This is a genomic window from Paenibacillus oleatilyticus (assembly GCF_018998565.1).
Classification (GTDB): domain Bacteria; phylum Bacillota; class Bacilli; order Paenibacillales; family NBRC-103111; genus Paenibacillus_G; species Paenibacillus_G oleatilyticus.
Genome location: NZ_JAHNZO010000003.1, coordinates 230,685 through 346,027, shown reverse-complemented (window position 1 = coordinate 346,027; position 115,343 = coordinate 230,685). Strand labels below are relative to the sequence as shown.

Sequence of the window (115,343 nt, the reverse complement as noted above, 5' to 3'; positions counted from 1 at the left end):
TTTCCTTTTATATGGTTGCTCCCTTATATATCGGATTCTCTAACAAAATTTTGAAGGGAATTTCCGAAGGAACTGATCTTTTGGACCAATCAAGGAATAAAAACAAAACCCCTTCAGCCTAAATGAAGGGGTTAGATACTGACGTTACACCTGTGTTCTCTTCTAAATTAAGCCATCCAAGCAACGTACCAACCACGGGTTGAAAGAAGAAAAACAACCCTTCGGTTAAACCCGTCTTTTCACCCAAATGTTGAAAACCATGCACACTAGCGTCAATGCAATAAAAAGAATTCCGCCCTTTAAGCTCCCCTCTATACCTGCCGCAGCAATAAATCTCCAGCCAACCGCCGAACCGATGGACACGCCGAGATTGATGAAAGAGATGTACAAGGCATTCACAAATTCAGGAGCTTCCGAAGCTTCCGACGTAAGCAGCGTCTGGGTTACGATGAGTCCGCTCGTATGGGCGGCACCCCACAGAAGCATGACGGCAGTTACGGGAACGAGGGAGGTTACCCCCGAATCCAGCAGGAAATAAGCGATCGCAAGCACGAACGGCTGGACGAGCGTCGTTCGCAGCCTGTTCATTCCCAGCAGCTTCCCCGCGAGCAGATTGCCGGCTACGCCACCGACTCCAAAAACGACAAGCATGATACTGAGGATGCGTTCCTGCAGCCCCATTACTTGTCCCAGGAATTCCGCAGAATAGCTGTAGACGGCAAACATCGCGGCAAAAAGAAAAGTCGCGGCGCCAATACTTAACCATAATGGAATCTTGCGCAAAATGCTGAGCTGCTCCCTGTACTTAACTCTAGGCGCTGCGGATGTTTTGGGAAGGATGACCGCGATCCCGGCGGCAGCAATGCCATTAACAATGGCGCAAAAAAGAAAAGACGCCTCATATGAAAATTGATCCGCTATATACGTTGTTAAAGGAACTCCCAGCACCATTCCCATGCTGGTGCCGATAAAAGCTTTTGCGGAAGCGTTAGCTCTTTGTTCCTCCGGATACAGGGAAGCGACTGCGACAAAGGCAAAGGAAAAAAACACGGGATGAAACAATGCCGGAATCACGCGCAGCGCCAGCAAAACGTAGAAATGATCGGTGAATGCCGACAATGTGCTGCACCCTGCGAAAATAAGCAAGCACAGGACCAGAACCTGTTTGCGATTACGGTTGGAAAGAATCAGGACCATGAAAGGGCCGAACAGCGCAATGACAAAGGCGAAGGCGCCAACGAGCATGCCGGCCTGGGCCGTGCCCACGTGGAATCGTTCCATGATGGCGGGCAAAATGCCGACAACGCCGAACTCGATGGTATACAAGCCGAATAACCCGAGTGCGATAAACCATATCGGCGTTGCCCGGACTGTGTTCATTTCCGGACCCCGGCATAGACGGCTTCGCAGAGCTCTTCGGTAAATAGGCCGGACATGCCTTCCAACGCCGTATTGGTAAACGCCGCAACGCTGAGTCCGAGCGCCGGGTCGACAAACCACGAATGCCCGTACGTGCCGCCCATACGCCACGTTCCCGGTGATTCCGGCGTGCCTGCAGCAGCGGGGTCCTTTAGCAGCGTAAAGCCCAGGCCGAAGCCTCGTCCAGGCCAATAAGCCATCGGCAGCTCACCGATCTGATTGGTGGTCATCTCGCGGACTAGACGCTCCGGCAGCAGCGGGGCTCCGCCCTTCCGCAAGGCTTCCAACAGCAGCATAAAATCGCCGGCACTGCCGACCATGCCAGCTCCGCCGGAAGGATAGGCCGTATTGTCAAGCGCCCGTCCGGGAGACAGCCGGAAACCGGCCGTTCCTTCCAAGAACGCGACGCGTTCAGGGTCTTGCATGCGCCGCGGCTCCGGCCTATCATTCGCATAGGCCGCCGTCAAGCGCTCGGGATCGATCGCCGTAAATCCCGTGTCGTTCATGGCCAGCGGCTTGGTCACCAAGGAACGCACGGCCTCTCCAAGCGGTGCTTCTGCAGCCTTCTCGATCACGGCCCCCAGCACATCTGTCGCAATCGAATATTTCCACTCGGTACCCGGCGTATAAAGGAGCGGAGCAGTTGCAAGGCGGCGCATATTTTCTTCCAGGGTAATGCCTGCTTGATCCATGCCATCCGATACGCCGGCTTGTTCGTAGGTACCATTTTCCTCCTGAAAAAAGCGGTAAGTCAATCCCGCCGTATGCGTCAACAGCTGCCGAATCGTAATCTCCGCACAATCGCCATTGTTCAGACGCGGCCGAAACGTCGGCAGCCAGCGGTGGACAGAATCCTCCAGCTGAAGGCGGCCTTGCGCTACAAGTACAAGGGCGGCCGTCGACACGATAGGCTTGGATACCGACGCGAGCCGGAACAACGCATCTTCCTGCATGGGCCGGTTCCGCTCACGATCGGCCAAACCGGCAGCGCGGCTGTAGACGGGCTCTCCGTCCAACGCCACTTTCACAACAGCACCGACCAGCCTTTTTTCGGCTATGGTCCGGTCAACGACTTCATCAATTCGTTCCTTCAATGTAGGCAATGCTACTCATCCTCTCGTGTGTTGATTACTTTACTATCGTTAGTTTATTATATAAATACAGTGACTTAATTTACATAAGGCAATCATGTTATTTCATGCCTTGGACGAAGGAAATCATGGGAATTTGAAGGAAAATCCTTAAATTTAAAAGGTGGGAAACACGATGGAGCACGTAGATAAGCAAATTCTTTTCCATCTTCAAGGTCAGGCGAGAATTTCGATGACGGAGCTAGGCAAGCAAGTAGGCTTGTCGCAGCCTGCGGTAACGGAGAGAGTAAAGCGTATGGAGGAAAAAGGGATTATCGAGGAATATCGGACGATGGTGTCACCGGAAAAAATCGGGAAGCACGCTGCCGCGTACATTCTGTTCCGTACGAGGGACTGTCATGCTTTTCTCGACTTTTGCCGCTCCTCGCCCGAAGTCGTCGAATGCCACCGCACAAGCGGAGAACATAACTACTTATTGAAAGTGATGGCCGATTCCACGCGCGCGCTTGAGGAGTTTGGAAACAAGTGCGATAAATACGGGACGTATACGATCCTCATCGTGATGTCATCGCCTATCGGTCCCAGACATCTTATTCCTTCGCTTGAGTGAAATGTAAAAAGGAACCCGATTTCAGATCGGATTCCCATGTGTAAAAAGACCAAGCAGGGCGTCATACGGATCGCCTTCCATTCCCGGAACCTTGGCGAAGGCAGGCTCCGTTTTGATGCCTTGCTCTTTCAGTGTGCGGACTGATCTCCTAGCCACTACTGCAAATATGCCGAGTTAATATAGAAGAACTCAAACTTGCTGTCGCTGAAATTGGCGAACGAAGCCTTCAATTTGTCGTTCGTATGGGCGCTGTATTGCATCGTTACGGTATCGTTAGCTACGACAAACATTACATGCGAGTAATCCAAAGCGCTGATAAATCCGCCGGCCGGCGTGGTAGCTTTCGTCGTTTTGTAGAAATATTTCTTGGTGCGCACCATGTAATCTTCCAAGCCGTTGCTAATGTTGCGGCCCGTGTTCACCCAGGCAATCGACTCGGGCTTCCATGTGCTGTCCGTCGGAATTCCGCCGGCATACATCGCTTGGGAAACATAGTTCGCGCAATCTACCCCGCCGCTCTCCGTATGAAACTTGTAGTTTTTATTCCACTTGCTTGTATCGTAGTAAGGCGAGCTAGTCACCGTAGACGTGTACCTATTCGCATAATCTCTTGCCGCAATCCGGTTGTACGTAAAAGCGGCCTGAGGCTGGACTGCGCTTCGCACCGTGTAAGCCCGATTGGTCGTAACCGCTTCCATCAAATCCTTCTGCCCATGCTTCATCATCGTTTCCTCGGTTTCAGGAATGAAATGGGTCGCCGGAATCCAATCCATATAATTCAAAAATTCAAGCTTCGCGCTTTGGTTATCGATGACGCCGTTGACGACTTTGGCTGTGAGCCGGAACGAGTCGTTCTGCTCCGTTGCCGTGCCGATATATTCGCTGAGGTCTTTGACCCGGTCGCTGATGACCTGTTCGGTTTCCATCGCGCTGATCGCGTTGGTTTGCTTTAAGGCGGCGGATTGACCTTTCATTCCTTTGACGTAAGGAATTTCATCGACCGACCTGGCTTTTAACGTTTTGCTTAAAGAAATATTGACTCTTGCCGTCAGCACATTGTCCTTCACCGAGTACTCGGAGATGTCGCTGTCGATGGTATTCAGCGTGTAGTAAGGCTTGTACGCTTGTCCGACAAAATCGACAACGAATTTTTGGGCCTCTTCCCGGACTTTCGCATCGCCCGCCTTCAGGGTCGTGTCGTCGGCGAAAGCGACGGCCGAAGTTAAAGCAAATAACATGATTGCGCTTGCAGCTATTTTTTTACCGAACATCATTCATTCCTCCTCAGTTTGGATTGGCATCGGTGGCGATCTGATTTCGCGCACAATGCAACTATATAGCAAATGGCCGGCCCACAGAGAATTATGAATGATCCTGCAAAAAAACGGCGTTATGACGCACGGAAGATGTCGAAAATTCACCGGATTAAGAAATATTTAGAAATAAAAGGAGGATTTTTGCAGTTTTCTACCTAAATATTAGAGTGGATTTCATTCCATTTTTTAGGAGGATTCTCGAATGAAGGCTCGTCATGTACTAGGCATTTTATCTTTGGCGGCACTGTTCGCGGTCAGCGTGCCGTGGGCAAGCTATGCGGAGGAAGCGGCAAAGAACGGCGGCAGCCCAATAAACATGGAGCTCCAGCAATTGGACGCGGAAGCCAAGCTGACAAACGAACAGGCTTACGTCGTGCCCGACACCTTATTGGCAGCATTCGAAGAAGCATCGAAGCAGTATAAGGTCCCCCGCGATTTGCTCATAGCCATCGGCTGGAACGAATCGCGGCTAAGCAACCATGAAGGCCTACCCAGTTTTGAAAACGGTTACGGAATGATGAACCTCGTTTCCAATCCGGTCAAGCAAACGCTGGAGAAAGCTTCACAGCTTTCCGGACTCGACGTCAATTTGCTGAAATCCGACGATAAGTCGAACATTATGGGAGCGGCCGCGCTTCTTGCCGATTTTCAAAAGACGGCCAACCCCGAATTCCGGGAATCGCCTAATCTGCCGGACTGGTCCAATGCCGTCAAAATGTATCTGGGCTCGGAAAATGACGAGCTGAACGTCTCTTATCTTCAGCAAGTGCTGGGCACTTCCAAGCTGTTTACTCCCTCGGGGAATAAGGTAACGATTAAAAACGAAATCGTTATTTCCGCTCTTGTCGGAAAGCCGGTGGTAAAGCCGATTTGGAAAGCGGCGCATCCCACCAATTATGCAACCGGAAACCGCGGCCGCGGAACCATTACGCATCTGGCGATCCACGTCATGCAGGGCACTTATGCCGGCTCCATCAGTTGGGCGCAGCAAAAGCATGACGGGCCTTCGGCCGCGCACTATTACGTAAGAAGCTCGGACGGAGAAATTACCCAGATGGTCAAAGATAAAGATATTGCTTATCACGCCCGCAGCGCGAATTCTTACACCATCGGGATCGAGCACGAAGGCTACGTTAGCGATCCGAAAAAATGGTTTACCTCGACCATGTACAACCAATCGGCCAAGCTGGCGGCTCTCATGTGCTACACCTATGGAATTCCGGTCGATCGGAGTCACATCAAAGGGCATAGCGAGTACCCGAATCAGACCCACACCGACCCGGGGTCCGGTTGGGATTGGACCACGTACATGCGTTACGTGAAAGCCTGGTACGCCGAATACCAAAAATGAAACTAACATAGCACGATGGCTTCAGAGGAATAAAAGGCCGCCAAGCGCAATGCGCCGGCGGCCTTGTTTGCATCCTATATTACAGCTTGTTGAACGTGTCGGTGAGCACCGGTACGATCTGCGATTTGCGGGAGACAACGCCTTTAAGCACGGCTTTGTTGTCATCCAGCTTCACGTTGTACGCTTGCTCCACAGCATGCGCGGCGCGGCCAAGGGCCAGACCGATCGAATCGTTGTTCAGGATGTCCGTCACGACGAAGAGGAACAGGTCCAGGTTTTTCTCCGCGATGATACCGGAGAGAGCCGCTTCCAGCTCCGCTTGGCGGGACAGCACGTCGTTCGTGTCGACGGCGTTCACTTGGGCGATTTCCACTTTGTAGCTGCCCATTTGGAACTCTTTGGCGTCGAGCGTGATCAGTTGGGCGATCGTTTTGTCGCTCAGATCGGCGCCGGCTTTGAGCATCTCCAGACCGTAAACTTCGGCGTTTACGCCGGCGATTTCAGCCAGCTCGCGGGCAGCGGCTACGTCTTCATCCGTGCAGGTAGGCGACTTGAACAGGAGCGAGTCGGAAATGATCGCGGACAGCATGAGACCGGCGATTTCTTTCGGAATGGCGACCCCGTTTTCTTTGTACAGCTTTTTCAGAATCGTCGCCGTGCAGCCGACCGGCTCGGCACGGTAGTAGAGCGGGCCGCTTGTCTCGAAGTTGGCGATGCGGTGGTGGTCGATGACCTCCAGCACGCGAACCTGATCGATGTCGGACGCGCTTTGCTGGCGCTCGTTATGGTCGACCAGAATGACGTTTTTCGCTTCATTCGCTACCGTCTCGACGAAGCGCGGCGCTTCCGCTTTGAAGTAGTCGAGCGCGTATTGGGTTTCCCCGTTCACGCTGCCCAAGCGGACAGGCTCGACATTTTGGCCTAGCTGAGTTTTCAAATGCGCGTATGCAAGGGCAGAGCAGATCGAATCGGTGTCTGGGTTCTTATGTCCGAAAATAAGTACTTTATCCATCCTTATTCTCCTTACTTGTTTTGTTTTGGCGAGAAAAGTATACCGTACATCCACATTCACAATCAAGATTTCCCACACAGATTATATCGCAAAACTAGCATTATTCCTATCCCTTTAATAGAATTTTTCTAAGGAGCTGCCTGCCGCAGCGCCGTCAGCCGCCCGGCTACGGCGTCCAGCCGGTCCTTGATTAAGATGGCGTCCGCATACGCGACAGGGATGCCGGCGAAGCCGTAATACACGCCCGCCAGCCCGCCGGCGATGGCGCCGATCGTGTCGCTGTCGCCGCCGAGATTGGCGGCCCGCTGCACGACGTCGGCGAAGCCGTCGCCCTGCTGCAAGCAGTGAAGCGCCCAGCGCAGCGTATCGACGACGAAGCCGGTCGGCTCGCAGTCCGGCGCTTCGACCAGCGCGGAAGCGTACGGCGTGCCCTGCGTTTCCGCCGCCATCGCCGGGCGCGGCTCTTCGCCGTTCAGCAGCCGCAGCGCGATGCGGTTGTATAAGCCGCACGCTTCGTTGCACAGCTCGTCATAATGCGTCATCTTCGACTGCATCCGCGACATGCGGTCTACCCGGTCCGGGTCGGCATAGGCGAGCGCCACCGGAAGGCAGCGCATCAGCGAGCCGTTGCCCCCGCTGCGGCCCAGGTCCTGATCGGCCAGGAAGGCCGCCTCGAACCAATGGCCGTCATACCGAGCGAACGCCCGGCGGATAATATTGCCGATATCCTTCGGATCAGAACGGTACCACGCCAGAAAGTGCTCTCCGATGCTCGCCATCGGGTCATCCGGGCGGTCGAGAATGCCCTCCGCCACGCAAAGCGTCATCATTGTGTCGTCCGTCACTTCCCCCGGTTCGAGGTCCCATACGCCGCCGCCGATAATGCCGGTCAAATAGCCGTACTTGCGGCGAATTTCCCCGGCGCTCATGAATTCGGTCGTCCCGCCGAGCGCATCGCCGACGGCAACGCCGTACAGTCCGCCCTTGATGCGGTCCGCCAAGCTTTTTCCTCTATCGCTCATCCCGATTTCCCCCTCCTATAGTTCCGCCCACGGTGCGCCGACGCTCGCATACTTGCGGTAGCGGCCAAGCACCCGCTTCACCAGCGCAATCCGTTCCTCCAGGCTGCCGTGCAGCGGGATGTAAGGTACGCGCCGCGCTGCCAGATCGGCGGCAATCTGCTTCTGGAACACGCGGCGCTGTACGTCGCCCGAGCGGTCCCACGTGTCGTCGTACGGAATGTCGTCGCCGCACATAAAGACGAGATCGTAACGCGAAGCCGCCTGCGCCGCCAAGTCCATAAGCCGCGGCAGCGCCATCCCGTGGTAATAGTGCGCGAACATGAACGTCGTAATCGCATTCGTATCGACGAACAGATACCCGTTCGCCTCCGACAGCAGCTTTTCCTCCCTGGCCAGATGCCCCTCGGCTATCTCTACCAGTTGGTCCGGCGTCAGCCGGCGGTCGGTCTGATGCTGATCCCAATACTCGCGTCCGTACTCCGGCATCCAGACCGTTCCGAACTCGCGGGCCAGCGCTTCGCACACGGTCGTTTTGCCGGTCGAGGGCGCGCCGAGGAAGACGACGGTCGTCACCAGATCCCGGTACACCAAAGGATGGACAAACGCGCGGTTCGCGGGCGGGTCGTGCCGCACCGCCGTTCCCGATACCGGAAACGCCTCCCGCTTCGGGTCGACCTGTCGGTTCACGGCGTTCAGCGCTTCGCTCATATGCTCGCCGTACGGCTCGCTGGAATAAAAGTGCGTCACTCTCCGCTCGCCAAGCAGGCCGAGAATGTAATCCTCCTGCGCCTTCTTGATCTCCGGCGTATAGCCCGTTTCCGTCGGCCCGTCCCAAGCCTCGATCACTTCGACCTCGGGATACAGGGCGCGAATCCAGTCCGCCCGCACCGTCAGCGGAATGTCCGTCGTTTCAGGACAATCGTAGATGACGGCAATCACGTGATCCGTCTCCGCGAGCGCCGTTTCGATCATATATTGGTGCCCGCGGTGCAAGGGCGCGAATTTGCCGAGCGTCAGCCCGACCGTTAATCGGTTGCCGCTCATAAGCCCACCCCCATGCGTCCGTTCCGCTTCGCGGCCCGGTATTCGCTGCGCCACTGGATCAGCCCGCTTGTCGCGATGCCGAGGAAAATAACGTACAGCGCGGCTAAAACATACAACTCTTTATATGCATACATCCCGATCGACAGCACGTCGACCGCAATCCAGAAATGCCAGTTTTCCAGCACCTTGTTCGACAGCAGCAGCTGCGCGAGAATGCTCAGCGTCGCAATGAACGCGTCCACATAAGGGATCGACGCGTCCGTGAAACGGGTGAGCACATATCCCCAGCCTGCCGTCACGACGACGAGCAGCAGCGCCAGCCCCAAGCCGAGCTGCGGCGTCATCCGCCGCGTCGGCCGCACCTTCGCCTGACCGCGCTTGGTCAGCCAGACGATCCAGCCTTGAATGCTCAAGACGAAAAATACGACCTGCAGCGTCATATCCGCATACAGCTTTGCATCGTAGAACATAACGAAAAAGCACACTACGTTCACCAGCCCGACGGGAAAGCACCAAATATTTTGCCGCGCCGTCAGCCATACGCTGAGCAGTCCACTCGTGGTCGCCGCGATCTCCAGCGGCGTCGACGACGTGAAATAAGCGACCAGCAGCATGCAGGCGAGCAGCCCAACCATCGTATACCATCTGTCCATGAATCTCATCCTCCCGATGTAGTTCTACGTTGACAATCCAATTTCAATACTTTCAAAACGACTATATTGAAGCCTAAAAAAATTAGCTGTACAACGACAGCTTCGGCAGATTGCCGGTAAAACGGTACAACTGTGCGGCGCGCTGCGAGTAGCGGTTCGATTTCTTCGGCTCCCCGTTCGCGTCGCGAATCTCCTCCAATACTCCGCTGCGGCTCTGGGTCGCTTTCATTTTGCGGATGAAATTCGCTTCCTCGAAATCCGGCACCACCGTCCGGATGACCTGATACAGCTCGCCGAGCGTGAACTCGTCCGGCAGAAACTCTCCGGCAATCGGGGTGACCAGCATGCTCTGTCTAACCCGCTCCAGCGCATCCGAAAGAATCCGCCTGTGGTCGAAGGCCAGCTCCAGCCGGGTCAGCGCCTCGGACACCGGGAACAGCGCCACCTCCGCCGCATCGTCGGCAGCGGCCCGCGCGGCCAAATATTTCTCATGCACCAGCGCGAAGAAAGCATGGGAGATAATCCATCCCCGCGGGTCCCGGTCCGGGTCGCTGTAGACGTTGAAATATTCCATGTGAACGCCGTCCACGCCGGTCTCCTCCTGCAGCTCGCGCCTCGCCGTCTCGTACATCGACTCCGTCTCCCGGGAGAAGCCTCCGGGCAGCGCCCACATGCCCTCGAACGGCCATACCTTCCGCTTGATGAGCAGCACCTCCAGCTCCCGCTTCGGCAGCGACTTCGTCGCCGTCGGCTGCGGCTCGGACGTAATGGTGAAGATCACGATATCCGCCGGCGCCCCGTCCGGCGTCCGGTATTTACTTGCCGTGTAGTTCGAACCGTTTTCCATAGTCATGCCGCGGCTCCTCCTTTTAATTTCCGTTTCAATAATATCATTATGACATTTTTGATTCATTTGTCAAGACCGAACAAAAAAACTGCCGCTCGCAAAGGAACGGCAGCAACCAAATTCGGAAATCCGCTTATTCGATTTAACACGATCCGTCAGGTCAAATCCATCGTCGGCAGCTCGCTCAAAGCCGTCTTCGTCATGTCTTGAACGTGCTGGCCGTTGGCGCGAACCAAGGTGTAATATTCGTAGTTTCTGATCACCGTGAAGTCATCTTCCATCACGCCGGGATAGGCGCGGTTCACCGAGTAAATCTGGCTCCGGTAAGCCTGCAAAGCCCGCCCCTTATGCTGACGGTAGTCGCTGATATCGACCCGCGCCGTAATCGGGCACGTATCCTTCGGTCCCGAATCCTGGCAGTGGTCATAATAATGGGGGATCGAGGTGTAATAAAAAGATGGACGCCGCCCCTCCGGGTACTCCGCTTCCGCCAGCACGACCGCCTTCTCCGTCGCTTGGGAAATCGCGATATGGTCGGGATGCCCCGTTACCCCGTCCGGCGGGAACGTAAGAACTGCATCTGGCTTCAGCTCCGCAATGGTCGAGCGAATCCGCTCCGCCAGCGCTTCCGGATCGATCGACTTTAACTCGCCGTCCCGGTAACGGTACAGAATCAGCTCGGCAACGCCGAGCACGGAGCACGCGCTGCGCAGCTCCTCTTCCCGGTGCCGGGCCAGCTCTTCGCGGGTGGCGAATTGAAACTCGCCCGACTTCCCCTTGCATCCCGATGTAGCGCACGCCAGAACGACCTCATGGCCGGTGCTGCTAAGCTTGGCGATCGTCCCTCCGGCTGCAAAGGATTCGTCGTCGGGATGGGCGAAAACGAATAACCATCTTTTCTTCATTCCCCTTCAGCCCCCTGTTGTTCATATCGTAGTGAGCTTGTTGAAAAAGTGGTCAAAGCCCACTTTCTCAACACTCTGACGCCTCTGTAGACGTCTTCGTTTGCAAATAGGACAGCCCCATGGCCGTTACGCCGTAAATCGGCTCCTTCCGGGCCTCGTCCAGTTGAACCTGCGGAGCGTACGCTTTGATCTTGTTCATCAGCAGCTCCCGGACGTGCCCTTCGTTCTGCAGCACGCCGCCCTGCAGTATCATTGTAAACGGTTTGTCTAGGAACGACAAGTGTCGTACCACCGCAGCGACGCCGATGAACAGCTCGTGGGCGGCCGCCTCAAGAATCCGCTGCGCTTCCCGGTCCCCGGCCGAAGCCGCCTGGCCGACCACACGGGACAGCTCGCTCAATTTCTCGACGGAGTAGTCCGGACCGTACATCCAGTTGAACAAGTCCTCTTCCTGGTCCATGCCCAAATGCGGCAGCACCCATTCCCCCAGCCGGGTGCCCGCCTCCCTGCCGTCATAGGCCTTGAGAATTGCCATGACCGCCTGCTTGCCGATCCAGTAGCCGCTGCCTTCGTCTCCGACGCGGTGGCCCCAGCCTCCCGCTCTGGCCGTCTGTCCCTCCTCGTTGATCCCGAAGACGATGGAGCCCGTGCCGGCTATGGCCAGAATCCCCGGCTGGCCGCCTGTGGCGCCGAGCAAGGCAGCGTAGCCGTCGTTTTCTACGATCAGATGTTGGACTCGAATCGGCAGCCGCTCCAGTACCTCCTGCACCAGTCCGGTTATCACGCGCCGGTCGTATTCCGTATCCAGCCCTGCCAGGGCGAACACGGCGCACTCCACTTCGATTTCCGCCTGCGGCAGGCCGCTATCGTCCTTTTGTCGCAAGTCCGCAATCGCTGCTTCAATACCGAACACCAGTTCTTGGATCACACCATCTTTCCCGATGCCCTGGTAATTGGACGAACCTCCCTTTCCTTGCCCGAGTACGTTGCCCTGCCGGTCCATGAAGACGACATGGCATTTCGTCCCTCCGCCGTCAATCGCCAGCAGAGGGATGCTGCGTTTTGCCATCAGGAACCACTCCACTCCGTCATGACTTGGTCCAGATGCTCCATCGCCCGCTGAATTTTGCCCTGCGCTTGCCCCAGCCAATTCAGATGGGCTTGATGCTGATACATTCGGAGGTCGACCATGCGATTGATTTCCTTCGGACTCGGTCCTCCCGGAAGCGAGCGGATTTCCACAAAATGCACGGGATCGAGCGCCTGACGCAGCGTTTCTTCCGTAAGCGACGTATCCCGCCCGATGTGGCGACGTGCGCTTTCGTTGACGATGGATAGCGTAATTTCGTTGGCCGCCAGACCCTGCGCCAGGGACAGCTTAACGACGTCGCTGACGATATGATGGGCTTTTCTGAACGACAAGCCGTCCGTCCGCACCAGCGTGTCCGCCAGCTCGGTCACCGTGGCGAAGCTTCCCTTCGTCCGTTCGCGCAGCACCTCTTTGTTCACTTCCATCGTACCGACGACGGCGGCGAACAACCGGTACATTTTGTCCATAATATCTAGGCTTCTCCAGGCATAAGGCTGCATATCGTCCTCGGTGTCCACAATGTCGCCGAACGGCGTATTGTGAATCATCGACAGCACCGTGTTCGTATTGCCTACGCAGCTCGACAGCAACGCGCGCATGTGCTCGAACGAGACGGGATTGCGCTTCTGCGGCATGATCGAGCTGATCTGCACGTATGGAGCCGCCACCTTCAGCGCGCCGAACTCCTGCGTGCACCACAGCAGCATGTCTTGCACGACCCGGCCCAGGTTGATCGCCGCCAATTGCACGGCCGTCGCCACTTCGCCCAAGTAATCGGCCCCGCCGATCGCGTCGTACGAATTGTCGATCAGCTCGTCGAAGGCAAGCAGTTCCATCATATGCTCCCGGCTGATCGCAAAGCCCGACGTCGTCAGCGCCGCCGCTCCCATGCTGCTCCGGTTGCAGTTTGCGTACGCCGCCATAATCCGGCGGATATCCCGGTTCAGCGAATCGACGACCGCCATAAAATAATGCGCAAGCGTCGTCGGCTGAGCCTGCTGCGTATGCGTGTAGCCGATCATCAGCGTATCAGCGTGGTCTCTGGCGAACAACAGCAGCTGTTCATTGAGCTTCAGCGCGGAGGTCAGCGTCACGATCAGCTTCTCCCGCAGCACCATCCGGTAGATGGAAATCCCCATGTCGTTGCGGCTCCGCGCCAGATGCAAATTGCCGGCGATATCACCCGCATGCTCCAGCATTTGATGCTCGACCTGAAAAAACAAATCCTCGAACTGCCCTGTGTAGCTCGCTTGGCGGAGCTCCTCCGGGTCGATCGACCGGATCGCTTTGGCGATCTGCTTCGCTTCATCCGTGGTCACCAGCTTTTGCTTCTCCAACATGATCAGATGAGCCTTGTTGATGGCCATCATCGGGCCCAGCAAATGAGTCTTGGCTTCGTTAAAAGCCGGCTCCAGCACAACCTCCGTATACGTTTTTCCGGGAAACGTCGTCCCTTCCGTCTCCATCCATTGTTCGCGATATCCCATAGCGTTACTTGGCCTCCCCATTGTTTCCTGTTCTCATATCCAGCCATTCTTTAATGAGCAAGTTCATATTGCGGCTTGCTTCTTCTACGATACTCTGTCCCGCCTCCAAGGAGCACTGCCGGATCCGGCCCGTATAGCCGTCCCAGCCTTGGGGGGTTCCTTCCACCAAGACGTAAGGCAAAGGAGATAAAGGAGGACATGAATCTAATTCCAAGTCCGATTCCTGTACGATCACCATTTCCGGGCGAAACGCCTTCACGGCCGACATCTCGTACGGACCGCCGTGCCCTCTTCCCGCCATCCCTTGGAACAGCCCCAACCGCTGCGTAAAATCGACGGTCGCCATCTGCCACCAGTTGATCAGCAGAAAGCTGGCGTCGGGGTAGCTGCCGGTCACCGCCTCGGCGACGGTCCGGGAAGGGCCCATATTGGCGTCGTGGGCGTTCAGCAGCACGATATTGCGGATGCCGAACCGGCAGATCCCTTCGACCACATCGGTGAGATAGTCGATAAAAATCGAGGGCCGGACCGATATCGTTCCGGGGTAATGCTGCGTTTTGCCCGGGCAGGCCGAATACGGTACCGTCGGATAGATCAAAGGATGCAGCGAGGCATCGATCCGTTCGGCGAAGCCGTCCGCCAAGATCGTATCGGTCCCGAGTGGGGAATGCGGACCGTGGTATTCCACCGAACCCAGAGGGACGACGGCGAATTGCGCCCGCTCCGTTACTTGACCGATCTCCCGCCCGTGAACTCCGATTACATTCATATGCTCCTTAAACCTCCGCTTCTTCATCGTATGGGGGAGGACCCCGAAGGGTCCCCGCCCACTGCTGTAATGTTTGCTTTCGCGACGCAATTACTGCTTTTGACTAATCATATTCACAAACATACGGATCGAGCCCGGAACCAGAGCCGGAATCTCGCGGTACCACACTAACGAACTGTAAGTATATACCCCTTTGCCGTAATGCGCCGTGAGGAATGTGCCGGTAAACTCCTTCTCGCCCGGGTCCCCGTTCGAGATGAGCGCCGTATACTCCTTGCCCCATTCCGACGGATTGTAGGCGGAGCGGTCTTGAATCCAGTTACTCCAATCCTGGTCCGTAATCTTGTTCGGCGAATTGAACATCGGATGATCCGGAGCCAGCATCGTGACTTTGGAATTCTCGTCCGTTACGCGCCACTGGATGAGCGGAGCGCCGATTTTGATCGGGTACGGAGCAAGCTCCGGCGACCATTTGTCTTCCGGCTTATGATATTGGACGACGAGATTGCCGCCATTCTGAACGTAGCTCAGCAAGCGCTGGTTGCTCGGAATCAATTCCGGACGGAACGCGTAAGCGCGAATGCCCAGCACGATCGTGTCATATTGGGACAGATCCCCGTATTGGATATCCTTCGCTTCCAGCTTCACGACATCGACGCCCACTTGACGCAAGTATTGATCGATGTTGTCGAAGCCGCTGGAGACGTAGCCTACCTTCAATTTGTCCGGCACCTTCAGGTCGAAGGCCTGGATTTTGAGCTCGGCCGGCTGCACCATGTACGTCTTGCCGATATGCGGATACTCGATGACCTGCGCGCCCTGCGTGCTCTGCACATCGCCGTTCTTCGCGACAGCCGTCACGGTGAATTTACCCGGGACGACGTTTGAAGCGGCCTTGACTGTGAACGCGACGGACTTCGTTTCGCCTTTCGTCGCAAAGCTCAGCTCTTCAGCTGCCGGCTCCGCCGTCCAGCCTTCCGGCACGTTCAGCGACACCGTCGCTTTGGAAGCGCCCGGCGTATAGTTGCGCACGGTGACCTTCACCGGAACCGGTTCTTGCGATTTGAGCGTATTCAAAATTGTTGCGCTCGGGCTAAGCGACATCGAATACGGAGGCAGCACGGCTACGGCGTTCTGCGGCGTGACCTTCAGCGTCGTTGCCGTATCGTACGCCTGGTATTCGACCTTCGCGTTGAACACCGAAGGATCGTAAGGCTTGAACAGCGGTGCGTCCGCCGGAATCGTTACCTCGAAGGTCGCCGATGCCGTCTCGTTGTAGCCTAATTGATCGAAGCTCGTCGCTCCGGCCGGCTTCGCCGTCCAGCCATTGGGCACGTTCAGGCTCAAGTTGATTTTGTTCAATTTCACGGAACCGCCGTTGAAGGCCGACACGGTGACCTTCGTCGTCTGACCGGCAACCAGCTCGTTTGTAGCCGGCTTGACCTTCGCTACGACGGACGCCGATTCCATGCTCGCTTTATTCAACTGCTCTTCTTTGACATGAAGACGGTGGAGCAGATCCTCCTTGGTTGCCGCCTCCAAATCGGATGCTTTGACGTCAGCCAGCGCCGTCTGGACGTCCGCTTTCATTTCATGGACTTCCTTCAGCACCTTGGCAAAGCTCGGGTAAGCGGCAACGACTTCATCCGCATCCTTTTGCAGATCGCGCAGATGCTTGACGATCTTGTTGTCTTTGCCCTTCGCGTCGATTTCTTTGGCCAAATCCTCGAAGGTGAAGGCGATGCCGTCGAAGAAGTCTTTTTCTTTGTCCGCCGATTTCACCGTGCTCAGATCCAGCTTGTAGTAATTGCTGAACAAATCGCCTTGGACGGGACCTTCGTCATATACTTTCCCCATGCCCTGGCTCTTGTGCATGAAGCGGGATTCTTCCCCGAGCTGGAGATAAGACGCCCCATAGATTTCGTTGTAATCCCCGATCGGCGCATTCACGGTGTAATCCTTGGAATTGGCAGGCAGATACAGCTTCTTGATCTGCCAAGGCTGAAGCCCTTGTTTCAGATGTTCAGGGAAAATCTCCGGATTCGCCGCATCTTTGAACGCCCGAACGGTAAGGACGTTAATCGTTCTGTGATGCCCGTGCGTGGAGGCTTCATTCAAAAACGAAGGAATGATCACATCCGGACGCAGCTCGCGAATTTTGCGGATCAATCGTTCGTAAGCGACCGAGTCGCCCCATTTCTCCAGCGTTTCCTCTACGCTCTTGGAAAAGCCGAAATCGTAGATCGGATCGTCCAACTGCTCGCCCAGCATGCCCAACGTTACATTGGTGATTTTGGACGCTTCCTGCAGCTCCCGAGTCCGAATGATGCCGAGGGCTTGCCCCAGCTCGCTCCCGATTTCGTTCTGTCCCCCTTCTCCCCGGACAGCGATCACGCTGGAGGTGTTAACCCCTCTCCCCAAGGAAAGATACGCCAAGGTCGCGCTGTGTTCATCGTCCGGGTGAGCCCCTGTGTTCATCGCGCTGGCAATCGTGGTCAGCGGTTTAATCGACTTCCACAAGTCGACGACGCCCCGGTCCGCATATGCGTGCTGAGCTTGAGCAGGCAGCAGCATGCCGCCCGCCAGTACGGCACTCATGACAATGGAACAAAACTTTGAGGTCGACTTACCCTTGATCATCTAACTCCTCCTCTGATGGTGGAATGTTCCTCAGCCGGAAATGGCCATTTTCCCGCTGTATATCATAACGTGGATGATGAACTTTGAAGTCCGATGAATCATAGACGCTGCGTGAGCGGATCATTCTTCCGATCGCTCTTGTCCCCGGATTCTTTGATTGTTTAACCCCTTTAGTGGTTAGTATCCGGGGACAAAGGCAACCGCTTGCGCTTCTCCAGAACGATTCCGCTCCCTCCGCTCCTTATTCACCGGACTTTCAAGTGTCCCCACGAGATGACCGTCATTTACACGGCCGTGCTGTCGCCCGTCATTTTGCGCGAAACGAACAGCACGATGATGATCAACGTAATTTGCAGCACACCGTATGCGCACGCCGTACCGAATTCAAACGAGTACATCCGCTGGAAAATCTCCACGGAAAGCGGCGTGCTTTTCGCGGTGAAGAGCAGAATGGAGGAAACGAATTCCCCGATGCCCTGCACGAACGCGAGCAGCGTGCCCGCCAGTATCCCGCTCAGCGCCATCGGAAAGACGACCCTCCGGAAGCTGTACCACCAAGTGGCGCCAAGGTTGCGCGCCGCCTCCTCGACCGAGGCGTCCATCTGGACCAGCGTCGCCGACGTGGAGCGGAACACAAGCGGCAAATGGCGGACGAAATACGCCAAAGGCAAGATCCAGAAGCTGCCGATCAGCACCTGATTGAAGCTGAATACGGTCGGCTCGCTGAAGGCAGCGATCAGGTTGACCGCGACGACCGTTCCCGGCAGCGCCCACGGCAGCATGATCAGCACGTCCAGCAGCGTTTTGCCTTTGAATTTCAAGCGGACCATCGCATAGGCGGCCGCCACGCCGAATATAATGTTGCCGATCGTCGCCACGAAGCTCATCTGGAAGCTGTTCGCAATCGGCCGCCACGTTTTGCTGTCCGTAAACAGCTTCACATAGTGCTTCGCCGTATATTCCGGAGGAAGAATCTGCGTCGTCCACGTGCCGTCCGTCGAGAACGAGATCAAGACCAGCACGAGAATCGGCAGCAGCAGGATGATGACGCCGATAATCGACAGAATCATCGCGATATATTTGCCTACGGCGCTCTTCACTTCCGTACGGTGCACGCTGACGCCTTTGCTCATGTTCTGGTAATTACGCAGCCCTTGGTACCAGCGCATCACGAGCAGGAACAGAATGGACACGACGGACAGGATCGTGGACTGCGCCGCAGCCATATCCAGATTGCCGTTCGTCCGCGACAAATAAATCTGCATCGTCATCGTCCGCTCGATCCCGAAGATCAGCGGGGCCGTATAGGACGCCATCGCGATCATGAAGACGAGCAGCGAAGAGGCGACCAGCGCCGGCGTCAGCATCGGCAGAATGACGCGCCGCCATATATAGAGCCGTCCTGCGCCAAGACTCGCCGCCGCCTCTTCCAGCGAAGGATCGAGACCGCGGATCGCCGAGGAGGCCGTCATGTAAAAGTAGGTGTACATCGTGAACGTATGCACCACGAGCACGCCCCAGATGCCCTTCAAGGAAAACGGCACCTGATCGAGATGAAGCAGCGCTTTGAGCGCCCTTGGGATAATGCCGCTTTCACCGTACAGGAACGTAAACGACAGCACGCCGACAAGAGGCGGCAAAGCCATCGGCACGAGCACGAGGACGGCCAAAATTTTCCGGCCGGGGAACTCGTAGCGCTCCAGCAGGAACGCCATGGCGACGCCGACGATCGCGCAGGTGATGACGCTTAAGACGGAAATATAAATGCTGGTCCAGAGCGCCTCCAGGTTGGACGTATGCTCCAGACTGAAAAACTTGGCGTAGTTTTTCAGCGACATCTGATCCTCTACCTGGATACTTTGCACGAACGTCTGGAACAACGGGTACACGACATAAGCCAGGAGCACCAAAAACAATGGCGCTACCAAGACGTAGACGAAATAAGGCGAGTGCGTGAAGGAGCCCAGCTTGGATGAACTTGTTCCCGGTTTAGATCTCATAGATTCATCCCCTCGCTATCCCAAGAAATAGATGCTTTCTTTTGGAATGACCAGGGAAATCTCTTCCCCGCGTCCGCGCACCCGGTGCCCTTGATTGACGAACATCGCTTTCAATTGCTGGCCCGCCACTTGCGATACGTAGTTCACGCTGACTCCCGTAAATTCGGAAATGACTACGTTTCCTTTGACCACATTTTCCTGCTGCTCGCCTTGCAGCGCTTCACGGACCGCTTCCGGACGGATGGACATCGTCACGCTCTTGCCCGCTTCCAGCTTGCAGTCCGGCGCAGCGTTGGCGGTCAAACCTCGCAGGCTGAGGCCCGGAGCGAAACGTACGACTGCTTCGCCGCCCTCGACCCGTTCCACGGTTCCTTCCCACAGATTGGACTCTCCAATAAAGGAAGCGACAAACCGGTTGACCGGACGGTTATATATTTCTTCTGGACTTCCGATCTGCTGGACAACCCCGCCCTGCATGACCATAATCCGGTCGGACATCGCCATCGCCTCGGCTTGATCGTGCGTGACGTAGATCGTCGTAATTCCCAGCTCCAGCTGAAGTCTCTTGATTTCGATTCTCGTTTCTTCTCTGAGCTTCGCATCAAGGTTCGATAACGGCTCATCCAAGAGCAAAATTTGCGGCTCGATGACCAGCGCGCGAGCCAAGGCAACCCGCTGCTGCTGGCCGCCGGACAATTGATCGATACGGCGGTTGCCGTAGCCTTCCAAGTGAACCTGCTTCTGTGCGCGTTCGACGCGCTGAACGATTTCGGATTTCGGAACCTTTCTTACTTGCAGACCGAATGCGATATTCTCAAACACCGTCATGTGCGGAAACAAAGCATAGTTTTGGAACACCATTCCCGTGTTTCTTTTGTTTGGGGGAAGGTTCGTGACATCTTGATCGCCGAATACGATGCGGCCCTCGCTCGGATAATAAAACCCAGCGATCATCCGCAGCGTCGTTGTTTTGCCGCAGCCGCTCGGCCCGAGAAAGGTGAAGAACTCCCCCGGTTGAATCCGAATATTGACATCTGTAACTCCCTTGACGTTTCCGAATTGTTTGCTTACGTGATCCAGTATGACCTCTATCAAGCAGGTTTCCTCCTTTGGTAAAATGATCAGGCGGAGGAGCTCCTCCGCCCGAATGCATTATTTGGAACCTTTTCCTTTGATGTTCTCATCCCAATGCTGCATCCATTCTTTCTCTTTTTGCGCCATGACGGCCCAATCGATATTCAGCGGTTTCAGCTCCAGCCCTTTTAACCATGCCGGAAGCGTATCTTTGTTGATGTCCGTACGGGTCGGAATTTGATACAGCTTCTCCGCAAGCTCGACGCGCAGCTTCGAATCAAAGAGGAACTCGTAAAATTTCTTTGCCGATTCCATGTTTTTCGCACCTTTGACCACCCCGACACCGTCAACCAGAATCGGCGCCCCGCTCGCAGGGTAAATGAAGTCGAACGGCTGCTTTTGCAGCTCTTTCTGGATCATGATATCCTGCAGGTTCCACAGCGACAGCGTGCCTTCCTCGCGCGCCAGCTTCAGGTACAGGTTGGTCGGATCTTGGGCGTATTCCTTCGTGTTGGCGTCAAGCTTTTTCAGCCAGTCGTATCCTTTTTTCGGATCGTTCGCGTCTTGACGGTAAATCAGGGAAGAATAAATCGTTCTCATCGTTCCGGAAGCGAGCACGCCGCGAATGATGATTTTGCCCTTATACTTGGCATCGAGCAGGTCGTCCCAATCTTTGGGAGCGTCTTCTTTTTTCAGCGCTTTGGAGTTGTACATGATGACTTCCGGCAGCAGCATTTCGCCGTACCAGCGGTCTTGACTGTCTTTGTACATCGCCGGGATTTTGTCGGCGAAGCTCGGCTTGACGCTTTCGAGCAGCCCTTCGTTCGCCGCCGTCATCAGCGCCGATTGCGTGCCGCCCCACCAGAAATCCGCTTGCGGGTTCGCCTTCTCCCCGCGCACGCGCTCCAGCACCTGCTGCGCTCCCATGGTAAGAACCTCGACGTCCATCCCCGGGTTTTGCTCTTTGAATTTCGGGATAATTTCTTCGACGACGTTTTTGTCCCTGGCCGTATAAATGACCAGCTTCTGCTTCTCGCCAGGCTTCGAGGCGTCGGATGACTTGTCTCCCGGCTTCTGAGCACCGTCGGAAGCGCTTCCTCCGCAGGCCGTCACCGTCAGCATCGCCATGCTCAGCACGGCCCCCGTTAACCAAGTCGTTGCTTTTTTCTTTGTCATGTTTTGACCTCCTGTACTTTATGCGAAATTGTAAGCGTCTTCACTTGAGCCAAACGGCATCGGAAGCGACAAAGCCGTTTACCGCTGCTGCTTGGAAGTGGACGGAAAAGCCTCCAGCGCGCAATGAATCGCCCCGATAAGTCCCGCCTGATCGCCGAGCGAAGCCATCTCGATTCGGGGAACGGAAGGAACCCAGTCGGTTAACCATTGTTGTATTTTATGAACCCCTTCGTCCCCGATATGCAGCATTTCTCCGCTGAGGATCAGAAGCGCCGGGTCCATCACGCTTGTTAAATTGGCGATGCCGTAGGTCCAGTGCCGGCAGATGTCGTCGAGAAGCGTCTGCGCCGCTTCGCCCCCGCTTTTCGCTTGATCGACGATTTGCTTGACGATGCTCGATTCCTCGTCCATCGAAGGGAGGACGGCTTTGGCTTTCTCGCGAATGGCCCGTACGGAATAGTTGCGCTCGAATACGCCGTATTCTCCCTTGGTCTGGTTTCCGACCGGACCGATCACCATGTAACCGATCTCCCCGCTCGCCTCTTTGGCTCCGCGGTATAATTGCCCGTCGATCATAATGCCGGCGCCGATCCCTGTTCCCGCATACATATACACCAGATTGGAATGCCCGACGCCGATGCCCTTGTGGAATTCGCCGAGCGTCATCAAATTAACGTCGTTCTCGATGACCACAGGCAGCCCCAAGGCCGCTTCAATCTCCTTCCGCACGGGCAGCCCCATCCATCCCGTACTGGGGGCGTAGCTAACCGTACCTTCGCTTCGCTGGGTAATCCCCGGCAAGCCGAGCCCCATGCCAAGCAGTCTTGCTTTATCGAATCCGCTTTCATTCAGCAGCGCCGCAAGCCCTTGCTCAATGCTCTGAATGGCCGTCTCTCCGTTCATCGGATGCGGCAGGCACGTCGTGCGCTGAATCAGCAGCTCCCCCTTCAGGTTGGCGATGGCCAACTGCAGGGTACTGCCTTCGAAAACCGCGCCGATGACGCCGTAAGCTTGAAAGTTATATTCCAGAAGGATGGGCTTCCTGCCGCCCTTCGATTCTCCGAACCCGACTTCGCTGATCAAGCCTTCCACGATCATCTCGTCCACCAAGGCCGATACGCACGGACGGCTGAGCTCTGTTAATTTCGCCAAATCGGCTCTCGATACCCGGGGGTTTTCTTTCAATTGATGAAGAATGCCTTCGCGGTTAATGTGCTTCACCAGCTTGGCGTTTCCCGTTTGGCCTCTGCCAATCAATATGCTGTCCCCCCTTTCCGATTAAGTTAGTTAAGATGACTAACAAAGTTTTCTTGTCATCATTTTATTGTATTCGCTTACAAATTGTCAACTACAAATTTCTACATCTTTCTACATCTTTTTGTTGTCAGGAACGCCGGCCCGGAAGCCGATTTTTATCGCTCTTCGGGTTATCCTCCGGATTTTCGAAAGGTCGGCTTGGCATACCGGGCCCCTCTCCCCCGCCCTCGGTATCACCAACCGGCTTATAGGAACGTTTTGGGGGAAAGTTTTTAAAAAAATTGGAATTCGGTGTAAAACGCCACAGAAATCCTGAGCATTATGCGTTATATTAGATATCGGTAAGCGATGATCTCGAATCTGTATCTGGGCACTTGGATTCGACGGAGCTAGTAGTGCAACCGGACCACCTTTCAGTTGGAAGGTGTTTTTTGCCGTTCCAACAGAAACTGATGGAGGTGGTAAAGAGGTAATGGCAAAGAAAAAGATCAGTACGCTGCTCGTTGCTCTATTGATCATGATGCAGTGGCTGTATGCATTCGGCTTAACGCCGCAAGTCAACGCAGCCCCGATTTCCAGCAACATTATCGATAGCGTAACGATGGCGGTGTACGACAAGTCCGGGAACGTGGTAACGGATGACGTTTACGAGCCGGGCTCGAAGGTGAAATTGGACTACACCTGGTCCCTGCCTAACGGCCACGGATACAAGAACGGAGATACCTACACGTTCAAGCTTCCGGAGCAATTCAAGCTTTACAACGATATCCCTGACCAGCCGCTTATTTCAGGCGGCGAAGCGATTGGGAAATTCAAGGTCTACAAGGACAGCCACGAGGTTGTCATGACCTTGGAGGCGATCGAAAACCTGGCGGATGTCAAAGGGACTTTGACTTTCCAGACGGCGTTCGATATGCAGGTGATTAACGGCAGCACGACGCAGATTATTAAAATTCCGGTGAAAGGCGGCGAGCAGGTCTTTACGCTGCACTTTAAGCCGAATGTAACTTCGACCATCGGGAAAAGCGGCGTGCCGAAAGGCTACAATGCGAAAAGCATCGACTGGACGGTCGATGTGAACAAAGAGCTGGCCGCTGTGCAAAACGCGGTCGTAACCGATCCGATTCCAGCCGGGCTGGGTGTTCCGGTCACCGTCGCCGTATACGAGCTAAGCGTAAGCTTGGACGGCAAGGTCGTTCAGGGTGCGCCGGTGGACGGCAGCAAATACAGCATGAGCACGGACGGCAATGTATTGAAGCTCAGCTTTAATGAAAGTCCGATTCGGACGGCATACCGTATTCAGTACACGACGCCGGTTACCAGCGAGGACCAGACTTCCTTCGTGAACAAGGCGACATTTGAAGGAAGCAACAAGCAGCCGGCCAGCGCTACGGCTACCGTTACGGTACAGCGCGGCACGGCTCTGGACAAAACGTCGACGAAATACGATCCCAATACGCAAACGATCGATTGGGAAATCAAGTACAATTACAACGAGAAGACGATCAGTCAGGCCAACGCTTTCTTGACGGATTTGTTCAACGATACGCAGGATTTGGTAGCGGGCTCCCTCCATGTCTATCAAGTGACGATCGACTCGAAGGGAAGCGAGATCCTCGGAGCTGAGCTGCCTGCAGCAAGCTACAAGGTAACTCCGGAGACTGCGACCAAAAGCAACGGCTTTAAACTGCAGTTCCTGCAGGACATCTCGTCCGCTTACAAAATCAAATATCAAACCAAAGCCAATCATCGCGTATTCGACGGCACGAAGATCACGAACAAGGTAACTTCCGGCAGCGGAGACAGCGATACGGCTACGCGCGACATCAATCAGGTGATTATTACCAAGGGCGTCAAGGCCGTAGACTACAATGCCAAAACGGCAGCCTGGAGCATTACGCTAAACAAGGACAACGAGCCGATGACCAACGTGGTCGTGACGGAAAGCTTCCCTAACAAGGGTATGCGTCTCATCCCGGGATCGCTGACTGTTAATGAAGGAAACAAGCCGATGGACGCGGCGGATTACACCGTGGACGCTTCCGTACCGGCCGAGCAAGGCTTTAAAATTACGTTTAACCGGGCGTTGTACGGACAGGTGACAATTACTTACAGCACCGAGTTCAACATGGATTGGCTCGGCAACAACGCGACGAATTTCCTGAACAAAGCTTCGGTCGTATGGGTCGACGGCAATTCCAAAGAACAGACAAAGACGGTTTCCGCCACGTTCGATCCAAGGAACGAAGTGAAAAACAACGGGTTTAAGAACGGCGTCTATGACGCTTCGCTGAAGCAGATTACATGGACGGTCGGCGTGAACTATAACGGCAAGACGCTTGCCGGGGCAGTCGTTCAAGATACGCTGGAGTCCGGGCAGAAGCTGCTCGACAACTCGCTTGCCGTCTACACCATGAATATTGCGGCCAACGGCAATCCGTCGCAGGGAACCGTTGTCGACAGCACGTATTACAACTATACGGTCGACAAAGACAACAAGCTGACCGTGACTTTCCTGAAGCCTATTTCGGCTCCGTATTACATTGTCTTTAAGACCAGCCTTGAAGGAAAGCTGATTGACACTAAAGTAAACAACACGGCAACCGTCTTCGATGGAAAAACGCCGGTATCGAAAAATTTGACGGCTTCCGTCAACATTCCGCACGGCGGCGAATACTTGAACAAGAGCGGCACTCAAAACGGCGATAAAATCAATTGGACGATTCTCATCAACCGCGGACAATCCACGGTAACCAATGCCAAAATTGTCGATACGCCATCCGAGAACCAGCTTCTGCTGCCGGGTACGTTCAAATTGTTTACAACCAAAGTAGACGCTGGCGGTACGGTTTCCAAGGGAACCGAACTGGTTAAAGACGTAGATTATTCGCTGGAAATCAAGACGGACGACGACGGGAAGCAGAGCTTTGAATTAAGCTTCCTGAAAAAACTGTCTACCGCAGCGATTCTGGAATATCAATCTTTAATCGTTGCGAAAGATCAGGATAAGGTCTCCAACAAAATCGCATTTACGGGCAATAACGAAACTACGGTAACCAAGGATACATCCACCAGCATCGTCGTTGGAGTCAGCAGCGGCTCCGGTACGATCGGCGGGGTCAGAGGATCGCTTACCGTCGTGAAAGTGGACGCAGCGGATAATAAGACCCGTCTTGGCGGGGCAACCTTTGAGCTTTACCGGAAATCCGGCTCGGATAAGGTACTTGTCGGCACGCTGACAACCGATGCGAGCGGGACTGCATTATTCAAGAAATTGCTCGCCGGGGAATATTTCGTGAAGGAAACGGCGGCGCCGGACGGCTATGTGCTCGATTCCAAAGAATATCCGGTCTCGATCAATAGCGCAGACGGCTTTCAATTAACCGTCGCCAACGCCAAGCCTGCCACACCGAAGCCTCCGGTCATCAAAGGCTCGTTGACGGTGAAAAAGGTAGATTCGGCGAAGACCGATCTGCTGCTCAACGGCGCAACCTTCGAGCTGTATGAGAAGAAAGGCGCAAGCTTGACGCTGATCGGCACGAAAACGACGGATGCGAGCGGAACGGTTTCTTTCGATAAGCTGCCCGTAGGAGACTACGCGGTGAAGGAAACATCGGCTCCGGACGGCTATGTGCTTGATTCGAAAGAGCGTCCGGTCTCGATCCAAAACACTGACAATGTGAAGCTGACCGTCACAAACGATAAGGTCACGCCTAAGCCGCCAATTCCGCCGGTCATTCAAGGCTCGCTGACGGTGAAAAAGGTAGATTCGGCACAAAACGAGATGCTGCTCAGCGGCGCGACCTTCGAGCTGTACGAGAAAAAAGGCGCAAGCTTGACGCTCGTCAGCACGAAAACGACGGATGCGAGCGGAACAGTCGTATTCGATAAACTGCCCGCAGGAGATTACGTCGTGAAGGAAACGGCGGCTCCGACAGGCTATGTGCTCGATTCCAAAGAGCATCCGGTCTCGATTCAAACGACTGACAACGTGACGCTTACGATCACCAACAATAAGGTTACCACGACTAATCCGCCGACAACGCCGACAGTTCAAGGCTCGTTGACGGTGAAAAAGGTAGACTCGGCGCAAAACGAGCTGCTGCTCAGCGGCGCGACCTTCGAGCTCTATGAGAAGAAAGGCGACAGCTTGACGCTCATCGGCACGAAAACGACGGATGCGAGCGGAACAGTCGTGTTCGATAAGCTGTCTACAGGCGATTACGTCGTGAAGGAAACGGCGGCTCCGACAGGCTATGTGCTCGATTCCAAGGAGCATCCGATTTCGATTCAAACCGCGGACGGGCATACGTTAACGATAACTAACGCGAAATCGTCGTCTTCGTCCGATTCGTCAGGTTCGTCGGGTTCTACATCACCGACAACACCAACAACGCCGACGACAAATACATCGACAACGACGCCGAATAATCCGGCACCTGGAGGAGTTCAACCGGACGGCAATAAACCGAACGGCCAGGAAACAATCGATAGCAATACTCAGGTGCCGTTAGGCCCGCCGACGGTTGACCGTCCGCAGAATGGGGATAAAACACCCCCGCCGGATCAGCCGAAAATCCCGGAAAAACCGGACGGTAACGAAACGATCGACCTCGTGAACCGGGAAGTGCCGCTTGGTAACCCGCCGAGCGACAAAACCAAAAAAGAAACACTGCCGAAAACGGGAGAATCCAGCCCTGTTTACATCCAACTGGCTGGTGCTGCTTTGATCGTTCTTGGATTTATGCTGCGTCGTAAATTTATGAAGAATACCTAAAAAACTCATCCTAACGCGCGCCTCTTCCGGTGCGCGTTAGGCCGCTTGATAGGACGAAGGAGGGAGCTTGGATGATCAAAAGAACGCTGCCGATCTTGTGTATTTTTCTGGGAATCGCGATTTTTCTGTACCCTACGATCATGGATCGCTATGAGATCTACCGGCAGCAGCAAATGATGGACCAGTGGACGGAAACCTTGAAGCGTATCGATCAAGCGACCGAAACCGCAGTTCCAAAGCAGAATACGCTGAATCCCGTTCCGGTATCGGCAGTCGTTCCTCCCGATCCCGCTCCTGCATTCGAAACGCCTGCGGACAGTCAGCCGCAGCCTTCGAATGCTGACCCGGACCCTTTGCAAGGAAAGCCCATCGAGGGAATTTTAATCATCGACAAGATTAAACTGAAGCTGCCGATTATAACGGACGCAACCGTAAACAATCTGAAGCTTTCCGTCGCAAGCATCGCAGGTACCGGAAAGGCCGGCGCCGTAGGGAATTATGCCATTGCCGGACATCGCAACTTCACGTACGGCAAAAATTTCAACCGGCTGGATGAGGTCGACAAAGGAGATATCGTCGAAGTCGATACAGGAAAACAGCAGTACCGGTATGAGGTCCAAGAGAAACAATACGTTCTTCCCGAGGACGTCTGGGTGTTGAAAGGCAACGGCAAAGACAAGGAAATTACGTTAATCACCTGTCATCCTATGGAAAACCCGACACACCGTCTCATTGTGAAAGGGAAATTGATAGAAAAACAATAATATGGTATGCTAGAAGCATAAAAAAATATTTTCGGTGCTTTCAACCGATAAAGGCAAACCTAACGAAAGTTGGGGACGCAAAGCTACAGGGCCTTCCTTAGTGCAACTAAGATGGCAGCCAGTTACCGAAAGGAGAGCTTTTTTATGTTCAAAAAGCTTTTGGCGATGACATTCATCACAACTTTGCTGCTGGCAGCACCAAAAGGAACATATGCCGCAACCGAAAACTACCAAATCGACCGAACCGCTCTGGATAAAGGTCTCATCGCGGTGAATTACACGCAAAATACCGATACCAAGACGATTGTTCGCATATCGAAGGGCAATGATAACTACGACTATACCCTGACGAACGGGGCGCACTATCCATTGCAGCGAGGCAATGGCACATATAGCGTCCTGATCGCGCAGTTAATGAGCGATAATAAATATAAAGTCGTTTCGAAAGAAAGCATCGAGCTGAAATTGGATAACGAAAATGCGGTTTTCGTCCAATCGATTCCGCTTATTAACTGGAACAGCAATACGAAAGCCGTTGTCCAGATGAACAAGCTGACGAATGCCGCCATGACGGATATGGAAAAAACGGCGGCAATTTATGCTTACATCACGCAAAACATCCAGTACGATTACGAGAAGGCTCAGTCGGTCAAACCCGGTTATGTTCCTGACCTGGATGCCGTTTACGACTCGGCGAAAGGAATTTGCTACGATTACGCGGCATTGTTCGCGGCGATGGCCAGAAGTCAAAATATCCCGACCCGCCTGATGATGGGATATGAAGCCTCGGCTCCGACGACATACCATGCGTGGAATCAAGTTTTCTTAAATGGGCAATGGGTCACGATCGATACGACGTACGACGCCGCCCGCGTGCAAAACGGCGAAAACACCCCGATGATCAAAAATGCGGCCGATTACACGATTACTCAGGTCTATTAGTTCGTTATTAAGAACAAAATTAAACGCTATTACGAACACTAACCGTATTCGCTGGAATACGGTTTTTCTTTGTTCATTTTTGTAAACCGATATTGACAGCAATAACCCGAGGAGGTATGATCCAAATACAAGTTTTTCTATTGGAATTAACAACATAGAGGAGGCTTTCGCCATGCATCGTTCCGTTAACAAAAAGAAAACGTTATTCCCGCTCGCAGCCATCAGCTTATCGGCGGCTCTGCTCTACTCCGGACTGTACGGCGGTACCGCGGTTCGTGCGGAAGCGGTCACCACTCCCGCGGCAGTATCGTCTCCCTCTGCTGCGGCTTATAAAGCCTTTTTGCAGAACCAGTACAAGATCGAGCTGCCGGCTGCGCCTACGAAGGGCGAATTTATTCAGGACGTGGCGAAGGCGTTGAAGCTCGGCAACTCCTCTGCCGGGGAGAACCGGTTTAACGATCTGAAGCCCGAGGACCCTGCGTATGCGGCTGCTCAGGCTTTGGCCGAGAAGGGCGTTTTGTCGGGCGGAACGCTGCAGGCGGTAGCTCCTCTCACGGAAGATGCAGCGGTCTATATTGCGCTGAAAGCCGCTGATTTGAAGGAGCTCGCCTATACATACCCCGAAGCGAAAATCCAGTCGGCGCTGCGCAAGCTCGGCATCGACTATCCAGGCAATCCGAAATTGTCACTGCAAGCGGCGCAGGAGCTGGCGGCGGCCGTGGACACGGGCCTGCTCCCTGCCGCATGGCACAGCTCGTTCGGACTCGGCGACGCGGCATCCGGCGATTTTGCCGCCGATCTGCTCGGCAGCGTCCTGTCGTTCAAAGGCGCTTACAAGCACACGATCGGCTCCGTGGCCGACGCAGATATTTTCGCCAAGCTGTACCAAGCGTATCAAACGCAGGATCTGATTCAGGTGAAAGAGCTGCAAGCCATCGTCGACGAAGCGCTGAAGCTGAACCTGATCACCGGCTACAATCTGAAGGATTCCCGCTACAGCGCGAACTTCGATCCGAAGCTGTCGCTTACCTACGGGCACGACGATATTACGCACGCCGTGCAATTGATCGGACTGCTGCGCAGCGAGGGCTTGAACGCCAAAGTGCAGCTGGAGCCGAAAACGTCGGCCTTCGTCTACCTGAAGGAGTGGGGCGAGCCGAAGCAAACGGACAGCTACAAGGTCGTGCAGATCGAGAACGGCAACTACATCGCCTATGCGAAGGAATATGACATTGCCTTCGAATTCGATACGGCAGAGCAAAAAGCGAAGTTTCAGGACGTGATTTTCCAATACGCCAAAAAGAACAGCGAAGACGCCAAAGGCCTGATCGCCAGCTCTTGGTGGCAGCCGCTCTACTATTCGTTCACCCCGATCGACGCGTACAAGGAAATCTCGAACAATAAGCTGACCGAAGGCCACTATTATGCGCAGACATTCTCCTTGTCGGATAAAACCGGGGAGATCGCATCCGGCCTGCAAAAGATCCATCCGGACGCCAAAGTGGAGTCCTACCGCTTTTGGGTCGATGAGCCGTTCTACAACTATTTGCTCGGCGGTTATAAATAAATCAATGTTAATCGCGCCTTAGAGAAAGGGACATGGAGGGCTTCGCAGCCCCGCCATGCCCCTTCCCTGTTTTATACGCTTTACTTGTTCCCGGCCGTCTGCGGCTTCGCGCCTTCTTCGTGCGGCAATCCCTCTTCCCGCCAGCGGATATACCCGCCGCTCAAGTTAATCACCTCTTTGATCCCGCCGGCCTGCAGCACGCTTGCGGCGATGGCCGAACGCGCGCCCGAACGGCACTGTAGCAAGACCGGCTTATCCCGTGGAATTTCGCTCAAACGGCCGGGCAAGGTGCCCAGCATGAGATGCCGCGCCCCGGGAATACGTCCTTCCAGCCATTCGCTCCAGCTCCGTACGTCCACCAGATGCACGTCCCCCGCTTCCACCTTCCCGGCCATCTCGGACGGGGTCGCTTCAGCATACGACTCTAGGCGCGAGGAAGCGTCTGTGCTAAGCTTGCCCGCATCCATATAGCCCGCCACGTTGTCGATGCCGATGGATCGGAGCGCGGTCAAGATGTCCGGCCATTGGTCCGGCTTCGCCAATACCGCCAGCGGACGCTCGTAATCGACCAGCCAGCCGGCCCAGTTCGGGAACGATTTGTTATACGGAATATTGATCGTCCCTTGCAAATGTCCTTTGGCGAACTCCTGGGCAGGGCGGGTATCGATCACCGCAGCACCCGCCTCACACAAGGCGGTTAACGCTTCCAGCGATCCCAATTCCGCCACCGCCGCAAGGCGGCTCAGCAGCTCCGGTCCCTTCCGGTTCACCTGCTTCATCACGGCAAAATAACGCGGTGGCTCGGGCTGACCGTCAAGCAGCACCTGAACGAATGCCTCTTCATCCGTATAAGACAGCGCCGGGTTGAACCGCTTCTCGTAGCCGACGGTGGAGGACGGCACCGCGCCGAGCGACTTGCCGCATGCGCTGCCTGCCCCGTGCGCCGGCCACACCTGCAGGTAATCCGGCAGCCCCTTGAATTGCTGGAGAGAACGGAACATCGCCCGGGCTCCGGCCTCGGACGTGCCGCGAAGGCCGGCCGCTTTTTCCAGCAGGTCCGGCCTGCCGACATCGCCCACAAAGACGAAGTCCCCCGTGAAAATGCCCATCGGTTCGTCGGCGCCCCCGCCGAGATCGGTCAGCAGCAGCGAAATGCTTTCCGGCGTATGGCCCGGCGTATGCAGAACCTCAAACGACAGGTTGCCGACCGCAAACCGGTCCCCGTGCTTGACGAGCCGGCACTCCGCCTCTTCCGCGTACCGGTACCGCCAATCGTCGCCACCCTCGTCCGACAGATACAGCTTTGCGCCATGCGCGACGCCAAGCTCGCGGGCCCCCGAGACGAAGTCGGCATGAATATGGGTTTCCGTAGCGGCAACAATGCGCAGCCCTTCCGCTTCGGCGGTCCGCAAGTAAGGCGCTGGGTGGCGGCCGGGGTCGATCACGATCGCTTCGCCCGTCCTTTGGCAGCCGACCAGATAAGAAGCGTGAGCCAGTTTGTCGTCGTAAAAATACCGCAGCAGCATAGTTCTTCCCCCTTTAAAAAAATTTGCTTATTGGGATTTGCCTCGCTACATCCGTCCTTTTAGCATGCCGTTCCAGTACATGACGGGCAGCAGATTTTTCTTCAGCAAGTACATGCTGAGCCGCTCCTTCGATTGGTCGAACGGGAACGTTTCCTGCGGCGTCAGGTTATAATCGAACTCGGCCAGCACCAGCCGATTGTACCCGGTAACCAGCGGGCAGGACGTATAACCGTCGTAGCTTGCGGCCAGCGGCGCGCCTTGGAGGAACGCCAGCACGTTCCGTTCGACGACCGGAGCCTGCTTGCGGATGGCGGCGCCGGTTTTGGACGTCGGCAAATTTGAGCAATCCCCCAGGCCGAACACATTCGGGTACGCCTTATGCTGCAAGGTGGAAGGATCGACGTCGACCCAGCCTCCCTTGTCGGCGAGCGGACTTTCGCGGATAAACGCCGGCGCTTGCATCGGCGGCGTAACGTGAATCATGTCGTAGGAGAGGACTTCCTGTTCCTTCGTGCCCAGATGCTCGAACACCGCTTGCTTGGCCCCCGGACGCAGCTCGATCAGATGGGTCCGGTACTTCGTCTCGATCTTTTTCCGCCGGATGACTTGCTCCAGCGTGCGCGCATATTTGGGAACGTCGAAGATGACGTCCTTGGCCGAGGCGAATATAACGTTCGACCGGTCGCGCACCCCCGATTTTCGGAAATAGTCGTCCGCCAAATACATGATTTTTTGCGGCGCGCCGCCGCATTTGACCGGCGTATTCGGATGCGTGAAGATCGCGGTCCCGCCTTGAAAATTCCGGATCGCGTCCCACGTGCTGCCTACCGTCTCGTACGAATAATTGCTGCATACGCCGTCAAGGCCCTTGGCTTCCTTCAAGCCTTTGATCCGTCCCCAGTCGATTTCCAGCCCTGCCGCCACTACGAGGCAATCGTAGCTGACGGTCCTTCCCGGCTGCGTCAGGAGCCGGTTGTCCTCCGGGGCAAACGACACGACTGCCTCTTGAATCCAGTCGACGCCGTCCGGAATGAGCGAGGCCATGTCCCGCTCCGTCTCCTCCTTCTTCGCCGCACCTGCGCCGACCAGGGTCCACAGAGGCTGGTAATAATGCTTCGCCGCCGGATCGACCAGCGCGATTCGTCCCCGGAGCGCCCGGGAAGCCCGGGCTAAGCGCGCCGCCACGGAAATCCCGGCAGTTCCGGCCCCTACGATCACAACGGAATAATGCTCTGGAGCTGTCATAATCATCCTCCCGCTTACGTGTTAGGGTTGCCCCTCGAATGCCTGCTGCTGTTCTTGCGGTGCGATTTCCATCAACGCCAGTGTACTGCCGGGCCGCTCCTTGCGCCATAGGGGAACTCCCCTACGGACGCCGTTCAAAGCGCCAGCTCCAGATAGTTGTTTTTGATCGCATATTGGATTAATTCGTGCTTCGTATCCAGCTCCAGCTTTTGCATAATGTTCGTTTTATGGTTTTCCACCGTTTTGACGCTGATGGACAATTGCTCGGCGATTTCTTTGTTGGCGTAGCCCAGCACGGTCAGGCGGACGATCTGCTTCTGTCGAGTCGTGAGAGGAGACGGCTGCCGCTCCTCATCGGCATGCATCCACCGCCTGACGGTATCGTCTGAAACAGAGGTTTTATAAAAGCGCTTGCCCTGAACGACTTCGACAATCGCCTGGTGCAGCAGTTCGCCGTGACTGTTCTTCAGAATGTACCCGTCGGCCTCCACCTGAACGGACTGCCGGACGAAAATCTCTTCGTCGTGCATGGTCAAAATGACCGTCTTGACGGAAGGATGCCGCCTGCGGATTTCCCGGCAAGCGGCGAAGCCGTCCAGCCCGCTGGGCATCGACAAGTCCATCACGACGACATCCGGCTTCAGCCGACCCGTCATGTCGACGGCTTCATACCCGTCTTGGCTTTCGCCGACGATTTCAAGCTCGGGGTAGCCTTCCAGCAGCATGCGAAGTCCCTTGCGGACCATCGTGTGGTCGTCAACCAACAGTACGCGTATCATGCTCTTCCGCCTCCTTGTACGGTACTCTGACTTGGATGGCGGTCCCTTCTCCGGGAAGAGACCGGATGTGCAGCCGCCCTTCCATTTGGTCGGCCCGCTCTTCCATGTGCTTGAGTCCGAGTCCTTCCTCCACCCGGTCGCGGATAAATCCGATACCGTTATCCTGTACCGTTAACACGAGCTCGGCTCCTTCGCGGTACAAAATCACTTCCATGAGTGTGGCTTGCGAATACTTCAAAGCATTGTGCAGCGCCTCTTGAATGATCCGGTACAGATGGATTTCCAGAGTCGGCTTCAGCCGGTGGCCGACTTGGCTGTGGCTGAACGTCAGCTGCCGATCGGGATGCGCTTTGTTCAAGGTGGAGACGAGATGGCTCACCGTCGGAATGAGACCGAGCCGGTCCAGACTGTGGGGGCGAAGCTGAAGCGAATAGAGCTTGACATCGCGGATGACCTTTTCCAGTTCGTCTACGATCTCCTGCATATAGCTCCCCCATGCCTCCTCCTGATGCTTCGTCCGGGAGCGGATCGCCTGAAGGCCCACCGACACGGAATATAACGACTGCCCGACACCGTCGTGCAGCTCCTGAGCGAGCCGTTTGCGCTCGTTTTCCTGGGCTTCCAGCGTCTTTTGCAGCACCATTTTGGAAATTCTCGCTTCTTCCTCCTTCCGCTTGGCGGTCAAATCCTTCAGAACCAGCAGTACTTCCTGCCGCTTCTGCGCCGCATTCTCGTAAATGACGGCCGTGCTCATTTCCATTTCCACCAGACCGCCTTCATAGGTCGGCATCGAGGACAGAAAGTACGGGACCTCCCGTTTAGCCAGCAGATAGCAGCGCTCTTCCCCCGGCTCCAGCGCTCTGGTTTGACAGTAGGAGCAGTACGGCACATGTCCGCCTTCGCTCCAGCCGGTAATTCGTTCGGCCGACGGATTCATCATCACAATCCTGCGCTCTTGATCCATCACAATGATCCCGTCCTGCAGGTGCGTGTAAATTTGCTTTAAATAATCGTTTTGATCCATAAGAGCAACCTCGCAAAATATGGAAATAATATTATTTATTTTCCTTTTTTATGTGTGATGCGTCAAATTGGCGGCAAAAAAAAGCAGCAAGCCTTTCCCAGAACGTTCTCTTGAGAAAGGCTTGCTGCATAAGTTAAGCGATAAATTTTAAGGTCAGGTCATTCCGGCAAAGCGAGCTTGCCCATGACGGTCGGACGTGAAGCGCCGGTCGCAGACGGCAGTTGGTTCGGAATGCCGTGCAGGAAATTGTTCGCGAACAAGGCGAACGCGATCGCTTCCTTGGCATCGCCGGAGATGCCGAACGCATCCGACGTGAGCACCCGCTGCTCCGGCAGCAGCCCGGCAAGCATGCGCAGCAGTGTCCGGTTGTGCGCCCCGCCGCCGGACACGATCACTTCGTCCGCCCGGCAGGCGGGGAAGACGAAGTCGCGGTAGCCCGCGGCAATGGAGCGCGCGGTGAAGGCCGTGAACGTGGCGACGATGTCCGCGTCCGCGAGCCCCAGCCGCCGCGCTTCGCCGATCCACTCTGCGGCGTACGGCTTGCCGAACATTTCGCGGCCCGTCGTCTTCACGGGCTTCAGCGCGAAGTACGGATGGCTCAGCATCCGGTCTACGAGCGAGTCATCTGCCCGCCCTTGCGCCGCCCAAGCGCCTCCGTCGTCATAGCTCTTCGCCCCGCCGGACAGCTGATAGACGGCTTCGTCGATCAGCATGTTGCCCGGCCCTGTATCGAAGGCGATGACGTCCTCCGGCAGAGCGCCGGCCGGGATGGCGGTGCAGTTGCCGATGCCGCCGATATTTTGCGCGATGCGGCCCTTGTCCGCGTCCCGGAACAGGATGAAATCGGCGTACGGCACGAGCGGCGCACCTTGCCCGCCGACCGCCATATCGGCGGTCCGATAGTCGCCGACGACCGGTTTGCCCGTCAGCTTGGCGATCACCGACAAATCGCCGATTTGCAGCGTCGAGCGGATCTGGTGCCATTCGCTCGGGTCGGCCTCGGGAATATGCCACACCGTCTGGCCGTGCGAGCTGACGAGGTCGATCTCGTCCATCGGCAGCCGCGCTTCCGCAGCGGCCAGCCGCACCGCTTCCGCGAAGATGCGGCCGAGATAAAAGTTCATGCCGCATACCATCGCCACATTCGAGCGGTCGAGGCTGCACAGCTCCTTCAGCTTCTCGCGGAGTGTATCGTCGTAAGGCACCGCGGTGTAATGAACGAGCTCGACCTTCGTATCGAGGCCCTGGCCCGCGATGCGGACGATCGCGGCATCGACGCCGTCGAGCGACGTGCCGGACATCAGCCCGACGACCAGCCGCTGCGGCTTGCGGAAGTAGGACGCTAGCATGGCCCGTCCGCCCCCCATCCCGCCGGATAGGCTTCGCTGATCGTGACCGGCAGCCTGCCCCACATCGGGATCGCGCCTGTCAGCCCCTTGGCCGCACTATCCAGCGCAAGCGGCCTCGATTCGTACACGGCCGCATAGGTCGACACGTCCGGGAATTCGCGCAAATCGTACGGATTGCGCAGCGCGACCACAACCGGGCGCTTGCCCAGCGATCGCAGCGCTTCGATCAACCGGACCTGCCCGGGGAAGAAGGACGCGTTGTATGTGCCCACGACGACCTGCCCGAACGGCTTGACTTGCATCAACAACGCTTGCAGCGCCTCGCCGTCCGGAGATACGGGAATGATCCGTTCGATAACGTCCAGCCCTTGCGCGGCCAGCGCTTTTCCGAGCGTATGCGGAATTTCGACGGCTTCGTCGGCAATCGAGGTCGCGACCGCCGACGTATGAATGACCAGCGTCGGAATGCGCCGCAGCGGCAGCAGCCGCTCCTCGTCTTTAACCAGCGTCACGCTGGCCTCGCCGATCCGCCGGGCCGTCTGCCGGTGCGCCTCGCAGCCGACGAGGCGGAGCGCCGCTTCATGCGACTCCGTCCCGGCGGCCAGCCGCTTCCGCTTCAGCGCAAGCAGCCTGCGGACCGACGCGTCGATCCGCTCCTCGCTGATCCGCCCGGAGCGGACCGCCTCCAGCAGCGCGTCGAGGGCGCCTTCCTGCTGCTCGCGGCTGTGGCTGATCAAGACGATGTCGGCGCCCGCCTCCACGGCCATAACCGCCGCCTGCACCGTGCCGTAATGAGCGGCAATCGCCTGCATCTCCATGCAATCCGTCACGATGACGCCGTCGAAGCCGAGCTCCTCCCGCAGCAGTCCCGTCAGCACGCGGCGGGATAAGGTCGCGGGCAGCCGCTCCGGCTCGAACGCCGGAAACACGATGTGCGACGACATGACCGCATCGACGCCTGCGGCAACGGCGCGCCGGAACGGCACCAGCTCAACCGCTTCGATGCGCTCGCGCGAATGCGGGATTGTCGGCAGGTCGAGATGCGAATCCGTCGCGGTGTCGCCATGTCCCGGAAAATGCTTCGCCGTGGCCGACACACCCGCGTCCTGAAAGCCGCGGATCGAAGCCGCTCCGTACTCCGCAACGGCCTCCGGAGCTTCGCCGAAGGAGCGCACCCCGATCACCGGATTGGCCGGATTGTTGTTGATATCCAGATCCGGCGCAAAATTCATGTTGACGCCGAGCGCCCGCAGCTCCCGGCCCGCAACGAGAGCCGCTTCGTAGGCCGCCTTCACCGAGCCCCCGGCGGCAATCGCCATCGCTCCCGGCATTAGCGCGACGCCTTCCGTTATACGCGCCACCATGCCGCCTTCCTGATCGATGGAAATCCACAGCGGAGCCGTCCCCGCCCGCTGCGCCGCCTCCTGCAGCTTACCGGTCAAAGCCGCGACCTGCGCCGTGCTCTGCACATTGCGCGCGAACAAAATAACGCCGCCGATTCGCCGCCGTTCGATCAGGTCCAAAATGTGCTCGTCCGGTTCCAGGCTGTGAAAGCCTGCCTGGATAAGCTGTCCGACCTTGTCCTCCAACGTCATGCCTGCAAGCTCCATCATGCTTCCCCTCCGTACAACAAATAAGGCCGCCTCGCGTCGTTCCATGCCTTCGCTTGCGCGTCCCATAACGATAAAATCCGGTTCAGCCCCGTCTCCGTATGAATCGAAGTGCGGACCAGATCGCTGCCGGACAAATAGTCGATAAAAGGCTTCTGCCCTTCCTTAAACGGCGGCGTCCATTGAAAATGCGCCGGGTAAAGCGCCGCAACCGTATGCAGCAGATGCAGCGCCGTCGCGACGGAACGGTATGCCGCCGGATCGGTCACGAACAGCTGCACGCCACTGCACAGCTCGCCCTGATACTTCGAGAACGTCGGCGTAAAATGAACCGGCTGCGCGTGCACGCCCGGCAGCCCCAAGCGGTTCACCGCTTCGCCGACCGCGCGCCCGTCCATCCAGGGCGCGCCGAGCAGCTCGAACGGCCGCGTCGTCCCCCGTCCTTCGGACACATTCGTGCCCTCAAACAGGCAGTTCCCCGCATAGACCCGCACCGTATCCATCGTCGGCATATTGGGCGAAGGCATGATCCATGGCAGCCCCGTCGCGGGATATTCCATGTCCCGCTCCCAGCCAAGCAGCGGAACGACCTGCAAATCGCACCGCACAGGCATGTGGCTGTTCACATACTCTGCAAACTCGCCGATGGTCAGCCCCGTGCGGAACGGTACCGCCCACGCGCCGACCATCGATTCGTAGCCCGCCTCCAGCATCCCGCCCTCGCTGACGATCCCGCCGAGCGGATTCGGCCGGTCGAGCACGATCAGCCGTTTTCCGTAAGCCGCGCACGCTTCCATCATGTACACCAGCGTGCTTAAATAGGTGTAAAAGCGCACGCCCAAATCCTGAATGTCGAAAACGACGGCGTCAACACCGTCCATCATCTCTTCCGTGGGCCGCTTGTGGTCCCCATATAAACTAAAGACGGGAATCCCCGTCTTGTCGTCCTTTTCATCGCCGAAGCGGACCCCCGCCTGCCTTTCGCCGCGAATGCCGTGCTCGCAGGCGAACAGCGCCGTCAAAGCCGCCGACTTGAACCCGGCGCACCGGTCGATCACGGATTCGAACCGCCGGTTGATGCCCGTCGGGTTCGTCAGCAGTCCGAAACGCAATCCGAGAAGCTCAGATTCCAGCAGCGAAAGACGATCTGCTCCGGTCTGTACCATCCTCTCCATCGCTCAGCTCTCCCTGCCTGCAAGATGAAAGTCGCCTGACACAGTGGTCGAATCGCCCGCCCCGCTGCCGGACGGGGATGCCTCCTCATCCTTCCGCAGCACGTTCGCCGTCACCAGGTTTGCAAAAAATCCGATCATGCCCATATACAAGCAAGCAAATCCAACGACCGTCACACCCAGCAGAACGGCGAAGCACAGCATCTGGAAGCAAGCACCGATCGTATACATCGGACGGGCGACGAACAGCTTGACGCTGCGGCCCATGGCGCTGAAGATGCCGAGCCGCTCCTGAATGACCAGAGACAGCGTATAGGTTTGCGAGATGAAAAAGAGCGCCACGAAGTAGGTCTGAAACACGGCCAGCGCCAAAGACATCATCCCGCTCCGGCTGCCGTAGTACCACCAGGAGGAAACGAGGATCAGTACGAACAAAGCGCAGACAAGCCCGAAGATGAGCGAAGAACCGTAATGGGCCAACGTTCCTTTGAGCATAGTCCGCACGCTCCCTTTCTCCCCCTGCTGAATACGGTGACACGCGTAGAGCGTGCCCGCCGCCAAAGGCACGTACAGCAGCACCAGCAATAGCAGAGCCAGCGGCACGGGCAGGAAAAGCAGCACCGGAAACAAGACGAGCGAGCTGACGATGCTGAACAAGGCGACATGAATGATTTCGCGGTACGTTTGCAATCCCGAGCGCACCATGATTTCGCTAAGCTTCCGCATCGGACATACCTCCTTTTTCTGGAAAAACCCGGTGAATAGCAGGCGCTGCGCATCCGAAACGCTCTTCCGATCGCTCTTGTTCCCGGATTTCATTATCATACTACCCCTTAAAAGGTTGAAATCCGGAAACAAAGGCGAACACTTCGTTTCTATAGAGCGCTTTCGGCTGCTCCGCTCCTATTCACCGGACTGCTTCTTTTATACCTATACCTCCAGCACGATGCGCTCTTCCGTCGCCGGATCGAAGAAATTCAGCTTGCCTCCGTCGAAGGCGAACAGCTTCGACTGCCCCACCTGCGCTACCGTTTCCGGATGGACGCGGGCCGTGACCATCCGCTGACCAACCCGGAAGTAGACGAGATTCTCCGCGCCCAAATTTTCCACGACCTGTACGACGGCGTTCAACCGGTACGCCGATGCGGCCGGCGGCATGAACTCCTCGCCATATATATGCTCCGGACGCACCCCCAGAATGATGCTTTTGCCTTCATACGCCTTCAGTCCACGGACCGCGGCGTCCGACAAGGTGAAGGAGGCCCCTTCCACATGCACGTGTCCGCGTTCGATCCGCGCGTCCATAAAGTTCATGGCCGGCGACCCAATAAACCCGGCGACGAACATATTGCTCGGCCGGTTGTACAGCTCCGTCGGCGATGCAATCTGCTGAATGCGCCCCTGGTTCATGACGACGATCCGTTCGCCGAGCGTCATCGCTTCGACCTGATCGTGGGTCACGTAGACGATGGTCGCGCCGAGCCGCTTATGCAGCTCCGCCAGTTCCACCCGCATCTGAATGCGCAGCTTCGCGTCGAGGTTCGAGAGCGGCTCGTCGAACAGGAACACCTGCGGATCGCGCACGATGGCGCGCCCGACCGCCACCCGCTGGCGCTGCCCGCCGCTGAGCTCCCGCGGCTTGCGCTCCAGCATGTCCGTCAGCCCCAGAATCGCCGACGCTTCCTTCACCTTGCGCTGGATCTCTTCCTTCGGGCGCTTCAGGTTTTTGAGGCCGAAGGACAAGTTTTCTTCTATGGTCATATGCGGGTACAAGGCATAATCCTGAAACACCATCGCAATGTCGCGGTCCTTCGGATGCATCTGATTGACGAGACGGTCTCCGATGTAAATATCGCCGCTCGTCTGCCGCTCCAGTCCCGCGATCATGCGCAGGGAGGTCGTTTTGCCGCAGCCCGAGGGACCGACGAACACAACGAATTCCCGGTCTTCGATCACAAAATTGGAGCTTTCGACCGCGGTGAAGGTCCCTTTTTTATCGTCCACATACTCTTTGCGTATATTTTGAAACACCACGCGTGCCATCGCTTCGTTCCTCCTTCTAGCCTTTCACGGCTCCTATGGTGATCCCTTGCAGGAAATATTTTTGCAGCGAGAAGAACAGGATGATCATCGGCAGAGCCCCGATCGTCGCGCCCGCCATAATCGCGCCGTAGTCCGTGGACTCGGCAAATTTGAAGCTGGCGAGACCGACCTGAATCGTCCGCATCTCACTTGAGCGCGTCACGAGGAACGGCCAGAAAAAATCGTTCCAGTTCGCCACGAACGTGAAGATCGCCAGAACGGCGAGCCCGGGCTTGGCCATCGGCAGGATGATTTTATAAAAAATGCCGAATTCGCTGCAGGCATCGATGCGTGCGGCATGAATAAGCGATGTCGGTAACGTGGACATATACTGCTTCATGAGAAAAATATTCCCGACGCTGACCAAGGTCGGCACGATCATCGCCGTATACGTATCCGCCAGGTCGAAGACGTTGATCACCAGCACGTACAGCGGGATCAGCGTGACCTGCGCCGGAATCATCATCGTGCCGAGCAGCACCCAGAAGATCGAATTGCTCCCGGGAAATTTGAGCTTCGCGAACGCATAGCCCGCCATGGAAGCGAAGAGCAGGTTCGTGACGGTCAGCACGGAAGAGACGAACAGCGAGTTCAACAGCCATTGGACGGCGTTGTTTTTCGTGAAAAAGCGCTCGTACGGCGCAACGGACCAAATGTCCGGAATCATCTGCGGCTTAAAGACGGCCGAGGCCAGCGAATCCTGAAACGAGCCGATAATCATCCAGTACAAGGGGATGACCGTGATGACCGCCCAGAAAGCAAGAATGATCGCTGCAACGCCGATGAAGATCACTTTCGATTGGTTGCTCAACGCAGTCACCCCTTAATATTCGATGTCCGATGAGAAATATTTGAATTGAATGATCGAGATGAGAATAATGACGATCGCGAGCACGAACGATTGCGCGGAAGCCAAACCGAAATCGTAAAAGACGAACGCCGTCTGGTAAATGAGATAGGCAATCGTCGTCGTGGCGAAGTTCGGGCCGCCCTGCGTCATCAGGTACACACTGATGAACACCTGAAACGAGGTGATGACCCCCGTCACCAGCAAGTACAGCGTCGTCGGCTTAAGAAGCGGCCACGTAATTTTCGTGAACTTCGTCCAGCCGCTCGCATGGTCGATGTCCGCCGCCTCGTATAGCGATTTCGGGATGCCGCCCATCGCCGCAAGGTACAGGATGATGCCGCCCCCGTGCGAGCCGAGATACGTCATCAGCATCAGCGAGAACAAGGCGCTGTTCGATTTGCCGAGCCAGATGACCGGATCGATGCCGAACCAGCCGAGCACCGTGTTCATCGGTCCCCAAGGGGTCGGATCGAAGATCGCCAGCCAGACGAGCGAGATCGTCACGCCCGAGACGACGCCCGGCAAGTATAAGGCCGCTTTAAAAAACGTCTGCCACGACTGGCGCATCTGAAAGATGAGAAAAGCGAGCACGAACGTCAAAATAATGTTGACCGGCACCGTGCCGACGGTGAAAATCACGGTATTTTTCATCGACTTCCAGAACACTTCGTCCTGAAACATAAACTTGTAGTTATCCAGGCCGACCCAGTCCGTTTTCATGACGGTATATTTCTGAAAGCTCATCAGAAACGCCGAGATGACCGGATACAGGGTGAACACCAGAAAGAGCAGCACCGGAACGAGGATAAACAAGTACGACCAGCCGTAATCCCGGATGAACTGCTTGACGGAAGTGTTCGCCTTCCTTTGCCGGATGGCTGGGCCCGGCACACCCGGCCCGTTGTGTAAATGGTTCATGGCGATCCTCCTTCATCATGCCTATGCCGGCGAGTCCGAAAAAAAAGGCCCCATATGACTCCATACAGGGCACCTTTTCGCGCGGCTTGTTACTGCATTATTGGCCGAACATTTGCTTGCCTTTGGTTTTGAATTCTTCGGCGATTTGCTCCGGCGTTTTCTCCCCGGCGAACAGCGCCTGGATGGCCGGCTTCTGCACTTGCTCCTGGAACTGCTTCAGCTTCGTCGACTTATCGACGTCCAGATTGCTCTCGACCGATCTCGTGGTGCTCTTCATGAAATTTTGTGCGGCCTCCCAGTTGTACTTCTGGGCTTTGCCTTTGCCTTCATACATTGTTGCCTGGGACTTGCGGACGAACGGCAGGTTCAGCTCGTTGGAGGAGTTCCCCGCTTTCGCGCCGCTCAGCGCTTCCATCACGAGGAAAGCGTTCTTCGCGTGCTGCGCGCCCTTGTCGTTCTTCTGCTTGAACATGACGTAGCCTTCGCCCATCACGTACGTCTTGCCCGGCGCATTCTCATGGTGCGGAACCGGCAGCAGGACGAAGTCGATTTTCTCGCCCTTCACTTTGTCCGCGTCGATATCTTTGTTGCGGTTGGCGATAATCGTATCGTAATAAGGCAGCGCTTTGCTGATGACGGCGGCTTTGCTGTCGTAGAACATTTGCGTTCTCTGCTGCGGGTTGAGTCCGCCCGTTTCCTTCGGCATTATGCCGTCTTTCATCAAGCTGTCGATGAATTTGAGGGAGTCGAGAATTTTGTTATCGTTCCAAATGAACTTGCCCTTCTCGTCCAATACGTCGACCAGACCGGCGTTTTGCGCGATCAACTGGCTGAAATCGAGGCTGGTGCCGTCCGTCACGAGACCATACTGCATTGAGCCGTCAGGCAGCTTCTTGGTCATCTTCTTGGCGATGTCGCTGAATTCGGACCAGGTCCAGCCCTTCTCCTGAATCTTCTTCCAGTCGACACCCGCTTCTTCCAAAATGCGCTTGTTGCCACCCCAATTCCATTGTCCTGCGGTCAGCGGCAGCCCGTATTGCTTGCCTTGAATTTGGCCCAGATCAAGCATACCCGGCAAGTAATCGTCCTTGATTTCCGGGGTCAGGAACTGGTCGAGCTGGATGGCAAGCCCCGTGTTGACATAGTGCCCCGACACCGCATGGTAATACAAATCCGGCGGGTCGCCCGCGTTCAGAGCAATGTCGAATTTCTTCGGACCTTCGGCCCAGGACAGCACTTCGTACTCTACTTTAATATGCGGGTACTGCTTGTTGAAATCGGCGATCAGTTCCTTGATGTCCTTCTCGTAATCCCCATGAACCGGGTAGGCCCATACCCTGACGGTATCGGGCTTCTTGTCGTCTTTCGCAGCTTCTCCGGCCGGGGCGTTGGCTCCCCCTTCTTTTTTGGAGCAGGCGGAAACAAATACGAGACTTAAAGCTACCGTCATGGCAAGCAGTTTGCTGACCTTCATACATCCATCCCCCTAGTTAGCTTTTATGATTAAGTTTGGACATGCCGTTCGCAAGTTCCCGGATCGCCTGACGGCTCCGGTCGAGGTACATGACGGACTGCTCGTAGTTGTTGCTGGCGACCCCGAGGTATAAAATATCGATCACGTTAAGCTGGGTAATCCTGGACGACATCGCCCCGCTTCGGATCTCGTTCTCCGTCGAGGAGATGCAGAGCGGAATGTCCGTGTACTGGGCGAGCGTCGTGCTGCCGTACTTCGTGATGCCGATGGTTACGGCGCCGTTCTGTTGGGCGGCTTTTAGCGCGGCGATGACTTCCTTTGTTTCACCAGAGTACGAGATACCGACGGCGACGTCCTCTTCGGTCAAGGTAACTGCCGACGCAAGCTGCACATGTGGATCGGCAAAGCAGAAGCACGTCCGGTTGATGCGCAAAAACTTCTGCTGCGCGTCCTGGCCGATCAGATTGGAGGCGCCGATGCCGAAGAAATAAATCCGCTTCGCCTGTTGAAGCGCCTCCACCGCCTTGGACACCTGCTCCAAATCGAGAATTTTCACCGTGTCGTGGATCGCTTGAATATTATTGTTGGAAACGTGCTGCACGATCGTCGCAATCGAATCCTGCGGCCGGATTTCCTGGTAACCTTGCACGCCCCCCGATTCCCGGAGGTCTCCCGCCACCTTCAGCTTCAAATCCTGGTAGCCCTTCACGCCCATCGATTTGCATAACCGGATGATGGCGGCCTGACTGGCTCCGCTCGCTTCGGCCAACTGGGCGACGGACAGCTCGATCATCCGCTCGGGATGCGCGAGCACGTACTCCGCGACCTTTTTCTCCGAAGGGTTCAACCCTTCTAAAATCTCTCTTAACCGAACCAAACCTCCATGCATTGCGCTCACCCCCTTTTCATATGTAAGTTATTATTACATACAAAGTAATTAATTAAAACATATTCATGTTATTGATACCGTTTCCAACGATCAAACTCATTATAGCGTATTTGAAATTTTAAATCAATATTATTTTTATAACGTGAAATTTTGTTTTACAAACCAAGCCTCGTTGTCTTATACTCGAATTATGCAAAGAGGGTGATAAAGATGGACTATATCGTTGGAATCGACGGCGGCGGTACCAAGACGGAAGCGCTCGTCATCGACACTTCGGGCAACCGGCTCTTCGGCTGTACGGGCGAATCGACGAATTCGAAGGCGATCGGCTTCGAGCAGGCCTCCCGTCATCTGGAAGCCGTGCTGGACGAAGTGCTTCAGCATGAAGCCTGTGCCAGCGGACGCTGTCTGGCCGTCTGCATCGGCATGGCCGGGACCGATACGCCGGAGGAAAAGCAAGCCGTCGAAGCCGTTCTCCGGGCTTATCAGACCCGAGTCGGCGCTTCATTCGAGGTGTTCGTGCGCAACGATGCGGAAATCGTCCTGATGGCTTCGCTGCGCCGCGAGTACGGCATCGCCGTCGTCTCCGGCACTGGCTCGATCGTCTTCGGCTGCACGCCGGAAGGCCGGCGCTACCGAGTCGGCGGTTGGGGGCATCTGCTCGGCGATGAAGGAAGCGGTTACCAAATCGGTCTTCACGCGCTGCAAGCCGTGATGCGCAGTCATGACGGCATCAGCCCGGCAACAGCCTTAACGGATATGATCCGGCACACGTATGGCTTTGACTCGATTACCGAACTGAAAACGTACATCTACGGACCGGACATTCGCAAAAAAGACGTCGCCGCCTTTGCCGAGCTGTGCATCAACGCAAGCAAGCAAGGGGATGCCGTTGCTGTGCGCATTATCGAAGGCGCAGCTGCGGAGCTTGCCGTCGCCGTGGCAGCCTTGGTCCGCAAGGACGCCTGGTTCCCGGGTTCGGACCTTGTGACGACGGGCTCGGTGTTCAAGCATTCTCCTTTGTTCGCCGATACGTTCCGGCAGACGATCTCCGAAACGTTTCCCGGGCTGCGTCTGCACCCGGCATCCGAGCAGCCCGCCGCTTACGGCGCCGCCTTGCTCGGCTTCGAGCTCTTTCAAAGAACGCGATAAAAGGAGCAATCCCTATGTATAACCTGCTGAACGAATTAACTACCGAACAGCGCAATCCAAATACGACGCAGATCGACCGGCTCAGTTCCGAGGAAATCGTCCGGCTCATCCACGCGGAGGACCGTCTGGTCACCGAGGCGGTCGGCCGCATCCTGCCGCAAGTCGCGCATGCCGTCGACCGGATCGTCGCCGCTTTTCAGCGGCAGGGCCGGCTGTTCTACATCGGCGCCGGCACCAGCGGACGGCTCGGCATTCTCGATGCGTCCGAATGTCCTCCGACCTACGGAACGGACCCGTCCATGGTGCAGGGCATCATTGCAGGAGGCTTTCAAGCGGTGAAAGACCCGGTCGAGGGCGCGGAAGACAGCGAGGAGCTTGGCGCCAAGGATATCGACGAGCATGGCGTGACGGATCGCGACGTGGTCGTCGGCATCGCCGCCAGCGGCCGCACCCCGTATGTGCTTGGCGCCATGAAGCGCGCGAAGGAAAAGCAAGCGACCGTGATCGGTCTATGCAATAACCAGCACACCCCGATGGCCGGCATCGCCGATCTGATGCTGGAAGCCGTCGCAGGCCCGGAGGTCGTGCTCGGCTCGACCCGGATGAAATCGGGCACCGCACAGAAGCTGATCCTGAACATGCTGACGACCGCCTCCATGATCCGTATCGGCAAAGTGTACGAAAATCTCATGGTCGACGTTCTGCCTTCCAACGAGAAGCTCGTCTACCGTGCCAAACGGATTATCGGCATGGCGACCGGCGCGCCGGAGGATGTGATCAGCGAAGCGTATAACGAGTCCGGAAGACATGTCAAAACCGCGATCATCATGATTTTGGCGAAGACGGACCGGGACGGCGCGCGCGAGCTGCTGGAGCGCTCGGGCGGTTTTGTCCGCCAGGCGGTGGCGCTGGCAAACGGCAATTAACACGGGATCGAGAAACAAGGAGGAGAATTTACGGTGGCAGACATACGGCTCGTCCGGCAGGATGAGATGGCCGAAGCGGTTAAGCTTTCGGACTCGATTTTTCGCGATGCGCAGCAAATTTCGATGCAACCTGCGTTTCCCGACGTGTTTTCAACGGCCTTGGGCCAGTCTTACGGAGCGTTCGAGGACGGCAAGCTGGTCTCGTTCATGGGACTCGTGCCGGTCACGATCCGCATCGGCAAGGCAGCGCTCGGCACGTATCAGCTCGGCTCCGTCGGCACCGATCCGGCGGCCCGGGGCAAAGGCTACGCCAGCCTGATTTTACAGCGTATTTTTGAACATATCGACAAGGCGGGAGCGTCCCTGCTGCTCATTTCGGGCGGCCGTTCCTTGTATACCCGGGTCCATTGTCTGCCGTTCGGCGTTGTCCGGAGGTATACGGTGGATGCGGCTGCCGCGCAGGCACTGCAAAGCCGGCACGCTTCCGAAGGCGTGCGGGTGCGCGATCTGGAGCCGACCGATTGGCTGTATCTGCGGGAGCTGGCGGGCGCAAGATTGGCCCGCTTCGAGCACAGCGTCACCGACCTGGCGAATCTGGTTCATAACGAGGCGCTCGTCAGCTGCATTAAGATGAAGCATCGAGTGCTCGTCGCCGAGCGGAACGGCAAACCTGCGGCGTTTCTTGTGGCCGCCGTGCCGAACCCGCCGCTCGTCCCGAAGCGGGTTCCGTTCCTGATCGAAGCCGCCGGGGACGGCCCGGCCGTGGCGCTGCTGGCCGCGCATGCACTCAAGCGGCTGGAGCTGGAGCAGATCCAGCTTCCGGTTTCCGTGCACGAAAGCGATTGGCTGGAGGCGCTCGAACCGGTGCCGTATCAAGAGGAGCCGAATCAAGGCACGGTCTACGTAGTACGGCCCGAGCGCTTGATCGAGCAGCTCCGGCCGTACTGGGCGGAAGCGGCTCCGGGCCGCCATGAAGCGCTTCGCGTGCAATCCGCGGGCGACGGCCGGGTCAAGCTCGAATACGACGGCTTGTCGGCCGAACTGGACCCGCAGGCGTTCATCTCGCTCGTCTTCGGCGGAGACGAAGGCATGGCGGAGCACGCCGCGCTTCGCATCGGGCTGAAAGAGCTGTTCCCGGTGCCGTTTCCTTTTACGGCCGGATTGAATTATGTGTGAGCGGGCTTCCTTCTTAAATTCCCAGCCGGATCAGATCCAAAAAAAGATCGTTCTCCTCTGTTTGCCCAGTGGAGAGCGGTCTTTTTTTCGTTTAAACAATTACGCTTATTTCCGTATAAAATGCATACTTTAAAATCAAATGAATTATATATGTGTGGAGGTGATGGAGCTATGATTTACACGGTTAAGCCGGGGGATTCGCTTCAATATATCTGCCATGGCTTCCAAGTCAAACCAGAGCGGCTGATGGCCGTTAACGGAATGTCCGTTCCCGTAATTTCCCCGGGTCAGTCGTTGATCATCCCTGCCACTCCCGCGAGCGAACGACATTATTCGGAGAAAGGCGAGGCAGCACCATGGAGGGAAGCGGAGGAAAACGATTGGCGGAGCGAAGAAGTGCCTCGTCCCCAAGATACGCAACCCATACCCGGTACGTGGCCTGATTTCCCGGAAGTTAAAAAAGGCCATCAAATTTCCGTCTTCAAAGCGAGAGATATCAGGAAAGACATTCCCATATACAACGCAAGAGCCGCTTATTTCTTTATGAGCAAAATGGCCGTAGAAGCAACGGGATGCTTTTCGATTTGCGACCATTCCGTCAGCCCATGCGGAAACTGTTTCAGGAGTGAAACCGTCCCCTTCTATGTCATCCCTCATAATACAAATTGGGTAAGTCTAGGGGATTATGGAGTGGTTATCAATACGAGAACAAAAGAAGCGGCATACGCAATCTGTGCAGATTGGGGCCCTAAACAAGATACCGTCGTGCTTGCGGGGAACACGTCGTTCTCAGGTAAAATAGGCGAAGGCTCGGTTGATCTCGGTAAGCGTCTCAACATTAAGGATATCACGCCAAACCCGTTAAGAGCCTTTGAGCCTTTCGGAATTCTGTATATTATATTTCCCAATTCAGCTAACGGCGTTAGAACGATTAAGAGTGTGCCGGAAATAAACCGGGATGCACATCGTTTTTTTAGAAAATGGGGAGGGTGGCCTCAGGCTAAGTTCGTGCTCGATGAGCACTATAATATTACGATCTAATGTCTGTTCGCCCAAGGAGGGAGGATCATGTGGTATATTGTACAACCGGGAGACTGCTTATCCCGGATTTCTCAGCAATTTGGTGTTCCAATACAGACACTGGTTTGGGCAAATTCGATATCCAATGGCGTTCTATATATAGGTCAAAGGCTCTTCATCCCGTCGCCTTCCAGATTTAGCTTGACCTACTATGTGAAGGTAGGGGATACATTGGAATCGATTGCCAGACAATTCAACACCACCAAACATGCGATAATGCAGCTCAATAAGTTGGACAGCGACTTCATTGTTCCGGGACAAAAACTGCAGATTGAGACTCGCTTCGTTTTTTCTGGCCAGACCGGCTCGCCGCATCACAGCCTTACGGACGAGACGGCAGTCTTTCCGGAGCCGGAATTACAGAGCGGCACGCCCGTGAGACCTGCTCAAACCTATAAGGTGGATATCGGAGACACCTTGGACTCCATAGCCAAACAATTCAACACCACCAAACAAGCTGTTATGGAAATGAATAAACTGGCCAGCGAAGAGATCAAAGCTGGACAGACTTTAATCATACCGACCGGAACCCCGAGTTCCAGACAGCCCCCTGCTCCATTGAGCCATCATCCGTCCCCTCCTGTTCTTGCTCCCTATAAAATAGAGTATATGACTTTTCATGACAACGGCTTGAAGGCCGATATTAAAACATGGAAAGCAGCCGGAAAAAAAGGAACCGCCTTTTTCTTTGTGAGTAAAATGTCCGTAACTGCCGCCGGCGCCGCCAAAGCCTTCCATCGGAATAGCGAATTGGCATTTGATTTTCTGAATAGAGCCGGAACCGAGGGATACTGGTGGGGACTTGTCACCGATTCTTCCGGAAATCCTCTCGTTCAAGGAAGCAATGATCCCGCGCCCGGCTACTATATTTCCAAGACCGTTTTATCGGATTGCTCGAAGCCTGTTTCCGACCCGACGAGGTATCTGGATGCCACCGTGATCCCCTATATTGCACTGCCGGCCCGCCATATGATGGGCGCTAAAATCGGGGACTTTTGTATGGTGATGAATACGATGAATAACACAATCGGCTATGCCATCGTGGGGGACGCGGGACCGGACGATTCTCTCGGTATCGGTTCGATCGCTCTCGCCGCAATGCTCGGAATTCCTTCCAGCCCCAAATCAGGAGGGATCGAGGACGGAATTTTATATATCGTATTTGCGCAGAGCGGCGAAAATATATGCTCGCCGAAAACTCCACGACAAATCGCGGAACAGGCCCAGCAGTTATTTGCACAATGGGGCGGAATGAACCAGGTTTATGCATTGTTTAAAAAATTCCCTCTTAGCTTTAAGACCACCCGTTAGTATTCTTCAAAATAGAACAATTGCTTTATCAAGAAACGAGAGCGGATATCTTCATAGCAGGGAGCTTCGAAAGCGGGCTTCGGCCCGCTTTTTTTGCGTTGACAAAAGTCCGCTGCAGAATTATATTACTTTATAGTAACATTACTAATAAGTAATATAATTCACGAAAGGGCGGTTGCGACTTGTCCACGCTCGTTGTCGTCATTCAAACGATACTGGCCGCAATGTTCTCGATTTCTTCCTTTATGAAGCTCAAGCGGACGCCGTCGATGGTTCGGCACTGGAACGAATACCGATACCCGATGTGGTTCCTGACCCTTACGGGGTTGGGAGAGCTTGCGGGCGTCGCTGCGCTTCTTGCGGGGTTCCGGCTTCCCGCGCTGCTGCCGTACGTCGGCTTGTTCTTCGTCGCCTTGATGCTGGGGGCGATTCATGCGCATTTGTTCCGGGCAAAGCACCGGCCGGTGATGGCCGTCAATGCCGCTTTGATGCTTGCGCTGTCCGTTGTCATGATCGCTGCTACATATTGAACCCCTAAAAAACAAAAATAGACCGCCATCCCACCGGACGGATCGGTCTATTTTTCGTTCAATCTTTTTTGGGCCTTACTTCGATCACTTGCTTAGGTTCATTCCACTTCACTTCATAATGAAGCGCCTCGCTGACGAAGCGCAAAGGCACCATCGTCTTCTCATTCCGCAGGGTGGCCGGCACTTCCAGCCGGACATCCTCGCCGTTCGCTCTGGCCAGCGGATTGTTCAATTGCAGCCACAGCACGTAGCCATCGCGCTCCGCCGCGACGGTCTCCTCCCGGGGACTCCATTCGTATTTCGCCCCCATCGCCTGCAGCAGGTCGGCCAGCGGAAACAAGGACGTTCCGTCAACAACCGCGGGCGGCTCCGTAAATGGGACAATCGTCCGGTTCATCGCCAGACGAACCGTTTGGCCTCCGGAGGACGGGCTCAATTGTACCGTATGCTTCCCTTTGGGAAGCTTCACGACATACTGCCCGTCTTTGTAAAATACGGGAGCCGTCACGGCTTGCCCATCGACGATCACGGCTCCCGGCCATTCGCTGACGCGTATGTACGCCGGGCCGCTCGCCTCATACGAGAAGGCGACGCCCTGCTCCGTGACCGAGCCGTCGACGATCTCTGCGTTCAAATCCGTGATGCTTAAGCTTGCAGCCTGCCGCTGCGTATCGTCCGCCGCCTCGATCCGGTGCCTTCCTCCGGGCACCCAAATGCCGCTTCGGTCCACGAAAGGCCACGGCTTGCCGTCCAGCGAAAAACGCTTGCCCTGCGTGTTCATCGCATAGCGGACGGTTCGATCGTTAGCGGTTTCCCATGCTTGCTCCCCCCGCTTCACGATCGAAGTGGTGCCTGCCAGCGCTTGCGAGGCAAGGCTCCAATCCTGAGGGTTCACGGTATTGACCGCATAGACCGTGACCGTATCCGCTTGCTTGGCCGCCTCGGAAACCAACATCAGAAACTCCAGGCCCGTCTGCTTTTTCGTCGGGAGCCCGGCGCTGCGTTCTACGATGTTGATGTCGATGGCCAGCTTTTCGCCCTCGCGCTGCTGTGCCCGGTAGGCTTTCCCCAACTTCTCGTAGCGGTCCGGGCCAAGCCCCCACATCGTGTACGGGTCCTCAATTTGCAGCGTAAAGTCTTGTTCGTTCTGAAGCCGAATGAACTGCTGCGAATCGACGCCGATATTTTGCCGCATATGGCTCTCATGCAAGCTGTCGATCTGCGTCATCCACAAGTCCAAAGAAAGCTCGCCGGACAACGATTTCAGGTATTGCATCAGCTCCCGGTTCAGATCGAGCACCGTTTGCGCCCGGAAATCGGTCAACTGCTTCAGGGTTTCCGCATTCGTCTTGAAGTAACGGCTGCCGCCGGCATCGAACGCCTCAAGCGGATCGTAGCCGTGCTTCACCTGAAAGCTTTGGCGAAAAGCCCCGCTCATCGGAGTAAACTTCGACGGGTCTTCCGGACCCGACGCCGGCGATTCGAAATAAAGCTCCGCCAGATTCGCTCCGTCCCATGCGAACGCCGCCAATCGCTTCCGCAGCTCGGCCTTGACCGCTTCCATGCAAGCCGGATCTTCCAGCGCCATCAAATACCGCCAGTCGAGATGCGCGTCTTCCCCCTGCGCCGTCTTCTGCCTCCACTCGGGATGCGCCTCCCAGAACGCTTGGCTGACCATCGGCAGCTCGATCCAGGCATATACGGATATCCCGTTGCTGTGGGCCGCTTCAATGAACGGCTTATAAAAGGAAGTGATCTGCTCCAATTCGTACCATGTGCTTAAATGCACTTCGCTCACGCCGTAGCTCTTGAGCCGATCCGCGAGCTCATAGGGGTCTTCCTGATAATGATAGCCCCAGTCCATAAAGACGGACAGCCGGGGACGCTCCGCCTGCGGCTTCCATTCAAACCATTGCGCCAGGTATTCATGCAGATAAGGGAGCCGTTCGTACCCGTAGCTGCCGCCTTCACCTAAAGCGACGGCGCTGTACAGAAATTTCCCCTCGCCCCGCTTCCCTCCGGCAACAACAGCGGTCCCGGAAGACGCATCCTTGGCGAAAACCGACAGCTCGCGGGAAGCGAAACCCGCTATCTGTTGCGGGTTGTCCCAGCGAATGTCGGCTTCCGGATGACCGGGGTCGGAAAGCCCCAACACCGTGGCCTGCGTTCCGTCAAACGCCAAGCCCAGCTTTTCGCTCAGGAGAGTGCGCTGCTCGGTATAAAGCGGCATCCCTTTGGACACCTCCGCTGCGATTCGCTCCGCCGCGCTTCCATCTAATGCGCTTGCCGCGCGTCCCGGCAGGACGAGCAGCTTCACCTTCGCCCAGTCCAGCCGTTCAAGGGAGCCGGGGTCCGTCAACGTGACGGACCGGCCCAAGGCCCGAAGCATCCGGACGTACGGTTCGTTCTCTTTCGCCTCGGGAGCCGAAACCAGGACGATGTTCTCTCTTGGCGACGTTGAGGCGTCCTGCGCGTAAACCCTGCTCCAGGCATAAGGCTGCCAGGCAGCCAACATAACAAAAATCAAAAGCATCGAAAGTACCGTTTTCCTGCTCAACGTTTCCACCCCGCCGATTAGTATGCCTTGCTACTTCATCCGGGGAAGCCGTCCATTGTCGCTCTTGCTGTTCTACTGCTTTCCGGCGTCCCGCTTCTCCTTGCGCCGCACCCGAATAAACACGATCAGCAGCCCGACCAGCAGCACCGGAATCAGCACCATAAGCCATACCGGAATACCGGGCGCTTTCCCTGCGGGATTCAACGCATTGTCATCTTGAGCCGTCCTGGAATCCGAGGGGGCCGCAACGGTGAACACAGCTTTCGCCTTGTTCATAATGACGACTTGGCCCGGCTTCTTCGTGCTCTTCAAATATTGCAGCAGATTCGGATGAACGAAAGAGCCCTGCTCCCCTGCCCCGGCGTTCACCTTCTGGAAGACGGCCATCACCCGGTTTTCGTTCCAGACCGACGGCTGGATCCAAGCCGCATAATCGGTCGTTTCGTTAATTGCGGCGTACTTCCCAAGCTGCAGCCGGTCGTTTTCCGTCGGGAGCAGCAGTTTGTCGCGCAGCTTCTGCAGTGACGGGAATTGGCCGAGGTCTCCCGGCACGATCACATGATAATCATTCAGTTGCTTGAGCGCCTGATCGTCAAGCGGTTCGCGGAATACCGCGATCCGACGGTTCGTATCCGAAGCGGACGTCAAATCCCCGGCAAGCCGGGAAAGCTGCGACAGGAACGTCCCGTTCACCTGCTGCGGCACGAGAATGGCCGTACGATCGGTTCCCTGGTCGCTGACAAAAGGCCCAGGCCAGTGCTGGAACGAACTGTCCTTCGCCATTTCGTGAGGCACGTTGAACGTGCTTGCCTTGTCAACGAAAATCCACCGGCCGTTGTTGCTGTCCCCGGTACAAGGTCCCTCGGTCAGGCCGATATTGGCCGTAAATACAATATCGAGCGCTCCGCTGCTGTCTTTATCCTGCAAAGCGGAGGTTAAAGGAATGTTCACTGTATAGGTATCGCCCTGCGTTTTCGTTTTGGCCGGTTCCTGAAGGGATACCGTCTTGGGGATGCCGTTCACCGTTACCGTCAGTCCGTATTTTCCGTAACGGCCGGCCCCGGTCTCCTTCGTTTTTTTCTCGGTCTTGCGCTCCGTCTGCTCTCCGATCTCGGCCATCAGCAGCGGAGATACCTTCAGCTTCAGCTCCAGCGAGCTCTCGCCGGTCAGCTTCCAGTAGGACGGCACGACGACGCTAAGCTTGCCGGATTCCGGCTTCGTCTCGTTCAGCAGCAGGTGCTCGGAGCCGAACGAAGCGAGCGTCAGCTTTTTCGGCTCGTCGCCTTCATCTGTGACCGCAGGCGTCTGTCTAATCACCAAATGGCTTCCGGTCAACTGCTCCGCCAGCTTCGGATTCGTTAAGATCCGCAGCTTCTCCGCGATCGCCTCATCCTTGGCCGCGGACAGCAGCAGCAGTTGCTTCGAGCCGTTCTTTCCGGCCTCCTCCAGCGACATGGAGTCGAGCGCCAGCTCTTCGTTCTCGGCGCGAACGCCGTTGTCCTCGACGATTTTTTTCACCGGGCCGGTCCAGGCTCCGACGCTCCCCATGGCAATGACATGGGCCGGTTTGCCGTCCGCTTTCGCCCATTCCGACTCCGTCATCATCGGAACCGGCTTTTTCGCCGCCGTTAGCGACGATAACCGGGCCGCCAGCTCCAAAGCGGAGGAAAGCAGCTCGGACGACGGGGCATCCGGCACGACGATCACTCCGTATACCTCGTCCGTCGTCCCCGGCTCGATGAAGGGGTACGGGAACTCCTTCAGCGGGTCCGCTGTCGTGTACGTCTCCTTCGAATCGATATAGACGAAAGACGAACGCGCGATTTGAAGCCAGTTGGCCGGGTTGTCCGGGTCCTCGCAGAAATCGTCCGAGACGACGCCATGCTTGGCGAACGTCAGCTTGTGAAAGCCGGGCTTCGCTTCGTCCGCCCCGAGCGCAATCGTCACTTTGCGCTGCTTCGCCTCCTCTTTGGTCAAAAACACGCTCTTCAGCGGCTTATTGTCCACCAGGACGGTCAAGGTAGATTGGGAAGGCAGCAGCAGGTCGGAGTAGCTCAGATCAAGCTCCAAATAATGATTGCTCCCAAGCTCGGCTTTCGGCACATTATAATACACATCGTAAGACCGGTCTACGCCGGCCAGCATGATCGGATCGTTCGCGAAGCGGTGCACGTAGCCCGGCGACAACGCCGATACGTTCGAATCGGTCGCGACCGCCGCTCCCTCTTTCCAAGGGGTCGCTTTCACCTGCCGCCCGCCGTCCGCTCCCTCCGCCTTGACGAGAGACGAGTAAGATCCCGACGCCACAAGGACGGCGCCCAGCAATAAGATGGCCTTCCTCAGGCCGAAACCGTTGTTCATTGTTCTCTCACACCTATTCGTTGTCATGATACGGCTTCGCCCTTCTTGTCTTTCGAGAAGCGTTCCGTCTTGTACCATTTCGTCTCCTGACGAAACAGCACGCGTTTGATTTCCAAATATAAGGCATAAATGACCAGTGCGATCCACAACTGGGAATAGGTAAAATACATCAGCAGAACGATCGCAAAATTTTTCAGCGTAAACTCCGTCTTTTCGATACTGAGCGCGATCATCACTTCCGTGGCGTACAGGAAGAACGCCAGTATCCATAGAATGATCGAAACGATGCCGACATCCAGATGCAAATCGACAAACAGGTTGATGACGAACAGCAGGTCCGATACGATCACGCCCATGAAAAACATGAAGTACGTGAAAAAGAAGTACACCAGATCGAACACGATCCGTTTCTTTTTCAGCGCGAACAGATGCCGCATAAATTTCAGCACGACGTACTGGTTGCCGCGCGCCCACCGGGTCCGCTGCTTCCACCACACCTTCCACGTTTCCGGCTCCTGCTCCCACGTGATAGCTGCGGGAAAAAACCGGATATAGTAGCCGGCATCGTAGACGCGGATCGTCAGCTCCGTATCTTCGGCGAGCGCCTTCTCGTCCCAGCCGCCCAGCTGCTCGATCAGACTGCGGCGGATGGCAAAGTTCGTCCCCGGAATCGTCGTCACCCCGAACCAATTGAAGCGGCCGGCCTGCGCCATCCACTGGAAGGAAATGGTCTCGATGTTGATGAAGCGCGTGAGCAGGTTGCGGGCTGCGTTTACAACGCGGAATTTCCCGACAATGACCCCTGCCGACGGATCGTTCTGCATCGCCAGAACCAGGTAACGAACCGCCTGCCGTTCCGGCGTATTGTCCGCATCATAGACGACGATAATTTCGCCGCTGGAATGGAGCAAGCCTTGGTTCAGCGCGCCCGATTTGCCTTTGCCCGCATTGGGCGGCTTGGTGTGCACCACTTGGACGCACGGATATTTGGCCGCGTAGCTGTCCGCGATTTCGCCCGTCCGGTCCGACGAATTGTCATTGACGACGATGATCTCCAGCAGGTCCTTCGGATAATCGAGCCGGACCATCGCTTTAATTGTCCGTTCAATCACGACTTCCTCGTTGTGCGCGGGGATTAGGATGCTTACCTTGGGAAGCGGAGCCTTGGCTTGCTCCCATTTCTCGATCGGCTTCCTGTACCGCAAATAATGCAGGTACCCTCCTTGCATCAGAAACATGTGGTACAAGAGCATGATCCAGATCATCGTTAACGAGACGTAAAATAAAATTTCAGCCATGGATGCTCCGCTCCTCAAACAACTGCTTTCGTAAGCTCATTCGAATACGCAGCGTATAAATCAGAAACGCAATGACGGCCAGCGCGACGACCGCCGCAATGCCCCATAAAATTTTTTGCGAAACGCCCATATCCCCGAGCTCCGGCAGCGGGCGGGAGGCGGCCGTCAGGACGAGTGGCGTATCCGTACGATCCACCGCCCGAAACCGCTCCGACGGCTTATGCTCCAGACGCTTCAAATCGATCCATTCCAGCCCGGGAACGGTCTCCACCGCCGCAAGAAATTCCTTCAGCCGGTCCGCCCCGAGATACGGATGATAAAACATGCCGATGACACTGCCGTTCACGAATTGCATTTGTCTTACTTTTCGGGCCGTATCCGCAGCCACTGAAGGCGAGGCGGCATCGTAGTAGCCGATCGTCTCGGGCAGCAGGGTCATGCCGTGCAGGAACGCAGGGGCTGTAACGTACGGAGCCGCGCTCATCCGCTGCCAATCCCGGTCGCCCAACTGCACCTGCCCGAGCACGTATTGAAAATATTCCGCGGCCACCCGGTACCCTTCCTGACTCATCGTATAGTGCGGAGCCTCGAAGCCGAGCGGATACAGCCCAAGCTCCGTCAGCTCCTTGATGCCGCTCTCCAGCCGGTGACGGGTATACGATTCGTTGAATTGCCTGTTCTTTTCCGCGTAGCTCTCGTACGCTTCCTTGCTCGGAAAGTCGTGCCTGTACCGGACCGTAACCTCCCGGTCGGGCTCGTCCATAATCGGGGCGTTGTTTTCCACGTCCCAGAACTCGAAGCCCTCTCCGGTCTCCGACTGTCTGTATTGGTGCGTATACCCGTGCAGAACGATGCTCGCGCCGCGCTTCTGCAGCTCTTTCAGCACTTCCACCAATTGCGGCGCATCCTTCAAACGCAGCTGCTCGTGCGTAACCGGATTCGTATACACCGGGATGAGCGCAATCATATAGGGGATGCCTTTTTCCTCCAACACCTCGCCGGCAGCCTTCAACAGCACGGGATCGGACTGCGGGTGGACGTCCTCCAGGCGAATGTAAGCCGGATGGCCCGCCGCAGGCTGCTCCCGGAAAAAGGGATAGAGCCCTTCTCCCAAATAATTCAGAAACGGCGCATCCAGGTTGACCGCGGAAAAATAATAGCTGTTCCGGTCCACCGCAAGCAGCGGATACGCCTGCTCCCCTTTCCATCCCTGCAGAATCGCTTCGCCCCGGCGGAGCGCGATCTGCGCAATCGGATAAGTCTGCTCCAGCAGGTCGTAGGAGGAGTCGTCCCGCTTCGATACTTTGTGGATCGCCACCTTCTGCTCGACCGATATGAACGAAAAACGTTCGCCCAGCTGCCCGACATTGTCGCCGACAGCGAGAAACGGCCCGCTGTAGGCCGCCATGAGCTGCACGGCCTGCTGCGGCAAAGCCTTGGGCACCGCGCCGTAATACACCAAATGCGTGATGCCGCGAAGATCCTCGCTCTTCACGGCTTCGTCGCTCTTGAATACGACATTCCCCGTAAAACGGCCCAGCAGAAGATCCAAAATCCGGACCGATTCGCTAATCGCCCCGTCCTCCGTCGTGTACACCACCAGGATTTTGCGGGCGTCTTCCGTTTCTTTCGCCGCCGAAGCCCACGCCCCGTGCGCATTTCCTATCAGCAGCAGCAGGGCGCCAAACAAGACAACGGTCCGGAACGTTCTATGGAATATACTGCTCAAGCTCATCGTTCGCATGCTGCACCAGCTCCTTCGCGTCGCTAAGTCCCTCGTCGTAGCTCGCAACGCCGAAAGCCACGCTTAGCGTAACGGCTTGTTTCTGATTGGCAAGCACGTGGGTTTTGAACAAACCGCCGATTTTTCCGATCACGATATCCGCATTTTCTTCCTCGGTGTTCGACAAGATGACAGCAAACGTATCGTCCGCAATACGGAATTTGCGGTCGGTCATTCGGGTATGGTTCCATAAAACACCGGAAAGGGATTGCAGCAGATGAAGCGTCTCCTTGGCGCCGTACAAGGTTTGAAACTGCTGGAAGTACTTGACCTGGATCAACAGAAGCGTAAAGGGCGCGCTGGTTCTTCGCGAGCGCTTGAACTCGTCCTCCATTTCGAACAAGAAGCGCTTGTAATTATCGAAGCCGGTCGGTTCGTCAATGGTGACAAGCTGATCGAACTTGTCCTTCATCTCTTGATTTTCGGCCGTAGTTGTCGCGACCCACTTGTGAAGCATACCGGTGACGACCGGCGCCGCAAGGATCGCCGCCATCCAGATGACAATCTCTCCCGGTGACAGGAAGATCGCGGAAGAAACGAACGCCTTCCATAGCAAAATGGACCCGAATACGAACAGGACGGCGAGACTGAGGCCCAGACCGGCCACCAAGCCGAATACCGTCCCCGCGATGCCAATGAGCAGGACGGCAGCCAGCAAAAGCGCGTTGCTCCAGGAGACCGGAGGAAACCCGGCCGCAAACAAGCAGACAAGCGGCGTAAGCAGCAGCAGGAGGAGCTGATAGAAAAGATAGGTTTGATTTTTAGCGTAGAAGCCCTTCATCGTACATTTTCCTTTCCGCCAATAACGGAACGAGGTTGTCGAAAATATGCGTGTCGTCGTCGAACACAAAACCGCCATACCATTCGTTCGCGGGGTTCAAGATTTGAAAGCGCAGCATCCGGTAATACAGCGTTTGGGCAAAGTCCCGGTCCCCAAGCTCCACAGCGCTCAGGATCGCCAACCCGTAGGCCGCCGGAGATTCGAAGTCTACCGCGGGCAATTTGGATTGAGCATGGTACCTTCCGTACAGGACGCCATACTTATTGAACTGTTCCTTGAGCAAGGACCAGACCTCGTCTGAGGGGATGCCCGCCTGGGCGCGATGGTAAACGATATACAGCTGATCGATCCAGTTGATCTCGTCGTTATACAGATAGGTTCCTTTATCCGAATCGTAGGAGAACGGAAACCACGTGTCGCGCGTCGGGAGGTTCTTCAGAAAATCAACGGCACCCGTGTAGACCGATTCGCTCAGCTTGCCGCGCTCGTACATCACTTTGAATGCGGAGACCTGCAAGTAGGACAAGGTTAAAACATTGCTTTTCCATGCAGAGGCATGGTCGTAGAAGTCGGAGAACCGACCTTCATTCGTGACCATATTTTGGGCGATGCTGCCGGAGATCGTATCCGCCAGCGCCGTGTAAGCCGGCTTGTCCCACCTGCTGCCGGCCTTGTACAAGGCGTCCGCAATCCGCAAATCGTCGATCAAGGCGTTGGTGCTGACCGCTTCGGACGACGCGCCGACTTTCCAATAGATCCACCCGTCGTCTTTGAGAAAACGATCTTGCAGAACGCCGACGTTTTGCTCGAACAAGGCTTTATCGCCCTTCTGGACCGCGTACTGAAGCCACAGCCCCATCGATTCGGAAAGCGACTCTTCCCCCTGCGCCACGTCCCGGCTCGCGGCCGCTTGCGGCTTCAAATTCGTTTTCAGCGTCCCGTCCGCGTTCACCATGTGCCGCCGGATAAAAATTTCTCCGGGCAGCCTGTCGCTCCGGGACTCCGAATCGTCCGCCTTTCCCTTCAAAGCATTCGATGCGAATGGCCCTCCTGCCAGCAGTAAAGCGGCGGCCATCAGCATAACCAATAGAGCGACGGTAACATAAGCCAGCCTCATTTCGTCCCGTTCTTCCTTTCCCATCCGGCAGCGTCAGCTTCTAAGGTCTGCGGTCCGTGTTTGTATTTGCGAACAAAGATGTTTGTTTTTACGAACAGCGTACCACTGATGCTTTCATTTCACAACTGGTTACGAAACTTTTTTGAGAGGTTATCAGGCAATGGAAATACGCCCGGCTCACAATCTCCGGGCGTTCCTTCCATCAGGCGCAAATTTACGCCCGTTCCACTTATTTATTGCACATCGTCCGTCATGCTGCTCTTCCAAGCTTCGCTTCCGTCAGCGTTCCTTACGGATTCGTGTGAAACGGTAGCTTCCTGCACGTCACCGAAGCCCCAATGGCTTTCCGCGACATCCGGGAACTGAGGGGCAACCCCTTTCAGCGGACCGCGGTACAGCATCCGGTTAATCATCGTCACCGCTTCGACCCTGCGGATGCTGTCCGCAGGCTTGAAGGTGCCGTCCTCGTAACCGGCAAGAAACTTGCCGCGGTACAGCGCTTCAACCGCATTCCCTGCCCAATGTTGTTGGACATCCTTAAAGTGATTCTCGCCGGATGCGCTGACATTCAGGCTCAGGAAACGCGCCATAACGGAGGCCAGCTCACCTCTGGATACCTTGGCTTCCGGACGGAAGCTGCCGTCTTCGAAGCCGTTAAAGTAGCCGTATTTCGTGGCAATCTTGATGTAATTCGCCGCCCAATGGCTCTCTTGAACATCGTTATACGTAAGAGCGTCGGTTACCTTTGCATTTTCCTTCATTCTCGCAACAATCGCTGCCAGCTCCGCACGCGTCAGAGCGTTTTCCGGGTGAAACTTGCCATCCGGATAGCCTAAAATGTAACGTTGATGCTTCAGATTTCCGAAACGGTCGGAAAACACTTTCATCTTGACCGTAGAGTCGGCCTTTGTAGAGTTCGATGTATTTCCTTCCACCGTGAACTTTCCTTGAATATCGAATTCCGCATCCGCTGCGGCGACCGCTTTCCATTTCAGCTTGAGCTTGTAGCTTCCTGCTTGACCGGCCGACAGCTTGCCGACTTTCCACGTCACCGTGTTTCCGCTCACGGTACCGCCGTCCGCATCGATCACTTCCGCTCCTGCCGGGATCGTAACGGTGACGACTCCAGCATCGATCGAGAAGACGGATTGGTTCTTATAATCGACCGTAATCGTCGATTGCTCGCCCTCTTTTACAAGGTTCCTATCCACAGACAGATTCAAAGTAACATCGGACGTTGCAGACCCGTAGTAAAATCCGCCGCCGTACGAATTGGATGAAGTGTTACTTGCAGGAATTTGCCGGATCTTGAAATCGAAGGCTACGATATCTTGCCCGACGTGAATAATGCCGTCTTTAATGTAGCTGTCCGAACCGTTGGCTGCAGGAGCATTCGGTTTCGTCACCAGCGTGCTGTAATCGTAGTACCCTGCTTTGATAGCGACAATATAATAGTCCGCATTCGGATACACCATCCAGGCGTACTGCCCGGCAGCGTCCGACAGCTGCGGGTTGTGATTCTTATTCGGCGCAAAAGCCGGCAATTCAGGCAATTCGACAGGCGTGTGCGGCGTACGGCCGTTTTGTTTATTCAGCTCCGTATCTGCCCAATACAGCTTCACGCTAACTCCGTCAACCGGCTTGCCGGAAGCCTCGTCGGTAATCGTGCCGTAAGGATCGATCAAGGAGTAGACAACGCCCAATTCCCCGTTTTGCTTCACTGTGACGGTCGCCGACGGTCCGGCCAACACGGTGCCATTCGGCGCTTTAATCTGGTACGAAATTTTGTACTGCCCGCCCGGCACTTTCTCCAATTCAAAGCTTCCGTCAGCTTTCAGCGCCAGCGTCGATTTGAAGTCGGTCCCGTTGATGCCTTGGATGACGGCGCTGACGTTGCCGCTTCCGAACAAGCTTTCTGGCGTCTGCTGCACATTCGAAGCGGAAGGCGCGATAAACAGTTGACCGCTGATTTTGTTCGCGGAATCAATTTTTTGGCCTGCCGCATTCAATTGGCCTACGACTGCCGTTTGCGTGCTGTTCAAGGTTACCGTCCGGTTTCCGAGCTGTACCGGCGTTTGAATATTCAGCGTATAGGCGAAATTGCCCCGGGGTACCCCGATTTGGTAAGAACCGTCTTGTGCGGTCGTTACGGTCGAAGTGAAATCGACGATGCCGTCCCCGTTAAAATCGGCGGAAACGGAAACCGTTGCCCCTGCCGCCGGTTTTCCTGTCACCTGGTCGATCACGATCCCTCGAACGGCTGCAGGCATGTAAGTCACTTCTACGCTTTCCTGCTTCGACAATCCCGATTTCGGATCTTTCGCGGATACCGTGATCACTTCGTTCAAAGGCGCAAGGCCTTGAAGCGCCGGTGCCGTGTATTCGATGGTAGCAATCCCTTGTTCATTCGTAATTGCCGTTACATCGTTATTCGTATTTCCGAAGTGGAACGTGACCGGCACGCCGGCAACCGGACTTCCGTCCGCCGACACGACACCCGCGCTCAACGTCACTTTGGAGCTGCCGTCTCCCGGAATGGAGTCAGGCGATTTGTTCAACGTTAAGTTGAACGGCGGTACCTGCTCTTGAACTACGATGGTTTCGGTTGCGATTTTTCCGTCGTAGGTTACAGTAATGATGGCCGTTCCCGGAGCTTTGGCCGTAATCACGCCATTCGCATCGACCGAAACGATATCGGGATTCGAGGAAACGTAGGTTGCTTTTTTCGTTACGTCTTTAATGCTTTCGTCCAAATAAACTGCTGTCGCCTGCGTCTGATGAGTAGCACCCGGTACAAGCGTATAGTTAGCCGGAGTTACCACCAGATCGCGCAGCGTCGATGTAGTCGTTCCCGTAGCGCCGGAAGCCGGCGATTCGATCCCGTTGCTTACCGCGCTTACGGTAAAGTTATGGTTCGTTCCCGGTTTAAGTCCCGTCACCATATAACGGGTATCGGTTATACCGGAGGCAATCAGCTTCCCGTTGTCGTAGATGTTATAGGACTGCGCGCCCGGAACCGCGTTCCAGCTCACCGTTGCGCCCGTAGATGTCACATTGTCCGTTGCGACCCCTGTCGGAGCGGCAATCGGCACCGTAATCGTGGCTTGCAATGTTGTTCCGTTATAAACGGCATTGATCACGGTCGTTCCTGCGCCCACAGCCGTAACAAGCCCGCTCGGACTGATGGTGACTACGTTGTTGTTGGCCGAACTGAACGCGGATTGGTTCGTTACATCGACTTTGGTTCCGCTCGAGTAAACGGAGGAAACAACCGTTTGATGCGTAGAGCCGATCGGCAGCGTATAGCGGGTGCTATCCAACGTAAGTCCTGCCGAAGTCGGAAGCGTTACGCTGTTGGACGGCGCGGATTCCATCACGCCGTTCTCGCCTTTGACTACCGCTGTCACGGTGAATGTCGCAAATTCTCCCGGAGCAAGATCGGTTACCTGATAAGTGGCGCTGCTGACATTCGTCGCGTACAACGCTCCGTCTTTATACAGATTGTAATACGTGGCGCCGGTCACGGTATTCCAGGTCAGCTTGTTAGCCGTTTCCGGCGTCGTTCCCGCTTTCAGATTCGTCGGCGAAGCCGGAATCGCTACAGTAGCATAAGCGCCCCCGACCATCACCTTGGCCGTCACTTCGCCCGAAGGCGGGTTGCTTCCGAAATCCAGAACCGTCGTTCCCCGGCCGCTGCCGTCCGAAACCGCATCCTTGTTCGTCAAAGTGCCTTGTGTCGATGCAAAGCTAATTGGAGCATCCGAAACCGGATTTCCGTCGACATCATAGAGCGTGGCAATGACTCGGAATTGACCCGGTTGCCCTGTCGGCACGGCATTGACGGTTACGTTCGTCGGAGCCTGCTTGTATTGGTATTTCGTCGTATCGATCGGAGCCAGCTCGTTCGTGAAATACCACGAAATGATATCGTGCCTCTCGTAAGCGCCGCCCGTTGCCGCAGTAAATCCTGCATAAACCCCCGGCTTCCCTTTGAAAGTGTCGGCCAAATCGATATTATCGACATTGAGCACAGGAGTCGTCGGCCGCGCTTCCGTACTGCTGATATAAACCTTGACATTTTTGTCCGCTCCGTTGTAATCAATCCACGAATAATAGTCTGTACCGTCGGAAAGTTTAATGCCTTGCGAACTAAGCTCGTTCGCCGATGTATGCCACCCGGATGTATTTTTCACGTTACCGTTTACGGCCAGTCCGATATAGTTATTAGACGGATCGAGCATGTCATCGTTTTTATAAGTATCGTATTTCACCGCAAAGCTGGGCTTGATCCCCCCGTATCCGATACCTACTCCTACCGATCCCGCAGTGTTGGATTCGGCTTGAATCGTGAAGGTAATGCCGTCGGCCGGATTACCTGAAATGCTCTCATTCAACCGGAATTTAAAAAACGTGCTGAATGAGTAATTGTCGCCCGGCGCAATAAGCTTTTTGTTAAAAGCCGTGCCGAACTTGTTGGTTAATGCCTCCGTTAAACGCAGCACCTGGCGGTCTTTATTATCCGTAGCCACTTTGGCCGTGCCGTTTAACGAGAACAGCGAGAGTTGTTTTGCATTGGAAAAATCGTCATTCTTGTAGGTAACCCACTTCACGCTGTCTTCCGCCGCATGAGCCTGCAAAGCCGGCTGCAGCAGGGTTACCACCATGGAAATCATGAGCAGCCATGACATCCATTTCGATCGATGCACTTTCATCGTTCCCGCTCCTTTTTCATCTTCTCTCTCCTGGAAAAGCAATCTCACTTTCCGGTTTTTGTCTTCACGTCTCACCCTCATTCTTTTTAAAGAACAATTTTTGCTCACTTTACCAACCGCTTCTGAACAAAATCTGAACACCTTTCGACAAAAAACAGCCGCTCAAGTCCGCACCAGCCGCAAAACTTCCTGAAAACGGATGAAAGAACGAAAATCCATATCTTTTTTCCAATTCATCCAAATTTTAATTTTGTGAAATAATTAACATTTTTTCGTTTTAAAATGCAGAAGAGGACGAAATTTTGATATGATCATAAATAGGAAAAGGGCGGTTTTAAGCCGTTCGTTGGAACGAACATTTTTGCCGGGTAAACAGGCTTTTTAACAAATAGATTACTTTTGCATACAGAAAGAGGAGGGCGCGAATTTGGCCACTCAACTACACGACAATGGGGTCGGGTTTGCAAGGTTTGCGCAAAGCGAGGTGCGCCGATGATTCGGATCATTCTTGCAGATGACGAAGCGCTGGCTTTGTTCAGCTTGCAAAAACAGCTTGAGAAGCTGAACGGCGGCGTCATTGTGGGCGCCTATCAGAATGGGACGGAAGCCGTCGAGGCGGTGCTGCGCGAGAAGCCGGAAGCCGTCTTTTTGGACATCGACATGCCAGAGCTCAGCGGTTTGGAAGCGGCCGAGATTATCATGTCGCACTTGCCGGAAACCGAGATCATCTTTGCGACGGCTTACGAGGAATATGCGCTCAAGGCTTTTGAGCTGGCGGCGATCGATTATTTGCTGAAGCCTGTCTCCACGCAAAGGCTTGCCAAAACATTAGCCCGGCTGACGCAGGCCAAAGCCGCCAAAACCGAACCGGAGCACCTCGCGGCTCGGTCGTCTAAGACAAAGGAGCAGGTTACGATCCGCTGCTTTCAGACGCTTGAGGTCGACACCGGCGAATCCGGGCCCGTGCATTGGCGAACGAACAAAGCGCAGGAGCTGTTCGCCTACTTCGTTCACCTTCGGGACCAGCCCGTGCGCAAAGATGCGCTGCTGGAGCTGTTCTGGCCCGATATCGATCCGAAGAAAGGCTACACGCAGCTCTACACGACCATTTACCAAATCCGCAAAACCGCAAATGCCGTCCATCCCGGCATCCGAATCGTTAGTGGCGATAAAGGGTACCGGCTCGAGCTGAACGGAGTTGGAGTTGACGTGGTGACGTGGGAGGAGGGACTACAGACGGCCCCGCCCCTCAGCGAGCATACGCTCGCGCGGCATTTGCAGCTGTTGGAGCTGTATCGCGGCGACTATCTGGAGGATTGCGGCTATTGGTGGGCGGAGAACGAGCGGGAGCGGCTGCGTATGTTGTGGTACCGGCACGCGATGCGCGTCGCTGCTTTTCTGGAAACGCGGGACAATGCGGCGGAAGCTTTCCAGCTCTATTTCCTTATCCAGCGCCGGTTCCCGTTCACGGAAGAGGTGTACTGGGCGCTGATCAAGCTCTTTACGTATATCGGGGACCGGGTGTCTGTGGAACGGCAATACGATACGCTGTCGCAAATGCTGCACGACGAATTCGGTACGAAGCCGGCGAGAACGCTTGAGCAGTGGTACCGGGAGCGGGTTGTTTAAAAAATGTTCAGAACCTTCGTCTATACTCAGGAGGCGATTTCTTCGCGCGTGCTGCATGTACGTGCAAGAAGCGTAGTTTCTTGAGGCGGTGATACCATTTGGCCAAAATTATGGTCGTAGACGATGCCGCATTTATGCGGATGTTTATGAAGGATATATTGGAGACTGCGGGGCACCAAGTCGTATGCGAAGCGTCCAACGGAAGGGAAGCGATTGAGAAGTATGTTACGTTTCGTCCGGACCTCGTTACGATGGACATTACGATGCCCGATATGGATGGCATCGAAGCGTTGAAATTGATTATGGAGCGCGACCCTGCGGCGCAAGTCATCATGTGCTCGGCGATGGGGCACCGCGAGATGATTCTCGAGGCGATCCGGAGCGGGGCGAAGGATTTTGTCGTCAAGCCGCTCCAAGGCTCGCGGGTGCTGGACGCCGTCGACAGGCTACTTGAGGTTTAGGGTTCAAATGAAAAGGAGGCTTGAGTGCCTCCTTCAGAGTGTTGAGAAAGTGGTCAAACGGGATTATAGAGGTAACGAAGGGGTGGGGTATCCACTTCCGACCACTCTTGTCTTCGGGAAATTTGACTGGAAGCCGCTTAATAGCGGACATTTCCCGAAGACAAAGGCGGCCGCTATCGCTTCTCCAGTGGATACCCCACCTCCGTATGTTTCTCTATTTTTGCTTAGACCACTTTCTCAACAAGCTCAAGGAGGCTTGAGTGCCTCCTTTTTTCTATGCCCTCGTGTCCGAGGCGGAATCTCCATGCCGCTCCGGCCCGACGAGCCGGCCTCGCTTGTACACCGCCTGCACGTCCAGCTTGCCCGCCTCGGCGTTCCAGCGGAACGTCACCGCATCCGCAGCCTGCCCGATTTCGAGCGTACCGATCCCTGTGCAGCCAAGCAGACGCGCCGGTCTATCCGTCGCCATCGCTATGGCCGCAGCCAGTGGGGAGCCTGTCATCTGGGCGAATCGCCCTACGCAGTCCGCCAGACTGACCGCCGCTCCGGCGAGCAGGTTCGGATTCTCCACCATGTGCAGCCGGCCGGACGGCTGCAGTTCGACCTGGCCGCCGACATGCGTGCGATAAATGCCGGGTGGCAGGCCCGCCAAATGTACGGCATCGCTGACAAGCAGCAGGGCGTCGCCTTTCACTTTGTGCATTACGTTCACAACGGAAGGATGCAGATGATGTCCGTCGCAGATGACGCTGGCGGCAAGCCGATCTTCCGCCAACTGCGACCAAATATAGTGCGGATGGCGCGGAAGCTGCGGGTGCGCCCCGTTCCCGAGATGCGTGCTCATCTGCGCCCCCGCTTCCGCAGCAGCCGCGATATGCTCGTGATCGGCCGCCGTATGGCCGATACTGGTAACGATGCCCGCCTCCGCCAGCTTGCGGATAAATGACGCAGCGCCTTGGCGTTCCGGCGCCAGCGTAACCAGCCGGATGCGGCCCCCCGAAGCCTCCTGCCATGCGTTGAATTCGTCCCAGTCCGGGTCTCGTACATGCTCCGCCGGATGGGCGCCCCGAGGTCCGTTTTCGCCCGATATGTAAGGCCCCTCCATGTGAATGCCCACTACGGCGGAAGCCGTCAGCTCATCCTGCTCGCAAGCGAGCCGTATCGCCGTCATGCAGTCTCTCATCTGCTCGAAGCTCGCCGTAATAACTGTCGGGCAGAAGGACGTCGTACCGGAGGCCAGTACCGATCTTACCAGCCGCTTCACGGTCTCCACCCGCCGGTGCATATCGGCCCCCGTCAGGTTGATGTCCTCTCCCCCGTACCCGTTGATCTGCAGATCGACGAAACCCGGAGCAATCCAGAGTTCGTCAGGTCCGGACGCCTCTGTGCCTGAGCTTTCCGTCTCTTCCATCGAAGCAATGATACCTCCGGATGCAACCAAACGAACCCGTCTCCCCGTATCTGCCCGCCGTCCTTCGATTACCGTCGTATTGGGATCGGTCACTTTCGTCCCTCCTTTGTATGCGCCGTTATTGCGATGCAATGCGGGAAGCGCTGGCGAAATCCAGAAACATATCGCAGCGGGCCGACCGTCTCAAGATAGACGCCGGGCAGGACAAGTCGATCGGGCCGAACAACGTCCGGTAGACCGCATCGCTTTTGCGCTCGCCGGGCACCGTACAAATGATATGCGAAGCCGATACGATGGACGGGATCGTCAGCGTCAGCGCCTCGCGCGGCACTGCATCAAGCTGCGGGAAGCAGCCGTCGTTAACCTGCTGCTTGCGGCTCGTTTCGTCCAGCTCGACCTTCTTAATACGGGCGGGATCGGCAAAGTCCGCCACATGAGGATCGTTGAAGGCGATATGCCCGTTCTCGCCGATTCCGATGCAGGCAATATCGATCGGGTGCCGCTCCAGCAGCTCCGTGTAGCGGGCGCACTCTTCAGCAGGATCGTTCAAGCCATTCAGCGCATAAAATTCGAGCGGTGTCCGGAATGCGAACAGCTCCGTCCGCAAATACGTCGCAAAGCTCTGCGGCGCCTCGGTCGGCAGACCGACATATTCGTCCAGATGGTAGCAGCGGATGCGCTCCCATGCGACCGAGTCCATTGTACGCAGCGAACGCAAAAATTCGTTCTGCGACGGAGCGGAAGCAAATACGACCGCGATCGTCTCCTTCTCCTGCAGCTTCGTCCGGATCGCTTCCGCCAGCCGCTGCGCCGCCGCTTGCCCCATGGTTTCCCGGCTATCGTACGCCTCGGCGGTCACCTGTTCGATCGTCCATTGCTTCATTATCCGTCATCCTCCATTCGTTTGTTTCCGATTCAAGATTCAAGACTTATTTCAGTTCGTCACCGTTCGGACGGACTGCCGCACGACGAGCTTCTCGTCGAAGACGATGCGCTGCGGCGGTGTGTCCGGGCCGCCGAAGATCCGCCCGAACAACGTACGCGCCAGCGCTTTTCCCGCCTCATAGGTTGGGATGAAGACGGTTGTCAGCGGAAAAATCATCAAGTCGATATCGTCAAAGCCGATCAAGGACATATCCTCCGGAATCCGAAGACCTTCACTTTGAAAAGCTTTGACGACCCCCAGCGCAACCACGTCGTCGAAGCAGATGAGCGCCGACGGCCGCTCTTTCATCGCAATCAGCTTCCGACCGATCTCCACCCCGTCAACCAGCTCTTGGGCTCCTTCGAAAGTAAACTCCGTCCGCAAAACAAGCCCGCGCGCCGATAAAACATCCCGGCATGCCCGAAGGCGCTCCCGCGAGGCTCTGGATGTGGGAAGCCCGGCAGCGAAGCCGATGCTGCGATGGCCCCGTTCGAGCAAATGCTCCGTCACCTGCCGCCCGCCGTCGTAATCGTCGAACTCGACATACGAGCTGTCCAGCCCCGGCACGCTTCCAAGCAGGACGAAAGGGACGGACTTCGCTTTCAGATCGAACAAATGGTCGAACGTCACCTCCTCGAGCAGCGGCGCAACGATCAGGCCGTCCACCCGTCTGCTTAGCATCGCTTGAATCTGCTCTTTTTCGGTACGGTGATCCTCGAAGCTGCTGCAAAGAAATACCGTATAGCCGTATTCGCCTGCGACCTCCTGGACGCCTTTGGTCAGCTTGCTATAGAACGGATTGGTGATGTCCTTGATGACAAGCCCGATCGTTTTCGTATATTTCGTGGACAATCCCCGGGCAATCTCATTCGGAACGTAGCCGTACTGCTCGGCCGCCTTCAGCACCTTTTGTCTCGTTTTCTCCGAAAATCCGTCCTTGTTGTTCAGCACGCCCGATATAGTGCTTTTGGCGAGACCGGTCATTTTCGCCAAGTCGCTAATGGTGAGCTTCACGATCCGCGCCCCCTTAATTTGAACCGGTTCAAATTTATTTTTCAATAAAAGGAAATGCTTTAATAAAAACATTCCCATCACAATGTATAACTAATTTGAACCGGTTCAATTTTTCTGTATTATATTCCCTCATTGCTCGTCCTGTCAAGCTGCAACCAAGCTGGCGGAGCGCTGCGGACATCGACGTAAAAAAATCGAGCATGCGCCGAAGCGGCACCCTCGATTTCACGGTTATTCTCGTCGCGATTCATGTAGGGGCAACCGTTCAAGGCAAAGCCCGAAGCCTGACGGTAAATGTCGTTCCCGTGCCGGGAGCGCTCTGCACGGCGACGGAGCCCGTATGCATCTCGACAATTCGCTTGACGATCGCAAGCCCGAGCCCGCTCCCCCCCGTGCTTCGGTTGCGGGACCTATCCGCCTTGTAGAACCGCTCAAAAATATGCGCCACATCGTTCTCGGGGATGCCGATCCCGGTGTCGGTGACGAAGACGACCGCCTGCTGCCCGCTGCGCTTGAGCCGAACGCCGATCGTCCCGCCGGCCGGGGTGAATTTGATGCTGTTGTGCAGAAGGTTGAGCCACACTTGGCTCAGCAAATCTTCGTCAGCCTCGATGCTGATGTCTTCCAGCGACACATCCATGTCGATTCCTTTCTCGTGCCACTGCGGCTCGCACGCCAAAATCACGCTGCGCAGCTGCTTGTCGAGCCGGTACCGCCTCCGCTCGAACGGATGATGGTCGGATTCGAGGGAGGTCAGCTTCAGCAGATTTTCGCTCAGCTTGGACAGCCGGGCGCTTTCCTTTTCGATGATGCCGAGATAATGCATCCGTTCCTCCCGGCTGAGCTCGTCGCTTTGCAAAATACGCGCAAAGCCGCCGATCGACGTCAGCGGCGACTGGATTTCATGGGAGACATTGGAGATGAATTCCTGACGCATTTTTTCCATCTGATTGAGCTCGACGGCCATGTGGTTGATGCTTTCGACGAGCTCGCCGAACTGGCCCGGGACGCGCTCGTCCGAAGGAATGCTGACGGTGAAATCGCCTTTGGCGATCCGCTTCATCGCATCGATCATCGGCCGGAACATTTCCATACGCTTGTCGCGAAAAATCACTCCGATCGTCCCCATAATCCCCATGCTGGTAACAAACGCGACCAATTGGGTAAATAGCTGGCCGACGTAATCCGAAGGCCGGCTTCCAAGCGCATTCAGCAAATAGCGGATGAAGAAATAAGCGGCCGACCAGCTCGCCAGCGAAAATAAAAGTAATAGGCAAATCCCGCAAACGCTTTTAAAAAATCTCCATCCGCGAGCCGTTTTCCGGTTCGCCTGGCGCTGTACTTCCACTCCCGTCCCTCCTTATCCGCGATAGGTTTAAACGTGCTGCTCTTGAATGCGAAGCTGTTGCGCGGCGAATTCGCGGTACAGCGCATGCGTTTGGAACAACTGCTCGTGCGTGCCGATGCCCGTTACTTTGCCTTTTTCCAGAAAAACGATCTGGTCTGCATCTACCACAGTCGACAGCCGGTGCGCAATAACCAGCGTCGTCCGGCCCTGCATCAAATTGTTCAGCGCTTGCTGCACGACGATTTCCGACTTGCTGTCCAGACTGGAGGTCGCCTCGTCCAGCATCAAAATTTGCGGGTTGCGCAGCAGCGCACGCGCAATCGCAATCCGCTGCCGCTGTCCGCCGGACAGCTTGACGCCCCGTTCTCCGACTTCCGTTTCGTAGCCGTTCGGAAGCTCGTGAATGAACGTATCGGCATAAGCCATGCGCGCCGCCTGCTCCAGCTCTTGATCCGTCACGTCGTGCGGCAAGCCGTAACAGATGTTGTCGCGGATCGTCCCGGCGATGAGCGGACTTTCCTGGGAGACATAGCCGATTCGGCTGCGCCACGACGGCAGCGAATACTCATCGATCGGCTCGTCCCCAAGCTTGATCGTGCCTTCGGTCGGCGGGTAGAACCGCTCCAGCAGCGCAAACAGCGTCGTTTTCCCACTGCCGCTCGGGCCGACGATGGCTGTGACTTTGCCGGGCTGCATGGCGAAGCTGACATCGTCCAGTATCGTTTCGCCGGTTTTATAGGCGAAGGTTACGCGTTCGAGCGTCAACGGTCGGCCTGCGTTATCAAGGGGCTTGCCGGAGGCATGATCCTCTTCGCCGAGCTCCAGCAGCGCTGCCATTCGTTCCGTCGCTCCGACCGCCTTTTGAAACTGCGTGAAGAAGTTCGTAATTTGCGTAATCGGCATTACGAATTGGAACAAATACAGGATGAACGCCACCAGATCTCCCGCCGTCAGTGTGCCGGAAGCGACCCGCGCGCCGCCGTACCCGATAATGACCACAAGCAGCAGCATCAGGATGAAAAAGATAAGCGGCCCGACCCACGCCGAAACGATGCCTTCCTTCAAGCCAAGCCGGAACAGCTTCTCAATGCCCGTCTGCCCGTTCCGATATTCAACCGTCTCCGCATTCGAAGCCTTCACAAGCCGGATCTCCGACAATACCCGGCTGATCACCGCCGTAAAGCCGGCCGTTTCATCCTGAAGGCCGACCGAAATTTTATGCATCTGCTTGCCGAGCGGAGCCAAAATCAAGATGGCCAGCGGCACGACGATCAGCATCATCAGCGTCATTTTCCAATCAAGATACAGCAGTACCGCGATCGATCCGACGACCCCCAGAATGCCGGTGAAGAAGCCGGTCAAGTGCTCGCTGATCAAGCCTTTGACAACGCCGGTATCGTTGGTCATCCGGCTGATCGTCTCCCCCGTCTCATGATTGTCGTAGTAGGAGACCGGCAACACGAGCAGCTTTTTCCACAGCCGGTCCCGCAGGGACGCAACGACCTTCTGCCCCGCCCGGTTGAGCAAATAAACGCCGACGCCGCCCGCAATCGCTTGAACGATAAAAGCTACTCCCATCAGCACGATCTGCGTCAGGCTTAAGGAAGTCAGCGAAAAGCTGTCGACCATATTTTTCGTAAACAGCGGAATCGCCAAGCCGACCAAAGTCGAGATGATGCTCAGAAACAGCGCGGCGGCAAGCAACGCCTTGGAAGGCTTCGTTTCCCGGACAAGCCGGATCAATTGCCGCCAATTCGCCGATGTTTTCGGTTTTGACATGTGTATCCCAACTCCCATTCTATTTTCCTATAACTCTCTTCCGTTTGACAATCTGTACTTTACGATATTTTTTTAAACGGAATATTAACGGAAAAGATTGGAACTCCGGGAAATGAAAAAAAGCCTTCATCCGCGTAAAAGCGTCGGATCAAGGCAGGCTGCGCAGCCGCAGCGTCAACAAAAATCAGACAGCCGCTTCTTTCGCAGACCGTCTTCTGATCTCGCTTACCGTCTCTTCCGGAGTTTGCTCGGACGTATCGAGCCAAAGGCCAATTTTCGGCGTTTCGTTATGCAAAATGCCGTTCAACCCGGAAACCGTCCACAATCCGTAGCCTTTCTTCCCCCGGGCCGCCTCTCTTGCGGCAACCGCCTCGCCACTGGGCGCCAGCACGACGACATAAAGCGGACGATGCCGGACGAACGAGACGAACTCTTCCAGCATCGGACCGACGACGACGTCCTGCACGACGACGGTGAAGCCGGCATCGGCATACGTATCGGCCGCGGCGGCCGCCAGGCGGTACCGTAAACGCAGCTGACGGGTCGCCTCCTCCGAGGCGTCGGGAAGCAGCTCTTCCCGGCCCGCGACGATCATCCTGCGGAACGCGTCGCCGCGCAAATGAACTCCCCGGCCGAATTGCTCGGCCAGCAGCTGCGCGACCGTCGATTTGCCGCTCGCCATCACCCCGGTAATTAGATAAATAGCCGTATCTTCATCGGATTTCATGCAAATGCCTCCCTCGCGCGAAGTTCGTGTCGCTTCCAGTGTAACATCCGCACAACAATCATCATTAGGGACAGTTTGGATAAAACGGTTTGCTCCTCCGGTCCGAGGTCAAAACAGCGCGGATAAGCTGCTATTTGACTATGGCGGCGCTATTTTCCGGATGCACACACGCCCATCCTTCTTTCGCATAACGCCCCTCCGTTCGAAGGCGCTCCAGCCAAGCCTTCGCTTCCCGCTCACCTGCTCCGTGCACGGTCCGGTATGCTTTTTGCAATGCCGACTCCACCTCCATGGACATTTGAGCGTCATCCCCGCATACGTAGATGCGACCTCCCCGATCAAGGATGTCCATCAAATTCGAGGCATGGCGTTCCAGCAAATGCTGGACATGGATGCAGCTTTTCCCTTCCGCACGGGAAAAAGCTTGATGAAGCGTAACGACATCCTCCCTATCGTAGCGCTCAAGCTCCTCGCGATAAATCGAATCCGCTTCGTTCCGGCATCCGATATACAGATGCGCCTCGCCCAAAGCGGCTCCCCGCTCCCGGATCGCGGCCCGCGCCTGCAAAAAGCCCCTGAAAAGCGCCGCTCCCGTCCCGGTCCCGATCATAATGATCGGCGTCGCCGGATCTTCCGGGAGCCGCCATCCGGCTTCGGACGCGCGGATGAAGAGCAAGACTTCTTCTCCGGGCCTGCATTCGGCCAAGTGATTCGAAGCAGTCCCGCGGTATTCGCCGCTCCCGCTCCAAGCCGGGTCCTGCACCACGTCTACGGCAATGCTGACCTGACTTGGGCTGGTCTGCGGAGAGCTGGATATGAAATAATATCTCGGCTGCAAAGGGGGCAGCAGCTCGACCAGTCTTTCGAACGGCAGCTGGCAGGCTTCATATTTTTCAAGCAGGTCGAGCATGGTCATGCGCTTCTTCAGGATCTGCTCCTCGTAGACGCTCTCCTCAGCCATCGCTGCCAATTCACGCTTGTGCGGAGGACATACCGTATAGGCCGCAAGCTCACGAAGCTGCTCGCGGGTAACGGCTTCCTGCAGCTCTACGCACCGGCTCAGCAGTTCATGGATACCGACGGGACGATCCAGCGGGAGATGCGCGAGGCCGTTACCGTTTGCCGCCGTGACAACCAATTGATCGCTCCCCTTCAAGCCGTACCGCCGCAAAATCCGGCCGACGTTCACCAGACTGTTGCTTGGCAGCACGCCGAGAAGATCGCCCTCCCGGTAGGTAACCCCATCCGGCAGCGCGAAATCCAGATGCCGTGTGCTCCGGCCGCTGCCGGCCATCCGGAGCTCGCGGTTATCCATCACCGAAGCGTAGAAAGCGCCGTAGGCCCGGGCAAGCGGAATGGTTTCCAAGCCGCTGACCATCCGGACCTGAACGCCGCTTTCCATCTTCTCCGCGTCGCTTCGTTCCAGTCCAAAAGCATGCCTAAGCTCGGACCATAGGCGGACCCGCCATTCGTCAAGCTGCTTCTCGAAGTCGCCGCCGGCATCCGCCTCGCCGCGCACCGAGAGTCTTGCCGCTCCCTTCCGGGCCAACTGCTCGTCAATCCACCGCGGCACATCCTGATACGTATTGGACCAGCTGCGGTCCCCACACCCGAATACGGCATAGCGAACCCCTTTAAGCTCGCCAGGCTGCACGCCTTCAAGCCATGTCACGAACTCGCGCGCATTGCCCGGGGGCTTGCCATTATAAGACGCGGTGACGATGACCACCGCCCCGTCCCGGGGCAGCCTTCCGGCCCCATCGTTCAGCGGCGCAGCCTCGCTTCGGAAGCCTTGTGCCCGCGCGGTATGCGCCAGCTCGCGGGCGATCCCTTCCGCCGTGCCCAAGTTTGAGCCGTAAAGCACGAGCAGAGGCATCTTTTCCGCCCCTGCAAGCGGACGGTTCGCCTGCGCCTGCCCTAGATTCGCCACAACGGCCTTGGCATGGCCTGCTGTTTCCTGTTCATGCACCGCGGGGCTTGCCGTCTTATGCCGCAGCCGCACGCGGATACGAAAATCGCCCGGCTTGAGCGTCAAGGTTTGCTTCACGTCCAACTGATAGTTCGTATGATCCACCAGCTCAAAATGCCGGACAATCATGCCGAGAACCAGCGTCGCTTCGTGAAGCGCAAACTGCATGCCGATGCAAGCCCGCTGCCCGTTACCGAACGGCTTGTAGGCATGATTGGGAATTTTGCCGGGATCTTCGAACCGTTCGGGGCGGAATTCGTCCGCGTCGGCCCCCCAGGCAGCTTTATCCCGATGAAGCTGCGGCAGAATCACCCCGATGCCTTCCCCCTTGCGAATGCGATACTTTCCGCCAATGACCGTATCTTCCTTCGCATAGAGCTCGAATCCCGGGGCCGTCGGCCATAAGCGCAGCGATTCGTTTAAAATCATCCGAATGTAATGGAGCTGCAGCACCTGCGAATACGTCGGAAACGAATCCGTCAGCACCCGGTCCGCTTCCAGATAAGCCTTCTGGAGCACATCCGGATGCTTCAGCAAAAAGTATAAAGCGAACGATAACAAGCCGCTGGTCGTCTCATGTCCGGCGATCAAGAACGTGATGATCTGATACCGGATATTTTCGTCATCCAGCGTCTCGCCTGTCTCCGGGTCCTTCCCGTTCAGCATCCGGGCGAGCAGGTCGATTTCCCCCCGGTCCCCGTTTGCCTTTCGTTCCTCGATCATTTTGTCTACCAGGGAAAACATCGTTTGAATATCTTCGTTAAACTGCTGTCTCGTTCGCACCATGAACAGATTTTGGATCTTCAGGCGGCTGCCTTGCAGCATCGCTTCGTTCAGCGCGCGGACCATGCTGTTGATAAAAGGGCTCGGCGTTTCGCGATAAAAACTGTTAAAGCGGTAATTGAAGCCGCATAAGCCGATCGTGTCCAGCGTTAGCCGGGTCATGTCTTCCGCGACATCGATGCTTTCGTTGGGGTTGAGACGGGCCCATTTTTGAATCAGCTGCGAAGCGATGTCGACCATCATCGCATGGTACCCTTTCATCGCCTGCTGGCTGAAGGTGGGGAGAAGAATCCGGTGCGCTTTTTGCCAGTTCGGCTCATCCGTGCGGCTTGTAAATAACCCGTCTCCGCCAAAGGCGCGCACGTTCTCCAGGTCGCCCTTTATGCTTTTATCGAAGCGCGATTCGTCGCAAACTTCCGCTACGAGGTCATGTCCGGACACCACAATGCTGGAATAACCCGGAAGCGTGATCCGGTATATAGGGCCGTACTCTTCTGCAAGTTTACAAAGCGAAAGGGTCGGTTTCTTGCTGTCGATCAAAGGTAAATTTCCAAGGGGACCATAAGTTTTGGGTTGAGGAATAACTCCCGCTTCACTCATAACAACCATCCTCCCGTATCCATTTGCCTTGCCGAGCCTCTTTAAACCTACTCCGGCTTGCTTGCTTTAAACCCGTGGTACAGCGTCTCCAGAACTAGCGCCGCCGCCGATTTTTTGGCAACGTGGCCTTCATGAACCTGCTGCCAGGTGACAAAGAGGAGCGAATACAGCACGTTCAGAATCCATTCGCTGCTCATATCTTGCCGGAAATGGCCTTTGCGCTGCAGCGATTGGATCATGTGGTGAATCGGTTCCTTCAGCTTCTCCTCGGCCGCGGACATCTCGAGGTTGTAATTCAGGGAGGTTTCATGAGCGAGAAAATAAATTTTGTCTCCCAGCGGAATCAGCGCTTCCACCAGCTGCGAAATGTAGGTTTCGCTCGATTCCTCGTCCAGCGGGATACGGCTTATCGTCTCTTCCACAACCTGCGCCGCTCTTAGCCCCAGCTGCAGCATCAGCTGCTCCCTGCTCGCCACGTACCGATGCAGGGTGGCGATGCCGATGCCCGCGTATTCGGCAATCTCGTTCAGGGATGCCGTAGGCTTCTCGACCAGAAGCTCCGTAGCCGCATCAAGTATGGCATGGAGCCGGAGCTCCTTTGTTGCCGATCTGGCCGTCTCCATAATCTCTGCCTCACTTTTGATGGAATTTGATAGATTAATCTATCATTTAATCCCATTATAAACCAGTACATACATAAATTCAAATAAAAAAAGCCGTTATGCACGGCTTTGAAACGAAGAAACAAAAAAAGTAGGGCTTTTTCCCCTTTTCAAGGAAGAATAATCCATGAGCGAAGAACGCGCAAAACAACTGGCCGTGCAATACGGATACAAACTCCGTGCGGTTGCAAACTCCCAGAAGAATCTAAGCGTATACGTAAGGGTAACCTGTCTGGACGGTTCGGGGATACGGGCGACAGCGACGGAGATTATCCCGCAGCAAGTACATGGAAACCGAAAATCAGTCCTACAGGGTTTTTGAGTGTTTACGTTCTAGTAGCTACCCTTAAATAAAGAAAAGAAAGAGGAAAATGGCCCCTCTTTCTTTTCTTTATTATCTCACAATTCCACCGAATTCTCCGTCAAAATGGAATCTGAGAAGCCCCGACATCGTGGCCCCATTCTTATTCTTGAATGATAATGTGTACTCGCCTTCTCTTAACCCTGTAATCGTACAAGAATCGGAATCAAAGTCAGAGTTGCTAAGAGTGCAGGCTTCAGTTTTGCCAGTCTTTTTATTGTAAATTTCAACCTTAAATCTCCAATTTTTCTTTCCAGTTACATCAGACATGGAAACCGTTAAGTCGGAGCCCTTTTTTATTTTGAGCCATTTTACATACTCTCCGTATTCACCATCGACTAAATAGAAATCCATCTTACCATTTTGAATCTTCTTAGCAGAAACTTCGAAAGAGTTTGGCGTAGATGAGACATTTGGCGTCGCTGCACTAGCAGAGGTTACAAAGGTAAGCGCGGAAACAACAGAGATGATTCCCAAACAAATTTTTTTCAAAGCTGTTCAACCTCCCGTTTTCTTTATTGCGATATGCTCAACCCAATAATAGATTAACTAGTAACCAAGTTGTGTTTGTTTGATTATCTGGCAGAAAAACGGCATTATGTGGTGCAAAAAAAGTCGATTTCTTGATTAATTTGTCGAATTAAAGCATCGGCGAGCATAAAAAAACGCTGGCTAGGCCAGCGACAGCTTGTTGAGAAAGTGGTCAAATAGGATTATAGAGGTTGCCTGACCAGCAAAAATCTAGGACCATCCAGTCAACTTGCTTTCGCCTGAACTAACGCTTAGACAGCGATCCGGACGCGTTTCGCGCCTTGCGCACAAACCGAGAAATCATATGGTAACCATAAAATCCGGACGATGAGCCCAGAATATAAAGGAATACATCATCGATATCGCCGACGCCCGATCGGGTGAAGTATTGCATAGATTCTATACCTATGAGAACCATCAGTATAGAAGACACGAAAAATTTCCACTTCCGCAGGGATTGAAACAGCGTCGGCAAAAATAATCCCATCGGAAACATCAGACCGATTTGACCAATGGTGTTTTTGAGCACAACAGCGCCAAATAGTCACCCATCTCTTCTTTGATCAGTTCTATTTCCTGTTCGTTCATCCGCAGCCTCTCGCCCAATCTCCAAAGGTATTTTTCGATCGGTCTCATACCCTTCCCTCCAAGCATACGCGAATCAATCGATGGACGGCCTGCCACTCTTGAACTTTACGGTCTAGCTCACGTTTGCCGTCCTCCGTAATACGGTAATATTTTCTTCTTCCGCCGGTCTCCGAATCACCCCAATACGAAACAAGGAAACCTTTGTCCTCCAGACGCCGCAGAGCGGGATATAATGTGCCTTCGCTCATTTCGTAGAGCTCGTCGCTGTTTTTTTTCAATCGCCGTATGATCTCATAACCATATGTGTCTCCTCGGTCCGCAACAGAGAGTACCAGAATGTCTATACTGCCTTTAAGCAGCTCTTTGTTCATATTGACCACCTACCAACTATGTTTTTCTATATACATCGTATTACAAGGTAATTAAAAAAACAAACCGTTCCCCCTACGATTTTCTTTTGTCAAAAAAAAGTTCAAGTAGTGAAATCGCCGCCGGGTCATGCTATGATATGAAAATGCATTACTACTAAACCATTTGATGGACAGCGAGGTCCCGATGAATCCGTACTCCCTCTATTATGAATTCGATCGTCAGGCGTGGTCCGGACTGCCCGCTACCGCGCCGCTTCGCATTACGATGGAAGAGTTCGAGCAGCTCAAAGGCCTGAACGACAAAGTTCCGTTTCAAGAGGTCGAAGAAATTTATCTTCCCTTGACGCGGTTTCTCGATCTGCTGGTGGAGAACGCCAGGACGCTTCACCGCACGTCCGCTTCGTTCCTGCAAAATGGCGCCGAACCGGTTCCGTTCATTATCGGCATTGCCGGGAGCGTGGCCGTGGGCAAAAGCACGACGGCAAGGCTGCTGCAGCTGCTGCTGTCGCGATGTTCGGAGCATCGGAACGTGGAGCTGATTACGACGGACGGCTTCTTGTTCCCGAACCGCGTGCTTGAGGAGCGAGGGCTCATGAAGCGCAAAGGCTTCCCGGAAAGCTACGACATCAAGAAGCTCCTGCGGTTTATCCGCGATATTAAGGCAGGCAAGCCCGTCGTTCATGCGCCGGTCTACTCGCACTTGTCGTATGATATTGTGCCGGACGAAGTGGAGACGATCCGCCAGCCCGATATTTTGATCGTGGAAGGCATCAACGTCCTGCAAGTCGGAAAACAGTCTCAAGTGTTCGTCAGCGACTTTTTCGATTATTCGATTTATGTCGACGCGAAGGAAAAAGACATCGAGCAGTGGTACGTCGAACGGTTCCGGATGCTCCGGGAAACGGCGTTTCTTAATCCGAAGTCGTACTTCCACCGTTTTGCCGAGCTGCATGGCGAGGAGCTCGTCGCAACCGCTTCCGGGATTTGGCGGGACATCAACGCGGTCAACCTGCACGAGAACATTTTGCCGACCAAAGGACGCGCGAAGATGATTCTGGAAAAAGGGGCGAATCACGCCGTACAGCGGGTATTCGTGCGGAAGTGAGACGGCAAAAAGCCGCCCCCTTCCCCCCGGCGGCGCCCAGCTTCAATGCCGAAGCGGCATTGGCGCGGCTGTCAGGGAAGCGGACGGCTGTGCGGCCATAGGCCCGCTGCCGTTAAAACTCGCTCGCGTTCGCAAGATGTCCCCCATCCACCGTGATTGTGGAACCGTTTACGTAGCTGGATTCGTCGGATGCGAGAAACAGGAAGACGTTCGCCACTTCGTCGATCGTGGCCGACCTACGCATCGGCGTTCGCTCGGAAAAGGCCGGCAGCCCTTCCCGGATGCGCAGCTCGCGGTCGAGCGGCGTCTCCACGAAGCCCGGCGCGACGACGTTCACGCGGATGCCGTACGGCGCCAGCTCGACGGCCATCGATTGCGACAGCAGGATGACGCCGGCTTTCGAAGCGTTGTAATGCGCCAGCATCGAGCTGCCCGCGAGGCCGTTCTTGGAGCTCATATTGACGATGCTTCCGCCCGTCCCCTGCCGGATCATCCGTTCGGCAGCCAACTGGCCCAGCCGGAACACGGCGCGCACGTTGATGTCCATCACCGCGTCCCAATGGGCCAGCGGGATGTCCAGAAACGGCTCCCGGTACGCAATCCCCGCATTGTTGATCACAATGTCGATCCCCTGCCACCGGTCGAACGCCTCTCCCGCCGCCTGTTCAAGCTGTCCCAGGTCACGCAGGTCGCATGCCGACAAAGCAAGCCTCTCCGCATGCCCCGCGAATTCCTTCCGCAAGGCCTCCAGCTCGGCTTCGTTCTGGTCCAGCGCGATCACGAAGGCTCCCTCCGCCAAAAAGCGTCCGACAATGCCTTTGCCGATGCCCCGGGCGCCGCCGGTGACAAGCGCGCGTTTGCCGCTAAGCCTCATGGCGCTTCTCCTCCTTTATCCGAATAATGTTACAGCACGCCGTATTTGTCGTACACTTCCCGCAGCGTGCGGCCCGCCTTCAGCTCATCGCGGGTATGGTTTTCGCGGGTCACTTTGTCCGCAGCGAGTCGGACCACCTCATCGACGACCCCGGCGGGAATGACGACAACGCCATCCCGGTCGCCGAATACGACGTCGCCCGGATGGACCAGCACGTCGCCGCACAGCACCGGCACGTCGTATTCGATGACCAAGCCGCGGCCGCGGGAATCGACCGGCTTCGTGCCCGTCGCGAAGACCGGAAAATCCAGCTCCAAAATTTTTTTCGAATCACGGATGAGACCGTCCACGACCGCGCCGCGGGCACCGCGAGCTTGGGAGGCGGTCGAGAGCAGCTCGCCCCACAGCCCGTTCTGGCGGGAACGGTTCGTGCAGCCGATCACGATCTCGCCCGGCCGGATGCTGTCCACGGCGGCAATTTCCTGCGCGTACGGATCGTCCGGCAGATGATGCACGTCGACGGACAGCATCGTTTTCGCCCGCCCCGCAATGACCCAATCGGCGGACAACGGCGTCAGGTCCTCTCTCATCACCTGATGGCGGTACCCCAGTTCGTCCAACGTATCGGATATGACCGCAGAATACAAGCTTTCGCACATGAAATCAAACAATGACTTATCGTTGTCGTACATTGATCTTCCTCCTTCATTCGTCCAAAAATTTGTACAGGATCGTTCGTTCGTGCCCCTTACTTCCGCAGTTCCTTCGGGACGAGGAAGTCGAAGTCGCACCCTTTGTCCGCCTGCATGACGCGTTCAATGTACAACAACCCGTAGCCCCGGTCGTAATGCGGCTCGGGCGGGGTCCACCTCTCCCGGCGGCGCGCCAGTTCTTCGGCATCCACCTCGAGATGCAGCCGCCGGGCGGCGCTATCCAGCTCGATCATATCCCCGTCTTGCACGAGCGCCAGCGGACCGCCTACCGCCGCTTCCGGGGCGGCGTGGACGATCAGCGCACCGTACGACGTGCCGCTGATCCGGGCGTCGGAGATGCGGACCATGTCGCGGACGCCGCGCAGCAGCAGCTTTTTCGGAATCGGGATCTGCCCGATTTCCGGCATCGCCGGAGCACCCTTGGGCCCGGCGTTCTTGAGCACCAGCACGCTGCTTTCGTCCACGTCCAGCTCCGGATCGTCGATGCGCCGCTCAAGATCGGCCGGCGATTCGAATACGACCGCCCGCCCCCGGTGCTTCTTCAGATGCGTCGAGACCGCCGTCTGCTTGATCAGCGCGCCGTCCGGCGCCAGATTGCCGCGCAGCACGGCGATGCCGCCTTGCGGATCGAGCGGCCGGTCCAGCGGGTAGATCACGCTGCGGTCCAGCACCTCCACGCCGCGCAGATTTTCGCTGACGGTACGGCCCGTCACGGTCAGGCAATCGCCGTGCAGCAACCCTTCCAGCTCCTTCATCAGCGCCGGGACGCCGCCGGCCTCGAAATACTCCTCCATTTGATACTGGCCGGAAGGCCGCAGATTGAGCAGGAACGGCGTCGCCGCGGCAAGCTCGTCGAACTTCTCCAGCGGGAGCCGGATGCCCAGGCGGCCGGCAATCGCCACCAGATGGATGATCGCATTCGTCGATCCGCCGCTCGCCATCGTCACGCGGATCGCATTTTCCAGCGCCGCCTCCGTCATGATCTCTCGCGGCCGGATGTCCGCTTTCACCAGATTGACGATCTGCCTGCCGGTGCGCTCCGCCATATGCCGCCTGCGACTGTCCGGCGCGGGAATGGCCGCACAGCCCGGCAGCGCCATGCCGAGCGCTTCGGCGATGGAAGCCATCGTGCTGGCCGTCCCCATCACCATGCAGTGGCCGTCGCTGCGGCAGATGGCGTTCTCCGCCGTCGCCAGCTGCTCGTCGTTGAGATTGCCCGCCTTATGCTCCAGTGTAAATTGGTAGCAATCCGTGCACGCGCCCAGACTGCGACCGTTCAACCGCCCGTTCAGCATCGGCCCGCCCGTCAGCACGATGGCCGGAATGTTGGCGCTGGCGGCGGCCATCAACTGGGCCGGCACCGTTTTGTCGCAGCCGCCGATCAGCACGACGCCGTCGATCGGGTGCGCCTTCAGCATTTCCTCCGTATCCATCGCCATCAGGTTGCGCAGCAGCATCGTCGTCGGCTTGACGTAAGGCTCGCCGATGGAGATCGTCGGAAATTCCATCGGGAGTCCCCCGGCCTGCCAGACGCCCCGCTTCACGTAATCGACCAGCTCGTTGAAGTGGGAATGGCATTTGTTCAGCTCGCTGAACGTATTGCAGATGCCGATGACCGGCTTGGCGAGATCCTCCTCCGTATATCCCATCGATTTGGTAAACGAGCGGTGGATGAACCCCCACAGCCCTTCGTCGGCAAAATAAGCTTCGCCCCTGCGTTTTCCGTTGTCCGATTGTTCCGCCATTGCGCTTCCGTCTCCTTCTTGCGTGCCCTGCACGCGTTTCGTGCTTCGTCTGACCCGCCGCAGCTTCTATACAAGTCCCAGCAGCTCCGGCGTGTTCCGATGCAAAATCTCTTCGATCACCTGCTCCGGCACCCGCGGCAGCGAGGTGCCTTCGGTGAACCGGTTGATGTTCCGCAGCGCGTCGATCATCTGCTGTGTCGTAAAGAACGGGTAATCCGATCCGAACAAAATTTTATGCGTCACGCCGTACTCGCAAGCCGATACCAGCGCATTGTAAAACTGCCACGGGCGGGAGCCCAGCGCCGACAGATCCATGTACAGATTCGGATTTTTGCGGACGACGGCGATGCATTCGTCCACCCAAGGATGCCCCATGTGGGCGATCACCATCTTTAAATTGGGGAACGCGCGGGCGATCGGATCGAGCGCCGCCGGACGGGAGGCGTCGAGGTACCCCTCCGGCACAAACGACGTGCCCTGGTGCCACAGAATCGGCACACCCAGCTCGTCCGCCTTCGCATAGAGCGAGAAATGCTCCTTCGCCTCCGGGTAAAAATTTTGATAGATCGGACCGAGCTTCAAGCCCTGCAGCCCGAGCTCCTTCACCGCCGCTTCCAGCAGGCCGGCTGCGTTCAGCCGGTTCGGATCGACGCTGGCGAAGCCGAACAGCTTGCCGGGATGCTTGGCTACATAGTCCGCGACGTACTCGTTCGGTACGTTGAGCCCCGTGGCCGGGGCGTCGAAGGCCAGCACGATCGCGCCGGCGATATCCTTGAACAGCTCCCAGTGTCCTTCCGGCGTCACAAGCATTTCCTGCCCGTCTCCCCAAGCCCGCTTGGCCGCGGCCAGCGTAGCTCCACCGAACTGACCCGGACCGAAGACGTGCGTATGGCAATCGAAGATCATCTCTAACGTCCCCTCCCCGCGTTGTTTGTCCGTCCTCATTTCTTGAATGTCGTTTAATATATAAAACACTATTTAATTAAAAAGTAAACGCTTCCCGTTTGTTTGTCAATACGGTCTTTTAAAGTACAACGATCCTGATCCACTAAGCAGTTCACTGCATAAACCGCATGTACAATAGGCCTTCGCCGAATCCCGGCACTTGTCGATAGATCATGGCAGCGCTTGACGCCTGGAACCGCGTTTTTGTATTATAAATATTGTTTAAAATAAATCACGTAAGGCGGAACGACTATGGCTACGGATAAAAAATATAATGTCCCCGCATTGGAGAAGGCGATTGCTATCATCGAAACGCTGTCCCAGCGCGAGGAGCCTGTCGGCGTCAGCGACTTGTGCAAGCTTGTGGACATCCCGAAAACGAGCGTGTTCTTCATTCTCAATACGCTGGAGCAGCATCAATATATCATCAAGAGCCCCGACGGCAAGTACAGTCTCGGCTCCAAATTTATCAATATCGGCTTGTCTACGCTCAACCGGATCGATATCCGCACCGCGGCCCGGGTGTCCATGGAGCGGCTGCTCGGCGAAACGGGCTTCACCGTGCATCTCGCCGTGCTCGATAACCTTGAGCCGATGTACATCGAGAAGGTGGAGAGTCAGGCGTTTGTCAAGTTCGCCACCTATATCGGGCAGCGGCAGCCGCTTCACGCCTCGGGCGTCGGCAAGGCGCTGGCCGCCTTCATGCCGCAGGACCTGCTGGAGCGGGCGCTTCGCGAGAAAGGACTGCCGGAGAAAACGGAGAAAACGATCACGAACGTCCACGATTTTATGGCGGAAATCGAAGCGATCCGCAGGCAGGGATACGCTGTGGAGGACGAGGAAGGCGAGGCAGGGGTACGCTGCATCGGGGCCCCGGTATTTGATCATTACGGGCAGCTCAAGGCGGCGGTCAGCATCACCGCTTTGCGGACGGAGCTTCCGATCCACGACATCCCCGCCGTCGGCGAGCAAGTCAAGCGTGCCGCGCTGGATATTTCGAGGCAGCTCGGGTATGTCCAGACGCCGGAACAAGAACCAGAATAAGCGGTAGCCACCTCAGCCTCCCAGGTCATATTCCTCTCCTTTACGCATAGTGAAATTCGCAGCATCCCGTGCTATGATATGGAAAGCCATGACAACAACCGTGGGAATATGACCTTGAGGTGAATCCGGTGCGCACTCCGGCCAAATCTAGATTTATCAAAGTAACCCCGCCGCGCGTATTGGCGGGAGGCTTCGCTCTTATTATAATCATCGGCTCTTTTCTGCTAAACCTTCCGGCCGCCTCTGCGGACGGGCAGTCCATGAGATACATCGACGCTTTGTTTACGGCAACGTCGGCCACCTGTGTCACCGGGCTGATTATTGTCGATACCGGCGTTCATTTTACATTGTTCGGGCAAATCGTTTTGCTGCTGATGGTGCAGTTGGGCGGACTCGGCTTCATGACAATGGCCACCTGGTTCACGCTGGCTTTGAAGCGCCGGGTCTCGCTGCGGGACCGCCTTTTATTGAAGGAATCGATGAATCACGCCAACATAGACGGCATCGTCCGGCTGATCGTCCGGGTATTCCTGTATTCGATAACGATCGAAGGGATCGCGGCGCTCTATTTCATGCTGCGCTGGTCGCAGGAGATGCCGATCGGGAAGGCCGCTTATTTCGGCCTGTTCCATGCCGTGTCGATCTTCAACAACGCGGGCTTCGAATTGTTCGGCGGATTCCGCAGCTTAACGCCCTACGTCAATGATCTTGGCATCAATCTCGTTTCCATGATGCTGATCTTTTTCGGCGGAATCGGGTTTGTCGTCATCTCGGAGCTGATCGAATTTCCCAAGACCCGCAAGCTGTCCTTGCACAGCAAAGTCGTCTTGTCGACGAACGGCATTCTGGTGCTGTCGGGCGCCGTGCTTATTCTGATCTTCGAATTCACCAATGCGAAGACGCTGGGCAGCATGCCATGGGACACGAAAATCGTCGCCTCCTTCTTCCAGTCGATGACTTTGCGCTCCGCCGGCGTTAACACGCTCGATATCGCCGAGCTTCGGACCGCCACGCAGTTTTTGATGATCGTCATGATGTTCATCGGGGCGGCTCCCGGCTCCACCGGAGGAGGTATCCGGCTCACGACGTTCGCCATCCTGGTCGGAGCTTTCGTGGCGATGCTGCGCGGCAAGGAAGACGTCGTGCTGTTCCGCCACCGTCTGCCCGCGAAGGACATCTACAAAGCCGTCACGTTCACGCTGACCGCCGTTTTTTTCCTCGCGTTTGCGACGATGCTGCTGTCTACCCTCCAGGACCAGGATTTTCTGAAAATTCTGTTCGAGACGACCTCGGCCTTCGGTACGGTGGGTCTCAGCATGGGCTTGACCGCCGACCTGACGTTTGCCGGCAAAATTGTGATGATTTGCGTCATGTTTATCGGGCGAGTGGGACTCGTGACGCTGGCGTTCGCCTTGCAGCCGAATCCGAAAAAAGAGCTGTACCGGTACCCGGAAGGAAAAATCATCATCGGATAAAGACGGGTGAGGGGACCGCAAAGCTATCGGTACAACGCGACGATCGGTTCGATCAGCGCTAGGACGGCCAAATGCGCCGGATAAAAGCTTCTCCACAGCCACCCCGGAACGCTCCGGCGCTCGAATTGTCCATACAACGCAGGCGCATAGGCGATGCCTATCGTGGCAATAATGCTGTATGCGCCAAGGACCCAGCCCTTGAGCGCCAGAAACAGGACGTTCAGAATAAAGTGACTAATCACCATCGTATGGCTTTTCGTATAGCGATAGATCAGCACCAGCAGCAGTCCGTACAAGCCGTAATCGAAGCTCAAAGCCTCCATGATCACGACCGAAGCGACGGCAACCGGAAGCCAAACGCTTTTTTTGCGGTGTTCCATGACATATAGGACCGCTACGCACACAAGCAGCGTCCCTACGGCGTTCACGCCCATCTTCCCCAAGGCCAGCATATAAGGCGCTTGCGATAGAACGGCCAGGATGAGCAGACGCTTCATGTAGCTTTTCAAATCTCTCGTATGCCTGTACCCTAGCACGATGCCATAGGCGTAGATCGGGAAGGCGATTCGGCCGATCACTCTCCATATCGCCTGATCTTCAAAGAAAACGGCGCCGATGTGATCCGCCAGCATCGTGATCATGGCGATAAGCTGCATAGAATCCCCCGTTCATGCTCATTTTATATCAACGTACACCGCGCTGTTGGAAACCGCAAGCTTTTGTTAAGGGTAACGTTCTGGCAATCGGTCCACGGAAAGCAATAGTTTATCGAAGAGCTTGCCAACCGGCAGGCTCTCTTTTTTTGTTCAAAAGTAATCAAATGTATATGGAAAGTAATAAGTTGTCTATTTGAATCGAAAAGCCGGCCTCTTAATATAAAAGTTGAGGTGCTTTTTCCAAAAATGCACAAGGAGGAGAACATGAAAAGGAAAACGCTTTCTGGTTTGTTGTCACTGGTGCTTCTCTCCACGCTTTTCCCCGCAGGCCTGCCACAAGCAGCCGCTGAGGCGGGGCGGACAGGCGACGTTTCTCCGATGCTTCCCGTTACCCGGTCTGTTTATGAAACCGTTTACGGCGGCAGGGCCATGCCTGCGAATGTTGTCAGTACCCCGGTCGGCGTTAATTTGGCGGTACATCAAGCGGTGTACGCTTCGGGGAACGAAGTGGACTGGCTTGGGCCGGCCAATGCCGTTGACGGCAACGGCAGCACGCGATGGTCGTCCGCCCTGCAAGACGATCAGTGGTTCTATGTGGACCTCGGCGAAGAGTTCACCATAAACCGGGTGACCATCAAATGGCAGACCCCCGCCAGCAAGTACAAGCTGCTGGTTTCAGGCGATGGGCAGCATTGGACGAACGTGCTCGGCCATGACGGCGAGATTGCATGCAGAGGCGGGACGGAAACGACCGATTTTGACGATGTGAAAGCAAGGTATGTGAAATTTCAAGGCGTGCAGCGTGCTCCTGTGGAAGGCACCTTTTACGGGTACTCCTTCTTCGAATTCGAGGTGTATAACGCCGGCGAATTGCCCAAAATCGTGAAGGGCATCACCCAAATCCCGCCTATTGCCAAAGGACAGACGGAGATTGTTCTGCCTCAGGTGCCTGAAGGCTACAAGGTTTCCGTATACGGCAGCGACAGACTGCCCGTGATCGATCAAGCGGGGAAAATCCACACGCCTCTTGTGGATACGAAAGTGAATCTCCTGTTTCAAGTCGAACATACGGGAACCGGTCAGAAGGCCGTCACCGGGAACATTCTTGCTGCGGTGCCGGGGCAATACACGCAAACGGACGATTTGAACAAGGAGCCGAAGGTCATCCCGTCGCTGCGCGAATGGCATGGCCGGACCGGAAATTTCACCCTGAAGCCGACCTCGCGAATCGTGGTCAATCCGGCCCATAAAACGGCTTTGCAAAAAGCCGCGGAGCAAACGAAGGAAGATCTGCGGGATATTACCGGCGTCAGCGCGAACATTATTTACGGCGCTCCACAGGCGGGCGACCTTTATTTGTCCATCGACGATTCCTTAGCCTGGCTCGGAAAAGAAGGCTACCTCTTCGACGTTAACGATCATGTCACGATTACATCGGCTGATGTGACAGGCGTCTTTTTCGGGACGAGATCGGCGCTGCAAATTTTGAAGCAGGATGAAGCTCATGCCCATATCCCTAAAGGGACGGCACGGGATTATCCGAAGTACGAAACGCGCGGGCTCATGATCGACGTTGCCAGAAAGTTTTATACGATTGAGTTTCTGAGAGACTACGTGAAGCTGCTGTCCTGGTACAAAATGAACCAATTTCAGATTCATTTGAACGACGATGTAGGAACGCCGTTCCAAGACGGCACGACTGCGGCATATCGTCTGCAGAGTACGAAATCCCCCGGGCTTGCGAGCAAAAACGGCTTTTACACCAAAGAGGAGTTTCGCGATCTTCAGCGGCTTGGCATGGACTACGGCGTGAATGTCATTCCGGAGATTGATACGCCGGGGCATTCCAGAGCTTTTACCAGCTTCGATCCTTCTCTGGGGACCGGACCTCATCTGGACATTACGAAGCCGAAAACGGTCGATTTCGTCAAAAGTTTGTTCGACGAATATATCGATGGCGACAACCCGACCTTTATCGGCCCCGACGTCCATGTCGGGACGGACGAATATTGGGGCAATACCGAGGTTTTTCGCGGGTACATGGATACGCTCGTCAAGTATATCAACGGCAAAGGCAAGCATCCCCATATTTGGGGCGGCATGAGGGAATACAACGGGGTCACCCCGGTAAGCACCGAGGCCACGATGGATGTGTGGCACGTGCCTTACGGAGATGCCCGGCAAGCGATCGATCTTGGATACGATATCCTGAACACGGAGAACAGCTACATGTATCTTGTGCCAAGATTGTATAAGGATCGGATCGACCCCAAATATATGTATAAGATGTGGGAACCGAACGTATTTAGCGATACGACGCTGCCCTACGGCCATCCAAAGCTGAAAGGCGCCATGCTGGCACTATGGAACGACATTTCGGATTCCGTCGGATTATCGATGGACGATTCTCATGACCGAATGTTCCCCGGCGTGCAGGTGCTGTCCGAAAAAATGTGGACAGGAAGCCGGGAAGACGCCGATTACAACGCTTATGCAGCCGCAGCGGAACGGATCGGCGAAGCGCCGAACGCCAACATCTCCCACAAGCTGCAGGTCCCGAATAAAGACGGCAACGTCATCAAGTATTTGTTCGAAAACGGCTTCGCCGACGCTTCCGGCAACGGCTACAATGGCATCGGCAAAAATGTAGCGGCAGCGGACGGCAAATACGGCAAAGGCGTACGGTTCGGCGGAGGCGAAAGCTACATCAAGACGCCGCTGCAAGCGTTAGGGTTCGGATGGACCGTTTCCATGTGGATCAAGCCGGATGCCGACAACCCGGACGATGCGGTGCTGCTGGAATCGCCTGTCGGCCAAGTGAAGCTCAAGGAAGGAAAGACCGGGCTGCTGGGCTTTTCCAAGGAGCACTATCACAGCACGTTCCAATACAAGGTTCCGGCGGGACAATGGACGCACTTGCTGCTGACCGGGGACAACAAAGGCGTATCCCTGTATGTCAACGGTAATGAGTATGTGGAAAAATTATGGGTAACGAACGGCGCATCGCCCCGGATCGATACCTTGGTGCTGCCGCTCGAGAAGATCGGAAGCTCCGCCAATTCCTTTAAAGGCGTTATCGACAATCTGATCGTTTACAATAAGGCGGTCAGCTTCGACGGGATGAACCTGGCATTAAACAAGCATGCGGAAGCATCGACCAGCGAGGCCCCTCATTTGTCGCCGGATCAGGCTGTCGACGGGAATACGGGCACAAGATGGTCGAGTACTTTTACAGACGATAACTGGTTCAGCGTCGATCTCGGCGAACAGCAGGAAATCGACAGCGTCGTGATCAAATGGGAAGGCGCTTACGCCAAGAAGTACAAAATACTCGTTTCCGGCGACAGCCAGCAGTGGCAAAATGTAAAAGCAGGCGATGCGGTGACCGACGGCAAAGGTGGCGTCGAGACGATCAAATTTGACACCGCCGTCAAGGCGAGATATGTCAAGCTTCAAGGCATCGAACGAGCTACGATATACGGCTATTCCATTCTGGAGTTTGAAGTGTACGGACCGGGGGTGTTGAACAGCTATTTGGAGCTGGTGAAACAAGCGGAAGGCTTGCTGGCCTTGGGCAAAGGTGACAGCGGGCTGAGAAGCCAATTGCAAGAAATGCTCAATCATTTCCCGTACGACTACGAAAGCTCGATCAGCCCGCTTCGGGAGCTGATTGCCCGGTTGAAGGAATCGATCGAATGGGAGAACGATAAAACGCCGCCGGTGACGACGGCGAGCGTCTCGCCTTCCCGGCCGGACGGGCAGCAAGGATGGTTTGTCCGTCCGGTAACCGTCACCTTGTCCGCACAAGACGAACAGTCCGGCATCGCCAGAACGGAATACAGCCTGGATTTGGGAAAAAACTGGATTTTGTACATGGAACCGATCCAATTCAGCACAGACGGAATGTACGGGCTGCGGTACCGCTCTACGGACAAAGCCGGCAATGTGGAAAAGGCGAAGCCCCTCCTCCTGAAAGTCGATACAACGGCTCCGACCCTGGCTGCAACGGCGAACGGCTCTCCCTTGACGGACGGGACCGAATTTACGGACAGCGAGACGCTTGCGCTGGATGTGCAGGCCTCCGATTCGGTGTCGGGCATTGCCGGGACAACGATCACGGTAGACGGCAAGCCGTATACCCCCGGAACTCCGCTGCGCTTGGCCGGCCAATTGGGAACGCACGCGGTCCAAATCACGGCTACGGATCAGGCGGGCAACGTATCTCAGACGGTCATTTCGATTGTCGTTAAGACCAACATCGCTTCCATGCAGCAACTGCTGGAATCTTATCATGCTGCCGGAGAGCTAAGCGGACCGCTCAAGAATAAGCTGTCCGCGAGCTTGAAGACCGCTCAGAATCACGAAGCGAAAGGAAACCTGAAACAGGCGGCCAAAGCGATGAACGATTTTAAGAAGAAAATCGACAAAGCGACCAAGAAGGATGTTATTTCCGAAGCGGCAAAAGCAGCATTGATCGCCGATGCCAACGCGTTAATCCAAGCTTGGACCGGGAACACCTACGATCTGGATTCAACGGATAGCACCGACGATCAGCTCGAAGTCGGCGACGATTCCCCGGACAGCGAGGACGCGGCGGCGTAAGAAAAGGCATCCTAACAAAAAAAGCGCCTCCAGCCTTATGGAATGAGCAGTTCATACTCATTCCGGGGCCGGAGGCGCTCTTCTTTATGCAATTAGGCTCGATTCCCGCTGCCGAACAGGCGGATTTTAGCTTTGACCGCCTCTTTAATCGCTTCGCGGGCTGGCACCAAATAATTACGCGGATCGTAAGCTTCGGGATGGTCGTTCAGGAAGCTTCGGATCGTGGCCGTGAAGGCCATTTGATTGTCCGTGTTCACATTGATTTTGGCCGTGCCGAGCGAGATCGCCCTGCGAATCTCTTCCTCGGGTAGGCCGCTTCCTCCATGCAGGACCAGAGGCAGCCCGGTCAGCTGCTGAATTTCCGCCATGCGGTCAAATCCGAGCTGAGGCTGGCCGCGATACGGACCGTGCACGGAGCCGAGCGCCGGCGCCAGGCAGTCGATGCCGGTCTCCCGGACCAGCCGCAGGCATTCTTCGGGCACGGCATACATCGCTTCCGCCTCGTCGACCACGAGATCGTCCTCCCGGCCCGTAATCCGGCCAAGCTCGGCTTCCACGCTGACGCCAAGCGCATGTGCGGCCTGCGTCACGCTGCGGGTTACTTCGATGTTGTGCTCCAGCGAATGATGCGACGCATCGATCATGACGGAAGTAAACCCGGCGTGAATCGCCCGAATGCATACCTCATAGGTGGAGCCGTGATCCAAGTGCAGCGCGACCGGCACCGTAATGCCGTATTCCGCGACGAGCGCTTTGACCATTCCCGCGATGAACGGCAGGCCGCCCATATAAGGGATATATGCTTCGCTCACGCCGAGAATGACCGGCGACCGCTCCTCTTGCGCCGCCTGCAGAATCGCCTGCGTGAACTCCAGGTTGTTCAGATTGAACTGTCCGACCGCATACCGCCCGCCAAGCGCCCGCTCCAGTATGTGTTTCATGGATACAATCGTCATTTCTTGCGGCTCCTTTGTCCCTCACTTATTCCGGTATTCGCCAGGCCGGGACACGGAGGAACGGATAACAAGCTCAGGCAGCATCACGATGCGCTGCTTGGTGGAATTTTTATCGTTGATGATGCGAATAATCAGATCGACGACCTTCTGACCCATTTCCTGAATGGGCTGCGCAACCGTCGTTAACGGAGGATCGACAATCGTCGCCAGCAGCGTATTGTCGAATCCGACGATAGATAAATCGCCGGGAACGGACAAGCCTCTTTCGCGTACGGCTTGAATCACGCCGGTGGCCAGCAGATCGTTACAGGCAAAGATGGCCGTCGGCGGCTGCGAGGAGTCCAGCATTTCCCCGGCAACCTGCTTCGCATCCGTTACTTTAAAATCGCTGATCCGCACCAGCTCCGGATTATAGGCAATGCCCGCTTCCTCCAGTGCGAACCGGTACCCCCGTATCCGTTCCTTACTGCTCATCACCAATGTGTCCTCGGCGATGACGGCAATTTGCCGATGACCCTGCTCAATGAGATGCGAGGCCGCCATATGCCCGCCGATGAAATCGTCCACCAGCACGGTATCGATCGCCAGGGAAGGCATATCGCGGGCAATGAGCGCGACCGGAAAGTTTTGTTTTTTCAAGTCCTTCAATATCGCATCGTTGCGTACGCCGGTGGCAATGATAATGCCGTCCACGCTTTTTTGCTTCAGCAACGAAATATTTCGTTCTTCTCTCAAAAGATTGTTGTCCGTGCTGCAAATCATGACGCTGAAGCCGAGCTCGTGCGCACGATCCTCCACACTTCTCGCGATTTCCGCAAAGAACGGGTTGGCCAAATCGGGCAACAACAAGCCGAGCGTGAAGGTTTGCTTCCCCGTCAGAGCCGAAGCCACGACGCTTGGCTGGTAATTCAACTCCTGCATGATCCGACTGACCTTGGCCCGCGTTTCCTCGCTGATGCGCCCCGTTTGATTGATCACTTTGGAGACGGTGGCAATGGATACGCCTGCCTGCTTGGCAACGTCATAAATTGTAGCCTTCATAGCTTCCACTTCTTTCAACGAAATGACATATCAACAATTATACACTAATATGCCATTGCGTTAATACTTCCTCTACCTTCACCGGACGCTTTTCCTGCAAGGATAATCTTGCCGCATGAGCGATCAATTCGGCTTGATAACCGTCGTTCGCGCTGACCGGCACCGGCGTATCGTGAACGAGGGCGTTGATAAACGCCTTGACTTCCTTTACATAAGCTTCGTTGTACCGTTCCAGGAAGAAGTAAAGCGGCTTATCCCGGTACACGCCATCCGCAGTATAGAGCTCCGCGCTGCTCGGATAATCGTTCTGGATCGTCAGGCAGCCCTTCGAGCCGAACACCTCGACCCGCTGATCGTAGAAATGCGCCTGACGGCTGTTATCGATGACGCCCAGAGCACCGTTCTTGAACTTGAGCGAAATGATGGCCGTATCGATATCGCCGCACTCGGCAAACATCGGATCGACGAGAACCGCGCCCTGTACGAACACCTCTTCCACGTCGCTGCCGACCATAAACCGGGCGATATCGAAATCGTGAATCGTCATGTCGATGAACATGCCTCCGGAGGCGGGGATATACTCCTTATGCGGCGGCGCCGGGTCGCGGGAGGTGATTTTCAAAATATGCGTGTCGCCGATTTTCCCCTCCCGGACCAGCTCCTGAATCCGGCTCATATTATGGTCGAACCTGCGGTTGAAGCCGGTTTGGAACTTGACGCCCGATTTCTCGACCAGCTCCAGCGCTTGCACTGTCTTATCCAAGGCGAAGCTGATCGGCTTCTCGCAAAAAATGTGCTTCCCGGCCTTGGCCGCTTCTTCGATCATGGCAATGTGCGTATCCGTCGGCGAGCAGATGAAGACGGCTGCAATTTCCGGGTCCTGCATAATGTCCTTATAGTCAGCGGTAACATTGGCAATGCCGTTCTGTGCCGCCCAATCGCGGATATTGTCGGCGAAGATATCGGAAATCGTCTTGATTTCCACCTGCGGAAGCTGCTTCAAGTTTTCCGCATGAAGCTTGCCGATGCGGCCGGCGCCGATAATGCCTATTTTTATTCTCTCCATATCCATGTTCCTCTCTATAATGAAATGCCTCTTACTTCGTCAAGCTTTTCAAGAAATCGAGCTTCTTCTGCGCGTTTTCTTTGTTGATGACTTCCACGCCGCTGTCGATCCGCTTCTCCACATTCTCGCCTTTGATCGCTTTGACGGCATTTTCTACGCCTTTGTAGCCCATTTCATACGGGTTCTGCGCGACCGTGCCGCCCAATTTGTCGGCCAGAATCGATTCGATGGATTCCACTGTGCCGTCCGTGCCGAGAATCGGAATTTTCAGGCCTTTCGCTTCCGCCGCACGCAATGCACCGATCGCCATGTCGTCGTTGGCTGCAAAGACGCCCTTCAGATCCGGATGGTTCTGCAAAATATTTTCCATGACGGACATCGCCTTCGCTTTATCGCTGTCGGCCGGCTGGTTGGCGGCGATTTTCATCCCTTTCGCCTCCAGCGCTTCCTTCGCGCCCTTGATCCGCTCGTCGGTCGCCGGGTTGCCGAGCGCGCCCGCGATGAGCGCTACTTTATCGCCGGATTTCAGCAGCGAAGCCAAGTATTCTCCGCCCTTTTTCCCTGCTGTCGCGTTATCCGTGCCGATAAAGGCCGTTTTATCCGCCCAATCGGCCGTATCCGTATCGACGAGCAGCACAGGGATGTTTTTGTCTTTATACTTTTTCAGCACGGGAATCGCCGTGGAAGGCTGCGTCGGCGCCACGACCAAAGCGGCCGGCTTCTTGTTCAGCGCGTCCTCCAGCATGTTGACCTGCTCCAAAATTTGCGATTCCGAAGCCGGCCCGGTGACGGTCCCGTCTACGTTCAAATCCTGGAACGCTTTTTTCGCGCCCGCTTCGACGTATTTCCAGTAAGGACTGCTGAGCGTTTTCAGCACGACCTGCACCTTCGGCTTTTGGCCGGATCTTCCGCCTTTATCCCCTTTGTCCGACGCCGCCGGAGCCGAGCTGCCTCCGCCTTGACTTGCGCATCCCGCCACCACCGCAAGAGACAGAGCCAATACCACAGACACCAATGCGCTTTTTTTCATGAAAAGACCTCCCATTTTTTCTTATATCAAGCTTTTGGCGTTACAACTGTACCCGGCTGCCGGTTTCAAAGGCTTTCTTGGCCGCTACGGCGATCTCCAGCGCCTTTTTCCCGTCCTCTGCCGTGACTGACGGTTTCTGGCCGTTCAGCAAGCAATCGACAAAATGCTGCATTTCAAGCACATAAGCGCTTTCGAACCGGGTCGGAAAATCCGGCACAATGTCTTGGGAGCTGCCTTTAAACGTAAGTACAGAAATGTCGCGGTGCCTAAGCGAACCGATCAGCAGCGTTCCCTCGGTGCCGATCACTTCGCCGCGAATATCGTAGCCGTAGTAAGCGTTCCGGCTGCATTCGATATCGGCGGCCGCTCCGGAGTCGAACGTGGCGTAAGCGATCCCTTGATCCACGTCGCCGAATTCCTCCATAAAGCCGTGAACCAGCACGCTGCCGTGCGCTGCGACGGAGGTCACTTCGGCTTCCAGCAAAAATCTCGCCAAATCGTAATCGTGGATGCCCAGGTCGAGAAAGATGCCTCCGCTGTTTTTGATAAACTCGGCCGGCGGCGAGCCGGGGTCGCGCGATACGCCCTTGTAATAGATCGGCTTGCCGATATCGCCGCGCGCGATTCTTTTCTTCGCCTCGGCGTAGGCGGGGTCAAACCTTCTCATGAAACCGACCTGGCAAACGACCTTCGTTTCTTCGAGGACGCGGAGAACGTCCGACGCTTCCTGCAGATCGACCGTCAAAGGCTTTTCGACAAAAATGTGCTTGCCGTTGCGCGCCGCCTGCGTAATCATGTCGGCATGCGTGCTCGTCGGAGACGCGATAACGACCGCATCGATCGAGTCGTCCTCGAATACCTCGTTCAGGTTCCCCGTGTACCGGTCGACACCCAGCTCTCCGGCCACCTTGGCCGCATGAGCGGTTTGCGGATCGGCCACGCATACCAGCTTGGCTCCCTTCACCTTCGAGGCTACATTTTCCGCGTGCCAGTAGCCCAGTCTTCCAAGCCCCAGTACCGCGCAGCGAATCGGTTTTTCCATTGTGTTCTCTCCTTGTATGGGTTTCGGTGATATTCGAAAATAGGCCGCCAGTCGTCTATTTCTTGAAGGAGCGCTGGCGCAGCACGTCTACATAAACCGCCGCTACGATAACGAGACCGATGATCGCCATCTGAAAATCGGCGGAAACGTTCAGCAGATTCAAGCCGTTGCGGAGCACCGCGATAATCGTGGCGCCGATCAACGTGCCCCAGACCGTGCCGACGCCGCCGAAGAAGCTTGCGCCGCCGATGATCACCGCAGCGATCGCGTCCAGCTCGTAGCCCATTCCGGCCAGCGGAAACGCCGAGTTGACGCGTCCGACCATGACCAGCCCGGCCAAACCGGCCATCAGGCCGCTCAAGGTGTAGACGATGACGAGAATTTTATTCACGTTAATCCCGGACAGACGGGCCGTTTCCTTGTTCCCGCCGATCGCGTAGATGTAGCGTCCTGTCGAGGTACGATTCAAGAAAATATCGAAAAGAATATAAACGACGATAACGAGAATAAAGCTGAACGGCACGGGACCGACAAACTCGTTGCCTGCGAATTGAATCGGTGCGGCGAAGCCGGCAATCGGGGCCGCTCCGGTAATAATCAAGGCAATCCCGCGGGCGATATTCATCGTTCCCAGCGTGGAGATGAACGGGTGCGGCAGCTTCAGCTTCGTCAGCATGATGCCGTTCGTCCAACCGAGCAGCGCGCCGACGCCGAGACATACGACAATGCCAAGATACGGGTTAAGCCCGTGATTGACGGAGACAATCCCCATCATCATAATGGACAGCGCCAAAATCGAACCGACGGACAAATCGATCCCCGCCGTCAAAATCGGCAGCAGCATCCCGATCGCCAGCAGCGCGTTGATGGAGGATTGGCGCGCGATGTTCATCACGTTGTCCACGGTCAAGAAATTATCGCTTAGGATGGTCAAGACCGTACATAAAATAATCAAGCCGATCAATGCGCCGAATTTGCTTATAAAACCGTTGGACTTCGCTTTCCTTACTTCGCTTTTTTCAACGATGACAGCAGACATCTTAATTCCCCCTTGTCGCGGACTTCATGATTTTTTCCTGATCCGCCTGTTCCCTGAGCATGTCGTCGACGATCTGCCCTTCGTTCATGACCAGAATGCGGTCGCAAATGCCCAGTATCTCGGGCAGCTCCGACGAAATAATGATCACCACCGCACCGTCCTGCACCAATGAATTGATCAGCCGGTATACCTCCACCTTCGCGCCGACGTCAATCCCCCTTGTCGGTTCGTCGAAGATGAATACTTTGGCGTTCGTGCAGAGCCATTTCGCGATAACAACCTTCTGCTGATTGCCGCCGCTGAGCTTGCGCGCCTGTGCGGCAATATCTCCGGGACGCACCTGCAGCTCCTTCAAATAATCGATAGCAAGCGCTTTCATCTTGTCTTTGTGCAAAAACTTGTTTTTCTTCAACTTCTTCAGGTTGGCAATGGTGATATTGAATTCGAGCGTCTGATCGAGGATCAAGCCTTCGCCTTTGCGGTCCTCGGTAATAAAAGCGAGTCCCGCTTTGATCGCGTCCTCCGGACATTTGATCTTGACCTCTTTGCCGAACACGTACACCTTGCCCCGATCGACCGGATCGACCCCGAAGATGCCCCGGGCCAGCTCCGTCCTCCCGGCGCCGACAAGACCGGAAAAACCGAGAATTTGTCCTTGATACGCCGTGAAGCTGATCTCCTTGCTCGAGTTCTTTAGCCGCAGACCTTCGACCCGCAAGCCTTCTTCCCCGAGCTGGAAGTTCATTTTCGGATATTTCTCGTCCAGGCTCCGGCCGACCATCAGTTGGATCATCTTCTCGGTATCCGTCTCCGCCATGCTCAACGTTTCGATTTTCCGGCCGTCCCGCAAAATCGAGATCCGGTCGCCGATCCGCTTGTTTTCTTCCAGCTTGTGCGAGATGTAGACGATCGCAATTCCCTGCTTGCGCAGCTCCATCACCGTTGTCAGCAACTGTTCGATTTCCGATTCGCTTAGGCTGGAGGACGGTTCGTCCATAATGATCAGCTTCGCATTGATGGTTAACGCTTTCGCTATTTCGACCAACTGTTGCTGTCCGATGCCAAGCGTGGAAACTTTGGCGTCCGGGGAAATATCCTGCCCGAGCTGCTTCAAATATTCCTCGGCCTTGAGCCGCATCGTCTTGCGGTCCAGCAGCGAATATTTGCCGTTCTTCTTCAGCTCCCGGCCCAGAAAGATGTTCTCGTATACCGTCAGCTCGGGAATGAGGTTAAGCTCCTGGTAGATCGTGGCGATCCCGAGATTCATCGCGTCGACCGGACCGTTGATTTCCACCTTGTTCGACTCCCAGAAGATGTCGCCGGAATCCTTCGTATACGCGCCGGTCATAATCTTGATCAGCGTCGATTTGCCCGCCCCGTTCTCCCCCAGCAGGACATGCACCTCGCCCGGCCGGATGTCCAGATGAATCTCCTTCAACACCTGGTTGCCCGAAAAGCCTTTGTTGATTCCCCTCAGTTCCAATAAAGCATCGCGTTCTCCCATGTCGTAACCCCTTTCAAAAAGCAAAGCCTTTCTCCGTGTGTACCGCGAGGAATGAAAGTAAGCGCTTAATCAAAATCTAAAAAAAATAATCCGTTTTCCGCCATATAAGTCGCTTTACCATGACCTTGATAACGATCGTTTTTCCATGACTTTCCTTTATTTATCGGCATTGTCATTTGGAAGAGCTACCCCAATCGAGATAAATAAAGCGCTTTCCTTAATGCGATTATATCGAGGGTTTTGAGAAATTGCAATATGCTTCTGTGATTTTCTTTACACGTTTTTTTTGAAACGGAGCGGCTCCGCCATTGCCCAAAAAAAGCGAAGCCGCTTCCGCCTTAATAACGGGCGGTGACCATTTTTTTGCGCGTGTAGAATTCGACGCCGTCTTTGCCGTTGGCGTGCAGATCCCCGTAGAACGACTTTTTGTAGCCGGAGAACGGGAAGAAAGCCATCGGCGCAGGTACCCCTACGTTAATGCCGAGCATGCCGGCATCGATCGTTTCCCGGAACTGGCGCACGGCCTTGGCGCTGTCCGTGTACAGGCAGGCGCCGTTGGCAAATTCGGACTGATTGGCGATATCAATCGCTTCGGTCAAGCTGTCGGCGCGCACGATCTGCAGTACGGGTGCAAAAATTTCGTCGTTCCAGATCGTCATGCCCGGCTTCGCGTGGTCGAAGATCGTCGGCCCGACGAAATAGCCGTCTCCCGAAGCCGCTTCGCATTCGCGTCCGTCCAGCAGGAGCGCTGCGCCCTCTTCGCGTCCTTTTTCGATATAACCGACTGTTCTTTCTTTATGCGATTGGCGGATAACCGGGCCGAGGAAATTACCTTTCTCGATGCCGTTACCGATCGTTAATTGCTTGGCCGCCGCCACCAGACGCTCGGCCAGCGTGTCGGCGGTATCGCCTACGGCCACGACAACGGAGCAAGCCATGCACCGTTCGCCCGCCGAGCCGAAAGCCGCATTAATAATTTCTTTGACGGTCAGATCCATATCAGCATCCGGCAGCACGATGGAGTGGTTTTTCGCGCCGCCGAGCGCCTGCACCCGCTTGCCGTGAGCGGCCGCCGTCTTGTAGACGTATTCCGCCACCGGCTGCGAGCCGACGAAGGAAATCGCCGCTACGTCCTGATGCTCCAGCAGGCCGTTGACGACATCGTGCGCCCCATGGACGATGTTGAACACGCCGTCCGGCAGGCCCGCTTCCTGCAGCAATTCCGCCAAGCGGCACGCCAGAATCGGCGTTCTCTCCGACGGCTTCAGGACGAAGGTGTTGCCGCAAGCGATCGCCAGCGGGAACATCCAGCAAGGCACCATCATCGGGAAGTTGAACGGCGTAATTCCGCCGACGACGCCGATCGGATAACGGTACATGTTCGATTCCAGACCGGTCGCGATATCCGGCAGCACGCTGCCCATCATCAAGGTCGGCACGCCCGCTGCAAATTCGACGCATTCGATGCCCCGCTGCACTTCGCCGTAAGCTTCAGGGTAATTTTTGCCGTTCTCCAGCGTGACTAAGCGGGCCAGCTCATCCCAATGCTCCACGAGCAGCTGCTGGTATTTGAACATGATGCGCGCTCTTCTCGGCACCGGCACGCGGCTCCACTGCTTGAACGCTTCTTTCGCCGTCCGGACGGCTTGATCGAGATCGTCCCGCGAAGACAGCGGCACTCTCGCCAGCACTTCGCCGGTCGCCGGATTCGTCACGATATCTTCTTTGCCCGAAGTGGCATCCACCCATTGCCCGCCAATGTAATTTTGCAGAAGCTTTTCGTTCGACATGGTAGTTGTTCCCCTTTTCTTTGTGTTGTGTGGTTTAAAAGTACGGTGAATACAGACCGCTGCGCGTGCGGATCGTCCTTCCGATCGCTCTTGCCCCCGGATTCTTGGATTCTATAACTTCTTTATCGGTTAGAATCCGGGGACAAAGGCGACCGCTTTCGCTTCTTCAGGACGATTCCGCCCGCTCCGCTGTGATTCACCGTACTTTTAAATGCGGCTATTCGCCCGGTGCTCCTTGATCAAATTCTCAATCTGCTCGACGGTCGGCATTGCATCGGAGCAGCTGTGGCTGGAAACGACGATGGAAGCCGACGCGCTGCCGAACTCCTGGCATTTCTCGACAGGCCAGCCCTGCAGCAAGCCGTAAATGAACGCGCCCGCGAACGAATCTCCCGCACCGAACGTTTTGATCACTTGCTTCGCCGGGAAAATGCCGCCCCGGCTGCTGCCCCCGTCCTTCGTAAACACAATGGAGCCGTCTCCGCCATGCTTGACGACAACGATTTTCGCCTGACGCTCGAACCAGCGCTGCGCCGTGGCGAGATCGTCTTTCACTTCCGGCCCGGTGACGATTTCCATCACATCGAACTCTTCCCTGCCCGCAATAATGACATCGCACTGCTCCGCGACCAGATTGCAGTAAATGGCCGTCTCTTCCTTCGACTTCCACGTCCAGCGGCGGTAATCCACGTCGAAAATAATGACCACTTGGTGCTTGCGCGCATACTCAATCGCTTGAAAAACAGCTTCCCTGGACGGGCTTGACGCCAGCGCCGTGCCGGAGATCAAGATCGCCTTCGCCCGCTTGATGAAATCCTCCTGCACCTCGCCCGCTTCCAGCTTCAGATCGGCGACGTTGTCGCGGTACATCAGGATACTGCAATCGGTTGGCGACTTGATTTCGGTAAACGCCAGCCCCGTCACCGCGCCGGTATGATCGGTCACCACATTGCGCGTATCGATGTTTAGCTTGTGCAGGTAGCTCTTGATGAAACGGCCGAATTGATCGTCCGATACTTTGCCGATAAATCCCGTGCGCGCGCCTAATTTGGCTAACGCGATCGTAATGTTGGCGGGCGAGCCCCCCACATATTTCGTAAAGGTAAGCGTTTCCTCCATCGGCCGGTTAATCTCGTTGGCGTTCAGGTCAATGCACAGCCGGCCAAGCCCGATAAAATCCAGCTCCCGGTCCTGCTGAAACGTGATATGGTTCATCTCTCGGCGCACCTCCATCGTATGCGATTGGAAAATTTATTTTTTCGCGTTTGTCATCAGCCATTCGTGCGCCGGATCGTTATAAAAGCGCCAGGTGCGCACCGGACCCGCCATCACGTTCAAATAGTACACATCATACCCCGGCGGCGCGGATACGGGATGGAAGCCCTTGGGCACCAGCACGGCGTCCCCGTTTTTCACGATCATCGTTTCATCCAGCTCTCCGTCGAGCGTGTAGACCCGTTGAACGGCAAAGCCTTCGGCCGGGTTAATTTTGTGGTAATACGTTTCTTCCAGATACGATTCGTTCGGCAAATTGTCCTGATCATGCTTATGCGGCGGGTAGCTGGACCAATGCCCGTTCGGCGTAAACACCTCGACCACCAGCAGGCTATCTGCAGGCGACTGCTCGGGCAAAATGTTATGGATATGTCGCTCGATATTCCCGTAGCCTCTCTTTTCCACTCCGACCTGCTCGGGAGCAATGAGTCTCGCCGGATGACTGCCATAGCCCGGCGCCGCACATACGGCCAGCTCCAGCTCCGTCGTCGCCGTTACTTCGAAGAAGTCGCCGTTCGGGACATAGACGCTGTACGGAGGGATTTGTTCAAAGACGCTCATGCGCTGCCCGATGTTGTCCAGCTTAAGCTCGGAGGTCGCCACATTCGCCTTGCCCGACAACAGCACCAGACATACCTCTTGATCGCCCGTTTCCTTCTTTAAGCGCTGGCCCTGGCTCAACCGGTACACTTCGAAGCCGACATATGTCCAGCCCGCCGATTCCGGCGTAATCGTGAGTACGTTCCCTTGCTCGTCCGCCGTTTTGCGGCTCGGCACAATAAGATCCGCCATCTGAAACCATTCCCCTTCCCCGTTATCCGGATATATTGGTCGTTAAATTGCTGACGATCGCAGCAATGTAGTCCTTCGACTTCCGCGCGTATTCGACCGGGTTGGCCACGGACGGGTCCTGCTCCGCTTCGATGATCATCCAGCCGTCGTAACCGCGGGCGAACAATTCCCGGAAAATCGGCGCAAAATCGATGCAGCCGTCCCCCGGCACCGTGTAGACGCCCTGAATCACCGCCGATTGGAACGGTATATTCTCACGCCTTACCCGGTCGAGCACGTCCTGACGTACGTCTTTCAAATGTACATATGCGATCCGGTCGGCGTACCGCTGCAGCAGCGCAAGCGGGTCGGCGCCGCCGTAGTAGGCGTGGCCCGTATCGTACAGCATATGAACCAGCTCCGGGTCAGTGGTGGCCATCAAGCGGTCGATTTCCTCCGGGCGCTCGACATTCGTGCCGATGTGGTAGTGGTACACCAGCTTCATGCCATGCTCGCGGCAAATTTCACCGGCTTGATGCAAGCCGTCCACCATATGATTCCATTCCTCGTCGGTAAAAGGAATCACGTTCCGGTCCGCAGGAGACCGCCTCGGGTCGCCGATGATCGATCCGCCGAGCTCACACGTGACGACATGCTTGCTGCCCATTTTTTGCAGAAATTGCACATGCTTGCGGTAAGCCTCCAGCTCCGCTTCCCGATAGCTCGGGTCCGAAAAAAGCACGCCCTTCCACTGCGAAGTGAGCAGGATTCCTTTCTCCGCCAAAGCTTCCCGCAGTACGTCCGGATCTTTCGGGAATTTGCGGCAATTCTCCGTTGCGGCGAAGCCGAGAGCCGAGAAATCGGTTAACAGATCTTCAAACGTATAGTGATCCCCTAGCTCAAGCACATCTTCATTTACCCAGTTAATCGGGGAAATTCCCAGCTTCAAGCGATCGATGTTCATATGCAGGCCCCTTCATAATAAAAGTTAAATTTCCTTCACGACTTCAAGCTTTTGCCGCATCGTATCGTAGGCTTGATGCACCTTCCCGCTCTCCGATACTTCCGCTACGCCGACGCGCCACCACGACTCGTAGCCGTCTGTGTTCGTGCCCGGGAGCACCTTGATTTCGATCAAGGTGGATACGGTTTGCTCCTTGGCGCTCTTTAAGGCTTCCTTCAGCTCGTCAATCGTGCGCACCGAGTACGTCTTGACGCCAAGCGCCCGCGCATAGAGCGAGAAGTCGATCGGCACGTAGTCTCCTGTCAGCCTGTTCGTGTCGGCGGAGCGGTACCGGAATTCGTTGCCGAAGCCTTGGCTGCCGTGTCCGCGCTGGAGATTATGAATGCACTGATAGCCGTGGTTATCCAGAAGCAGCACGTTGATTTTCCGCCCTTCCTGGATGCTGGTCAGCAGCTCGGAATGAAGCATCAGGAAGCTGCCGTCGCCGACGAACGCATACACCTCGCGCCCGGGATCGGCCAGCTTCACCCCAAACGCTCCCGACACCTCATAGCCCATGCACGAAAAGCCGTATTCCATATGGTACGTGTTCGGATGGTCGCATCTCCACAGCCGGTGAAGGTCGCCGGGCAGGCTGCCAGCGGCGCATACGACCACGTCGTTCGGATCGAGCGATGCGTTGATTTCGCCGATGACTCTCGTCTGCGACAGACCGTCCGGCAGCTCCATAGCGTACAAGCGGTCGACCTCTTGGTCCCAAGCCCGCTTCTCCGTCTCCAGCTCGTCGGCGGCGTAGGCGCTTTCATAGCCGGCCTGCCCCAAGGCATCCTGCAAGGAGGTAAGCGCTTCCTTCGCATCGGCGACTGCCATGAGCGCGTTCAGCTTCATCGCGTCGAAGGAGCTGACGTTAATGTTCAGGAACGATACATCTGGATGCTGGAATGCGCTCTTGGATGCGGTCGGAAAATCGGCCAGACGCGTTCCCACGGAAATGATCAGATCGGCTTCCTTCGCCAGCCGGTTCGCGGCAAGCGATCCGGTTACGCCGATGGCGCCCATATACAGCGGGTGATTCCACGGCATTGCGCTTTTTCCGGCTTGCGTCTCCGTCACCGGAATTTGGAACGTTTCCGCGAAGGCGATTAGCTCCTTCACCGCCAGCGAGTAATGCACACCGCCTCCGGCGATGATCAGCGGCCGTTTCTTGCCGCGAATCGCTTGTACCGCCCGGCCCAACGCACTCTGAGACAAGGTGCGCCGCTCGATGTAATGGACCCGCTTCGCGAAAAATTCAGCCGGGTAGTCGTACGCCTCGCACTGCACGTCCTGCGGAAGCGACAGCGTCACCGCGCCCGTATCGACGGGATCGGTCAGCACGCGCATCGCGTTCAAGGCCGCCGTGATCAACTGCTCGGGCCGGGAAATGCGGTCCCAATATTTGCTGACCGGCTTGAACGCATCGTTCGCCGAAATCGTATAGTCCGTCGGATCTTCGATTTGCTGAAGCACAGGGTCCGGCTGTCGGCAAGCGAAAATATCTCCGGGCAGAAACAGCACCGGAATGCGGTTCACCGTCGCGGTCCCCGCCGCCGTTACCATGTTCAAGGCGCCGGGACCGATGGAAGAGGTACACGCGAATATTTCAAGCCGGTTTTTCTGCTTCGCATAAGCCATGGCCGCATGCGCCATGCCTTGCTCGTTTTTGCCTTGGATGAACTGGAGCGCGCCTTTGTCCTGCTCCAGCGCCTCGCCTAGCCCCGTGACGTTCCCGTGCCCGAAAATCCCCATGACGCCTTTGACGAATTTGCGTTCTTCCCCGTCAATCTGGATGTACTGGTTATCCAAAAATTTAAGCAATGCCTGCGCCATCGTTAAACGAATCGTTTTCATACAGGTCCTCCCTTTTTATGAGTATGCGCTTACCCAATATTCATGAGTAAAGAACACCAATTCTCAAAAAAACGTTTTCAATTTTTCAGCGATTCCTTTCAAGTAACATCCTTTATTCGGCGAATTTAGGATTTTACGTTACGTAATAATAACCGTTTCGTCAAAAAAAACCGCTTACATTCCAGCAAAAAGCTTCGAGCATCCTACTTAAAACAAAAGACTGTTTATTTCAAACTTAGAGTAAGCGCTTTACCTTGCGTGTGTGATTATTATAACTCACGTTTTCCTTCGTTGGCAATAATCAATTTAAAATGTGTGACGAAAGTCCCTATAATTTGAATCGTTGAACCGTCCCCTGCAGCTCTTCGGCCATGGTCGTCAACAGCGAGGTATTCGCTGACAGCTCCTGCACTGAAGCCAATTGCTGTTCGGTCGCCGCCGACACATGCTGGGTCCCAGCCGCCATCGTCTCGGATAAGGAGGCGATCGATTCCATTGACCGGACGATCTCGGCAGCCCCGGCAGACAACCGGCTGGCATCGGCGGACACGGCTTGTACCTGCTGCGTCGCCTCATCGACTAACTGCTTGATCCCTTCGAATATGCGTCCCGCAGCGCCGGCCACCCGGATTCCGTCCGCCACCTCATGGGACGCCGCAGCAACCGAGCCGACGACGTGCTCCGTCTCCGCTTGAATATTATGCACCAGCGCCGCGACTTGTTTGGCGGACTGCCCGGTCTGTTCGGCCAGCTTGCGGACTTCCGCCGCAACGACCGCAAAGCCCCGCCCGTGCGTGCCTGCTCTTGCCGCTTCCACGGCCGCATTCAATGCCAGTAAATTGGTCTGCGTGGCGATATCCGATATCACTTTGTTCAACTGTCCGATTTCGGCGGAACGCCGGCTCATTTTTCCAATGACCTGATCCAAGTTGTTTATCGTTGTCTGGAGCGAATCCATCTGGCGGATAACGATCCCGATCTCCTTGTCGCCGGCCAATGCCTTATCCAACGCAAGCTCGGATAACGAACCTGCCTGCCCGCCGTTATCGGCAATGCGCCGAATCCCCTCCAGCATGTCGCCGATCGACTCCCTGCTTCTCTCTACGGACTGCACCTGCTTCTCCGAGCCGTCCGCAAGCTGCTGCATAATTTCCGTAATATGCTCGGCGGCCGTCCCCGTTTGTTCCGAGCTCGACCGCAGCTCCCTGGAAATCCCTACGACCTGGCCCGAGCTATCGTCGATTTGCCGGACCAGCTGCCGCAGGCTGTCGGCCATTCGGTGAAAGGAATTCGCCAAATCCCCGATTTCATCCTGCCGCCGGACACGCACATCTTGGACTCCGAGATTCCCCTCGGCGATCCAATCGGCCGCCTTGCTGAGGGCTACGAGCGGTCTTGACAAGTATCGCGCAAAAGCAAAGCCGATGAGGACAGCCGCGGCAAAATTGCCAAGACTCACCCATAGGGTGAACATCGTTATATTGCGGACGAGACTCCGGTTCGCCTCCATCTCTGCGGCCATCGTCCGGTCCTGCCGGTCGGACAAATCCTGCGCGAACTTCGTAATGACCGCCCCCAACGGAACAATGCCGGTTCTCGCTTCCTGGCGCGCATATTCGGCATCTTTGCCGGCCAACTGAAATACTTGTTCCGCTTTCGCGCGGTACTGCCGGTTCAGCTCCATGATGTAGCCAAGCTTTTCTTCCTCGCCGGAATCGGCGAGCAGCGCCTTGGACTGCGTCAGCTCCTTCTCGATCAGCTCGTTAGCCTGGTTCAGCTCGGATATATAAGCGGAATCCTGCGTCAAAAGGTACGTATTCAGGCTGCCGTTCTGCACAGCCGTATGAAACTTGATCTGGCCCGCGATCGCCTTCAGCTCTCCCTGCCTCTCGATCAAATCAGCATACGACCGGTTCATTTGCTGCAGCGAGCTGTAAAACAAAGCGCTTGAGATACCGGAAATGACCGCCAAAGCCAAAAAACCGCCCGCCAACTTTTTACCGATGCTCATTCTCACCCGGATGCCCCCCATTTTGTCATTGTGCTGGAACTTCTTTTTTCTTGAAAGCGTTTACCGTTTTTTCGTTGCTTTTCTGAGGCTGGCTGGATATAATTAAACTCAACCAGGTGGTTAAGCGCTTTATTAATTTTAAAATAACGGATTCCCCCGCGATTTTCAATCCTTTTGTGCAAGTCTTATTATTGTCTCAACATTCCCGCGTGATGAAGGAGCGACCTGTTATGACGACGAATGAACCGACTCAATTCGAAATGTTCCGCGATCCGTTCAAAATGCTGATCGTGCTGCTGAACCTTGTCGCCGAGCAGCAAGGCATGGAGTTGGACTATGAGAAAGTGCCCTCGTTTGAGAACGAGACGTTTTTGATCCGCCATGCGAATGACGGCGACATCTCAGACGAACGGATTCCTAATTTTATTTACAAAAAGGACGGGACCGAAATTACCTGGTATCAATATTTAGGCCGGGATATTTACTGCAGCAAGGACTTGTCCCGCGAGGAGTACAACAAGATGTTCGTCGACTGCATGGCATCGCTGTATCAATTGAACGGATAATTTTGTGGACTGGAGGCTGGCGCTCTGAACTAACGTGCGTCAGCTTGTTTGTTTTGCCAGGGGCCCGCCTTTTCCCTCTTCTCTTATTGCGCCGGTCTGCGCCAACATCCCAGTAAGCAAAAATATCCCCGCCACCATTAGCAGCGGAGAACAAAAAACGTATCTCTATATCACTGAAGCGTTAAAAACATCGGCCGCAACGGAAGCAACCGCAGCCAAAACAGCGGAAACAGCCGCAACCAAAGCAGCGGAAACAGCCGAAGCAGCCGCAACCGAAACAGGTGAAGAAGCATAGACGAGCTTCACTAGGTCGGCCTTGAAAGTGAAGTGGTACCGGCGGGCCTGCTTGAAAATCGGAAACGCTCAATCTCTGAAGCTCTCTTTTGAAATCGTCCATGTTTTTAGCCTCCGTTTTATAGCCTCGATAGATCACACTTTACTTTATGAATTGGAATCCGCTCTTGTTACGGTTGGCAAGCTCTTTTCATCCTTTACACTCCGTTTATTTTCGATTTAAAAATCTCCCTTATGCTAAGCAGCATCACAGACCGCAGCTAAAGGAGAAATCACCATGACGAACGAAAAAACGAATGTGACTCTGGTCATCGTCGGCCTGCTGCTTGGCATGCTGATCAGCGCGCTCGATCAGACGATTATGGCGACGGCGATGCCTAGCGTTGTGCAAGAATTAGGCGGGTTGTCTTTGTACAGCTGGATTTTCTCGATCTACATGCTGACGTCGACCGCCAGCATGCCCATTTACGGCAAGCTTGCCGACTTGTACGGCAGGAAAAAGCTCTATATTGCCGGCATGACGCTGTTTATGCTCGGCTCGGTGCTTTGCAGCTTATCGGGGGGCATGACGGAATTGATCGTTTTCCGGGGGTTGCAAGGGCTTGGGGCCGGGGCGCTGATGCCGCTCGCCGTGACGATTATCGGCGATCTTGTGCCGCTGGAGAAGCGGGGCAGAATGCAGGGAATGTTCGCGGGCGTCATGACGCTGGCAAGCGTCATCGGCCCTGCCATCGGCGGAATGTTCGTGGAATATTTGAGCTGGCAGTGGGTGTTTTATATTAACCTCCCCATCGGCCTTGCCGCGATCCTCATTCTCATCCCGGCTTTGCAGGAAACCAAAAACCAGGGCAAGCCGTCCATCGACTGGTTCGGCGCGCTAACGATGTGCGGGTCGGTCGTCGCGATTCTGCTTGCTCTCGTCTTGGGCGGAGGGGAATCCGGCCTCGGCTCCGGGCAGCATAATTCCTGGAGTTCGCCTCAGGTTGTAGGTCTGTTCCTGCTCGGGGCTGTGCTGCTCGCATTGTTCCTGTGGATCGAAACGAAAGCGAAAGAACCGATCATTCCTTTGCCGCTATTCCGCAACCGTATCATTTCCGTCACCTCTATCGTCGCTTTCCTGATGAGTGCCGGCATGTTCGGCGCGGTGACTTATATTCGCTGTACGTCCAGGGCGTCATCGGGGTAAGCCCTTTACTTGCCGGCTACATTTTGACTCCATTAATGCTGGCGGTCGCCGCTGCCGTGACGCTCGGCGGACGTCTGATGCACCGATTCGCTTACCGCACGTTCAACGTGCTCGGCATGGTGCTGATGGGACTCGGCTTCGGCCTGTTTGCCACGATGGATGCGGACACGACGAAGCTGCAGGTCATTGTCTATATGATCGTCGCGGGGTTCGGGATCGGGCTGATTATCCCGACGCTCAACACTTCGGTCATCGGCGCGATCGGCAGAGAACGGCGCGGTACTGCCACGTCGCTGGTGCAGTTTTTCCGGTCGATCGGCGGAACGATCGGAGTCAGCGTCTTGGGCGTCCTGATGACCGGCCGGATGACTTCCGGCATGTCGGGATTGGGCGAGCGTTTCGCTTCCCTCCCTGCGGATCAACTCGCCAAGTTCGCCGATCCGCAGGCGCTGCTCGATCCGGCAGTCCGCACGCTGCTTCCGGCCGATCTGCTCGCCGAGCTGCAGAACGTGTTCACCCACGCGGTCGACGGCGTTTTCCTTGCAGGAACGGTCATCGCGGCCATCGGGCTCGTCGCCGCGCTCTTGATGGGCAATGCGAGAATGATCCAACCGGCCGCTCCCCCTGCAGCCTCGACAGCCGCCGACGCGAAACGAACGTAAGCGCGTTTGAACCGTGCAGCATGTCGCCGCGTCTGCTGTATAATAGAGGCAAGATTCGAAAAGGAGGCTGCGGTTCCCATGGCTAAAATTCTCGTCGTGGACGACGATCCCCATATCCGCAGGCTGGTCAAGATGATCATGCGGGGCGAAGGCTTCGAGGTGCTCGAAGCCGCCGACGGCGCCAAAGCGATGCGAACGCTCGAAGCGGCAAAAGCGGACCTGGTCATTCTGGACATCATGATGCCGGGGATGGACGGCTGGGAGCTGTGCCGCGAGCTGCGGGAGCATTACGACCTTCCCCTGCTCATGCTTACCGCTCTGGGGGATACGGAGCAAAAAGTGAAGGGCTTCGAGCTCGGAACCGACGACTATCTCGTCAAGCCGTTTGAGTCCCGCGAGCTCGTCGCCCGAGTGAAGGCGCTGCTCAAGCGGTACCGGATCGCCGCTTCCCAGATCGTGCAGGTCGGACGGGTGCAGCTGAACCAAAAAGCGTATGAAGTGACAGAGGACGGCATCGGGCAGACCTTGCCGCTCAAGGAGTTCGAGCTGCTGTTCCGGCTGGCGAGCTATCCGGGACAGACGTTCTCGCGGGAGCAGCTCATCGAGCTCATCTGGGGCTGCAATTTCGAAGGCAACGAACGGACGGTCGACGTGCATGTGAACCGGCTGCGGGATCGTTTTCCCCCGGAGCGCTGCGGATTCCGCATCCGTACGCTCCGCGGGCTCGGCTACCGGCTGGAGGTGCTGCCATGATGCTCTGGCCGAAAGCGTGGCGGGTCGCCGCATTCGCGCTCTCCATCGTATTTTTCTGGAGCATCGGCTTCGCGGTCGCTTCGGGGCTGGAGAGCAGCTATGCCAAGCGGCATAGCTGGGAACGCATGCTCGATAGCGGCGCGGCGACCATAGCGCTTATGGCGAAGGACCCGGCCCGGGCAGACGATTTGCTGCGCCAGCTCGCCCTGCTTCTTCCAGCGCGCGTCGTGCTGGTGGAGGCGGACGGAAGGCATATCGCCTACGGCGAGCAGGCTGAGCCGTTCTCCGGGGAGATTGGCCGGGAGGCTGCGTCGAACGTATTCAACGGCGGTACGCTTCGTTCTTTCGAACGGTCGAGCCTGCTCGGTCCCGGCGAAGCGACGACGGGGCAGCTGTTTGCGGCGAACGGCCGGGAGGCGGCTTTGTTTATCCGCACGGAGACGCCGTCGCCGCTCCGTCACTACGGCTGGCAGCTCTTCGCGCTGCTCGTCGGCGGTCTGCTGCAGATGGCGGCTTTGCTCGCCTTCATCCGCCTCGGCCAGACGTCGCGCCGGGAATTTTTCCACCTTATGGTCGGTACCCTGAACCGGATGGCTAAAGGGGATTTCAATATCAAGCTGGACGCGGACCCGAAACGGATCGGCCCGTACGAGCCGCTGGCGTCCGGTAT

92 protein-coding genes and 2 riboswitches (1 of these 94 only partly in view) are annotated in these 115,343 nt (G+C 55.9%); of the genes, 23 read left to right on the top strand and 69 right to left on the bottom strand.

Annotated features, from left to right (window positions below):
• Positions 1 to 225: 225 nt before the first annotated feature.
• Both KQX66_RS06330 and KQX66_RS06325 read right to left on the bottom strand, forming a co-directional pair.
• On the bottom strand, positions 226 to 1,380 hold the full coding sequence (locus tag KQX66_RS06330; RefSeq protein ID WP_216791051.1) for an MFS transporter: 1,155 nt from the start codon (positions 1,378 to 1,380) through the stop codon (positions 226 to 228).
• Positions 1,377 to 2,522 carry a serine hydrolase domain-containing protein gene (locus KQX66_RS06325; RefSeq protein ID WP_216791050.1) on the bottom strand — a complete coding sequence of 382 codons (1,146 nt, stop codon included), beginning with the start codon at positions 2,520 to 2,522 and terminating at the stop codon, positions 1,377 to 1,379. Before KQX66_RS06325 ends, KQX66_RS06330 begins: the two co-directional genes overlap by 4 nt.
• A 163-nt stretch (positions 2,523 to 2,685) precedes the next feature.
• Here KQX66_RS06325 and KQX66_RS06320 point away from each other — a divergent pair, with 163 nt between their 5' ends.
• Complete coding sequence (locus tag KQX66_RS06320; protein ID WP_216791049.1) at positions 2,686 to 3,120, top strand: Lrp/AsnC family transcriptional regulator; 435 nt, start codon at positions 2,686 to 2,688, stop codon at positions 3,118 to 3,120.
• A gap of 21 nt (positions 3,121 to 3,141) precedes the next feature.
• On the opposite strand, the gene KQX66_RS06315 is transcribed toward KQX66_RS06320, so the two are convergent.
• Together KQX66_RS06315 and KQX66_RS06310 are read right to left on the bottom strand one after the other, a co-directional pair.
• Complete coding sequence (locus KQX66_RS06315) at positions 3,142 to 3,276, bottom strand: DUF4269 domain-containing protein (protein ID WP_308647156.1); 135 nt, start codon at positions 3,274 to 3,276, stop codon at positions 3,142 to 3,144.
• Entirely contained in the window at positions 3,276 to 4,391 is a 1,116-nt protein-coding gene (locus KQX66_RS06310; RefSeq protein WP_216791048.1) for an amidase domain-containing protein, read from the bottom strand. Before KQX66_RS06310 ends, KQX66_RS06315 begins: the two co-directional genes overlap by 1 nt.
• A 247-nt stretch (positions 4,392 to 4,638) precedes the next feature.
• On the opposite strand from KQX66_RS06310, the gene KQX66_RS06305 reads away from it, so the two are divergent.
• Positions 4,639 to 5,787 (top strand): N-acetylmuramoyl-L-alanine amidase, encoded by a 1,149-nt coding sequence (locus tag KQX66_RS06305; RefSeq protein WP_216791047.1) that lies wholly within the window; start codon positions 4,639 to 4,641, stop codon positions 5,785 to 5,787.
• A gap of 79 nt (positions 5,788 to 5,866) precedes the next feature.
• Here KQX66_RS06305 and KQX66_RS06300 read toward each other — a convergent pair whose 3' ends face one another.
• The 14 genes from KQX66_RS06300 to KQX66_RS06235 all read right to left on the bottom strand — a co-directional run bounded on the left by KQX66_RS06300 (position 5,867) and on the right by KQX66_RS06235 (position 22,763).
• Positions 5,867 to 6,799, bottom strand: coding sequence for a manganese-dependent inorganic pyrophosphatase (locus KQX66_RS06300; RefSeq protein ID WP_216791044.1), 933 nt, complete (start codon positions 6,797 to 6,799; stop codon positions 5,867 to 5,869).
• 128 nt (positions 6,800 to 6,927) lie between these two features.
• A complete protein-coding gene (locus tag KQX66_RS06295; protein ID WP_216791042.1) occupies positions 6,928 to 7,821 on the bottom strand; it encodes an ADP-ribosylglycohydrolase family protein in 894 nt (297 codons plus the stop codon).
• A gap of 15 nt (positions 7,822 to 7,836) precedes the next feature.
• Positions 7,837 to 8,865, bottom strand: coding sequence for an AAA family ATPase (locus KQX66_RS06290; protein WP_216791039.1), 1,029 nt, complete (start codon positions 8,863 to 8,865; stop codon positions 7,837 to 7,839).
• The gene (gene pnuC / locus KQX66_RS06285; RefSeq protein ID WP_216791037.1) at positions 8,862 to 9,518 is read right to left on the bottom strand and encodes a nicotinamide riboside transporter PnuC; all 657 of its coding nucleotides are present in this window, start codon (positions 9,516 to 9,518) and stop codon (positions 8,862 to 8,864) included. Before pnuC ends, KQX66_RS06290 begins: the two co-directional genes overlap by 4 nt.
• Positions 9,519 to 9,600: 82 nt before the next feature.
• Positions 9,601 to 10,371, bottom strand: coding sequence for an NUDIX domain-containing protein (locus KQX66_RS06280; RefSeq protein ID WP_216791034.1), 771 nt, complete (start codon positions 10,369 to 10,371; stop codon positions 9,601 to 9,603).
• Positions 10,372 to 10,520: 149 nt separating this feature from the next.
• Entirely contained in the window at positions 10,521 to 11,270 is a 750-nt protein-coding gene (locus tag KQX66_RS06275) for a PIG-L deacetylase family protein (RefSeq protein WP_216791032.1), read from the bottom strand.
• A gap of 67 nt (positions 11,271 to 11,337) precedes the next feature.
• Positions 11,338 to 12,339 (bottom strand): N-acetylglucosamine kinase, encoded by a 1,002-nt coding sequence (locus KQX66_RS06270; protein ID WP_216791029.1) that lies wholly within the window; start codon positions 12,337 to 12,339, stop codon positions 11,338 to 11,340.
• On the bottom strand, positions 12,339 to 13,847 hold the full coding sequence (gene argH, locus KQX66_RS06265) for an argininosuccinate lyase (RefSeq protein WP_216791025.1): 1,509 nt from the start codon (positions 13,845 to 13,847) through the stop codon (positions 12,339 to 12,341). Before argH ends, KQX66_RS06270 begins: the two co-directional genes overlap by 1 nt.
• Before the next feature lie 4 nt (positions 13,848 to 13,851).
• Complete coding sequence (locus tag KQX66_RS06260; RefSeq protein WP_127460512.1) at positions 13,852 to 14,616, bottom strand: creatininase family protein; 765 nt, start codon at positions 14,614 to 14,616, stop codon at positions 13,852 to 13,854.
• Between the two features lie 90 nt (positions 14,617 to 14,706).
• Positions 14,707 to 17,256, bottom strand: a complete 2,550-nt coding sequence (locus KQX66_RS06255) for an NEW3 domain-containing protein (protein ID WP_216791023.1) — start codon at positions 17,254 to 17,256, stop codon at positions 14,707 to 14,709.
• 284 nt (positions 17,257 to 17,540) lie between these two features.
• Positions 17,541 to 19,256 carry an ABC transporter permease gene (locus KQX66_RS06250; protein ID WP_216791021.1) on the bottom strand — a complete coding sequence of 572 codons (1,716 nt, stop codon included), beginning with the start codon at positions 19,254 to 19,256 and terminating at the stop codon, positions 17,541 to 17,543.
• Positions 19,257 to 19,271: 15 nt separating this feature from the next.
• Positions 19,272 to 20,351, bottom strand: coding sequence for an ABC transporter ATP-binding protein (locus KQX66_RS06245; RefSeq protein WP_216791018.1), 1,080 nt, complete (start codon positions 20,349 to 20,351; stop codon positions 19,272 to 19,274).
• Between the two features lie 57 nt (positions 20,352 to 20,408).
• On the bottom strand, positions 20,409 to 21,506 hold the full coding sequence (locus KQX66_RS06240) for an extracellular solute-binding protein (RefSeq protein WP_216791014.1): 1,098 nt from the start codon (positions 21,504 to 21,506) through the stop codon (positions 20,409 to 20,411).
• A gap of 78 nt (positions 21,507 to 21,584) precedes the next feature.
• Entirely contained in the window at positions 21,585 to 22,763 is a 1,179-nt protein-coding gene (locus KQX66_RS06235; protein ID WP_216791012.1) for an ROK family transcriptional regulator, read from the bottom strand.
• 332 nt (positions 22,764 to 23,095) lie between these two features.
• Positions 23,096 to 23,179, top strand: a riboswitch (cyclic di-GMP riboswitch).
• A gap of 56 nt (positions 23,180 to 23,235) precedes the next feature.
• On the opposite strand from KQX66_RS06235, the gene KQX66_RS06230 reads away from it, so the two are divergent.
• The 4 genes from KQX66_RS06230 to KQX66_RS06215 all read left to right on the top strand — a co-directional run bounded on the left by KQX66_RS06230 (position 23,236) and on the right by KQX66_RS06215 (position 30,813).
• Positions 23,236 to 27,540, top strand: a complete 4,305-nt coding sequence (locus KQX66_RS06230; RefSeq protein WP_216791009.1) for a SpaA isopeptide-forming pilin-related protein — start codon at positions 23,236 to 23,238, stop codon at positions 27,538 to 27,540.
• A gap of 71 nt (positions 27,541 to 27,611) precedes the next feature.
• On the top strand, positions 27,612 to 28,304 hold the full coding sequence (locus KQX66_RS06225; RefSeq protein ID WP_216791007.1) for a class D sortase: 693 nt from the start codon (positions 27,612 to 27,614) through the stop codon (positions 28,302 to 28,304).
• 42 nt (positions 28,305 to 28,346) lie between these two features.
• A riboswitch (cyclic di-GMP riboswitch) is annotated at positions 28,347 to 28,434 on the top strand.
• Between the two features lie 14 nt (positions 28,435 to 28,448).
• Complete coding sequence (locus tag KQX66_RS06220; protein ID WP_216791005.1) at positions 28,449 to 29,246, top strand: transglutaminase-like domain-containing protein; 798 nt, start codon at positions 28,449 to 28,451, stop codon at positions 29,244 to 29,246.
• A 172-nt stretch (positions 29,247 to 29,418) separates the two neighbouring features.
• Entirely contained in the window at positions 29,419 to 30,813 is a 1,395-nt protein-coding gene (locus KQX66_RS06215) for a hypothetical protein (protein ID WP_216791002.1), read from the top strand.
• An 80-nt stretch (positions 30,814 to 30,893) separates the two neighbouring features.
• On the opposite strand, the gene KQX66_RS06210 is transcribed toward KQX66_RS06215, so the two are convergent.
• The 13 genes from KQX66_RS06210 to KQX66_RS06150 all read right to left on the bottom strand — a co-directional run bounded on the left by KQX66_RS06210 (position 30,894) and on the right by KQX66_RS06150 (position 45,731).
• Positions 30,894 to 32,339, bottom strand: a complete 1,446-nt coding sequence (locus tag KQX66_RS06210; RefSeq protein WP_216791000.1) for an MBL fold metallo-hydrolase — start codon at positions 32,337 to 32,339, stop codon at positions 30,894 to 30,896.
• Between the two features lie 45 nt (positions 32,340 to 32,384).
• Positions 32,385 to 33,584 (bottom strand): NAD(P)/FAD-dependent oxidoreductase, encoded by a 1,200-nt coding sequence (locus tag KQX66_RS06205; RefSeq protein WP_216790998.1) that lies wholly within the window; start codon positions 33,582 to 33,584, stop codon positions 32,385 to 32,387.
• Between the two features lie 134 nt (positions 33,585 to 33,718).
• Positions 33,719 to 34,363 carry a response regulator gene (locus tag KQX66_RS06200; protein WP_216790996.1) on the bottom strand — a complete coding sequence of 215 codons (645 nt, stop codon included), beginning with the start codon at positions 34,361 to 34,363 and terminating at the stop codon, positions 33,719 to 33,721.
• On the bottom strand, positions 34,341 to 35,387 hold the full coding sequence (locus KQX66_RS06195) for a PAS domain-containing sensor histidine kinase (protein WP_216790994.1): 1,047 nt from the start codon (positions 35,385 to 35,387) through the stop codon (positions 34,341 to 34,343). The genes KQX66_RS06200 and KQX66_RS06195 overlap by 23 nt, the downstream gene beginning before the upstream one ends.
• A 158-nt stretch (positions 35,388 to 35,545) precedes the next feature.
• Positions 35,546 to 36,736, bottom strand: a complete 1,191-nt coding sequence (locus tag KQX66_RS06190) for an anhydro-N-acetylmuramic acid kinase (RefSeq protein WP_216790991.1) — start codon at positions 36,734 to 36,736, stop codon at positions 35,546 to 35,548.
• Positions 36,730 to 38,349, bottom strand: coding sequence for a beta-N-acetylhexosaminidase (nagZ, locus tag KQX66_RS06185; protein WP_306665862.1), 1,620 nt, complete (start codon positions 38,347 to 38,349; stop codon positions 36,730 to 36,732). The genes KQX66_RS06190 and nagZ overlap by 7 nt, the downstream gene beginning before the upstream one ends.
• Positions 38,346 to 39,521, bottom strand: coding sequence for an exo-beta-N-acetylmuramidase NamZ family protein (locus KQX66_RS06180; protein WP_216790989.1), 1,176 nt, complete (start codon positions 39,519 to 39,521; stop codon positions 38,346 to 38,348). The genes nagZ and KQX66_RS06180 overlap by 4 nt, the downstream gene beginning before the upstream one ends.
• 3 nt (positions 39,522 to 39,524) lie before the next feature.
• The gene (locus tag KQX66_RS06175) at positions 39,525 to 40,244 is read right to left on the bottom strand and encodes a DUF2189 domain-containing protein (RefSeq protein ID WP_216790987.1); all 720 of its coding nucleotides are present in this window, start codon (positions 40,242 to 40,244) and stop codon (positions 39,525 to 39,527) included.
• A gap of 204 nt (positions 40,245 to 40,448) precedes the next feature.
• Positions 40,449 to 41,561, bottom strand: coding sequence for an ABC transporter ATP-binding protein (locus KQX66_RS06170; protein WP_216790984.1), 1,113 nt, complete (start codon positions 41,559 to 41,561; stop codon positions 40,449 to 40,451).
• 16 nt (positions 41,562 to 41,577) lie between these two features.
• The gene (locus KQX66_RS06165) at positions 41,578 to 42,411 is read right to left on the bottom strand and encodes a carbohydrate ABC transporter permease (protein ID WP_216790982.1); all 834 of its coding nucleotides are present in this window, start codon (positions 42,409 to 42,411) and stop codon (positions 41,578 to 41,580) included.
• Positions 42,412 to 42,423: 12 nt separating this feature from the next.
• Positions 42,424 to 43,368 (bottom strand): carbohydrate ABC transporter permease, encoded by a 945-nt coding sequence (locus KQX66_RS06160; RefSeq protein WP_253956958.1) that lies wholly within the window; start codon positions 43,366 to 43,368, stop codon positions 42,424 to 42,426.
• 97 nt (positions 43,369 to 43,465) lie between these two features.
• The gene (locus KQX66_RS06155; RefSeq protein ID WP_216790980.1) at positions 43,466 to 44,842 is read right to left on the bottom strand and encodes an ABC transporter substrate-binding protein; all 1,377 of its coding nucleotides are present in this window, start codon (positions 44,840 to 44,842) and stop codon (positions 43,466 to 43,468) included.
• A gap of 16 nt (positions 44,843 to 44,858) precedes the next feature.
• Positions 44,859 to 45,731, bottom strand: a complete 873-nt coding sequence (locus KQX66_RS06150) for a MurR/RpiR family transcriptional regulator (RefSeq protein ID WP_216790978.1) — start codon at positions 45,729 to 45,731, stop codon at positions 44,859 to 44,861.
• Positions 45,732 to 45,941: 210 nt separating this feature from the next.
• Between KQX66_RS06150 and KQX66_RS06145 the strand changes: the two genes are divergently transcribed.
• From KQX66_RS06145 to KQX66_RS06120, 6 genes are all read left to right on the top strand, one after another.
• Positions 45,942 to 46,883 carry a BadF/BadG/BcrA/BcrD ATPase family protein gene (locus KQX66_RS06145; RefSeq protein ID WP_216790976.1) on the top strand — a complete coding sequence of 314 codons (942 nt, stop codon included), beginning with the start codon at positions 45,942 to 45,944 and terminating at the stop codon, positions 46,881 to 46,883.
• A 14-nt stretch (positions 46,884 to 46,897) separates the two neighbouring features.
• Positions 46,898 to 47,809 carry an N-acetylmuramic acid 6-phosphate etherase gene (murQ, locus tag KQX66_RS06140; protein ID WP_216790973.1) on the top strand — a complete coding sequence of 304 codons (912 nt, stop codon included), beginning with the start codon at positions 46,898 to 46,900 and terminating at the stop codon, positions 47,807 to 47,809.
• Positions 47,810 to 47,842: 33 nt separating this feature from the next.
• Complete coding sequence (locus KQX66_RS06135) at positions 47,843 to 48,985, top strand: GNAT family N-acetyltransferase (RefSeq protein ID WP_216790971.1); 1,143 nt, start codon at positions 47,843 to 47,845, stop codon at positions 48,983 to 48,985.
• 171 nt (positions 48,986 to 49,156) lie between these two features.
• A complete protein-coding gene (locus KQX66_RS06130; RefSeq protein WP_216790969.1) occupies positions 49,157 to 50,026 on the top strand; it encodes a LysM peptidoglycan-binding domain-containing protein in 870 nt (289 codons plus the stop codon).
• A 27-nt stretch (positions 50,027 to 50,053) separates the two neighbouring features.
• The gene (locus KQX66_RS06125) at positions 50,054 to 51,376 is read left to right on the top strand and encodes a LysM peptidoglycan-binding domain-containing protein (protein ID WP_216790966.1); all 1,323 of its coding nucleotides are present in this window, start codon (positions 50,054 to 50,056) and stop codon (positions 51,374 to 51,376) included.
• A gap of 182 nt (positions 51,377 to 51,558) precedes the next feature.
• Positions 51,559 to 51,906, top strand: a complete 348-nt coding sequence (locus KQX66_RS06120; RefSeq protein ID WP_216790964.1) for a DoxX family protein — start codon at positions 51,559 to 51,561, stop codon at positions 51,904 to 51,906.
• A 58-nt stretch (positions 51,907 to 51,964) separates the two neighbouring features.
• Here the strand turns inward: KQX66_RS06120 and KQX66_RS06115 are convergent, their stop codons facing one another.
• The 7 genes from KQX66_RS06115 to KQX66_RS06085 form a co-directional block, all read right to left on the bottom strand.
• Complete coding sequence (locus tag KQX66_RS06115) at positions 51,965 to 54,463, bottom strand: stalk domain-containing protein (RefSeq protein WP_216790962.1); 2,499 nt, start codon at positions 54,461 to 54,463, stop codon at positions 51,965 to 51,967.
• Between the two features lie 72 nt (positions 54,464 to 54,535).
• Positions 54,536 to 56,824 (bottom strand): cellulose biosynthesis cyclic di-GMP-binding regulatory protein BcsB, encoded by a 2,289-nt coding sequence (locus tag KQX66_RS06110; protein WP_216790960.1) that lies wholly within the window; start codon positions 56,822 to 56,824, stop codon positions 54,536 to 54,538.
• Between the two features lie 23 nt (positions 56,825 to 56,847).
• A complete protein-coding gene (locus KQX66_RS06105; protein ID WP_216790958.1) occupies positions 56,848 to 58,122 on the bottom strand; it encodes a glycosyltransferase family 2 protein in 1,275 nt (424 codons plus the stop codon).
• Positions 58,115 to 59,866, bottom strand: a complete 1,752-nt coding sequence (locus KQX66_RS06100; protein ID WP_216790955.1) for a polysaccharide deacetylase family protein — start codon at positions 59,864 to 59,866, stop codon at positions 58,115 to 58,117. Before KQX66_RS06100 ends, KQX66_RS06105 begins: the two co-directional genes overlap by 8 nt.
• Entirely contained in the window at positions 59,832 to 60,686 is an 855-nt protein-coding gene (locus tag KQX66_RS06095) for a GGDEF domain-containing protein (protein WP_216790953.1), read from the bottom strand. Before KQX66_RS06095 ends, KQX66_RS06100 begins: the two co-directional genes overlap by 35 nt.
• Entirely contained in the window at positions 60,667 to 61,827 is a 1,161-nt protein-coding gene (locus KQX66_RS06090; protein WP_216790950.1) for a glycosyl hydrolase family 8, read from the bottom strand. The genes KQX66_RS06095 and KQX66_RS06090 overlap by 20 nt, the downstream gene beginning before the upstream one ends.
• A 209-nt stretch (positions 61,828 to 62,036) precedes the next feature.
• Positions 62,037 to 66,515: an S-layer homology domain-containing protein gene (locus KQX66_RS06085; protein WP_216790948.1), complete on the bottom strand. Its 4,479-nt coding sequence runs from the start codon at positions 66,513 to 66,515 to the stop codon at positions 62,037 to 62,039.
• Between the two features lie 492 nt (positions 66,516 to 67,007).
• Here KQX66_RS06085 and KQX66_RS06080 point away from each other — a divergent pair, with 492 nt between their 5' ends.
• Both KQX66_RS06080 and KQX66_RS06075 read left to right on the top strand, forming a co-directional pair.
• A complete protein-coding gene (locus KQX66_RS06080) occupies positions 67,008 to 68,144 on the top strand; it encodes a response regulator (protein ID WP_216790946.1) in 1,137 nt (378 codons plus the stop codon).
• Between the two features lie 98 nt (positions 68,145 to 68,242).
• Positions 68,243 to 68,605: a response regulator gene (locus KQX66_RS06075; protein WP_284439784.1), complete on the top strand. Its 363-nt coding sequence runs from the start codon at positions 68,243 to 68,245 to the stop codon at positions 68,603 to 68,605.
• A gap of 274 nt (positions 68,606 to 68,879) precedes the next feature.
• On the opposite strand, the gene KQX66_RS06070 is transcribed toward KQX66_RS06075, so the two are convergent.
• From KQX66_RS06070 to KQX66_RS06015, 12 genes are all read right to left on the bottom strand, one after another.
• A complete protein-coding gene (locus KQX66_RS06070; protein WP_308647146.1) occupies positions 68,880 to 70,109 on the bottom strand; it encodes an N-acetylglucosamine-6-phosphate deacetylase in 1,230 nt (409 codons plus the stop codon).
• A 25-nt stretch (positions 70,110 to 70,134) separates the two neighbouring features.
• Positions 70,135 to 70,899 (bottom strand): glucosamine-6-phosphate deaminase, encoded by a 765-nt coding sequence (locus tag KQX66_RS06065; protein WP_216790942.1) that lies wholly within the window; start codon positions 70,897 to 70,899, stop codon positions 70,135 to 70,137.
• A gap of 51 nt (positions 70,900 to 70,950) precedes the next feature.
• Complete coding sequence (locus tag KQX66_RS06060; protein ID WP_308647144.1) at positions 70,951 to 71,955, bottom strand: LacI family DNA-binding transcriptional regulator; 1,005 nt, start codon at positions 71,953 to 71,955, stop codon at positions 70,951 to 70,953.
• A 265-nt stretch (positions 71,956 to 72,220) separates the two neighbouring features.
• Positions 72,221 to 73,303 (bottom strand): sensor histidine kinase, encoded by a 1,083-nt coding sequence (locus KQX66_RS06055; RefSeq protein ID WP_216790937.1) that lies wholly within the window; start codon positions 73,301 to 73,303, stop codon positions 72,221 to 72,223.
• Positions 73,304 to 73,330: 27 nt separating this feature from the next.
• Entirely contained in the window at positions 73,331 to 75,082 is a 1,752-nt protein-coding gene (locus KQX66_RS06050; protein WP_216790935.1) for an ABC transporter ATP-binding protein, read from the bottom strand.
• Positions 75,083 to 75,266: 184 nt separating this feature from the next.
• The gene (locus KQX66_RS06045; RefSeq protein ID WP_216790933.1) at positions 75,267 to 75,809 is read right to left on the bottom strand and encodes an AAA family ATPase; all 543 of its coding nucleotides are present in this window, start codon (positions 75,807 to 75,809) and stop codon (positions 75,267 to 75,269) included.
• A gap of 130 nt (positions 75,810 to 75,939) precedes the next feature.
• Complete coding sequence (locus tag KQX66_RS06040) at positions 75,940 to 79,161, bottom strand: bifunctional cytochrome P450/NADPH--P450 reductase (protein WP_216790931.1); 3,222 nt, start codon at positions 79,159 to 79,161, stop codon at positions 75,940 to 75,942.
• Between the two features lie 47 nt (positions 79,162 to 79,208).
• On the bottom strand, positions 79,209 to 79,784 hold the full coding sequence (locus tag KQX66_RS06035) for a TetR/AcrR family transcriptional regulator (RefSeq protein ID WP_216790929.1): 576 nt from the start codon (positions 79,782 to 79,784) through the stop codon (positions 79,209 to 79,211).
• 433 nt (positions 79,785 to 80,217) lie between these two features.
• Positions 80,218 to 80,676 (bottom strand): hypothetical protein, encoded by a 459-nt coding sequence (locus KQX66_RS06030; protein ID WP_216790926.1) that lies wholly within the window; start codon positions 80,674 to 80,676, stop codon positions 80,218 to 80,220.
• A 283-nt stretch (positions 80,677 to 80,959) separates the two neighbouring features.
• The gene (locus KQX66_RS38200) at positions 80,960 to 81,202 is read right to left on the bottom strand and encodes a VanZ family protein (RefSeq protein WP_216790924.1); all 243 of its coding nucleotides are present in this window, start codon (positions 81,200 to 81,202) and stop codon (positions 80,960 to 80,962) included.
• A gap of 8 nt (positions 81,203 to 81,210) precedes the next feature.
• Positions 81,211 to 81,351, bottom strand: a complete 141-nt coding sequence (locus tag KQX66_RS06020; RefSeq protein ID WP_216790922.1) for a hypothetical protein — start codon at positions 81,349 to 81,351, stop codon at positions 81,211 to 81,213.
• Positions 81,348 to 81,674 carry a PadR family transcriptional regulator gene (locus KQX66_RS06015; RefSeq protein WP_216790920.1) on the bottom strand — a complete coding sequence of 109 codons (327 nt, stop codon included), beginning with the start codon at positions 81,672 to 81,674 and terminating at the stop codon, positions 81,348 to 81,350. Before KQX66_RS06015 ends, KQX66_RS06020 begins: the two co-directional genes overlap by 4 nt.
• Positions 81,675 to 81,858: 184 nt before the next feature.
• Here KQX66_RS06015 and coaA point away from each other — a divergent pair, with 184 nt between their 5' ends.
• A complete protein-coding gene (gene coaA / locus KQX66_RS06010) occupies positions 81,859 to 82,779 on the top strand; it encodes a type I pantothenate kinase (RefSeq protein WP_216790918.1) in 921 nt (306 codons plus the stop codon).
• 112 nt (positions 82,780 to 82,891) lie between these two features.
• On the opposite strand, the gene KQX66_RS06005 is transcribed toward coaA, so the two are convergent.
• The 4 genes from KQX66_RS06005 to KQX66_RS05990 all read right to left on the bottom strand — a co-directional run bounded on the left by KQX66_RS06005 (position 82,892) and on the right by KQX66_RS05990 (position 87,017).
• Positions 82,892 to 83,653 carry an SDR family NAD(P)-dependent oxidoreductase gene (locus tag KQX66_RS06005; RefSeq protein ID WP_216790916.1) on the bottom strand — a complete coding sequence of 254 codons (762 nt, stop codon included), beginning with the start codon at positions 83,651 to 83,653 and terminating at the stop codon, positions 82,892 to 82,894.
• A gap of 29 nt (positions 83,654 to 83,682) precedes the next feature.
• Positions 83,683 to 84,345, bottom strand: coding sequence for an RraA family protein (locus tag KQX66_RS06000; protein ID WP_216790913.1), 663 nt, complete (start codon positions 84,343 to 84,345; stop codon positions 83,683 to 83,685).
• Positions 84,346 to 84,401: 56 nt separating this feature from the next.
• Complete coding sequence (locus KQX66_RS05995) at positions 84,402 to 86,111, bottom strand: IlvD/Edd family dehydratase (RefSeq protein ID WP_216790911.1); 1,710 nt, start codon at positions 86,109 to 86,111, stop codon at positions 84,402 to 84,404.
• 66 nt (positions 86,112 to 86,177) lie between these two features.
• Positions 86,178 to 87,017 (bottom strand): amidohydrolase family protein, encoded by an 840-nt coding sequence (locus KQX66_RS05990; RefSeq protein WP_216790909.1) that lies wholly within the window; start codon positions 87,015 to 87,017, stop codon positions 86,178 to 86,180.
• 291 nt (positions 87,018 to 87,308) lie between these two features.
• Here KQX66_RS05990 and KQX66_RS05985 point away from each other — a divergent pair, with 291 nt between their 5' ends.
• Both KQX66_RS05985 and KQX66_RS05980 read left to right on the top strand, forming a co-directional pair.
• Positions 87,309 to 88,100, top strand: a complete 792-nt coding sequence (locus KQX66_RS05985) for an IclR family transcriptional regulator (protein ID WP_216790907.1) — start codon at positions 87,309 to 87,311, stop codon at positions 88,098 to 88,100.
• 128 nt (positions 88,101 to 88,228) lie between these two features.
• Positions 88,229 to 89,575 carry a TrkH family potassium uptake protein gene (locus tag KQX66_RS05980; RefSeq protein ID WP_216791095.1) on the top strand — a complete coding sequence of 449 codons (1,347 nt, stop codon included), beginning with the start codon at positions 88,229 to 88,231 and terminating at the stop codon, positions 89,573 to 89,575.
• A gap of 23 nt (positions 89,576 to 89,598) precedes the next feature.
• On the opposite strand, the gene KQX66_RS05975 is transcribed toward KQX66_RS05980, so the two are convergent.
• Positions 89,599 to 90,231, bottom strand: a complete 633-nt coding sequence (locus KQX66_RS05975) for a TraX family protein (protein ID WP_216790905.1) — start codon at positions 90,229 to 90,231, stop codon at positions 89,599 to 89,601.
• A gap of 264 nt (positions 90,232 to 90,495) precedes the next feature.
• Here KQX66_RS05975 and KQX66_RS05970 point away from each other — a divergent pair, with 264 nt between their 5' ends.
• The gene (locus KQX66_RS05970) at positions 90,496 to 94,833 is read left to right on the top strand and encodes a discoidin domain-containing protein (RefSeq protein ID WP_253956956.1); all 4,338 of its coding nucleotides are present in this window, start codon (positions 90,496 to 90,498) and stop codon (positions 94,831 to 94,833) included.
• A 92-nt stretch (positions 94,834 to 94,925) separates the two neighbouring features.
• Here the strand turns inward: KQX66_RS05970 and fba are convergent, their stop codons facing one another.
• The 13 genes from fba to KQX66_RS05905 form a co-directional block, all read right to left on the bottom strand.
• Complete coding sequence (gene fba, locus KQX66_RS05965; RefSeq protein WP_216790900.1) at positions 94,926 to 95,789, bottom strand: class II fructose-1,6-bisphosphate aldolase; 864 nt, start codon at positions 95,787 to 95,789, stop codon at positions 94,926 to 94,928.
• A gap of 21 nt (positions 95,790 to 95,810) precedes the next feature.
• Positions 95,811 to 96,830 carry a LacI family DNA-binding transcriptional regulator gene (locus KQX66_RS05960; RefSeq protein ID WP_216790898.1) on the bottom strand — a complete coding sequence of 340 codons (1,020 nt, stop codon included), beginning with the start codon at positions 96,828 to 96,830 and terminating at the stop codon, positions 95,811 to 95,813.
• A gap of 37 nt (positions 96,831 to 96,867) precedes the next feature.
• Positions 96,868 to 97,896, bottom strand: coding sequence for an inositol 2-dehydrogenase (gene iolG, locus KQX66_RS05955; protein ID WP_216790896.1), 1,029 nt, complete (start codon positions 97,894 to 97,896; stop codon positions 96,868 to 96,870).
• Between the two features lie 31 nt (positions 97,897 to 97,927).
• The gene (locus tag KQX66_RS05950) at positions 97,928 to 98,926 is read right to left on the bottom strand and encodes a sugar ABC transporter substrate-binding protein (RefSeq protein ID WP_216790894.1); all 999 of its coding nucleotides are present in this window, start codon (positions 98,924 to 98,926) and stop codon (positions 97,928 to 97,930) included.
• A gap of 40 nt (positions 98,927 to 98,966) precedes the next feature.
• A complete protein-coding gene (gene iolG / locus KQX66_RS05945; RefSeq protein WP_216790892.1) occupies positions 98,967 to 99,968 on the bottom strand; it encodes an inositol 2-dehydrogenase in 1,002 nt (333 codons plus the stop codon).
• Positions 99,969 to 100,023: 55 nt separating this feature from the next.
• A complete protein-coding gene (locus tag KQX66_RS05940; protein ID WP_216790889.1) occupies positions 100,024 to 101,007 on the bottom strand; it encodes an ABC transporter permease in 984 nt (327 codons plus the stop codon).
• A 1-nt stretch (position 101,008) separates the two neighbouring features.
• The gene (locus tag KQX66_RS05935) at positions 101,009 to 102,511 is read right to left on the bottom strand and encodes a sugar ABC transporter ATP-binding protein (RefSeq protein WP_216790887.1); all 1,503 of its coding nucleotides are present in this window, start codon (positions 102,509 to 102,511) and stop codon (positions 101,009 to 101,011) included.
• 338 nt (positions 102,512 to 102,849) lie between these two features.
• On the bottom strand, positions 102,850 to 104,301 hold the full coding sequence (locus tag KQX66_RS05930) for a CoA-acylating methylmalonate-semialdehyde dehydrogenase (protein WP_216790885.1): 1,452 nt from the start codon (positions 104,299 to 104,301) through the stop codon (positions 102,850 to 102,852).
• 207 nt (positions 104,302 to 104,508) lie between these two features.
• The gene (gene iolC / locus KQX66_RS05925) at positions 104,509 to 105,516 is read right to left on the bottom strand and encodes a 5-dehydro-2-deoxygluconokinase (RefSeq protein WP_216790883.1); all 1,008 of its coding nucleotides are present in this window, start codon (positions 105,514 to 105,516) and stop codon (positions 104,509 to 104,511) included.
• A gap of 36 nt (positions 105,517 to 105,552) precedes the next feature.
• Positions 105,553 to 106,368: a 5-deoxy-glucuronate isomerase gene (gene iolB / locus KQX66_RS05920; protein ID WP_216790881.1), complete on the bottom strand. Its 816-nt coding sequence runs from the start codon at positions 106,366 to 106,368 to the stop codon at positions 105,553 to 105,555.
• Positions 106,369 to 106,390: 22 nt separating this feature from the next.
• Complete coding sequence (iolE, locus tag KQX66_RS05915) at positions 106,391 to 107,311, bottom strand: myo-inosose-2 dehydratase (RefSeq protein WP_216790879.1); 921 nt, start codon at positions 107,309 to 107,311, stop codon at positions 106,391 to 106,393.
• Between the two features lie 24 nt (positions 107,312 to 107,335).
• The gene (iolD, locus tag KQX66_RS05910) at positions 107,336 to 109,201 is read right to left on the bottom strand and encodes a 3D-(3,5/4)-trihydroxycyclohexane-1,2-dione acylhydrolase (decyclizing) (RefSeq protein WP_216790877.1); all 1,866 of its coding nucleotides are present in this window, start codon (positions 109,199 to 109,201) and stop codon (positions 107,336 to 107,338) included.
• A gap of 328 nt (positions 109,202 to 109,529) precedes the next feature.
• A complete protein-coding gene (locus KQX66_RS05905) occupies positions 109,530 to 111,212 on the bottom strand; it encodes a methyl-accepting chemotaxis protein (RefSeq protein WP_253956971.1) in 1,683 nt (560 codons plus the stop codon).
• Positions 111,213 to 111,442: 230 nt separating this feature from the next.
• Between KQX66_RS05905 and KQX66_RS05900 the strand changes: the two genes are divergently transcribed.
• A complete protein-coding gene (locus KQX66_RS05900; protein WP_216790873.1) occupies positions 111,443 to 111,778 on the top strand; it encodes a hypothetical protein in 336 nt (111 codons plus the stop codon).
• A gap of 181 nt (positions 111,779 to 111,959) precedes the next feature.
• Here KQX66_RS05900 and KQX66_RS38790 read toward each other — a convergent pair whose 3' ends face one another.
• On the bottom strand, positions 111,960 to 112,175 hold the full coding sequence (locus KQX66_RS38790; RefSeq protein WP_498046841.1) for a hypothetical protein: 216 nt from the start codon (positions 112,173 to 112,175) through the stop codon (positions 111,960 to 111,962).
• A gap of 174 nt (positions 112,176 to 112,349) precedes the next feature.
• Between KQX66_RS38790 and KQX66_RS37285 the strand changes: the two genes are divergently transcribed.
• From KQX66_RS37285 to KQX66_RS37275, 4 genes are all read left to right on the top strand, one after another.
• Positions 112,350 to 113,258, top strand: a complete 909-nt coding sequence (locus tag KQX66_RS37285; protein ID WP_253956955.1) for an MFS transporter — start codon at positions 112,350 to 112,352, stop codon at positions 113,256 to 113,258.
• 23 nt (positions 113,259 to 113,281) lie between these two features.
• Positions 113,282 to 113,920 carry an MFS transporter gene (locus KQX66_RS37280; RefSeq protein ID WP_253956954.1) on the top strand — a complete coding sequence of 213 codons (639 nt, stop codon included), beginning with the start codon at positions 113,282 to 113,284 and terminating at the stop codon, positions 113,918 to 113,920.
• 78 nt (positions 113,921 to 113,998) lie between these two features.
• Complete coding sequence (locus tag KQX66_RS05885) at positions 113,999 to 114,673, top strand: response regulator transcription factor (protein ID WP_216790868.1); 675 nt, start codon at positions 113,999 to 114,001, stop codon at positions 114,671 to 114,673.
• On the top strand, positions 114,670 to 115,343 hold the start of the coding sequence (locus tag KQX66_RS37275) for a sensor histidine kinase (RefSeq protein WP_253956953.1). 706 nt of this gene lie beyond the right edge of the window; only the first 674 of its 1,380 coding nucleotides appear in the window; it begins with the start codon at positions 114,670 to 114,672; the stop codon falls past the right edge of the window. The genes KQX66_RS05885 and KQX66_RS37275 overlap by 4 nt, the downstream gene beginning before the upstream one ends.

Bases quoted from the DNA above. Each gene is read 5' to 3' on its own strand.
- KQX66_RS06330 (WP_216791051.1), bottom strand. From the start codon at position 1,380: ATGAACACAGTCCGGGCAACGCCGATATGGTTTATCGCACTCGGGTTA.
- KQX66_RS06320 (WP_216791049.1), top strand. From the start codon at position 2,686: ATGGAGCACGTAGATAAGCAAATTCTTTTCCATCTTCAAGGTCAGGCG.
- KQX66_RS06310 (WP_216791048.1), bottom strand. From the start codon at position 4,391: ATGTTCGGTAAAAAAATAGCTGCAAGCGCAATCATGTTATTTGCTTTA.
- KQX66_RS06305 (WP_216791047.1), top strand. From the start codon at position 4,639: ATGAAGGCTCGTCATGTACTAGGCATTTTATCTTTGGCGGCACTGTTC.
- KQX66_RS06300 (WP_216791044.1), bottom strand. From the start codon at position 6,799: ATGGATAAAGTACTTATTTTCGGACATAAGAACCCAGACACCGATTCG.
- KQX66_RS06295 (WP_216791042.1), bottom strand. From the start codon at position 7,821: ATGAGCGATAGAGGAAAAAGCTTGGCGGACCGCATCAAGGGCGGACTG.
- KQX66_RS06290 (WP_216791039.1), bottom strand. From the start codon at position 8,865: ATGAGCGGCAACCGATTAACGGTCGGGCTGACGCTCGGCAAATTCGCG.
- pnuC (WP_216791037.1), bottom strand. From the start codon at position 9,518: ATGGACAGATGGTATACGATGGTTGGGCTGCTCGCCTGCATGCTGCTG.
- KQX66_RS06280 (WP_216791034.1), bottom strand. From the start codon at position 10,371: ATGACTATGGAAAACGGTTCGAACTACACGGCAAGTAAATACCGGACG.
- KQX66_RS06275 (WP_216791032.1), bottom strand. From the start codon at position 11,270: ATGAAGAAAAGATGGTTATTCGTTTTCGCCCATCCCGACGACGAATCC.
- KQX66_RS06270 (WP_216791029.1), bottom strand. From the start codon at position 12,339: ATGGCAAAACGCAGCATCCCTCTGCTGGCGATTGACGGCGGAGGGACG.
- argH (WP_216791025.1), bottom strand. From the start codon at position 13,847: ATGGGATATCGCGAACAATGGATGGAGACGGAAGGGACGACGTTTCCC.
- KQX66_RS06260 (WP_127460512.1), bottom strand. From the start codon at position 14,616: ATGAATGTAATCGGAGTTCACGGGCGGGAGATCGGTCAAGTAACGGAG.
- KQX66_RS06255 (WP_216791023.1), bottom strand. From the start codon at position 17,256: ATGATCAAGGGTAAGTCGACCTCAAAGTTTTGTTCCATTGTCATGAGT.
- KQX66_RS06250 (WP_216791021.1), bottom strand. From the start codon at position 19,256: ATGAGATCTAAACCGGGAACAAGTTCATCCAAGCTGGGCTCCTTCACG.
- KQX66_RS06240 (WP_216791014.1), bottom strand. From the start codon at position 21,506: ATGACAAAGAAAAAAGCAACGACTTGGTTAACGGGGGCCGTGCTGAGC.
- KQX66_RS06230 (WP_216791009.1), top strand. From the start codon at position 23,236: ATGGCAAAGAAAAAGATCAGTACGCTGCTCGTTGCTCTATTGATCATG.
- KQX66_RS06225 (WP_216791007.1), top strand. From the start codon at position 27,612: ATGATCAAAAGAACGCTGCCGATCTTGTGTATTTTTCTGGGAATCGCG.
- KQX66_RS06220 (WP_216791005.1), top strand. From the start codon at position 28,449: ATGTTCAAAAAGCTTTTGGCGATGACATTCATCACAACTTTGCTGCTG.
- KQX66_RS06215 (WP_216791002.1), top strand. From the start codon at position 29,419: ATGCATCGTTCCGTTAACAAAAAGAAAACGTTATTCCCGCTCGCAGCC.
- KQX66_RS06210 (WP_216791000.1), bottom strand. From the start codon at position 32,339: ATGCTGCTGCGGTATTTTTACGACGACAAACTGGCTCACGCTTCTTAT.
- KQX66_RS06205 (WP_216790998.1), bottom strand. From the start codon at position 33,584: ATGACAGCTCCAGAGCATTATTCCGTTGTGATCGTAGGGGCCGGAACT.
- KQX66_RS06200 (WP_216790996.1), bottom strand. From the start codon at position 34,363: ATGATACGCGTACTGTTGGTTGACGACCACACGATGGTCCGCAAGGGA.
- KQX66_RS06195 (WP_216790994.1), bottom strand. From the start codon at position 35,387: ATGGATCAAAACGATTATTTAAAGCAAATTTACACGCACCTGCAGGAC.
- KQX66_RS06190 (WP_216790991.1), bottom strand. From the start codon at position 36,736: ATGCTAGCGTCCTACTTCCGCAAGCCGCAGCGGCTGGTCGTCGGGCTG.
- nagZ (WP_306665862.1), bottom strand. From the start codon at position 38,349: ATGATGGAGCTTGCAGGCATGACGTTGGAGGACAAGGTCGGACAGCTT.
- KQX66_RS06180 (WP_216790989.1), bottom strand. From the start codon at position 39,521: ATGGAGAGGATGGTACAGACCGGAGCAGATCGTCTTTCGCTGCTGGAA.
- KQX66_RS06175 (WP_216790987.1), bottom strand. From the start codon at position 40,244: ATGCGGAAGCTTAGCGAAATCATGGTGCGCTCGGGATTGCAAACGTAC.
- KQX66_RS06170 (WP_216790984.1), bottom strand. From the start codon at position 41,561: ATGGCACGCGTGGTGTTTCAAAATATACGCAAAGAGTATGTGGACGAT.
- KQX66_RS06160 (WP_253956958.1), bottom strand. From the start codon at position 43,368: ATGAACCATTTACACAACGGGCCGGGTGTGCCGGGCCCAGCCATCCGG.
- KQX66_RS06155 (WP_216790980.1), bottom strand. From the start codon at position 44,842: ATGAAGGTCAGCAAACTGCTTGCCATGACGGTAGCTTTAAGTCTCGTA.
- KQX66_RS06150 (WP_216790978.1), bottom strand. From the start codon at position 45,731: ATGCATGGAGGTTTGGTTCGGTTAAGAGAGATTTTAGAAGGGTTGAAC.
- KQX66_RS06145 (WP_216790976.1), top strand. From the start codon at position 45,942: ATGGACTATATCGTTGGAATCGACGGCGGCGGTACCAAGACGGAAGCG.
- murQ (WP_216790973.1), top strand. From the start codon at position 46,898: ATGTATAACCTGCTGAACGAATTAACTACCGAACAGCGCAATCCAAAT.
- KQX66_RS06130 (WP_216790969.1), top strand. From the start codon at position 49,157: ATGATTTACACGGTTAAGCCGGGGGATTCGCTTCAATATATCTGCCAT.
- KQX66_RS06125 (WP_216790966.1), top strand. From the start codon at position 50,054: ATGTGGTATATTGTACAACCGGGAGACTGCTTATCCCGGATTTCTCAG.
- KQX66_RS06110 (WP_216790960.1), bottom strand. From the start codon at position 56,824: ATGAACAACGGTTTCGGCCTGAGGAAGGCCATCTTATTGCTGGGCGCC.
- KQX66_RS06105 (WP_216790958.1), bottom strand. From the start codon at position 58,122: ATGGCTGAAATTTTATTTTACGTCTCGTTAACGATGATCTGGATCATG.
- KQX66_RS06100 (WP_216790955.1), bottom strand. From the start codon at position 59,866: ATGCGAACGATGAGCTTGAGCAGTATATTCCATAGAACGTTCCGGACC.
- KQX66_RS06095 (WP_216790953.1), bottom strand. From the start codon at position 60,686: ATGAAGGGCTTCTACGCTAAAAATCAAACCTATCTTTTCTATCAGCTC.
- KQX66_RS06090 (WP_216790950.1), bottom strand. From the start codon at position 61,827: ATGGGAAAGGAAGAACGGGACGAAATGAGGCTGGCTTATGTTACCGTC.
- KQX66_RS06085 (WP_216790948.1), bottom strand. From the start codon at position 66,515: ATGAAAGTGCATCGATCGAAATGGATGTCATGGCTGCTCATGATTTCC.
- KQX66_RS06080 (WP_216790946.1), top strand. From the start codon at position 67,008: ATGATTCGGATCATTCTTGCAGATGACGAAGCGCTGGCTTTGTTCAGC.
- KQX66_RS06065 (WP_216790942.1), bottom strand. From the start codon at position 70,899: ATGAAGCAATGGACGATCGAACAGGTGACCGCCGAGGCGTACGATAGC.
- KQX66_RS06050 (WP_216790935.1), bottom strand. From the start codon at position 75,082: ATGTCAAAACCGAAAACATCGGCGAATTGGCGGCAATTGATCCGGCTT.
- KQX66_RS06045 (WP_216790933.1), bottom strand. From the start codon at position 75,809: ATGAAATCCGATGAAGATACGGCTATTTATCTAATTACCGGGGTGATG.
- KQX66_RS06040 (WP_216790931.1), bottom strand. From the start codon at position 79,161: ATGAGTGAAGCGGGAGTTATTCCTCAACCCAAAACTTATGGTCCCCTT.
- KQX66_RS06035 (WP_216790929.1), bottom strand. From the start codon at position 79,784: ATGGAGACGGCCAGATCGGCAACAAAGGAGCTCCGGCTCCATGCCATA.
- KQX66_RS38200 (WP_216790924.1), bottom strand. From the start codon at position 81,202: ATGGGATTATTTTTGCCGACGCTGTTTCAATCCCTGCGGAAGTGGAAA.
- KQX66_RS06020 (WP_216790922.1), bottom strand. From the start codon at position 81,351: ATGAGACCGATCGAAAAATACCTTTGGAGATTGGGCGAGAGGCTGCGG.
- KQX66_RS06015 (WP_216790920.1), bottom strand. From the start codon at position 81,674: ATGAACAAAGAGCTGCTTAAAGGCAGTATAGACATTCTGGTACTCTCT.
- coaA (WP_216790918.1), top strand. From the start codon at position 81,859: ATGAATCCGTACTCCCTCTATTATGAATTCGATCGTCAGGCGTGGTCC.
- KQX66_RS06005 (WP_216790916.1), bottom strand. From the start codon at position 83,653: ATGAGGCTTAGCGGCAAACGCGCGCTTGTCACCGGCGGCGCCCGGGGC.
- KQX66_RS06000 (WP_216790913.1), bottom strand. From the start codon at position 84,345: ATGTACGACAACGATAAGTCATTGTTTGATTTCATGTGCGAAAGCTTG.
- KQX66_RS05995 (WP_216790911.1), bottom strand. From the start codon at position 86,111: ATGGCGGAACAATCGGACAACGGAAAACGCAGGGGCGAAGCTTATTTT.
- KQX66_RS05990 (WP_216790909.1), bottom strand. From the start codon at position 87,017: ATGATCTTCGATTGCCATACGCACGTCTTCGGTCCGGGTCAGTTCGGT.
- KQX66_RS05985 (WP_216790907.1), top strand. From the start codon at position 87,309: ATGGCTACGGATAAAAAATATAATGTCCCCGCATTGGAGAAGGCGATT.
- KQX66_RS05975 (WP_216790905.1), bottom strand. From the start codon at position 90,231: ATGCAGCTTATCGCCATGATCACGATGCTGGCGGATCACATCGGCGCC.
- KQX66_RS05970 (WP_253956956.1), top strand. From the start codon at position 90,496: ATGAAAAGGAAAACGCTTTCTGGTTTGTTGTCACTGGTGCTTCTCTCC.
- fba (WP_216790900.1), bottom strand. From the start codon at position 95,789: ATGACGATTGTATCCATGAAACACATACTGGAGCGGGCGCTTGGCGGG.
- KQX66_RS05960 (WP_216790898.1), bottom strand. From the start codon at position 96,830: ATGAAGGCTACAATTTATGACGTTGCCAAGCAGGCAGGCGTATCCATT.
- iolG (WP_216790896.1), bottom strand. From the start codon at position 97,896: ATGGAGAGAATAAAAATAGGCATTATCGGCGCCGGCCGCATCGGCAAG.
- KQX66_RS05950 (WP_216790894.1), bottom strand. From the start codon at position 98,926: ATGAAAAAAAGCGCATTGGTGTCTGTGGTATTGGCTCTGTCTCTTGCG.
- iolG (WP_216790892.1), bottom strand. From the start codon at position 99,968: ATGGAAAAACCGATTCGCTGCGCGGTACTGGGGCTTGGAAGACTGGGC.
- KQX66_RS05940 (WP_216790889.1), bottom strand. From the start codon at position 101,007: ATGTCTGCTGTCATCGTTGAAAAAAGCGAAGTAAGGAAAGCGAAGTCC.
- KQX66_RS05935 (WP_216790887.1), bottom strand. From the start codon at position 102,511: ATGGGAGAACGCGATGCTTTATTGGAACTGAGGGGAATCAACAAAGGC.
- KQX66_RS05930 (WP_216790885.1), bottom strand. From the start codon at position 104,301: ATGTCGAACGAAAAGCTTCTGCAAAATTACATTGGCGGGCAATGGGTG.
- iolC (WP_216790883.1), bottom strand. From the start codon at position 105,516: ATGAACCATATCACGTTTCAGCAGGACCGGGAGCTGGATTTTATCGGG.
- iolB (WP_216790881.1), bottom strand. From the start codon at position 106,368: ATGGCGGATCTTATTGTGCCGAGCCGCAAAACGGCGGACGAGCAAGGG.
- iolE (WP_216790879.1), bottom strand. From the start codon at position 107,311: ATGAACATCGATCGCTTGAAGCTGGGAATTTCCCCGATTAACTGGGTA.
- iolD (WP_216790877.1), bottom strand. From the start codon at position 109,201: ATGAAAACGATTCGTTTAACGATGGCGCAGGCATTGCTTAAATTTTTG.
- KQX66_RS05905 (WP_253956971.1), bottom strand. From the start codon at position 111,212: ATGAGCATCGGTAAAAAGTTGGCGGGCGGTTTTTTGGCTTTGGCGGTC.
- KQX66_RS05900 (WP_216790873.1), top strand. From the start codon at position 111,443: ATGACGACGAATGAACCGACTCAATTCGAAATGTTCCGCGATCCGTTC.
- KQX66_RS38790 (WP_498046841.1), bottom strand. From the start codon at position 112,175: ATGGACGATTTCAAAAGAGAGCTTCAGAGATTGAGCGTTTCCGATTTT.
- KQX66_RS37285 (WP_253956955.1), top strand. From the start codon at position 112,350: ATGACGAACGAAAAAACGAATGTGACTCTGGTCATCGTCGGCCTGCTG.
- KQX66_RS05885 (WP_216790868.1), top strand. From the start codon at position 113,999: ATGGCTAAAATTCTCGTCGTGGACGACGATCCCCATATCCGCAGGCTG.